The 115,343-nt window shown below is 71.0% G+C and carries 85 protein-coding genes and 1 pseudogene (1 of these 86 running past the window's edge); 42 read left to right on the forward strand and 44 right to left on the reverse strand.

The genetic code is table 11. The annotated features are described in order from the left end of the window. The 4 genes and pseudogenes from K8638_RS28640 to K8638_RS28655 all read left to right on the forward strand — a co-directional run. Positions 1-672, forward strand: a pseudogene (locus K8638_RS28640) (type VI secretion system tip protein VgrG); the annotation flags it as partial. 62 nt (positions 673-734) lie between these two features. Next, positions 735-1,289, forward strand: a complete 555-nt coding sequence (locus tag K8638_RS28645) for a hypothetical protein (RefSeq protein WP_223757833.1) — start codon at positions 735-737, stop codon at positions 1,287-1,289. A gap of 57 nt (positions 1,290-1,346) precedes the next feature. After that, positions 1,347-2,000 carry a hypothetical protein gene (locus K8638_RS28650; protein ID WP_223757834.1) on the forward strand — a complete coding sequence of 218 codons (654 nt, stop codon included), beginning with the start codon at positions 1,347-1,349 and terminating at the stop codon, positions 1,998-2,000. An 88-nt stretch (positions 2,001-2,088) separates the two neighbouring features. Next, positions 2,089-2,262, forward strand: coding sequence for a double-CXXCG motif protein (locus K8638_RS28655; RefSeq protein ID WP_223757835.1), 174 nt, complete (start codon positions 2,089-2,091; stop codon positions 2,260-2,262). Between the two features lie 71 nt (positions 2,263-2,333). On the opposite strand, the gene K8638_RS28660 is transcribed toward K8638_RS28655, so the two are convergent. Then, positions 2,334-3,338: a helix-turn-helix domain-containing protein gene (locus K8638_RS28660; RefSeq protein WP_223757836.1), complete on the reverse strand. Its 1,005-nt coding sequence runs from the start codon at positions 3,336-3,338 to the stop codon at positions 2,334-2,336. Between the two features lie 42 nt (positions 3,339-3,380). On the opposite strand from K8638_RS28660, the gene K8638_RS28665 reads away from it, so the two are divergent. After that, a complete protein-coding gene (locus tag K8638_RS28665; RefSeq protein WP_223757837.1) occupies positions 3,381-4,226 on the forward strand; it encodes a dienelactone hydrolase family protein in 846 nt (281 codons plus the stop codon). A 151-nt stretch (positions 4,227-4,377) separates the two neighbouring features. After that, positions 4,378-5,055 carry a hypothetical protein gene (locus K8638_RS28670; RefSeq protein WP_223757838.1) on the forward strand — a complete coding sequence of 226 codons (678 nt, stop codon included), beginning with the start codon at positions 4,378-4,380 and terminating at the stop codon, positions 5,053-5,055. 2 nt (positions 5,056-5,057) lie between these two features. On the opposite strand, the gene K8638_RS28675 is transcribed toward K8638_RS28670, so the two are convergent. The 3 genes from K8638_RS28675 to K8638_RS28680 are packed head-to-tail and all read right to left on the reverse strand — an operon-like array spanning position 5,058 to position 7,197. Then, positions 5,058-6,191 (reverse strand): methanobactin export MATE transporter MbnM, encoded by a 1,134-nt coding sequence (locus tag K8638_RS28675; RefSeq protein WP_223757839.1) that lies wholly within the window; start codon positions 6,189-6,191, stop codon positions 5,058-5,060. Positions 6,192-6,204: 13 nt separating this feature from the next. Continuing rightward, complete coding sequence (locus K8638_RS44660; RefSeq protein ID WP_255662960.1) at positions 6,205-6,333, reverse strand: hypothetical protein; 129 nt, start codon at positions 6,331-6,333, stop codon at positions 6,205-6,207. A 15-nt stretch (positions 6,334-6,348) separates the two neighbouring features. After that, positions 6,349-7,197, reverse strand: coding sequence for an MbnP family copper-binding protein (locus K8638_RS28680; protein WP_223757840.1), 849 nt, complete (start codon positions 7,195-7,197; stop codon positions 6,349-6,351). 310 nt (positions 7,198-7,507) lie between these two features. Between K8638_RS28680 and K8638_RS28685 the strand changes: the two genes are divergently transcribed. Continuing rightward, positions 7,508-7,969, forward strand: coding sequence for a hypothetical protein (locus tag K8638_RS28685; RefSeq protein WP_223757841.1), 462 nt, complete (start codon positions 7,508-7,510; stop codon positions 7,967-7,969). A 31-nt stretch (positions 7,970-8,000) separates the two neighbouring features. On the opposite strand, the gene K8638_RS28690 is transcribed toward K8638_RS28685, so the two are convergent. The 3 genes from K8638_RS28690 to K8638_RS28700 form a co-directional block, all read right to left on the reverse strand. Beyond that, a complete protein-coding gene (locus tag K8638_RS28690; RefSeq protein WP_370644133.1) occupies positions 8,001-8,999 on the reverse strand; it encodes a hypothetical protein in 999 nt (332 codons plus the stop codon). Positions 9,000-9,191: 192 nt separating this feature from the next. Next, a complete protein-coding gene (locus K8638_RS28695; RefSeq protein ID WP_223757843.1) occupies positions 9,192-11,156 on the reverse strand; it encodes a PAS domain-containing sensor histidine kinase in 1,965 nt (654 codons plus the stop codon). A gap of 197 nt (positions 11,157-11,353) precedes the next feature. After that, positions 11,354-13,534: a DPP IV N-terminal domain-containing protein gene (locus K8638_RS28700; RefSeq protein WP_223757844.1), complete on the reverse strand. Its 2,181-nt coding sequence runs from the start codon at positions 13,532-13,534 to the stop codon at positions 11,354-11,356. 258 nt (positions 13,535-13,792) lie between these two features. Between K8638_RS28700 and K8638_RS28705 the strand changes: the two genes are divergently transcribed. After that, positions 13,793-14,704 carry a PAAR-like domain-containing protein gene (locus K8638_RS28705; RefSeq protein ID WP_223757845.1) on the forward strand — a complete coding sequence of 304 codons (912 nt, stop codon included), beginning with the start codon at positions 13,793-13,795 and terminating at the stop codon, positions 14,702-14,704. 4 nt (positions 14,705-14,708) lie between these two features. Next, positions 14,709-15,287: an imm11 family protein gene (locus tag K8638_RS28710; protein ID WP_223757846.1), complete on the forward strand. Its 579-nt coding sequence runs from the start codon at positions 14,709-14,711 to the stop codon at positions 15,285-15,287. Between the two features lie 19 nt (positions 15,288-15,306). Here the strand turns inward: K8638_RS28710 and K8638_RS28715 are convergent, their stop codons facing one another. Both K8638_RS28715 and K8638_RS28720 read right to left on the reverse strand, forming a co-directional pair. Beyond that, positions 15,307-17,694, reverse strand: a complete 2,388-nt coding sequence (locus tag K8638_RS28715) for a GAF domain-containing protein (RefSeq protein WP_223757847.1) — start codon at positions 17,692-17,694, stop codon at positions 15,307-15,309. A 182-nt stretch (positions 17,695-17,876) separates the two neighbouring features. Then, positions 17,877-20,783 carry a TonB family protein gene (locus K8638_RS28720; RefSeq protein ID WP_223757848.1) on the reverse strand — a complete coding sequence of 969 codons (2,907 nt, stop codon included), beginning with the start codon at positions 20,781-20,783 and terminating at the stop codon, positions 17,877-17,879. 248 nt (positions 20,784-21,031) lie between these two features. On the opposite strand from K8638_RS28720, the gene K8638_RS28725 reads away from it, so the two are divergent. Further along, positions 21,032-22,603 (forward strand): OmpA family protein, encoded by a 1,572-nt coding sequence (locus K8638_RS28725; RefSeq protein WP_223757849.1) that lies wholly within the window; start codon positions 21,032-21,034, stop codon positions 22,601-22,603. After that, positions 22,600-23,421 carry an MYXO-CTERM sorting domain-containing protein gene (locus K8638_RS28730; RefSeq protein ID WP_223757850.1) on the forward strand — a complete coding sequence of 274 codons (822 nt, stop codon included), beginning with the start codon at positions 22,600-22,602 and terminating at the stop codon, positions 23,419-23,421. Before K8638_RS28725 ends, K8638_RS28730 begins: the two co-directional genes overlap by 4 nt. Positions 23,422-23,478: 57 nt before the next feature. On the opposite strand, the gene K8638_RS28735 is transcribed toward K8638_RS28730, so the two are convergent. Continuing rightward, positions 23,479-23,943, reverse strand: coding sequence for a helix-turn-helix domain-containing protein (locus tag K8638_RS28735; RefSeq protein WP_370644134.1), 465 nt, complete (start codon positions 23,941-23,943; stop codon positions 23,479-23,481). Between the two features lie 356 nt (positions 23,944-24,299). Between K8638_RS28735 and K8638_RS28740 the strand changes: the two genes are divergently transcribed. Next, positions 24,300-25,448 (forward strand): serine/threonine-protein kinase, encoded by a 1,149-nt coding sequence (locus tag K8638_RS28740; RefSeq protein ID WP_223757851.1) that lies wholly within the window; start codon positions 24,300-24,302, stop codon positions 25,446-25,448. 26 nt (positions 25,449-25,474) lie between these two features. Here the strand turns inward: K8638_RS28740 and K8638_RS28745 are convergent, their stop codons facing one another. The 7 genes from K8638_RS28745 to K8638_RS28775 all read right to left on the reverse strand — a co-directional run bounded on the left by K8638_RS28745 (position 25,475) and on the right by K8638_RS28775 (position 35,323). Continuing rightward, complete coding sequence (locus K8638_RS28745; RefSeq protein ID WP_223757972.1) at positions 25,475-27,856, reverse strand: PAS domain S-box protein; 2,382 nt, start codon at positions 27,854-27,856, stop codon at positions 25,475-25,477. A gap of 111 nt (positions 27,857-27,967) precedes the next feature. Beyond that, positions 27,968-28,384: a response regulator gene (locus tag K8638_RS28750; protein ID WP_223757852.1), complete on the reverse strand. Its 417-nt coding sequence runs from the start codon at positions 28,382-28,384 to the stop codon at positions 27,968-27,970. An 82-nt stretch (positions 28,385-28,466) separates the two neighbouring features. Then, entirely contained in the window at positions 28,467-28,712 is a 246-nt protein-coding gene (locus K8638_RS28755; protein ID WP_223757853.1) for a hypothetical protein, read from the reverse strand. Positions 28,713-28,889: 177 nt separating this feature from the next. Beyond that, a complete protein-coding gene (locus tag K8638_RS28760; protein WP_223757854.1) occupies positions 28,890-31,745 on the reverse strand; it encodes a bpX6 domain-containing protein in 2,856 nt (951 codons plus the stop codon). Then, entirely contained in the window at positions 31,742-33,580 is a 1,839-nt protein-coding gene (locus K8638_RS28765) for a hypothetical protein (RefSeq protein ID WP_223757855.1), read from the reverse strand. Before K8638_RS28765 ends, K8638_RS28760 begins: the two co-directional genes overlap by 4 nt. Positions 33,581-33,665: 85 nt before the next feature. Then, positions 33,666-34,148, reverse strand: a complete 483-nt coding sequence (locus K8638_RS28770) for a hypothetical protein (protein WP_223757856.1) — start codon at positions 34,146-34,148, stop codon at positions 33,666-33,668. A gap of 2 nt (positions 34,149-34,150) precedes the next feature. Beyond that, a complete protein-coding gene (locus K8638_RS28775) occupies positions 34,151-35,323 on the reverse strand; it encodes an AAA family ATPase (protein WP_223757857.1) in 1,173 nt (390 codons plus the stop codon). 211 nt (positions 35,324-35,534) lie between these two features. On the opposite strand from K8638_RS28775, the gene K8638_RS28780 reads away from it, so the two are divergent. Both K8638_RS28780 and K8638_RS28785 read left to right on the forward strand, forming a co-directional pair. Continuing rightward, positions 35,535-36,131, forward strand: coding sequence for a hypothetical protein (locus K8638_RS28780; protein ID WP_223757858.1), 597 nt, complete (start codon positions 35,535-35,537; stop codon positions 36,129-36,131). A gap of 64 nt (positions 36,132-36,195) precedes the next feature. Continuing rightward, positions 36,196-36,900 carry a YqiA/YcfP family alpha/beta fold hydrolase gene (locus K8638_RS28785; RefSeq protein ID WP_223757859.1) on the forward strand — a complete coding sequence of 235 codons (705 nt, stop codon included), beginning with the start codon at positions 36,196-36,198 and terminating at the stop codon, positions 36,898-36,900. Positions 36,901-36,940: 40 nt separating this feature from the next. On the opposite strand, the gene K8638_RS28790 is transcribed toward K8638_RS28785, so the two are convergent. The 4 genes from K8638_RS28790 to K8638_RS28805 are packed head-to-tail and all read right to left on the reverse strand — an operon-like array spanning position 36,941 to position 39,413. Then, positions 36,941-37,480 carry a hypothetical protein gene (locus K8638_RS28790; RefSeq protein ID WP_223757860.1) on the reverse strand — a complete coding sequence of 180 codons (540 nt, stop codon included), beginning with the start codon at positions 37,478-37,480 and terminating at the stop codon, positions 36,941-36,943. Positions 37,481-37,489: 9 nt separating this feature from the next. Beyond that, positions 37,490-38,116 carry a hypothetical protein gene (locus K8638_RS28795; RefSeq protein WP_223757861.1) on the reverse strand — a complete coding sequence of 209 codons (627 nt, stop codon included), beginning with the start codon at positions 38,114-38,116 and terminating at the stop codon, positions 37,490-37,492. 32 nt (positions 38,117-38,148) lie between these two features. After that, positions 38,149-38,646, reverse strand: coding sequence for a hypothetical protein (locus K8638_RS28800; protein WP_223757862.1), 498 nt, complete (start codon positions 38,644-38,646; stop codon positions 38,149-38,151). Beyond that, positions 38,634-39,413 carry a hypothetical protein gene (locus K8638_RS28805; RefSeq protein WP_223757863.1) on the reverse strand — a complete coding sequence of 260 codons (780 nt, stop codon included), beginning with the start codon at positions 39,411-39,413 and terminating at the stop codon, positions 38,634-38,636. The genes K8638_RS28800 and K8638_RS28805 overlap by 13 nt, the downstream gene beginning before the upstream one ends. A 72-nt stretch (positions 39,414-39,485) precedes the next feature. On the opposite strand from K8638_RS28805, the gene K8638_RS28810 reads away from it, so the two are divergent. After that, positions 39,486-40,199 (forward strand): esterase family protein, encoded by a 714-nt coding sequence (locus K8638_RS28810; protein WP_223757864.1) that lies wholly within the window; start codon positions 39,486-39,488, stop codon positions 40,197-40,199. Between the two features lie 16 nt (positions 40,200-40,215). On the opposite strand, the gene K8638_RS28815 is transcribed toward K8638_RS28810, so the two are convergent. The 4 genes from K8638_RS28815 to K8638_RS28830 all read right to left on the reverse strand — a co-directional run bounded on the left by K8638_RS28815 (position 40,216) and on the right by K8638_RS28830 (position 47,077). After that, complete coding sequence (locus K8638_RS28815) at positions 40,216-41,613, reverse strand: MATE family efflux transporter (RefSeq protein WP_223757865.1); 1,398 nt, start codon at positions 41,611-41,613, stop codon at positions 40,216-40,218. Between the two features lie 160 nt (positions 41,614-41,773). Then, positions 41,774-43,882 (reverse strand): beta-propeller domain-containing protein, encoded by a 2,109-nt coding sequence (locus tag K8638_RS28820; protein WP_223757866.1) that lies wholly within the window; start codon positions 43,880-43,882, stop codon positions 41,774-41,776. A 131-nt stretch (positions 43,883-44,013) separates the two neighbouring features. Then, positions 44,014-45,180 carry a TIGR02266 family protein gene (locus K8638_RS28825; RefSeq protein WP_223757867.1) on the reverse strand — a complete coding sequence of 389 codons (1,167 nt, stop codon included), beginning with the start codon at positions 45,178-45,180 and terminating at the stop codon, positions 44,014-44,016. Between the two features lie 70 nt (positions 45,181-45,250). Continuing rightward, on the reverse strand, positions 45,251-47,077 hold the full coding sequence (locus K8638_RS28830) for an Hsp70 family protein (protein ID WP_223757868.1): 1,827 nt from the start codon (positions 47,075-47,077) through the stop codon (positions 45,251-45,253). A gap of 188 nt (positions 47,078-47,265) precedes the next feature. On the opposite strand from K8638_RS28830, the gene atpH reads away from it, so the two are divergent. The 3 genes from atpH (at position 47,266) to atpA (ending at position 51,156) form a co-directional block, all read left to right on the forward strand. Next, complete coding sequence (atpH, locus tag K8638_RS28835) at positions 47,266-47,814, forward strand: ATP synthase F1 subunit delta (protein ID WP_223757869.1); 549 nt, start codon at positions 47,266-47,268, stop codon at positions 47,812-47,814. Between the two features lie 146 nt (positions 47,815-47,960). Then, on the forward strand, positions 47,961-49,439 hold the full coding sequence (locus K8638_RS28840; protein WP_223757870.1) for a PAS domain-containing protein: 1,479 nt from the start codon (positions 47,961-47,963) through the stop codon (positions 49,437-49,439). Between the two features lie 169 nt (positions 49,440-49,608). After that, complete coding sequence (gene atpA, locus K8638_RS28845; protein WP_223757871.1) at positions 49,609-51,156, forward strand: F0F1 ATP synthase subunit alpha; 1,548 nt, start codon at positions 49,609-49,611, stop codon at positions 51,154-51,156. Between the two features lie 123 nt (positions 51,157-51,279). Here atpA and K8638_RS28850 read toward each other — a convergent pair whose 3' ends face one another. After that, positions 51,280-52,128 carry an HAD family hydrolase gene (locus K8638_RS28850; protein ID WP_223757872.1) on the reverse strand — a complete coding sequence of 283 codons (849 nt, stop codon included), beginning with the start codon at positions 52,126-52,128 and terminating at the stop codon, positions 51,280-51,282. 228 nt (positions 52,129-52,356) lie between these two features. Here K8638_RS28850 and K8638_RS28855 point away from each other — a divergent pair, with 228 nt between their 5' ends. From K8638_RS28855 to K8638_RS28865, 3 genes are all read left to right on the forward strand, one after another. Further along, positions 52,357-52,731, forward strand: coding sequence for a hypothetical protein (locus K8638_RS28855; RefSeq protein WP_223757873.1), 375 nt, complete (start codon positions 52,357-52,359; stop codon positions 52,729-52,731). Positions 52,732-52,918: 187 nt separating this feature from the next. Further along, positions 52,919-54,400, forward strand: coding sequence for a hypothetical protein (locus K8638_RS28860; RefSeq protein ID WP_223757874.1), 1,482 nt, complete (start codon positions 52,919-52,921; stop codon positions 54,398-54,400). Between the two features lie 111 nt (positions 54,401-54,511). Then, positions 54,512-55,372: a hypothetical protein gene (locus K8638_RS28865; RefSeq protein ID WP_223757875.1), complete on the forward strand. Its 861-nt coding sequence runs from the start codon at positions 54,512-54,514 to the stop codon at positions 55,370-55,372. On the opposite strand, the gene K8638_RS28870 is transcribed toward K8638_RS28865, so the two are convergent. Beyond that, the gene (locus tag K8638_RS28870; protein WP_223757876.1) at positions 55,366-55,779 is read right to left on the reverse strand and encodes a response regulator; all 414 of its coding nucleotides are present in this window, start codon (positions 55,777-55,779) and stop codon (positions 55,366-55,368) included. The genes K8638_RS28865 and K8638_RS28870 overlap by 7 nt on opposite strands. A 277-nt stretch (positions 55,780-56,056) precedes the next feature. Between K8638_RS28870 and K8638_RS28875 the strand changes: the two genes are divergently transcribed. Continuing rightward, entirely contained in the window at positions 56,057-56,941 is an 885-nt protein-coding gene (locus K8638_RS28875; protein ID WP_223757877.1) for a hypothetical protein, read from the forward strand. 98 nt (positions 56,942-57,039) lie between these two features. Here K8638_RS28875 and K8638_RS28880 read toward each other — a convergent pair whose 3' ends face one another. Beyond that, a complete protein-coding gene (locus K8638_RS28880) occupies positions 57,040-57,723 on the reverse strand; it encodes an NTP transferase domain-containing protein (protein WP_223757878.1) in 684 nt (227 codons plus the stop codon). A 182-nt stretch (positions 57,724-57,905) separates the two neighbouring features. Here K8638_RS28880 and K8638_RS28885 point away from each other — a divergent pair, with 182 nt between their 5' ends. Continuing rightward, positions 57,906-58,799, forward strand: coding sequence for an alpha/beta fold hydrolase (locus tag K8638_RS28885; RefSeq protein WP_223757879.1), 894 nt, complete (start codon positions 57,906-57,908; stop codon positions 58,797-58,799). Positions 58,800-59,425: 626 nt separating this feature from the next. Here the strand turns inward: K8638_RS28885 and K8638_RS28890 are convergent. Further along, positions 59,426-59,827, reverse strand: coding sequence for a hypothetical protein (locus K8638_RS28890; RefSeq protein ID WP_223757880.1), 402 nt, complete (start codon positions 59,825-59,827; stop codon positions 59,426-59,428). A gap of 148 nt (positions 59,828-59,975) precedes the next feature. After that, positions 59,976-60,857 carry an ADP-ribosylglycohydrolase family protein gene (locus K8638_RS28895; RefSeq protein ID WP_223757881.1) on the reverse strand — a complete coding sequence of 294 codons (882 nt, stop codon included), beginning with the start codon at positions 60,855-60,857 and terminating at the stop codon, positions 59,976-59,978. A gap of 343 nt (positions 60,858-61,200) precedes the next feature. Here K8638_RS28895 and K8638_RS28900 point away from each other — a divergent pair, with 343 nt between their 5' ends. Further along, positions 61,201-62,436: an ISL3 family transposase gene (locus K8638_RS28900; RefSeq protein ID WP_223757882.1), complete on the forward strand. Its 1,236-nt coding sequence runs from the start codon at positions 61,201-61,203 to the stop codon at positions 62,434-62,436. Between the two features lie 255 nt (positions 62,437-62,691). Here the strand turns inward: K8638_RS28900 and K8638_RS28905 are convergent, their stop codons facing one another. From K8638_RS28905 to K8638_RS28915, 3 genes are all read right to left on the reverse strand, one after another. Beyond that, positions 62,692-63,648, reverse strand: coding sequence for a hypothetical protein (locus K8638_RS28905; RefSeq protein WP_223757883.1), 957 nt, complete (start codon positions 63,646-63,648; stop codon positions 62,692-62,694). Positions 63,649-64,032: 384 nt separating this feature from the next. Next, a complete protein-coding gene (locus tag K8638_RS28910) occupies positions 64,033-70,563 on the reverse strand; it encodes a DUF6531 domain-containing protein (protein ID WP_223757884.1) in 6,531 nt (2,176 codons plus the stop codon). A 20-nt stretch (positions 70,564-70,583) separates the two neighbouring features. Continuing rightward, positions 70,584-78,797, reverse strand: a complete 8,214-nt coding sequence (locus K8638_RS28915) for a CARDB domain-containing protein (RefSeq protein ID WP_223757885.1) — start codon at positions 78,795-78,797, stop codon at positions 70,584-70,586. An 868-nt stretch (positions 78,798-79,665) separates the two neighbouring features. On the opposite strand from K8638_RS28915, the gene K8638_RS45335 reads away from it, so the two are divergent. Then, positions 79,666-82,839: a VWD domain-containing protein gene (locus K8638_RS45335; protein ID WP_223757886.1), complete on the forward strand. Its 3,174-nt coding sequence runs from the start codon at positions 79,666-79,668 to the stop codon at positions 82,837-82,839. 340 nt (positions 82,840-83,179) lie between these two features. On the opposite strand, the gene K8638_RS28925 is transcribed toward K8638_RS45335, so the two are convergent. Continuing rightward, on the reverse strand, positions 83,180-83,491 hold the full coding sequence (locus tag K8638_RS28925; protein ID WP_223757887.1) for an HPP family protein: 312 nt from the start codon (positions 83,489-83,491) through the stop codon (positions 83,180-83,182). Between the two features lie 165 nt (positions 83,492-83,656). Here K8638_RS28925 and K8638_RS28930 point away from each other — a divergent pair, with 165 nt between their 5' ends. Together K8638_RS28930 and K8638_RS44975 are read left to right on the forward strand one after the other, a co-directional pair. Continuing rightward, positions 83,657-85,654: a patatin-like phospholipase family protein gene (locus K8638_RS28930; protein ID WP_223757888.1), complete on the forward strand. Its 1,998-nt coding sequence runs from the start codon at positions 83,657-83,659 to the stop codon at positions 85,652-85,654. A 116-nt stretch (positions 85,655-85,770) separates the two neighbouring features. Beyond that, complete coding sequence (locus K8638_RS44975) at positions 85,771-86,637, forward strand: OmpA family protein (protein ID WP_305071199.1); 867 nt, start codon at positions 85,771-85,773, stop codon at positions 86,635-86,637. Positions 86,638-86,653: 16 nt separating this feature from the next. Here the strand turns inward: K8638_RS44975 and K8638_RS28940 are convergent, their stop codons facing one another. Continuing rightward, positions 86,654-87,178, reverse strand: a complete 525-nt coding sequence (locus tag K8638_RS28940; protein ID WP_223757889.1) for a hypothetical protein — start codon at positions 87,176-87,178, stop codon at positions 86,654-86,656. Between the two features lie 192 nt (positions 87,179-87,370). On the opposite strand from K8638_RS28940, the gene K8638_RS28945 reads away from it, so the two are divergent. Together K8638_RS28945 and K8638_RS28950 are read left to right on the forward strand one after the other, a co-directional pair. Next, entirely contained in the window at positions 87,371-90,271 is a 2,901-nt protein-coding gene (locus K8638_RS28945; protein WP_223757890.1) for a hypothetical protein, read from the forward strand. Positions 90,272-90,298: 27 nt separating this feature from the next. Continuing rightward, entirely contained in the window at positions 90,299-91,492 is a 1,194-nt protein-coding gene (locus K8638_RS28950) for an OmpP1/FadL family transporter (protein WP_223757891.1), read from the forward strand. 103 nt (positions 91,493-91,595) lie between these two features. On the opposite strand, the gene K8638_RS28955 is transcribed toward K8638_RS28950, so the two are convergent. Then, positions 91,596-92,822 (reverse strand): cyclic nucleotide-binding domain-containing protein, encoded by a 1,227-nt coding sequence (locus tag K8638_RS28955; protein WP_223757892.1) that lies wholly within the window; start codon positions 92,820-92,822, stop codon positions 91,596-91,598. Between the two features lie 14 nt (positions 92,823-92,836). Further along, positions 92,837-94,027 (reverse strand): cyclic nucleotide-binding domain-containing protein, encoded by a 1,191-nt coding sequence (locus K8638_RS28960; protein ID WP_223757893.1) that lies wholly within the window; start codon positions 94,025-94,027, stop codon positions 92,837-92,839. A 327-nt stretch (positions 94,028-94,354) separates the two neighbouring features. Between K8638_RS28960 and K8638_RS28965 the strand changes: the two genes are divergently transcribed. From K8638_RS28965 to K8638_RS28985, 5 genes are all read left to right on the forward strand, one after another. Next, positions 94,355-95,647 carry a sialidase family protein gene (locus tag K8638_RS28965; protein WP_223757894.1) on the forward strand — a complete coding sequence of 431 codons (1,293 nt, stop codon included), beginning with the start codon at positions 94,355-94,357 and terminating at the stop codon, positions 95,645-95,647. Between the two features lie 17 nt (positions 95,648-95,664). Beyond that, positions 95,665-96,300: a hypothetical protein gene (locus K8638_RS28970; RefSeq protein WP_223757895.1), complete on the forward strand. Its 636-nt coding sequence runs from the start codon at positions 95,665-95,667 to the stop codon at positions 96,298-96,300. Further along, on the forward strand, positions 96,297-97,547 hold the full coding sequence (locus K8638_RS28975) for a YncE family protein (RefSeq protein WP_223757896.1): 1,251 nt from the start codon (positions 96,297-96,299) through the stop codon (positions 97,545-97,547). The genes K8638_RS28970 and K8638_RS28975 overlap by 4 nt, the downstream gene beginning before the upstream one ends. Next, positions 97,544-98,260 (forward strand): c-type cytochrome, encoded by a 717-nt coding sequence (locus tag K8638_RS28980; RefSeq protein WP_223757897.1) that lies wholly within the window; start codon positions 97,544-97,546, stop codon positions 98,258-98,260. Before K8638_RS28975 ends, K8638_RS28980 begins: the two co-directional genes overlap by 4 nt. Positions 98,261-98,395: 135 nt before the next feature. After that, entirely contained in the window at positions 98,396-98,890 is a 495-nt protein-coding gene (locus K8638_RS28985) for an endonuclease V (protein WP_223757898.1), read from the forward strand. A 39-nt stretch (positions 98,891-98,929) separates the two neighbouring features. Here K8638_RS28985 and K8638_RS28990 read toward each other — a convergent pair whose 3' ends face one another. After that, a complete protein-coding gene (locus K8638_RS28990; protein WP_223757899.1) occupies positions 98,930-100,090 on the reverse strand; it encodes an acyl-CoA dehydrogenase family protein in 1,161 nt (386 codons plus the stop codon). Between the two features lie 156 nt (positions 100,091-100,246). Here K8638_RS28990 and K8638_RS28995 point away from each other — a divergent pair, with 156 nt between their 5' ends. The 3 genes from K8638_RS28995 to K8638_RS29005 all read left to right on the forward strand — a co-directional run bounded on the left by K8638_RS28995 (position 100,247) and on the right by K8638_RS29005 (position 103,018). Further along, on the forward strand, positions 100,247-101,407 hold the full coding sequence (locus K8638_RS28995; RefSeq protein WP_223757900.1) for an alkaline phosphatase PhoX: 1,161 nt from the start codon (positions 100,247-100,249) through the stop codon (positions 101,405-101,407). 103 nt (positions 101,408-101,510) lie between these two features. Next, positions 101,511-102,533 (forward strand): hypothetical protein, encoded by a 1,023-nt coding sequence (locus tag K8638_RS29000; RefSeq protein ID WP_223757901.1) that lies wholly within the window; start codon positions 101,511-101,513, stop codon positions 102,531-102,533. Between the two features lie 83 nt (positions 102,534-102,616). Further along, entirely contained in the window at positions 102,617-103,018 is a 402-nt protein-coding gene (locus tag K8638_RS29005) for a DUF2203 domain-containing protein (protein WP_223757902.1), read from the forward strand. Between the two features lie 13 nt (positions 103,019-103,031). Here the strand turns inward: K8638_RS29005 and K8638_RS29010 are convergent, their stop codons facing one another. Next, positions 103,032-103,679, reverse strand: coding sequence for a hypothetical protein (locus K8638_RS29010; RefSeq protein ID WP_223757903.1), 648 nt, complete (start codon positions 103,677-103,679; stop codon positions 103,032-103,034). 174 nt (positions 103,680-103,853) lie between these two features. Between K8638_RS29010 and K8638_RS29015 the strand changes: the two genes are divergently transcribed. The 3 genes from K8638_RS29015 to K8638_RS29025 all read left to right on the forward strand — a co-directional run bounded on the left by K8638_RS29015 (position 103,854) and on the right by K8638_RS29025 (position 106,477). Then, on the forward strand, positions 103,854-104,552 hold the full coding sequence (locus tag K8638_RS29015) for a hypothetical protein (protein WP_223757904.1): 699 nt from the start codon (positions 103,854-103,856) through the stop codon (positions 104,550-104,552). A gap of 165 nt (positions 104,553-104,717) precedes the next feature. After that, positions 104,718-105,638: an NmrA/HSCARG family protein gene (locus K8638_RS29020; RefSeq protein WP_223757905.1), complete on the forward strand. Its 921-nt coding sequence runs from the start codon at positions 104,718-104,720 to the stop codon at positions 105,636-105,638. A gap of 95 nt (positions 105,639-105,733) precedes the next feature. Then, positions 105,734-106,477, forward strand: coding sequence for a hypothetical protein (locus K8638_RS29025; protein ID WP_223757906.1), 744 nt, complete (start codon positions 105,734-105,736; stop codon positions 106,475-106,477). A 4-nt stretch (positions 106,478-106,481) separates the two neighbouring features. Here K8638_RS29025 and K8638_RS29030 read toward each other — a convergent pair whose 3' ends face one another. Both K8638_RS29030 and K8638_RS29035 read right to left on the reverse strand, forming a co-directional pair. After that, positions 106,482-106,769 carry a YgaP-like transmembrane domain gene (locus tag K8638_RS29030; RefSeq protein WP_223757907.1) on the reverse strand — a complete coding sequence of 96 codons (288 nt, stop codon included), beginning with the start codon at positions 106,767-106,769 and terminating at the stop codon, positions 106,482-106,484. Between the two features lie 98 nt (positions 106,770-106,867). Next, a complete protein-coding gene (locus K8638_RS29035; RefSeq protein ID WP_223757908.1) occupies positions 106,868-108,817 on the reverse strand; it encodes a glycoside hydrolase family 15 protein in 1,950 nt (649 codons plus the stop codon). A gap of 462 nt (positions 108,818-109,279) precedes the next feature. Here K8638_RS29035 and K8638_RS29040 point away from each other — a divergent pair, with 462 nt between their 5' ends. After that, a complete protein-coding gene (locus K8638_RS29040; protein WP_223757909.1) occupies positions 109,280-109,522 on the forward strand; it encodes a hypothetical protein in 243 nt (80 codons plus the stop codon). A 3-nt stretch (positions 109,523-109,525) separates the two neighbouring features. On the opposite strand, the gene K8638_RS29045 is transcribed toward K8638_RS29040, so the two are convergent. Then, entirely contained in the window at positions 109,526-110,881 is a 1,356-nt protein-coding gene (locus tag K8638_RS29045) for an MFS transporter (RefSeq protein ID WP_223757910.1), read from the reverse strand. Next, complete coding sequence (locus K8638_RS29050) at positions 110,878-111,840, reverse strand: ornithine cyclodeaminase family protein (RefSeq protein ID WP_223757911.1); 963 nt, start codon at positions 111,838-111,840, stop codon at positions 110,878-110,880. The genes K8638_RS29045 and K8638_RS29050 overlap by 4 nt, the downstream gene beginning before the upstream one ends. A 317-nt stretch (positions 111,841-112,157) precedes the next feature. Here K8638_RS29050 and K8638_RS29055 point away from each other — a divergent pair, with 317 nt between their 5' ends. Further along, complete coding sequence (locus K8638_RS29055; RefSeq protein ID WP_223757912.1) at positions 112,158-114,176, forward strand: ATP-binding protein; 2,019 nt, start codon at positions 112,158-112,160, stop codon at positions 114,174-114,176. Positions 114,177-114,197: 21 nt separating this feature from the next. On the opposite strand, the gene K8638_RS29060 is transcribed toward K8638_RS29055, so the two are convergent. Continuing rightward, positions 114,198-115,343, reverse strand: partial view of a Sapep family Mn(2+)-dependent dipeptidase gene (locus K8638_RS29060; RefSeq protein ID WP_223757913.1) — the 3' portion only. 477 nt of this gene lie beyond the right edge of the window; only the last 1,146 of its 1,623 coding nucleotides appear in the window; its start codon lies beyond the right edge, outside the window — the gene reads right to left on this strand; its stop codon occupies positions 114,198-114,200.

Consider the following 115,343-nt stretch of genomic DNA (forward strand, 5'->3'; position numbering starts at 1 on the left):
GAGAACGACAAGGACCAGCAGGTGCGTGGCTTCGAGGACCTGCTGGTGAAGAAGGACCGCAAGCGCACGGTGGAGGGAAACCATCGGCTTCGCGTGCAGATGGACGACGTCGGAGCGGTGGAGGGCCACCAGACGCTGCAGGTGCAGAAGAACCGCGACACCCGCACGCAGGGCAGCCACAACGAGGCGGTGGAGGGCAATCAGTCCATGACGGTGGGCAAGAACATCACCGTCGGCGTCACCCTGAGCGCCATGGAGAACGTGGGGGCCGCGAAGGCCACCACCATTGGCGGCGGCTACAGCATCAACGTGGCGCTGGCCTACAACGAGGCGACGGGTGGCCTTCGCTCGATGCAGGCAGGGGGCGCGCATTGGGCAGCAGTCGCTGGAACCCGCCAGGAGTCAGTCGCGGAAGACGCGAGCATCAAGGTGGGCGGCAACTCGTGGATTGATGGCGATGGCTCGGCCTCCCTCATTATTGGCAAAGATCTCAAGGTCGAGGTCGGTGCGAAGTCCTTCGAAGTTATTGACGGTGACGCCACCCTGATTGCGCGAGCCTTTGATTTGAAGGCCGACAAGCTCACCATTGCGGTAAATGGCAAGGTGGCAATCCAGATTGAGAAATCAGGCAAGGTCCAGTTCTTTGGGAAGACCATTTCCTTGGTTGAGTAGCCGGGACGGTGTCGGCACGCAAACTGGCATGTCTCGCGGCCCACTCGGTTCAGGAGTCCTCCATGGTCAAGCTGAAGGCGAACAAGGTGTTGAAGATACGGGGTGGCGGGGAACTGCCGTTCGCCAAGCCAATCACTGAGGAAAAGTGCCCTGCAGGAGAACACGCCGAGCGCATCTACTTCCCTGAAATTGCTCCAGAAGAGGCTCATCCATTGAGGCGCGTGGAGAAGATGAAGGAGGCAGGCAATGAACCGTTTGAAGTCGCCGCTGTCGAGCACAACATCAAGGCGGGACACATAACTCATGGTAGACAGATTTCGCGTGGCGTGACGCCTCGAGAGAAGGCTGCCGGGATGAAGGGGGATACCCACCATGTCCGGGCCGTGTGCATCAAATGTGGGGCCTCGCGAGAGCTTGATCATGCATCGAGCAAGACCAGCTCCACTGAATGCAAGAACCAGGACTCATCGTATGGCTCCGATCAGATGGTGAACAACAAGACTCTCCTGGAGAGAGGGTTCAATGTCTCCTACAAGGTGCCCGACGCGAAGCGTGGTGATAGGAGGTTGGACGTGTTGAAAGATGCTGGTTTTGAGATCGTTTTTGTCAAATTCTGACGGACGCCTGAGGGTGGTGGCCAAGTGAGTACGCCGCGTTGGTTTCAAATGTCGCTCATGAATCAGCCTGTTGAGTGGATTCTTGAGAGGAGCCGACTGCTCCGAGAGACCCATCGTTTCAGACCGCGAGAGTTGTTCCGGCTGGTCAGAAATACAGATTCCGGCGAGCTTGAGTCCGAATGGGGGAGAAACCGGCAAGTCCAGAGCGAAGTGGAGGCGCTGGATGCTTCTCGCGATTGGGAGGGGTTCTCCGTTGCATATGACGTCCTGTCCATCCGAGCCGATATCTATCTCTACTTCTGGAGAGAGGACGGAGGGACTTGCCTCGCTGTTGAGACCGATTCGCAGGTTCCGTATCTCGAATCTGGGGGAATGGCGGAAGGAGAGTGGCTTGAACGGTTCATGTGCAGCTACGTTGCGGCGTGCGGTGCCTCCGCATGTGCGCACGGGCGCGGTTGGTCAGCCACCTATAAGCCGCTGGAGCCACGTCAGCTCGTTTCGGAACTGCGCGATGGCACGTTGTTCACACGCCCGTTGCCCGGGTTCTACATGCTGTCCGAGCAGTTCTTGAGCGTGGACACGGTCTCGGCATTGTTGCAGTCGCATGAAGCCAAACGTTCGGCGCAGTACTTCTTGATGCGATATTTCAAGGTGGCTGGCGGGTATCATGTCTTCTCGTCGGTTTGCCAGCGAAGTTGGTGGGAGGATTGAACGTCGACTGTAGTGTCCCCCTCACAGTCAAGACACGCTCGCCGGCGGAAATGGGCGGGTGAGAGCGGCGTGTCGGTGGGGTGCTGCTATGCGTCCTCCCGCAGGGGGTGGTGGCCTGGCGAGCTTCTCCGCCCGCACCTCAGCGGACGTGTTCCGGCTCGCGGACTGGCCCACCATCATCCTCGCCACCGAGCGCTTCGTCGAAACAGCCGGGCGCTTGAAGCTGGACGGAGTGGTGTTCCGCGAGCTGCCCCCACCCTGAAGGAACTCCACGGTGCTGCAACCAACCTCTCCAGGGCAAGAGTCGTAGGGCTCAATCACGGCCGGCTTGCATCACCGCACCGAGCGAAGCGCACGCGGAGAGCCACCGCCGAGCTTCTTCATCAACCGCCGAAGGGTGCCCGCATCCTGGTAGCCAACCTCCGCGGCGACGTCGTCGATGCTCAGGTGAGTCGACTGAAGCAGCGTCTGTGCGCGCCGCACCTTGACGCTGTGCACGAGCGCGATGGTGCTCCGGCCCGTCGCGCGCCGCACGTGGCGCGACAAGGTCCGCTCCGTCATGCCGAGCCGCGAGGCAAGCTCGGCGACACTCGGGGGATTCGGGAACCGCGCTTCAATCTCCGACGTGATGCGCGAAATCAACGCGTCTCCGTTCGCGAGCAACTCCGGCGCGATGAACTTCGCCTGCGCCTGCCTGCCATCGAGCAAGAGCGTGCGCGCCAGGAGGTCCACCAGACGCGCACCGCACCGCTCCCGCAGAAGGTGCAGCATGAGGTCGGTCTGCGCGAAGGCCGCCCCGGCCGTGATGACGGGCCCATCCGCGCAGACCATCGCGTTCGTGTCGACGGTGCATCGCCCCTCCATCTCGGCGAGCAGGCCCCCGAGCCACCAGGTGGTGGTGGCCCGGCGGCTGGCCAGCACGCCCGCCTGCTGAAGAAGGAAGACGGCCGAGCACGAGGCGGCGACACGCCCCCCGCGCGAGACATGACGGGCAATCGCCTTCGTGAGCTTCATCGCGTCCGGCCGCGCGAGACGCGCGCGCACGGCGGCGGCGTGGGTCGTGCCAAGGCCCGGGATGACCCAGGTCGTCCGGTCCTCGCGAGCAACCACGCGCAGGCGCGACGTCTCGATGCCCACGCCCGAGGAGAGCGGGACATATCCGCCGTCGACCGAGCACACCTCGAAGCGCAGCGACTCCGCCCCCAGCGCGCGCGCTGCCCGGAGCATGTCGAGGGTCGCCGTGACGCCCGTCGCGAAAGCGCCATCCATGACGATGAGGGTGAAGGCCATGGTGTCCGAATCTGCCTGAATAATGTCTTTTCCGACACTGGCGTCCACGCGCGGGCCGATGGTCTTTTGGTGGCCCAAAAGGAGCCAACCATGACGACCCAAACCCACACGGCCCCGCGCAATCTCGAAGAGGACGACCCGCTCGAGGATTTTCAGCACCGCGACCTCACCCTGCTGGGTGAGACGCGAAAGGTCTACACGGCCGGCTCAGGCCCCGCGGTCATCGTGATGGCCGAGATGCCGGGCATCAGTCCGCGCGTCGCGCGCTTTGCCCGCTGGGTGCGGGATGCCGGTTTCACCGCGTGGATGCCGAGCCTCTTCGGCCGCGACGGCGCCGTGCCCACCGCGAAAGAAGGGCGGGCCGTCTTCCAGCGCGCGTGCATCAGCAAGGAGTTCCGGGCATTCGCCGCGAATGAGTCGAGCCCCATCACAATCTGGCTGCGGGCGCTCGCCGCGCACGCGCACGCGGAGTGCGGCGGCCCGGGCGTGGGAGCGATTGGCATGTGCTTCACCGGCAACTTCGCGCTGTCGATGATGCTGGAGAAGTCGGTGCTCGCTCCGGTGCTGTCACAACCATCGCTGCCGCTCGACGAGCCCGCGGGCCTGGACATCACCTCCGAGGAACTCGCGCGCGTGCGGCAGCGACTGGAGACCGAGGACCTGACCGTCCTCGCCTATCGCTTCGAAGGTGATGCCTTCTGTCGCGCGGAACGCTTCGCCGCCTACCAGCGAGCGCTCGGCGACCGCTTCCTCCCGCGCGTGCTACCCGACAGCGCCGCTGGCCCGAAGACCGAGCGCCCCGACGACTTCTTCCGCCAGTACGTCCCAACGCCGCACAGCGTCCTGACCGTCCATCTCGTCGACCGGGAGGGCGAGCCCACCGCCGCCGCGAGAGACGAAGTCCTGGCGTTCTTCCGGCGGCGGCTCCTGACGTAGCACCTGCTCCCGTATGATGGAGCCCACTCCCACGGGTTGGAGGCGGCGCGAGGCGGGCCGGTTCCCGCCCGGGGCCGTGGTGCGCACGGAACCGCCGGCACTGAGGCGGGAACCCATGGTAGAGCAGCCGCTCCCTTGAGCGAGGTCCTGAATGCGCTGGAGTGCAAGTCTTCTGTTCTGGTGGATGCTGGCCCTGCCGTTGAGTGCCGGAGCTGTCGAGCTCACGGCTCCGGAGCGGCTCGACGTCACCCCGGGGCTCCCGGAGGAGTGGGTCCTCGCGGAGCTTGTCCGCAGACAGCCGCAGCTGCTGAACTGCGTGCGCGACGACGTCCCGGAGGTCCCCTACCTGGATGACCGCGTCCTCATTGCCTTCACCATCAATGAGAGGGGCGAGGTACGGCGGGCAGCGCGGGAGTCCCCGAGAATCGTGGGGACGTTCATCGACAGGCACTGCGCCGACGAAATCATCGAGGCGTGGCGCTTCGTGCCCCTGGTGGGAGTGGAGGAGGTCCGCGTCTCCGCCGTGTTCCGGGTGCGCACCACCCCCCAGGAGCGGAAGGCCTCACGCGACAGAATCGCGGAGGAGCTCCAGTCGTACTGCCAGTCCTTCCAGCGGGCTGTCCGCGCGAAGAAGCGCGACCCGCTCCAGGCGGCCCTGCGGGAGGTCATGAACGAGCGTCAGGGCCGGCTCTCCCGCACAAGCGAGATGTGGATGAATGCGGCCCTGAACGTGAACCCGGTCGACCAGGGAACCATCATCCTCAACGCCTTCAAGGAGCTGGGTGCGGAGTGCCCGCAGTTCGAAGCCCATGGCCGCCAGTCTCCTTGAGCTCACTCCCACGGATTGGAGAAGCGCGGGTCCTGGATGAACTCCGTATCCGTGAGGCTCTCCAGGAAGGCAATCAGGTCGGCCCGTTCTTCCGAGGTCAGCGTGAATGGCCGAACCAGCGGGTCCTTGTTCGGGTTCGCGCGCCCATCACCGGCGAACGGGCCTTCCGTCACGTTCCGCCCACCCGCCGTGTAGTGGTCGATGACCTCCTCCAGCGTGGCGATGCTGCCGTCGTGCATGTACGGCGCCGTCAGCGCCACGTTGCGCAGCGGCGGCGCGCGGAAGCGTCCCTGGTCGAACGTCTTCCGGGTGAACTCGAACAGGCCCGGGTTGTCCGGCGGGTACGCCCCATTGCCATCCACGTTGTACAGGCCCGTGTTGAAGAACTGCCTCTCCGGCAGCCGCGAGTCCTTCGCGCGGAACGAGTTGGTCAGGTGCGGCCCACTGTGACAGTGGTAGCACTCCGCCCGCTCCCCGAAGAACAGCTCCATGCCCCGCTTCGCCGAGGGTGACATCGCCGTGTTGTCCCCTTGCAGGTACCTGTCATACGGCGAGCTCCCCGACAGCAGCGTGCGCTGGAAGGACGCCAGCGCCTTGACGATGGACTCCCGCCCCACCGGCTCGGCCTCCCCGGGGAACGCCGCGCTGAACAGCTCCGGATAGCGGGAGTCCTCCCGCAGCCGCTGGAGCACCTCCTCCAGCCGTGGCGCCAGCCCCAGCTCCGTGGGCACCTCGTTGAACAGCGGCACCAGCGCCTGCGCCTCCAGCGTCTCCAGCACCGGGTTGGCCCAGGTGTACGTGGACAGGTACGCCACGTTGGCCAGCCCCGGCGCGTTGCGCGCGACATGGTCCCCCGTGGAGCCCACCGGCGTGGCCCGGCCATCCGTGAACGCACGCTCCTGCTCGTGACAGCTCGCGCAGGACTGGGTGCCGTTGCCGGACAGGCGCACGTCGTAGAAGAGGTGGCGGCCCAGCTCCACCTTCGCCTCGGACATGGGGTTGTCCTCGGGGACGAAGGGCTCGGGGAAGCCCGCCGGCAGCTTCCAGTCATACGCGGGCGCGGCCGGCGGGTCCTCTCCGCAGCCCACCGCCAACAGCGCGCACAGCACCGCGCTCACCTTCCATGCACGAGACATCACGGCCGCTCCATCAGTCGAGGTCGACGGGGTTACGCCCCACGTGACAGACGTCGCAGGCGCCCGACATCGTGGGGAACGGCATGAAGCTCTCGGACGCGGTCGCCCGGAAGGCGGGGGCGCGCAGGGAGGACTGGAACATGGACGGGCCTCCGGCTCAGCGGACGCGGAAGAAGGTGCTGGGCGGCGCGATGGAGCTGCCATCCACCGCCAGGCCGAGCTGCTCGAAGAAGCCCGGGCACTCCGGGTCCGCCGCCGAGGACATGCAGCCGGCCGTCGAGTCCGTCGTCCCGTTCGCGACGCGGTCCACGTCCAGCTCCGAGTAGAGGCCCGCCGCGTCCAGCACCACCTGGTTGCGCTCCGGGTCGAAGCCCGTCAGCGCCACGGTGACCTGGTTCTCCGCGGCGCAGGTGAAGCCCTCCGCCACCGAGCCCTTGCACCCGGACGCGCCCAGGTGGAAGAAGAAGCTCTCATTCGTCCGCGAGCGCACGTCCAGGCGCAGGAACTTGTAGCCGCCCTGCCAGCTCCACCACATGCCCGGCGCATTGAGCGGAGCGGGCGCGGTGGCACCGTCCAGGTGGTTCATCTCCGCCGGCACGCCGACCTTGAACTCCAGGCCCGTGTAGTCGTCGTGCTCGGGCGCGGTGCCCACCACCTCCATGCGCACCTGGGGGCTGCCGGTGTCACACGTGCCGGTGCCGTCCTCGAAGTCCAGCAGGGCCACGCCCTCGCGCTGCCACGTGCCGTCCTGCTCCAGCGCCAGCGCGTGCCGCTCTCCATTCGCCCGCACCAGCGTGACGCCGTGCACGTAGAGCTTGAAGTCCAGCAGCTCGATGACGCTGCGCGAGGTGCCGATGTCCGTGTAGCTCGTGCCACACGTCAGGGCCTGCTCGCGCACCTGCGGGCTGAAGCGAACCGTATAGGTCTTCTCACTTTCGCCACATCCCTGCATCAGCAACAGGGAAGGCAGCAGCCACCAGCGCGCGGACTTCAAGACGGCATTCATCAAACGACCTCCAAGAGGGTGGGCGGGGGCCACCCCGACGGCACGGATGGGTAGCAGAGGCGGGCCGGCCGGCCGCTGCGGCAAGTTGTCGCGGCACCGGGAGCGCAGTGCACCGTCAGGCAGGACGCTCCCCTCCCGCCCGCGGCAGGACATTCCCTCGGCGCCGGTCCGGTAACGCGGTGGCGTTCAGGACATATCGCCGCGCGCGCCCGGCCGGCGTGCGGCGGGAAACGCCGTCCCACCCCACGGTGCGCTGGTCCGCATGAGGCCCCGGGCCTACCCATCCCTTTCTCACGCGCGGAGAGTTCTCATGGCCTCACATCCCCTGTCCCGGCTGCTGCCACTCATCACCCTCGCGGGGCTGAGCCTTGGCCATGGAGGTGGCGGGAGTGGAGGCGGCGGTGGCGGCTGCGGCGGAGGGGACTCCGACGACCACGGCCACACGGAGGACCCGGTGCACACCCGCGCTTCCGGCGCGGCGTGTCCTTCCACGGGCGGCCCCACGGCATCGGACTTCGGCCGGGCCTTCCTGGAGACCCACTGCCTGTCGTGTCACAGCGCGAGCGTCACCGGCGCCGCGCGCGAGGGCGCGCCCCAGGGCGTGGACTTCGACACCCCCGAAGCGGTGCGCCACCAGGCGGCCTCCATCGACGCGCACACGGCCGCCGGGCCCGCCGCGGTGAACACCGCGATGCCTCCTGCCTCGCGCTCCGCGCCCTCCATGGACGAGCGCGTGAAGCTGGGCCAGTGGCTCGCCTGTGGCGCGCCCTGAAACAGCACCCGGGCCCCCGAGGGCCACGGCCTCACTGGCAGACGCCGCAGTCCGACTGGCAGCTCGCGGCGGTGGTGCCCGTGCCGCAGCGCTCGGAGAGCTGGCACGTGCCGTCACCGCAGCGGTAGATGTCCTGGGCGCGGATGCGCGTGGTGATGGGGCGGTACGCCTTCCCGTTGTACGTGCACTTCGTGTAGTGCGTCCGCGACGCGTCCTGCGTGCAGTACGTGCGAGCGGAGCCCACGTGGCTGATGACGATGGCGCAGTCCGGGTCCCCGCTCCACGCGGACAGGCCGCACGCGCGCACCGTGCTCTGGTCATAGGAGAGGTAGTCCGCGTCGTTCGCCGCGAAGAGCCCCTCGCCGTTGAAGAGGTTGCCGAAGAACACCGCCTCCGTCTGGCCGTACGTCTGCAGCTCATCGGAGGTGGTGGGGATGACGGCCCCCAGCGCGTCCCGCCCCAGCACGGAGATGTTCAGGTGCACGCCGTACTTGTTCACGTGCGCGGCCAGGCATCCGGACACCACCTGCTGCTCCGCCAGCGTCGCCGACGCGCCGCCCGCCCAGCCCGGCGCCAGCCCCAGCACCCCCGTCCACGTGTACGTCGTGCCCGCGTGCGTGTACGTCAGCGTCTGCCCCTCCGCCATCGCGCAGCGGGCGATGTAGCGCATCACCTCGTCCCCGCGGGACGGATTCTCACTGAACCATGTATTGAAACCATTCGTCGACAGGCCGTTCGTCGAAAGGCCATTCGTCGAAAGGCCATTCGTCGAAAGACCGTTCGTCGAAAGGCCATTCGTCGAAAGGCCGTTGGTGGAGAGCCCATTGGTGGAGAGCCCGTTCTGGGACACCAGCCCGCCCGCATGGGTTCCAAGAGACTCGCCGTGTTCATCCAGACCCGGCTCCGCGGGGCCGCAGCCGATGGCCGCGACACAGAGCAGCACGGGCATCCACCTCACTCCCCTCGGGTAACGGCTCTGGCCGCGGGTGATTTCGGAGCAGGGAGAAGCCTGGGGAGAGAGGTGGCGCATGGGACTGCCTCCGCGTTGGGGGTGACCGCGGCTTTCGCGGTCACATCAACGGGTAGTCCTTCCCGCAACGACTGACAGGTGTCCCGCCGGGCAGCTCGCGCATGTCGGTCCAATGGCAAACACGTATTTCGTGCGCCGCATGACGCTCCACCACGGGTTCGACTCACGTACAACGCTTTGTGTTGGTGTGTTTCAGGGATTGCGCGCCGCGGCCTGTGCCGCGGACACGCGCAGCTGCCGCGCGTCACGCGGCAGTGTCACGGTGAAGGTGGTGCCGTCCCGCTCCGACGAGCTCACGTACACCGCGCCTCCGTGCGCCTGGACAATCTCCCGCACGATGAACAACCCGAGTCCCAATCCACCCCGCCGCCGCCCCTTCTCGCGCGCCACACCCGCCTGACGGAACGGGTCGAACAGCGTCGCGAGCTGCGGGCCGGGTATGGACACACCCGGGTTGTGGACCTCGAGGACCTGCCAGTCGTCGCGCTCCGTGCAGCGCAGCAGCACCGGGGCATCCTGCGCGCCGTGCTCCAGCGCATTGCCCACCAGGTTGCTGAGCACCTGCGCCAGCCGGGCCGCGTCCCAGACGCCGTCCGCGCGGCCGTCCACGTCGAAGGCGATGTGACGCTCCGGCCACGCCACGCTCAACTCCTCCACCACCTGCCCGCAGACGGAGGCCAGGTTGACGGGCGCCAGGTTCAGCGGAATTCCGCCGGACAGCCGCGCGCGCGTGAGGTCGAGGATGTCCGAAATCATGGCCCCCATCCGCGCCGCGCTCGTCTCGATGCGCTGGGCCAGTTGATGGTGCTGGGAGCTGTGCGCGCTGCGCCGCCGCATCGCCCGCGCGGAGAGGGTTATCGCGTTCAGCGGGTTGCGGAGGTCATGGCCGAGGATGCCGATGAAGCGCTCGCGGAACCGGGCCTCCTCCGACAGGCGCTCCAGCGCGCGGTTGCGCTCGGTGATGTCCATCATGGAGCCAATCATCCGCACCGGCCGCCCCGCCGCGTCGCGCGACAGCACGCCCCGGTCCAGCACGTGGGCCCACGTGCCGTCGTTGCGAAGGAAGCGGTACTCCGCCTGCCACGTCGCGCCGGTGGAGGCCACGAAGCCGCGCAGCCCCGCCACCACCGCGCCCCGCTCGTCGGGGTGGACGCGCTCCTCCCACCAGCCCAGGCCGTGGCTCGACCGCGCCGGGCCATAGCCGAACAGGTCCCCGGAGCCCGCGTCCCAGCGCACGCCGCCGGTGTCCAGGTCCCAGTCCCACAGCACGTCATGGGTGGCGCGCGCCGCCAACCGGTAGCGCTCCTCCGCCTCGCGCAGCGAGGCCTCGGCCTGCTCGCGCTCGGTGCAGTCCATCACCACGCCCACCAGACGGTGCGCGCGCTCGCCGTCGCGCAGCCCCTGGCCCACCGCCTCGTACCAGTGCGTGGCGCCGTCCGCGTGGCGGCAGCGGAACTTCAGGGTGTACGGCCCGTCCGCCGCCAGCGCCTGCTCGATTCCCCGCGCCACCCGCGCGCGGTCCTCCACCACCACGCAGGACAGGAACCCCGGCAGCGACGTGCCCAGCGTGCCCGGAGGCTGGCCGAAGAAGGCATCCGCCTCCTGGGACCAGGTGACGGCGCGCCGTGCCTCCGTCCACTCCCACGCCACCATGCGCGCGGTGGACAGCGCCAGCCGCAGCAATTCCTCGCGCGCCCGCACCGTCCGCGACTCCTCCAGCGCGCCCTCCACCCGCCGCCGCGCCTCCTGCTCGCGCTCCAGCGCCTCCCGCAGCCCCTGTGCGTCCGCGTCCGCCGGGGGCAGCAGCCACAGCGCGAAGCCCTCCGCCTCCTTCACCGCCACCGCCTGGAAGCACGCATCCACGCCCTCGCGCCGCACGCGCAGCGGGACGGACAGCGGCACGCCGGTGCCCGCCAGGCGCACGCAGGACTCCAATTCCAGCCCGCGTACGCCCTCTTCCGGCCAGCGCGACACGCGGGAGTCCAACCCCCAGTCGCGGACCACGTCCTCCGCCGCCGCGTTGAGCGACGTCCACTGGAAGTCGAGCACCTCGCCCCCGGGTCCCCGCAACGGCGTGAAGAGGATGCAGGGTGCCGGGCTCCCGGCATGAGGCGTCCATGCCAGGGCGGCGCCTGGCAGCGATGATAGACCCACCATCGGCTCTCTCCCAGCGCACGGCACCACCAGCCCGCCAGGCGCGGAGCCCGCGGTGGTCCAGAGTGCCATGTTCCCGGAGCCGCGAACCCACCCCCCGCGACTGCCCCCACCGCAGTGCTCACCCCTGAGCACTCCGCGGCCAATGGAAATATTAGAAGCCACCGGCCGGCCGCCGCCACCCGCCCCACGGGGTGGGCCTATAAGGACTCGCGGAAGTGCCGAATCACCCGCTCCCACATGCGCTCGCTGACGAGCGGGTCGGAGACCCCGTGCCCGGAGCCCGCGAGCAGCAGCAACTCATGCGGCCGGCCCGCGCGGAAGAGCGCGTCCGACAGCTTCAGCGTGTGGGAGAAGTGCACGTTGTCGTCGGCGGTGCCATGGATGAGCAATAGTTTCGCGAGGGGCTTGTCCTCCTTCGCGTAGGTGAGCAGCGAGTTCCGCTCATACACCTCCGGCTTTTCCTGGAGCAGGCCCAGGTGACGCTCGGGGACGTGGCTGGAGTAGTCCCGCCAGTCCGCCACCGAGGACACGGCCGCCGCGGCCTTGAAGACGTCCGGCCGCACCATGGCGGCCATCGCGCTGAGGTAGCCGCCGTGGCTTGCGCCGGTGATGCCCACGCGCTGGAGGTCCACCTCGGGCAGCTCCGCGGCGAGCGCCCGCAGCGCGGCCACCTGGTCCTCCAGCGTCTGGCCCCAGAAGTCGTGTTTCTGGGTGCGCTGCCACGCCCGGCCGCGCAGGGGCGTGCCGCGCCCGTCGATGGTCACCACCAGGAAGCCCTGGTCCGCAATCCATTGCAGCCTCAGGTGATAGGCCATGCTCTGGAAGACGGTGGTGGTGAAGGAGCCTCCGTACACCTCGACGATGACGGGCAGCTTCACGCCCGGCTTGAAGTCGCGCGGGCGGACGACGGACACCCAGAAGCGCTCCTGGCCCACCTGACGCACCTCGAACCGGGGCTGTAGGGGAGGCTCCACCGCCACGGAGGGCAGCACGCCCATGCGCGTGCCATCCGCCCTCAGCACGTGGGCCCGGGGCATGCTCGTGGGCCCCTCGGAGGACACCACCATCAGGCCCCCCGCCCTGCTCACGTTGGCCAGCTCCATCGCCGGGCCGCCCGCGGTGACGCGCGTGGGAGGACCGCCCTTCACCACGCGCCACAGGTAGCGCTCCGGTGGAACGGGGCCGCCCAGGAAGTAGAGCGTGTCCTGCTCGGGCAGGTAGCGCGCCAGGTCCCAGAAGCCGGCGCCCGGCTTCACCAGCGAGCGCGCGAGCGAGCCGTCCGCGTTGCGCAGCTCCACCTCGGAAGCGCCGTTGCGCTCCGTTTCCCAGAGAAAGCCGCTGCCGTCCGGGAGCCACTCCGGGAAGGACGGGTGCGGGTTGAGCCACGCGTCGTCCTTCTCCGTGAGCAGGACGCGCGTCTTCCCCGTCCTCGCGTCCACCGCGAGCAGCACCTCCTCCTGCTGGCGCTGGTCCTGCACCCGCAGCGTCAGCGGGCTCTTGTCGGACCACGTCACCCTGGACAGGTGCGGGTACTTCGCCGAATCCCAGTCCACCCACGTCGTCCTGCCGCCCGTCACGGGGATGATGCCCAGCCGCAGCTTCGCGTGCGGCGTGCCGGGGCGTGGGTAGGGGAACGCGTCGGCGCCGCGCTCGGGGTGCATGACGTCCGCGACGGACAGCGTCTCCACGCCGGAGGTATCCACCTCGACGTACGCGAGCGACTTCCCGTCCGGGCTCCACCAGTACCCCGTGAAGCGGGCCAGCTCCTCCATGGCGAAGTAGTCGGCCAGGCCATGGGTCCTCTGCCGGGTGCCGCCCCGGGTGAGGCGGTGCTCGGTCTGGGTGGCCAGGTCCAGGCGATAGAGGTCGTGCTCACGGACGTACGCCAGGTGCCTGCCGTCCGGAGACAGGCGCGGGCTGATGGCGCCGGGGCCCGCCTTCAGCTCCGTCACCTTTCCGGTGGCGCGCTCCACCACGTACAGCGAGCCGGCCATGGACACGAAGAGCTTCGTGCCATCCGCCATCAGCTCGTATGAGGAGATGCCCGCGGCCTTCATGCGCTCGCGCCGGGCCTTCTGCTCCGGGGTGGAGGGCTCGCCCGCGCCCTTCAGCAGTTTCTCCGGGGTGAGCACCTCGCGCGTCTCGCCCGTCGCCACGTCGAAGGCGAAGAGCGTCCGGGCGCGGGACGGGGGCTGCGCGCGGAGGAAGTAGACCGTCCGCTCGTCGGGGGTGATGCGCGTCATCATGGGACGCCCGTTGTTGAAGCGGTGCGTCTCCGCGTACTGCTGGAAGAAGGACGGCGGCGCGGGAGGTGGGGACTTCGGCTGCGCCAGGACGGGAGCGCTCAGCAGGGCGAGCGCCAGGAGGAGGCTGCGCATGAAGGACTCCGGAGCGGACGGGGCGGACAGCGCCTCAACGGCGGTGGGTCGACAGCGGCGCCCAACCTACCGGGGCCGGTGAGGATTCAGGAGCCATCAGGCCTCCATCTCTTCGTCATGGTTGTGTCATGACGGTGGGCCCTCGACGCCCTGGCGCGTCGACAAGAGGACGGTCCAGGCCGACACGCGAGACGCCCCTTTCCAAGCCCGCCGTACCATCCCGGCGAGCACCGTGCCACGAGACCTCCCGGGGGGCACATGTCTGGGAAGAGCGAGGTCTTCATCAATGGCCTGACGCCCGTCACCACCGAGAGCGAGGGCAAGGTGGTGGGCTTCCCGGACGTGTGCAAGACGCCGTCGCCGGGCGGGCCGGTGCCCATTCCGTTCCCCAACGTTGCCCAGAGCAGGGACCTGGAGAATGGCTCGAAGTCGGTGCGCATCAACGGCGCCCCGGTGGCCCTGAAGGACTCGTACATCGGCAAGTCCACCGGCAATGAGGCCGGCACCGCGGGTGGAGGCGTGGCTTCTGGCAAGACGTGCGGCCGCGCGCACCCGGTGACCTACTCCTTGGGCAGCTCGGCGGTGCTGGGGCGCAATATGCTGGAGGGTCGGGAGCTTTCCACGCACCCCTGGTACGCCGGGCCTTTCTCCCTCGCGGCGCACCACCTCATCTGCCTGGAGGCGCTGAACAACGAAGAATGGGCCCTCATCTGCGTGCTGTTCGGCTACCACGCGGACCGCAAGCCCAATGGCGTCTTCCTGCCGAGGAAGCTTGCGCTGGCGTGCCAGCTCATGGTGGCCGTGCACCGGGGGCACCATGCCGAGGGCTTCGCCTTCGACCTGCACCTGGCCTACCCGGATGCCGTCAATAGCAAGCTCCGTGAGGTGGCGGCCCAGCTCAAGAGAGGCAGGTTTTGCGGAGCCCCGGAAGCGCTGGTGCGGAGGCTGGACGAACTGAGCGCGGAGATACTGGCGAGAGTGGAGCGCTTCACGTGGACGCTGACGCGCGACGGGCTGGACTACGCGCCGGGCGCCTCCGGCTGCTCGGGCCTGACGAGCATCCAACAGAAACCATCCCACGCCTCATGCCCCAAGGCGCGCAAGCATGGCCATGTCCACGCCGTCACACGACTTCCGTTGGCCCGCCGTGCCCTCAAAACCGGAGAATGAGCCCATGCAGACCGAGTACTTCGTCATCATGCGCGCCGGCCCCAGCAGCTACCCCCTTCTGGCTTGGGACGAGTTCAGCGGTCCTTTCTTCAGGGGCGTCTTCGCCCCTTTCACCCGCCCCATCCGCCTGCGGCTGGGCGCGCCCGTGCCGCGCAACCCCGTCATGGTGGACTACCACAGCCTGCCCACCCCCGTGGTGTCGGAGCGCCTCAAGGACGTGCTGGAGCCCATGGACCTGCACGGCGTTCAACTCGTCCCTGCTGACGTCAAGGTGGCGCCGGACGACGTGCGCCGCTACTGGATGCTGCACGTCTACAACGAGATTGCCTGCATCGACCGGCAGCGCTCCACTCTCTCCCTTTATAGCGACGGAGACGTGCTGGGTATCGACAAGCTGGTGCTGGACGAGAACGTGCTGCGGGAAATCCCCCTGGAGCAACGGCGCGTGTTCGTGCTGGCGGAATCCACCTCCACTCACCTCTTCCACCAGTCCGTCATGGACCCCCTCATGGCCCTCCAGCCCGAAGGTGTGCGCTTCATCCGCGCCGACCAGTGGAACGACGGCGCCGGCTTCCGGCCGTGAACACCGAAGGGCCCACGTCTCACCCCACGCGGCGGGGCAGGCGCACGGTGAAGGTGGTGCCGTGCTCCACGGAGGACACCACGTCCACGCTGCCACCGTGGCCGCGGACGATGTCGCGGACGATGTAGAGCCCCAGGCCGATGCTCCGGCTGGACTGCCCCTCCTTCAGCACGCCACGCGTCATCGGCTCGAACAGGCGCGGCAGCAGCTCCGGAGGAATGGGGGCTCCACCGTTGAAGATGCTCAGGAACGCGTGCTCGCCGTCCCCGCGCGCGCTCACCTTCACCGGCGCGTCCGCGGGGCTGTACGCCAGCGCGTTGCCCAGCAGGTTCGTCAGCACCTGGGCGATGCGGTCCGGGTCCCACTCGCCCTTCACCTCGGCGTCCACGTCCAGCTCCACGTGACGCCCGGGGTGCGCCACCAGCATCTCGTCCAGCACCTGGTGGACCACGTCCCGCATCTCCGTGGGCTGGCGGTGCAACGCGATGCCGCCACCCAGCCGCGCCTTGGTGAAGTCCAGCAGGTCGCGAATCATCCGCGCCGCGCGCTCGGTGGCCTGGCCAATACGCAGCACCATGCGCTTCTGCGAGTCGGACAGCTCGCCCTTCTTCTCCAGGAGCCCCGCCGACATGGAGATGGCCGCCAGCGGGTTGCGCAGGTCATGCGAGACGATGCCCACGAGCTGCTGCTCGAACTCGGCGCGCCGCCGCAGCTCCTCCTGTGAGCGCTGCTGCTCGGCGAACAGCCGCGCGTTTTCAATGGAGAGGGCCGCTTTCGCCGCCAGCTCCTCCAGCAACTCCTGGTCCTCCGCCGTGAAGCCCGGCCCCGGGCGGATGCGGCCCACCCACAGGGTGCCCGCCACCCGGCCCTGCATGCGAAGGGGCACCAGCACCACGCTGTGGAGCCGCAGTCCTTCCACCAGCACGCGGAGCTCCGGCTTCAGGGTGGCCGCCACCAGCTCCGGCGTCAGCACGGGGACGAGCCACGACTGTCCGCTCTGCGCCACGCGGCCGTTGAAGCCCTCGCCCGGGCGGAGGGAGGTCCTCAGCGCCTGGACGACGTCGCTCCCCAGCACCTCGTCCCCGGGGTGGCAGGCCGCCAGCTCCAGCCGCTCGCCGTCCTCGGACAGCAGGTGGATGGCGCACACGTCCGCCATGTACCGGGAGACCTTGGCGGTGACGGTGTCCAGCAGCCCGCCCAAATCCCGGTTGGTGACGTTGAACGCGTCGGAGGCCTCGGCCAGCACCTGCAGCCGCTCGGCGGCGGCCCGTGCCTGCTCGTGCGCGCGGCGCTCGTCGGCCGTCAGGCGCACCCGGTCCAGCGCCTGCGCGCACGCATGCGCCAGCGCGGTGAAGAAGGCCCGGTCCATCTCCGAGAAGACGCGTGCCCGCGTGAAGGACAGGCCCACCGCGCCCAGCGCCCGTCCCTTCACCAGCAGCGGCAGGGCGATGGCCGCCTCGTGCACGCCCCGCGCGTCCACGTCCGGGTAGCGCTGCCGCCACTCCTCCAGCGAGCCCACCCACACGGGTTGCTGCTCCCGCACCGACTCGGTGAGCGGGACGGAGGCGGACAGGGGAATCCGCCGCCACGAGGCCAGCACCGCTTCCGGGTAGCCGATGGAGTCCACCACCTCCAGCGCCTCGCCCGCCTCGTCCAGCAGGTTGACGGCGCCCGCCTTCGCGCCGGCCGCCACCAGCCCCTGCTCGAAGAGCGCGCGGCACACCTGCGCCACCGTGCCCGCCTCGGACAGCCTGGCGGTGAAGTCCCGCAGCCGGTCGATGTAGCCGGCCGCGCGCAGCGCCGCGTCCCGGGCCTCGGCCTCCTTCAGCCGCAGCAGCTCCGACTGGGCGCGCACCTGCTGCTGCGCGCGGAACAGCTCCACGAAGACGGACACCTTCGAGCGCAGCACCTCCGGCGGGAAGGGCTTCTGCAGGAAGTCCACCGCGCCGGTGGAGTAGCCGGTGATGAGCTCCGCGTCGTCCCGGCCGTAGGCCGTCAGGAAGATGATGGGGACGTTGCGCGTGCGCTCGCGCTGCTTGATGAGGGCCGCCGTCTCGAAGCCGCTCAGCCCCGCCATGCGCACGTCCAGCAGGATGACGGCGTACTCCTCGCGCAACAGGAAGCGCAGGGCCTGCTCGCCCGAGGACGCCTTGTCCATCCGCACCCCGAGCGGCTCGAGGATGGCCTCCAGCGACACGAGGTTGGCGGCGTTGTCGTCCACCAGCAGGACGGCCGGTGCTTCCCCTTCCACCTTGAGCGGCGCGTCCGAGCGCTCGTCGCGCGCCCGCGGGGGGTCCGACAGCTTCAGGCTCGGCGCGGTCACCCCATGGAGCGAAGGGCCATGGAGCGTGGATGCTCCCAACCGCCTCAGCCACTCCGCCATCGTCGGAATCCCGTCCTGGAACATGAAGAAGCCACCTGGGTGTACGGCCGGCCGAGATTCCAACCGGGAAGCCATCAGACCCAGGTACCGGGTCCGGGGCTTCAGGAACAGCGGACGGCGTAGGATTACACCGCCCTTGCTGCCCCCAGGCCCAGGCAGGCGGCAGGGGTACCAGCCAAGCGTGAGCTATCCATCACTCGCGGTGCTCAGTAGCGCCCCTTCACCCCGAGGATGGGGAGGACGATGGGCAGTCCGACGGGCGTCTTCGTCAGGGGCCGCCCACCGCCGCCCTCGTACTCGAAGCCCACCGTCTCCCGGCTGATGGTGACGTTGAGCATGTCCAGGTAGGCCTCCAGGTTGAAGTTGTCGTAAACCCAGGCCTTGGACAGCCGCACATCGAAGCGGAGGAAGCCCGGCAGCCGGTCCACCCGGTCCCGGTCCGCCTTTATCCACGCGGGCCGGCCGGCGGCGTCCACGCCCTGCCGGTGCGTGGGCGTGCCCAGCGCGCTGTACTCCGGGCGGCCGGTGTTGAAGTGCACCACCCCGCCCACGGTGACGCTGTTGGAGAACTTGTAGCTGAGCACCAGGTTGACGATGTGCGTCTGGTCGAAGACGAAGGGCAGCTCCGCCTCGTCCTCGCCAATGGCGTTGCCCTCCGCGTCGTAGCGCTGGAAGCGCGTCTGGCGCGTGCTGCGCTGCAACGAGTACGACAGCCAGCCGAACCAGTTGTCCCCCAGCGGGTGGCGGATGAGCAGCTCCAGGCCATACGCCATGCCGCTGCTGGTGAAGTCCGGGAAGTCGATGTCCGAGCGGTCCGGAATCCAGCCCCCGTCATCGTCGTCCTCCTGCTGGAGCGCGCGGCGGCGGGAGCGCGTGCCGCCCACGCCGGGGGCCGCCTCCCCGTCCTCGGGCGGCATGTCCGGGTCCACCTCGTCCACGAGCATCTCGTCGGAGAAGGGCGTCAGCTCGATGGTGCGCAGCATGGGGTTGACGTAGAGGTCCAGCCCCACCTCCAGGTCCTTCCACGCCTTCCACTCGGCGCCCACGGAGACCTGGACGCCCTCCTGGAGCCCCAGCAGCAGGCTGCCCACGTCCACCACCGGCAGGCTGATGAGCGAGGTGGGCGGCTGGTGGAAGAGGCCCGCGCCTCCCTTGAGGGTGAGCCGGTCGGACATCTTGCGGCGCACGGTGAGGCGCGGCTCCAGCGCTTCGCGGTCGATGCCGGGGGACAGGTGGTAGTTGTCCACGCGCAGGCCGGGCACCACGGACCATTTGTCGTCGGGCTGCCACACCAGCTCCACCCACGCGCCCATGAAGGTGCCCAGGGCCACCGGGGCCGTCTCCACCGGCAGGCCGCCGTCATTCCCCTCGCTGACGAGGTCGACGATGGCGCGCTTGTGGTCCACGTCCGCGCCCGCGCGCACGGCCACGCGCGGAGACAGCGTCGCGGTGTAGCCCAGGCGCGCGGACCAGGTGCCCTGGTCGATGTAGACGGCGTTGGCGTTGTCGGCCACGTCCTCGTTGATGACGGCGAAGCGGTCCAGCCCCCACGTCGCGCCCACCTCCAGCTCACCGGGGCCCAGCGGGTGCCGGTGCCGCAGGTCCACGCGGTGGAAGATGATGGACTGGAGCGAGGTGCTGCTGAGCTCATCCTGCGCCTCGGTGCCGAAGGTGTCCGAGGAGCCGAAGGCGAACAGCCGCAGCTTGCCGCGGCCGACGTCCTGCTCCACGCGCGCCTGGTAGTCCCAGAAGTCCAGCACCACCTTGGGGTTCTCCCGGCCCGGCGCCGGCGGGGACTGGAGGCTGTTGGCGGCCAGCGCGATGAGCCACGGCGTGTACGAGTAGCGGCCGGCGAGGCTGACGTTGGTGCCGCTGTCCTCGAAGGGCGTCTCGAGGAAGAAGCCCGCGTTGATGAGGTCCGCGTAGGCGCTGCCGTGGACGCCGTCGTCGCGCGGCCGGCTGAGGCGCCCGTCGATGGCGCCGCCCATCAGCCGCCCGTACTTCGGCGGCGGCGTGCCCGCGTAGAAGTCGATGGAGTCGATGAAGTCCGGGTGGATGACGGCCGGCCCGAGGAAGAGGTGGAAGAGGATGGGGACGCGGATGCCGTCCAGGAAGTAGCCGGTGGACGCGGGCTGGCTGCCGCGCACCACCGGGTAGGCCACGCCGGACAGCATGCTGCCCACGCCCGGCATCAGCATGACGACGCGGAACGGGTCGCCCATGGTGCCGGGCACCTCTCGCAGCTCCGCGTCATGCAGGGTGACGCGGCTCACCTCGGTGCGCTCGCGGTCCGCGCGCACCACCGTCTCGTACGGGTTGATGACGAGCGGCTCCAGCCCGTACACCACCTCCAGGGCCTCCTTCGCGCTCAGCGTCTCGCGGAAGACGAAGGGCTTGTGGCCGGGCGCCACCACGCGCACCTTGTGCGAGCCCTGGGGCCAGCGCGCCTCGAAGCGGCCCTGTGCGTCCGCCTGCACCGGCGCGTCCGGCAGCACGTCCGACAGCAGCACCGCGCCGGGGATGGGACGGCGGTTTCCCTTGGTGCGCACCAGGCCGCGCAGGGTGACGGGCCCCTCGGGCGCCACCCCGCCGTCGGCGGCCACCACCGGCAGGGGCGCCTCGAAGCGGTACTCGAAGAAGAGGCGCACCTGGACGGGCTGCCCTTCCAGCGTGGCCGGCGTGAAGCGCAGCGAGGGCGCGGCGTGCAGCGCGGCCCTGTCCAGCAGCGGGTGCAGGGGCTCCACCAGCGTGGCGGACTCCACCTCGCCGGCCTCGTCGAGGAGCAGCTCCAGCTTCACGACGCCCGCCACGCCCTCCGCCGCGAGCCCGGGCGGATAGGGCGCGGGTGAGTCCGCCACCAGTGACGGCGGCACGAAGGCCGGCCGGGCCACGCCCGCGTCCCCGGTGTCCGCCTGGGCGCCCGGGTCCACCGCCCAGCCCGCGTCCGTGCGCCGGAGCTCCACCTCCGTGAGGACCTCGGTGGCCACGGCCCCGTCGGACGCGCCCCCGTCGGGCACGTCCTGGGCGCTCGCCGCGAGCACGGGCACGAGCAGCACCAGCGCCACCGCCAGCGCACACACGCCGGGCCTCCGCCCCCTCTGTCCACGAGTCATGTGCTTCACATTGCCTTCAGGTCGGCCCCTGAGTGCCCCATGACGCCAGGGACGCGGCGGGGTGACAAGCATCCCCGGGTGGAGCGGCCCGCCTGGTCGCTCCCGAGCGTTCGAAGTTCCCCGCTTCCGTCGGCGGGTGGACGCCGCGACGCGCCGCGTCCGGGCACGGACACGCGGCCTGCCCCCGAGGGAGGGAGGACGCCCGGGCGAGCGCTCCACACGTTTCCATCACCCCGGAGCCCCCGCATATGAGACTCGCACCCCCTTCGTTCTCGGGCCGGCTGGCCTGTGCCGTCCTGTCGCTCATCCTTCCGGGCACCGCCGCGCTGGCCGACGAGCCACCGCCGCTGCCCGCCTTCGACCTCGAGCGCCTCACGGTGTCCCCCACCTCGCGCGGGGCGCTGCTGGGCTCCTCCGGCCTGCTGCTGGAGCCCGGCGCGCTGCGGCTGGCGGTGGTGACGCACTACCAGCACCAGCCGCTCGTCATGGTGCGCGGCGGGCGCCGCGTGGGCGAGGTGGTGCGTGAGCGTGCGCTGCTGCACCTGGCGGCGGCCGTGTCGCCCCACCCGCGGCTGGAAGTGGGTGCGTCGGTGCCGGTGCTGGTGGCCCAGGGGGGCATGTCGCTGGCGGGGCTCGGGCTGGGGGAGCTGCGGCGCTCGGGAATGGGCACGCCGCTGCTGCGCGCGCGCGTGGGCCTGCTGCGCGAGGAGGACGGCGCGCTGGTGGACCTGGCCGCGGAGGTGGACACGGGCCTGCCGCTGGGGCGGCGGGAAGCACTGCTGGGCGATGGACGCTGGAGCGTGTCGCCCCGCCTCGCGGTGGGCCGCACGTTCGACCGGATGCGCGTGTCGCTGGAAGCGGGGGCGCGGCTGCGTGAGCGGGTGCGGGTGGGCTCGCATTCGGTGGGCTCGGAGGTGCCGTTCGCGCTGGGGGTGACGAACGTGGATGGCTCGCTGCGCGGCGAGCTGAGCCTGCGCGCCGCCGCGCCCCTCACCGGCGGCGGCCTCTGGTCCGGCGAGGTGCTGGCCGGAGCGCGCTACCTCTTCAGCGAGCACTTCGAGGTGTTCGCCCTCGGAGGTCCCGGCATCGGCGTGGCGCCCGGCGTGCCGGCGTTCCGGGTGCTGGCGGGCGTGGGCTTCGACCCGCTGCCGCTGCTTCCCTCGAAGGCGCCGCCGGTGCCCGTGCCCGTCCTCGCGCGCGAGCCGGAGAGCGGAGACACCCGGGAGGGACTGCCCGGTGACGGGGCGCTGGCCCTGGCGGAGCCTCCCGCCGTGGAGGACGGCGCGGCGCCCCCGGAGCCGGACGTCGAGTCGGTGCCGGACCAGGACGAGGACACGGTGGCGGACGGAGTGGACAACTGCCCGCGCGAGCCGGGCCCCCCGTCCAACCAGGGCTGCCCGGAGTCGGTGCGGCAGGTGGTGTTCCTCACGGAGAAGAAGCTGGAGATTACCGAGCGCGTCTTCTTCGCCTTCGACCGGGCGGAGGTGCTGCCGCGCTCGTACCCGCTGATGGACCAGGTGGCGAAGGTGCTGCTGGAGCACCCGGAATTGGAGCAGGTGGTGGTGGAGGGGCACACCGACAACATCGGCGGCGCGGAGTACAACCGGCGCCTGTCCCAGGCGCGCGCGGAGTCGGTGTGCCGCGAGCTGGAGCGCCGCGGGGTGGAGGCGAAGCGGCTGCGCGCGGTGGGCCGGGGCCTGGACGTGCCCGCGGACACCAACGACACCGCCGCGGGGCGCGAGCGCAACCGCCGGGTGGAGTTCCACATCGTTCCCCCCACCACCGCGATGCCGGGCAGCGCCCGGGAGGCCACGCCATGATTGCCCCGCTGACTTTCGCCGTCGTTCGCGCCCGGCTGCTGCAGGTGCTTGGTGGACTCGCGCTGTGGGTGGTGGCCGCGGTGGCCGTGCCTCCGGCCTTCGCGGGAGACCGGAACGCGCCGGAAACGACCATCGTCACGGGCCCGGACCTCGAGACTCCGTCCACCACGGCCGACTTCACGTTCGAGTCCACCGCGGACCGGGCCGCGTTCTTCTGCATGCTGGATGACTCTCCGGAGTTCGTCTCCTGCGAGACCCCATGGCATGTGGAGGGGCTCGCGCCCGGGGCGCATGTGCTCTGGGTCTACTCGCTCGACCTGAAATCGGAGCTGGCGGACCAGACCCCCGCCATGTGGGAGTGGACGGTGGTGGAGGGCCCGCCGGCCGACGCGGGCAGCCCGGATGCGGGCTCCCCGGGCGGCGACGGTGGCCCGGGTGGGGAGACAGATGGCGGCGTACCTGGAGGTGACGCGGGCACGGGCGACGAGGACGCGGGCTCGTCCGACGCGGGCAGCCCGGATGCGGGCTCCTCGGGCGGCGACGGTGGCCCCTCGGGGAATGAGGACGCGGGCACGTCGGGCAACGAGGACGCAGGCAGTCCGGCTGGGGACGCGGGGACGGAGGACGCGGGCTCACCGGGTGGCGGCGCCGATGGGGGAGACGAACAGCCGGGTCCTCCGCCTTCCGACGATGGGGTGCCGCCAGAGGCGCTGGACTACCTGGGTGGCGGGGTGGGCTGCACGGGCGCCCCGGCGCCTGGAGCACTGGCCGGGTTGTTGTTGCTGGCCTGGGTATTCCGCCGCCGCCACCGGCGCTGATGCTCCGCTGGAGTCAGGCGGGCCCGGCGCGGCTCCATGCCTCCGCGCACCGGGGCCTCACCGCTGGGGGAGGATGGCGGAGGCGACCTGGTTCATCAGCTTGAGCTGGCCACGCGACATGCGGCGCAGCGTCCGCAGCAGCCGGCGCATCTCCGGCATGTGGTCCTTGTCCTGGGAGTCCTCCTCCCACAGCGAGGCGCCGGCCGCCGCCGCCGTGACGAGCCCCATCCCCACGTCCGCGGAGAGCCGCAGCGCGAGGCACAGGCGGAACAGCGTGGGCACGCTGGGCATCATCCGCCCCCGCTCCATGCGCCCGTAGACCTCCGCCGCGATGCCGACGCGCTCGGCCACATCCGCCTGCGTCAGCCCCGCGCTCATCCGCGCGGCCCGGGCCGCCTCGCCGACACTCGCCGCCAGGCGCTTCTCCAGTTGCTGGCGCGACCTCCGGGCACGGTCGCCGGGGCCAAGGCGGGGCCGGGGCCGCTCGCGGGGGGAAGCAGAACCTTTTGGGTGGGTTTTCATGCGCGAGTTCCACCCGACTTATAACCCAGCAAGTCAGCACGCGATATACCGATATGGCGGGTAGTCTCCCGGACGGGAAGCCCACTCGGACACGGAGTGCACGGAACCCGCGCCCGGGGCCTCCACCCCGCCCGCATGCGGAGCATCACACCCACCGCGGAGCACATCCCTCCGAGGCGGCGAAGGGCCCGGAAGGCCGCCACGCCTCGAACACGACCTGACAGGCAACCCTCTCAGCGAGTGAGAGCGTTCCGGGGCAGGCACTACCCACCGGGTGACTTCTGGACGTGGGACGACCATACTCCGAAGGTGAGCCGCCGGACCCAAGAGGTCCGTCGGGCCCGAGGAGAGCCGCCATGTCGTCCCTGCCGTCTGACGTCCCCCCTCCGCCGCAGGTGCTGCTGCGCTCCGGCCGCACCTCCTATGAGTTCATCCGCTCCCTGGGCCCCGCGCACCATGGGGAGCTGGTGCTCGCCCGCCGCCTCTACGAGGGGGGCTTCGGCGGCTACGCCGTCCTCAAGCGCCCGCCGCGCGCCGCCGCCGCGGAGGCGTCCCGCCGGCTGCTGGAGGAGGGCCGCCTGGCCGCTCAGCTCCACCACCCCAACATCGTCGCCGTCCACCACCTCAAGGGCCCCGACGACGCGCCGGTGCTCGTCTTCGAGCACACCCCCGGCCACCGGCTGGACACGCTGCTGGAGGCCTCCACCCGCGCCCGGCTTCCCCTCTCCGAGGGCTTCGCCCTCTACGTCGCCGCCGAGGTCGCCGACGCGCTCCACCACGCCCACAACCTCACCGACGAGCACGGCCGCGCGCTCCAGGTCGTCCACCGCGACGTGGGCCCGTACAACATCCTCGTCACCGAGCACGGCACGGTGAAGCTGCTCGACTTCGGCGCCGCCTGGTCCCGGCTGCCCGGACGGGTAACGACGACGGACTCGGAGCTGCCCGGCAGCCTCGCCTACGCGGCCCCCGAGCACGTGGCCCAGCTTGGCCTGGACGGGCGCGCGGACATGTTCAGCCTGGGCATCGTCCTCCTCCAGCTGCTCACCGGCCGCCACCTCTTCGAGGGTGCGGACCGCTTCGAGTCCGAGCGCCGCCGCCGCCGCGAGCGCACGCCGGCCCAGGACTCCACCACCCGCGAGCACGCGCTGGCCGCCGCCATGCACGAGGCCATCAGCCACGCCGCGGAGATAGAGCTCAAGCGCCGCATCCTCGCCTACGGCCAGGAGGACCTGGACGAGGCCACGCGCGCGGTGCCCGCCGCCCTGGTGCCGCTGGTGCGCAGGGCGCTCGCCCCGGACCGGGTGGAGCGCTTCGCCACCTGCGCGGACCTGGCCCGCGCCCTGCGCGAGCACCTGCGCCGCACGGGCCAGCCCTTCGGCCGCCCCGAGGCCCTCACGGAGCTGGCCGGCCTGCGCTACGCCGCCCTGCGCGTCCAGGCCGGTGAGTCCCCCGACGCGGCCCTGGAGGACCGGCTCCTTCCTGAAGACGACCTCGCCTCCTGACCCCCACCGCGCGGGGTGCACCTCCCTCAGGCGCGGGGGAGTTTCACCTGGAAGGTGGTGCCCGCCTCGGCGGTGGACGACACCTCGATGCGGCCCCCGTGGCCCTTCACCACCTGCTCGACGATGTAGAGCCCCAGCCCCAGGCCGCCACCGCCAGGGCCGGCCGTGGTGCCCCGGCGGAACGGGTCGAACAGGCGCGGCAGCATGTCCTCGGCAATGGGCTCGCCCGCGTTGTGCACCTCCAGCACCACCGCCTCCCCCACGTCCGACAGGTGGAAGGTGACGGGGGCGTCCGGCGGGCTGTACTGGAGCGCGTTGCCGCCCAGGTTGCTCACCACCTGCAGCAGCCGGTCCGCGTCCCACTCGCCCTCGTAGCGGCCCGGCGCCACCTGGAGCGTCAGGCTCCGCTCCGGCCACGCCGCCTCCAGCTCCTCCACGCCCTGCCGCACCACCGCGCGCAAATCTCCGGGCACGCGCTGAATCGGGATGCCGCCGCCCAGCCGCCCGCGGGTGAAGTCCAGCAGCTCCGAAATCATGCGCTTCATCCGGTCGCTGGCGCGGGCCAGGCGGGTGACGAGCCGCCGCTCGCGCTCCGGCAGTGCCTCGCTGTGCAGCAACTGCGTGGCGGAGAGCTGGATGGCGTTGAGGGGGTTGCGCAAATCGTGGCTGACAATCGCGATGAGCCGCTCACCGAAGCGGGCCGCCTGCAGCGCCGCCTCCTGCGCGCGGCGCCGCTCGGTGATGTCCACCATGGTGGCCACCGCCGCGACGATGGTGCCCTCCCTGTCGCGGATGGGCGCGCTGGAGACGAGCACCGTCACGCGCTGGCCGTCCTCGCGCTCGATGAGCAGCTCCTCGCTCCGCACCTCCTCGCCCTGCCGGAGGCTGCGGAACAGCGGCAGCTCCCCGGGCTCGTACCGCCGCCCGTCCGGGTGCAGCACCGTGTAGGGCGCCCGCGCGAAGTCCTCCACCAGGGTGGACGGGGCGAAGGGCCGGCCGGTGATGGCCTCCACGTTCCGGCTGGCCATCAGCAGCCGGCCACTGGGAGCCTCCGCGATGAAGACGCCCGCGGGCATCTGGTCCAGCACCGACGCCAGCCGCGCCCGCTCCGCCTCGATGGCCGCCAGCAGCCGCTGCCGGTCCGTCTCCACCGCGCGGCGCTGGGTGATGTCCAGCACGGTGGCCACCCGCTGCACCACCCGCCCGGACGCGTCGCGGAAGGACGTCACGTGCGAGAAGGCGGGGAAGCGGCTGCCGTCCTTGCGGATGTGGAGCGACTCGTATTCGTGGGAGGACTTGGAGTGCGCCGCCGACACGTGCCGGTGCAGCACGCCGCGCGCCTCGGGCGCGAAGGTGTCCTCCAGCGGCCGGCCCCTCAGCTCCTCCGGCGTGTACCCGTGCATGCGCGCGAAGGCGGGGTTGACGTCGCGCAGGGTGTTGTCCTCCGCGCTCACCACCACCACGCCCACGCCCAGCCGTGTGAAGACCTCCTCCCAGCGCCGCAGGCCGGCCTCGCTCTCGCGCAGGCGGGCCAGGGAGGCCTCCGCCTCGGCGCGCGCCGCCCGCTCGCGGGCATGCGCCTGCGCCTGCGCGAGCAGCGCGGTGGCGCGCGCCGCCATGGCGCGGAACAGCAGCAGGTCCGCCTCGGACAGTTCGCTGCTGGCGCGGCTGCCCATCAGCGCCACCCCCAGCACCTCGCTGTCCAGCACCAGCGGCACGCCGTACAGCGCGCGCAGGCCCGCCTCGCGGAGGACTGGCTCACCCACCCGCGCGTCGCTGCCCGCCTCATGCACGAGCAGCGGCTGGCGCGTGGCGGCGATGGTGCCGACGAAGCCCTCCCCCTCGGGCACACGGGCCCCGGCCTTCAGCCCCTCCCCCACCACGCTCGCCACGCGCAGGGAGTCCCCGTCCTTCAGCAGCACCCCGGCCATGTCCACCGCGGCCACCGTCTCGCGCAGCACCTGGAGGAGGCGCGGGAGGAAGCCGGCCACGTCGTCGCTGCCCAGGGCCGCGGTGCTGATGCGGTCCAGCGCCTGCAGGGTGCGCTCGCGCGCGAGTGTGTAGCGGCTGACGGACGCCGCCACGGCCTCGTCCATGGCCTCGTGGAAGACGCGCTCCTCCTCCGGATACGGCGTGGCCCCGCCCCGGGCGGCCCACAGCCGCAGCACGCAGCCACGCAGCAGCCGGTACTCCGTCACCACCTGGTGGAGGTTGAAGCCCTCCCCCAGCCGCTCGAGGGCGTGCAGGTCCGGAATGGCGCCTGGCCCGGAGGCCACACCCGCCTGGGGCCGCTGGCGAATCCGCGACGCCACCCCTTCCAGCAGCCGGGGCAGGCCGTCATGCAGCGCGGGCCGGGACAGGGCCTGGGCGGCGGGGATGGCACGCACCTCCGCCTCCCACGCCTCCATGATGGCGTCGCGGTGCTGGAGGAGGAAGTCTGCCAGGGGGAGGGGCACGGCGAGCCATGTAAGGCCCCGGCCCCGGAGGGACAACCGCGAAACACGCGGAGTGCCGTGCAGCTAAAGCAACTCCGGCCTCCGGCCCTGGGCGCAGTACCCGGCCACGGTGTCCAGCAGGGCCGGAATCTCGAAGGGCTTGCGCAACATCGCGCGGGCGCCCTCCGGAGGCTCCTTCACCGAGGCGGAGAGCACCACCACGGGGACATGGCTCAGCCCCGGGTCCGCGCGGAACCGTTCCATGAAGGTGAAGCCATCCATGACGGGCATCATCAGGTCCAGCAGCACGACGCAGGGCCACCGGCCCAGGTGCCCCAGCGCGTCGAGCTCGGCCAGGGCCTCCAGGCCGTTCTCCGCCACGTGCACCTCGAAACCTTCGTCCTCCAGGATGTCGGCGACGGCGGCCCGCAGGTCCGCGTCATCCTCCACCAGGAGGACGGGACCGGGACCAACAGAGGGGGCAGGGGGCTCGATGCTCACGGGCTGACGTTAATACCCGTGACTGACGTGGGCCCCGCGCCAGCGGCGGCGGCCGGAGGGGAACCTGCCCGGCGGGCCCTCCTCAGCGGGCCTGGGGCGCCTCGACATGCGTCAGGCGCAGCAGCCCATGGTCCGGCTCCAGGCGGTAGCGGACGCGGAAGCCCGAATCCAGCACCACCAGGCCGGCCCGCTCCGGGACGAGCGGCCCTTCGAGCGGGAGACCGGCGGCGAGCGCCCCCAGCTCATATTGAACCTGCACCCGCACCGCCGAAGAGCACCCGCAGAGGGTCCGGAGTGCCCGGGGCGCGAGCTGGAGTCGGAGGGCCATGGTCTCTCCAGACTGTCCAGCTCGGCTTTTTCGGGCAAGACGTACCGTGGGTCCAGGGCAGCCGTCATCTTCCGGTGTCATGCGGGGGTCTCTCCACCCCACTCGGGTGTGGCTTACGAGACACCCACGCGCTGGTGGCGCGGCAGTGGCCGAGGCGGCTGCCGGCGGGTCCTGAAGTCACGGCACGGCCACGTGCCGCACCGTGCCCCGTTCCAAATCCAGCGCCAGCAACCGGCCGCGCGAGTCGAAGGCCAGCAGCGCGGTGGCGAAGAGGCGCACGCGCGGGACGTCCGTGCCCTCGAAGACGAGCAGGGCCCGCTCGGTGCCACGAGCGTCCACCAGGTGGAGTTGCCAGTGGCCCGAGCAGCGCATCACGTCCACGCGCCAGTGCTCGGCGAGGACGAAGACCTCGCATCCCGGACGGACGGACTCAGGAAACTGCGGCGAGCGGGTGCCCGCGGGCTGCAGCCAGAGGAGCTGGACCTCGTGCTCCGCCGTGGGAGCGGGCTCGGCGAGGAACCGAGACGAGGCAACGTCCAGGGGGAGGACGGCCACGGGGACGGCCACGAGGGCTGTCACCTCGCCGTCGCTGGTCAGCGAGACGGTCAGGAGCGTTGCCGGCTGGGTGTTCACCGGAAGCGGCAGCTCGCCGCGGGCGCGCAGCGTGGGGCCCTGGGCCAGGTCGTAGGTCCACCGCTCCAGGCTCGACGGGCCCGAGACGAGGAAGCTCAGCCGCGCGGCATCCACGGCCAGGGACAACACGCGGCCCGGCAGGTCCGGCACCCGCCAGAGGGCACGCAGGCCGGCGGAGAAGGCGTCCACCATCATCACCGTGTGCCCGGAAGAGACGAACCAGGTGTTGCCGTCGTAGGTGGGGGCCCAGGCCTCCAGCCGCGCGTCGCACCATGGGACGGCCCTGCGCGCCACGAGGTCCAGGCGCGACAGGCGCCGCACCTCGCCGCGCGGCGCGAGCGCCAGCGCCCGGTCCCCGTGCACGGAGGGCACCAGCGAGAAGGCCGGCACGTCGAAGTGCGCGACCGTCCGGCCGTCCGCGCGCACCAGCCGCGCGCCCGCCTCGCCCAGCGCGAGCAACAGCCGGCCATCCGGCAGCGCCACCGCATCGTGGACGGGAAAGGCCCCCGCGTCCGAGGCGCGAACCGTGACGTTGATGCGCGGCCGGGACACGTCGCTGCTCCAGGTGACGGTGGAGCGCTCGGACAGCGGAGGCAGGTCCGCGCGGAGCGTGCCGTCGGGGGCGTCGCGCAGCAGGCGCGTGACGAAGTCGGACGCGAAGCGGGCGTGGCCGGCCGCCCTGTCCCTGAGCAGCGCGCGCACCGTGGGCACCACGAGCGCGGTGCGGCCCGGCGAGGGGGACTCGCCCGACAGGGTGAGCGCGAAGGCGAAGCGCTCGGGAGCGCGCTCCGCGGTGTCGTCTTCGAGCAACTCCCGCACGCGCTCCGCCGCGGTCTCCAGTCCATCGGGGAACGCGGTGGCCCACAGCGCGAGCAGCCGTGCGCCGGAGGCGCCACCGCACTCCACGCCCCGCTCCACCCATTCGCGGGCCAGGGCCCGGGCGTCGGTGATGGGCCAGAGGGTCTGGACCGCGTGGGCCCAGTCACCGGCCTCGGCGAGCGTCTCCGCCCAGAGCAGCCTCAGGACGCGGGCCTCCTCGGGGTGCGTGCGAGACAGGCGCAGCACCGCATCCGCGAAAGCGCCGCTGCGCCGGGCGATGGCCGTGGCGCGCGCCACGTCCTTCGCGAGGAACCACTGGCGCACCACCAGCCCGGGGGGCAGGTTGCGTCCCTCGGCCAGCTCCGCCGCGAGCCGGAAGCGCCCGTGCCTCTCGAGGAAGGAGACGGCCTCCTCGTGCGCACCCAGCAGCTCGGCGAGGATGAAGGCCGCCTCATCGATGCGGCCCTCGCGCTCGAAGCGGCGGAAGGCCTCGCGGTAGCGCTCCTTGAGGGCGGCGAACAGCTCCTGGCCGCCGGCGAACACGGAGGCGGCGCCGTGCTGCCCCGTCTGGATGGTGAGCTTCTCGCGCGGACCGGGCAGGCCCAGCGCCACGCGCGTGTTCTCGTCCAGGCCGCTGCCCAGGGGGATGGCGTAGCGCAGCGCCTCCTGGAGGTTGCCCTCCTCGAACATCTCGAAGAGGCGGCGCACGTACTCCGCCTTGCGCCGGCCCAGCATCTGGCCGAGCGGCGTGTTCAGGAGCATCCACTCGGAGAGGCGCGACAGCAGGCTCGGGCCGGAGGGCTCCGCGCGAGTCCCGGGAGGTGCCTCGCCGGAGCCACCGCGGGCACTGGCCGTGGCGCCTTCGTGCGGCGTGCCGGAGCGCGCGAAGAAGGACGCCAGCCACCGGCGCAGCCGCGAAGGCGGACGGGAGGCGCTCGGCTTGCCCGGGCCGCGCGCACCGAACAGGGCCTCGCGCAGTCGCGCGAGCAGCCCCGGACGACGGGCAGCCATTGCCTTTTCCGGCGGTGCTCGTCCCTGCATTCGCGCCAGCACCCCCTGCGCCTCGGGCGCGAGCGTGGGCACGGAGGGACCGAAGAAGGCGCGCGTGGGTGGAGGCAGAGGCTCCAGCGTGGGCACGGGCGGCGGTGGCGCGCCCAGGCCGCGCGCGGGCAGCGGCACCCACTCGGACACGTCGAGCCACTCCGACAGGTCCACCGCGGGCGCACCGGCCAGCGGGTACGCGCGCGCGACACCCGCGCGCACCAGCACCACCGAGCCCTCGCGGAGTGCCAGCTGCTCGCGCTCGCCAGCGGACAACGGCGCGGAGGACAGGACGCCCTGCTCCAGCGTGAGCGGCAGGCCCGGAGCGGAATCGCTGGCGACGGCTCGTGACTGGGGCAGGCGCAGCAGGTAGCCGCCAGCCACGAGGTGAACGGAGGCCGCGGGCGTCCACGCGGCGAGCACACGCCGGCGCGCCTCGCCCTCGCCGAGCAGCATGGGGTCGAACCAGAGGGCCGCCGCGCGCACCGTGCCTCGGTGCAGGTGACGGCGGGGCCGAAGGAGGGAGGCCGTGCCGCTCATCCGCCAGCTCCCGGCAGCGCCTGGTACAGGATTCCGCCCTCGCGCAGGTTGCTCAACACCAGCCCGCCTCCCTTCAGCATCCACCCGAGCACCGGAACGGCATGGCTGGCCTCCGCGTACAGCACGTCCTCCCAGGCCACCATCACCTTGTAACGGCCCTGGGGGCTGAACAGCCAGAAGGTGCGCCGGTCCTCGTCGATGGCCAGCAGCCCGGGGTCGGCCGGTGCCTCGCGGCAGATGCCCGGGCCGACCACACGCATTCCCGCGGGAAGGTGCACCAACTCCGAGCGCTCCCCGAGGAACAGGCGCCACACGCCCGGCTCGTGACGTACCGCGAGCAAGCCTGCTTCCTTGTGTCCCCTGCCGCCTCCGTCGCCGAAGAACGCGCGGTCTCCGTCCACGCCGAGCGGCAGGCTGCGCACGCAGCCCGGCTCCACGATGCCCAGCCACGCGCCCGAGGACTGAGAACCCACCTCCACGGACGTGGAGCGAGTCACGAAGGTCACCTTGCGGTTCACCTCCGCCGCGGCAAGGACTCCCCTCGCCACGCGCGAGACCTGGACGTGCCGCGTGCGCGGCTCCTCCTCGACGAGGAAGAGGCTCTCCCCCTGGTCGTCCAGCAGCAGGCGCTCATTGCCGGATGCGTCCAGGTAGCTCAACAGCCGGCCCGGCGGGTCGTGCATGGACACTGATGGTTGTGCACTGTCGCCATCGCGAGCCGCGAAGGCCTGCTCGTCAGACCTGCCAGAAGCATTCCCCCGGAGCTTGCCGTGGAGCACGAACCCGCCGTCCTTCTGCCGCTGCGTGAGGACGATGAGGCCTCCGTTGTGGCGCCAGCCCGCGCCTATCAGCGTCTGCCCCGCGGGAGGCGTCACGCGCCGGGTCTTGGGCACGGTGGCGCGCACCGAGTGCGGCAGGGCCATGGCCCCCACGCTGCCGTCCTCCCGGTGGAACATCAGCCGGCGGCCATCCGCGGAGAAGGTGAACGAGCGCAGGAGGGGCTGCGGCGGCTGGGAGAGCCGCACGGCCGGCGCGGCGCGGGTCTGCTGGAACGGGTCTCTCAGCAGGCGCACGCAGGCCTCCGGCGGCGGCAGGTCCAGCGTCACGGAGCGCGCGGCACGGGAGGCGGGCCGCACCTGCACCGTGAGCTGCCGGGCGCTGGTGGCGAGCACCTCGGCCACCTCGGCACGGGACAGGCCCGTGGCGCCGGGCAGCCGGGACAGGCGCGCATCGCCCACGAGCCATGCGTCCTCCGGGGCCGCGTCCAGGGACAGCGCGCTTCGCCACGCGGCGAGCTGTGCATCCGTGGCGGGCCGCAGGTCGCGAGCGGCGAGCCACGTACCGACGGTGCCGGGCGTCACCTCGGAGAAGGCGCCCTTGCCGGGGTCGGCCTGGAGCACGCCCCACGAGAAGGCGGCGCCCGCGGCCTCGGCACGGCGGGACAGGACGACGAGGAGCGCGAGGTGGGCGATGCGAGGCGCCCCGAGCTGGTCCGGCCCCGCGTCCAACAGCGCCACGGTGCGGCGAGAGCCCCGCGGCTGGCGGAAGGCGGGCTTGAGGAAGGACAGCTCGCCGAAGGCGGCGCGGCGCACCAGCTCGTCGGGAGACTCCAGCGCCCACAGCCACTCGCTGACGAGCAGCCGGTCGAAGGTGCCCCTGCGGGTGAGGCCGTCATAGCCCTGGGGCTCGCCACCATCGGCCTCGCCTCGAGGACGCAACGAGCCGAGCGCCGCGGACAGCCGCGCCACGTACGGGCCCAGGTGCAGGGCCAGGTCCTCGGGGAAGAGCGAGAGCTGCGGCGCCCAGGGCCGCAGCGCGGGAGGCAGCGCGCTCACGGAGTCACCTCCGGGAGTGGCACGGGAGACAGCCCTTCGCCGAGCGCAATGCCAGACTCGCGCTGCGTTCGCGGTCTCATCGCGCTCACGGAGTCACCTCCGGGAGTGACACAGCCGGAGGCGGCTCCAGCCAGGCGGTGAGCGTGGCGCGGTCCACCGGCCGAGCCGCCCCCACGGAGACGAGGTGGCCGGATGCGGGCAGCACGGCCACCGGCGTGCCCTCCATCCCCACGCGGGCGAGCAGCGCGCGCTCCAGCATCGACGACGCCACGTTGGGTGCCAGCGCGCAGGGCATCAGCAGCGACGGCGCGGCGGAGTCCCTGCCCAGGTACACGGCCCCATCCACCCACGGCAGCGACTCGGCGGGCCCCAGCAGCACGAGGACACCCGGGCCCGCCACGCCGCTCCACGAGGCGAGACGCGCGTCATCCTCGGAGAGCACCCGGCGCGCGAGCGCGAGCGCAACGGGCCCCTCGCCCGCCACGGCGAGCGGCTCCAGCGGCTCGGACCGAGGCCCCCAGCGCACCGGGATTCGCGCGGCTGCAATGTCGTGGTGCTCGCTGCTCATCTTCAAGCCGCCACGTTCGCGTTGGCCGCGGGCGTGGCGGGCGACAGCGCCTCGGACAGCCGGACGCGCAGCGCCTTCAGGTCCTCGGGCAGGGACTCGGGCGCGAAGCCCGCGTCCATCTCCCGGGCCACGCCCTCCAGCTTCAGGCGCCATGCGGAGAGCGCCTCGGAATCCCCATCCGCGGGCCGCTCCGAGAGCAGCACCTCTCCCGCCGTGGCGATGCGCTGCGCCCGGGCGCGAGGCCCCGCGCTGGCCTCCAGCGCCGCCGAGGCCAGGGCCGGGTTCTCCGATGCCGCGAGCAATTCGCGCAGCACGTCGCGAGCGAGCGCCTGGGCCTCCTTGGTGGGCACGGCATAGACGAGCGGCCACAGGTCCGCGGTGCCCGGCACGCGCCGGCCGGCCAGCGCCGCGGCGGAGGCGATGAGCTTCTGCACCTTCACCGCGCGGCGGTCCGACAGGCCGATGCCGGCGGCGCGCAGCGAGCGCAGCGCATGGGCCAGGTGCGGGCGGACGGCGGAGAGGTCCGCCTCGCGAGCGGCCTGGGCGAGCACGTCCAGGGACTCCAGCGAGGTGGCGCGGGCCTCGGCCTCGCTCCACAGCGAGGCGCCGCCGGCGAGCAGTTCCTCCAGCCGGGGGTCGGGCACGGGCTCGACGAAGATGCGGGTGAGGAAGCGGTCGGCGAACGCGGCGAGCGAGTCATCCTCGGGCAGCGCGTTGGAGGCGCCCACGCAGACGCGCAGCGGGCAGCGCATGCGCGTGTGGCCGCGCCGGAAGGTGCGCTCGTTGAGGATGCCGAGCAGCGTGTTGAGGATGGCGGTGGAGCCGAGGAAGACCTCGTCAAGGAAGGCGACCTCGGCCTCGGGCAGCATGCCGGTGGTCTCCGTCTCCACGAGTCCCTCGCGCAGCTTGCGCAGGTCCACGGGGCCGAACAGCTCGGAGGGCTCGGTGAAGCGGCCCAGGAGATACTCGAAGTAGGAGCCGCCGAGGGCGCGAGCGGTGCGGCGCACGGCCTCGCTCTTCGCGGTACCGGGAGGGCCGATGACGAGCAGGTGCTCGCCGGCCACGGCGGACAGGGCAACCAGCTCCACCATGGCCTCGCGCTCGACGAGCCCCCGCCCGGCGTCGGTGAGTGCATCGCGGACGGCGGAAGCCGCGGCTTCGAAAGTGACGGACATGGGAGCGAGCCTATCCGCCGGACTCGGCCGGCGCGAAGAGCACCCGCGGTGACAGGTGCTCCTCCATGGAGTGGAATCCGTGCCACCGGGTATCCGGCGGAACGCGCATGTGCCTCTCCGTGACGGGGGCCGCGGGGTTTCATGACATGGACGTGGGAGGACGGGCGACGGCCTTCCCGGGGAGCACAGTCCCGGGCGTAGACTGGAGCGCATGAGAACGCTGTGGAAGTCGGTGGCGCTGGCGGGCGTGTTGGGCCTGGGGACGGAGGCGGCGGCGGAGGGCTGGCACGGGTACGCCTCGCTGGGAGCGGGCATCACGCTGGACCACCTGAGCGACTTCCACGCGAAGGGGCCGGCGCTGCACGGGTACCTGGGCGTGGAATCACCGCCGGGCTTGTCGTTGGGACTGCTGGCGGAGGTCTCCGAGACGTGGGGACAGCAGCAGTTCCCGGTGGCGGCGGACCCGAACCGGCTGGAGCGGGCGCAGCTCGACTACAAGGCGGTGGGCATCGAGGCGCGGCTGCGTTTCTTCCGGGACAAGCCCATCAACCCGTGGGTGGGAGCGCGCCTGTCGAAGAGCTGGTCGAGCTCCTTCACGCCGGACGACGCGGGGAGACTCCTGCGCGAGAAGATCGACACCACGAGCATGGCCTTCCGGTTGGGCATCGATGGTTGGTTCAACTCGCGCTGGGGCCTGTCGGTGGCCACGGCCTTCCAGTTCTGCGACGTGAAATTCACCGAGGAAGCCATCAAGGAGTGCGCCGAGCCGCTGCACTCCGTCATCGCGGGCCCGGTGCTGCGGTTCTGACGGACGTCTCCACGAGCTGAATGTCCCACGCCAGCGGCGCGCGTGGCGGTTACAGTGCGCCGCCATGAGCACCTCGACTTCCCTCCCCGCCCCCATGAGTTCCCGGTGGCTGTACCTGCACGGCTTCGCCTCGGGGCCCGACTCGACGAAGGGCGTGGCCGTGGCGAGGCACTACGAAGCCCAGGGCATCCACGTGGAGCGCCTCAACCTCCGCGTGCCGTCCATGGAGCAGCTCCGCCTGAGCGCGATGCTGGACACGGTGAAGGCGGCGCTCGGTGGGCCCCAGGAGCGCGCGGTCCTCTTCGGATCCAGCCTGGGCGGGCTCGTGGCGGCACGGATGGCCGAGCAGGACGCCCGCGTGTGCGCGCTGGTGCTGCTGGCTCCGGCGTTCCGGGTGGTGGAGCAGCTCCACCGGCGCATGGGGGACGCGGGGTGGAAGCACTGGCAGACGACGGGGTGGATTGAGACGGACGACTTCGCGGAGAAGCGCAAGGTGCGCATCCACTCCGGATTCATCGCGGACGCGGAGGCGGTGGATGCACGGACGGGAGGCTGGCCCGACGTGCGGGTGCCCACGCTCATCATCCACGGGCGCGAGGATGACACCTGTGACATCCGCTACTCACGCCAGTGGGCCGAGGGCCGGCGCCACGTCCGCGTCGTGGAGGTGGACGACGGCCACGAGCTGACGGCGTCCCTGCCCCGAATCAATGCCGAGGCCGACGACTTCCTCCGTGCGTGGGGAGTGAACCGACCCTCGCCGCGGTGACGGTGCTCAAGTCCACCAGGGGATGTCCATCCCCAGCCCGCTACTGCGCCAGGACATCGAGCACCCCGGAGAGGGTGGTGGCGTTCAGAGCCTTGTCGAACCAGCGGTCCAGCGTGGCCGTGTCCGTGCAGGAGAGGATGCGCTGCCGGGCCTCCTCGCCCACGGGCACGCCCCGCGCGGCGAGTATTCGCAGGATGTCCTCGGCACGCCCTCGAGTCACCCCCTCTTCCCGGCCCCGAGCCAGGCCCTCCTCCAGCCCCCGCTGGCGGCCCCGCTCAATGAGTTCCTCGCCATAACTCCGCATCAGTTCCTCCGCGCGATGCTCGCCCAGCACCGAGTTTAGCACCCGCCCGGCCGCTTCTTGTGTCCCCTCGTCCCCCACCAGCAGCAGGTAACGGATGAGCATCTTCAGCTGCTCCGCGCCCTCGGGGCCCGCCTGCACCTGGGCGAAGAGCGCCACCCACTCCGGCAACTTCCGGACCAGCTCCCCGCTCCGTCCATACCGCAGCAGCAGCCACGCCAGCCGGGCCAGCGGTGGACCCGGCCGCGCCGGACTCTCCATGACGAGAGAGAATGGCAACGCATCGACTCACGGCAACCATTCACTCCCGGCAAGCACCTGCACGGCGCCCCGCTCGTCATAGACAGTCCCCACCGGGCGGAACCCATCACCCTGACTGACCGTGACGACCCGGCTGAAGCCGACGAATCCATGGACGGTGCACTTCCCTGAGCCCTCCAGGGAAAACACCAGCACGTCACGCTCCCAGGTCGCTCCGGTCCGCTGATTCAGGAACCGCGTCGGCCGCCATGAAGCCCGCCCCGGCGCCCCCTCCATCCGCCCCTGAAGCGAGAGCACCTCGACACCATTCGGCTCGACAAGGTCGATGGGAATCGCGCAGGCCCGCTCTCCACCGCGCCTGTCACCCGTCAAGTCAGCGACGTGACCGATGAACCACCTGTCCCTGCCTTCGTCGTCGGGAGCACTGAAGAAGACCGCGCAGTACCCCAACGCCCCCGTGGACCGCGATGAGGCCGCATGCTTCAACATGCGCTCGCATCCAGCCTCGGAGAGCTCGTCTACGTCGTCATAGGGGCCCGCCAGGGGTCCCTCGTAACGAACGGGCCCGTTCGGGTCCTCGCGTACCCGGATATCGAGGTCCGCACGGGACGTCGCACAGGCGCCTGCACCGCCCATCAGCAGCAGGGTTCCCACCACAGTCCATCGCATGAATCCCCCCGATTCGCTCAACGCACGCGAAGAACGCGGCCACGACCATCCACGACGTACTCGGCCCCTCCATCGAGGATGGCCGTCGTCAACCCGCACCGCTCAATCACAGGAGTGAACGCCACAGAGAAGAGGCCGTCCCCATACGGCAGCACGAGCGCGTCGTAGGTCTCCCTGCGCGACAGACATTCCTCCAGAGGCGTGTACCCATCCTTCCAGCGCACCTTCGTCCCGGGAGGAAGGAAGTCCCTCATCGCGACCTCGAGCGCGGCCACAGCGGGGCCCTGCAACTCCACTGCGCCCTCGTAGGACTGGGGCAGAGGCACCTTGTCACTCTCTTCCTGGGGAAGCGTCTCCGCCTTCTCGAGCTTGTAGTAGCCAAAGTATGAGCAGCCACTCAGCACTCCGCCCAGGGCCACGGCGGCGAAGAACCGTCCGACGACTCCGGCCGGGTGCACAGCGCACAGACGACGCATCGAATCCGGCATTCTCCACCTGATGGTCAGCGCTGCCATCCGCGCCCCTCCACCGGCCTGAAGGTCCCCCAGCGTCCCTCGGCTCTCCCAATCAAGAGCCAGCGCCCCTCACGCAGCGCATACACGCCTCGCGTGGCATAACTGTATTTGAACGAGCTACACGCCCCATCCGGCTCCCTGTGGAAGACGAACAACTCGCGCTCCCACACCCGGTTCGTCCATGTGTCATGGAATCGGGAGACTCCAAATGGCGACCAGCCCTCGCTCCTCCCCCGCCGCATGTCCCGCGGAGAGAACTCCCGGTCATGGGGAGGGTTGTGCCCTGGCCCCAGGATGAGGGTCCTCTTCCCGCCCTGGCCGTTGAACATGTGATTGAGCGCGAGAGGAACCTCGCAGGCCTTCACACCGCTGGAGTCCTCGCGGCTGAAGTCAGAGAAGTAGCTCAAGAAGTACGCCTTCTCTTCAATCGAGTAGTACGACAGCGCGCAGTACTCCTCCCCGAGCCGTCTGTTCGTGGCTCCCGGCTGTCGCGTCATCAGCTCACACGCGTGTGTGGCCAACTCCTCCGTCCCTTCGAACGGTCCCGCGGCGGGTCCATCGACCCGGAGCATCCCGTTCGGCATGCGCACGACCCGGATGAGCGGGTTGGGCGTGCCGCATCCCCACCCGAAGCCTCCCGTCAGCAAGACCAGGAGCGTGGCACGAGCACAAGCCTGGACATGCATCCTTCCCCCCAGCGTGCCCGCGACCCGGGCACGGGATATGAGCCTATCGAGCACCCCCCTTCCCCGCGCCCGGGTGTTCACTCCCACCCCACCCGGGCCCACCCGCCCGATGCCATTGCTCGCCGTCAACGCAACGAGATTAAGCTCCGGCCCATGAACCGCGAATACCACCGCTGGCGTAGTGAGCGCCTGAACCGGGACATGGAGGTGCTCCTCTTCGGCCACTCGGGCGAGCCGGTGATGTTGCTGCCCACGAGCAAGGGCCGCTTCTACCAGGCCGAGGACTTCGGCCTCATCGGCGCCATCGCCGACCGCATCCAGTCCGGCCGGTACATCGTGGTGTGTCCGGACTCGGTGGACGAGGAGTCCTGGTTCAACAAGTCCATCCACCCGCGCGAGCGCGTCATCCGCCACCAGCAGTGGGAGGACTACCTCCTCCACGAGGTCGTCCCGCTCCTCACCCGCCGCAGCACCGGCGGCCGCCTCACCCTCGCCGGGTGCAGCTTCGGCGGCTTCCACGCCTACAACGTCGGCCTGCGCCACCCGCACGTCTTCCGCCGCCTCATCTCCATGGGCGGCAAGTTCGAGACCGACGAGTTCCTCGACGGCCACAACGACTCGGACGTCTACTTCCACTCGTGCACGCAGTGGCTGCCCGGCGTGAATGACCCGGCCCAGCTCTCCGCCCTGCAGCGCGTGGAGATGGTCCTCGCCGTGGGCGAGCACGACTTCTGCCGCCCCTCCAACGAGCACCTCTCCAGCCTCCTGTGGAAGAAGGGCATCGGCAACCACCTCGCCGTCTGGCAGGGCGGCACCCACGACTGGCCCGTATGGCGGCAGATGATTCAGCAGTACCTGCCCTGGTAGCCGCCGCGCCGGACGCCTACGCCTCCAACGGGCGCAGCGTGCCGGCGCTCAGCCGGTGGAAGCGCCACAGCAGCGCCACCGCCACGGCGATGAGCCCCGCGCACAGGCCCCACCAGATGCCCACCACGCCCAGGCCCAGCCCGAAGCCCAAGAGCAGCGTCAGCGGCAGGCCGATGGCGTAGTGGCCCACCATGTTGGCCACGAAGGTGAAGTGTGTGTCACCCGCGCCGCGCAGCACGCCCGCGCCCACGCCCTGCACCCCGTCGAACACCTGGAAGACGGCGCTCACCATCAGCAGCGGCACCACCAGCGGCAGCACGTCCTCCGGCGCCCCGGCCAGCTCCGCCAGCGCCCGCGGGAAGACGGCGAACACCAGCGCCCCCAGCGCCATGAAGCCCGCGCCCCCCGCGAAGGCCATGAACCCGCTCAGCCGCGCCTGCGGCGTGTTGTGCGCCCCCACCGCCCAGCCCACCCGCACGCTGCCCGCGTTGCCAATGCCCATGGCCACCGTGAAGGTGACGCTCGAGAAGGAGATGGCAATCTGGTGCGCCCCCACGCTCGCCGGGCCCAGGCCTCCCGCCAGCACGCCCGCCAGCGCGAACACACCAATCTCCGCGGAGATGTGGAGGCCAATCGGAATCCCCACCCGCGCGGCCTGCGCCAGGTCCGCCCACACCGGCGTGCGCACGGGCCGCCCCGCCCCCTCCAGCGGCCGGCCCCGCACCGCCATCAGGACGATGCCCAGCTGCAGCATCGTGCACAGCGTCGTGGCCAGCGCCGAGCCCGCCACCCCCATGGCCGGCACCGCGCGCAGCGGCCCGAAGTACGCCGGCAGCTCCGCCCCGCCGAACACCAGCAGGATGTCCGCGCCCAGGTTGAGGAGGTTGGCCACCACCGTGGCCACCACCAGCGGCCGCGTGAAGGCGGTGGACTGGAGGTACGAGCGCATCGTCAGGAAGGCCAGCATCAGCGGCATGCTCGGCGCGCGCCACAGCAGGTAGTCGCCCGCGCCAGCCACCTCCGCCGCGCCAATCCCCGCCAGCGGCAGCAGCGCCGGCGTCGCCAGCAGCAGCGAGCCCAGCAGCACGCCCGCGAACAGCGCCATCCATCCGCCCTGCCACAGCAGCGCCCGCGCCCGGCTGAACTGGCGCGCGCCCATGGCCTGCGACAGCAGCGGGTCGAAGCCCATCATCAGCCCTATGCCGAAGCCGCTGACGGCGAAGAACAGGCCGTTGCCGAGCCCCACCGCCGCCAGCGCGGACGTCCCCGCCCGCCCCACCACCAGCGTGTCCACCAGGCCCATGAGCGCCTGGCCGCCCTGGGCAATGGCGATGGGCAGTGCCAGCCGGGTCAGCTCACGGAGCTCCGTACGGAGGGGCTTCACGGACAGGGACGGAGTCACGGCGGTGGACATGGCAGGCGCGCCTATAGCGTCTTCCGGGAGGGAATGCGCTCCCCACCTGTGACGCCCCGCCGCTCCCCGGCCTGACCGGGGAGGGCGGTTTCCTCCTCGTGACATCCGCCCTACAGGGGAGCAGGCCTGCTCACCCCCACGCCGGCCCCGCCGGGCCACATCACGGAAGCATGGGCGGCTGGAAGAGCGAGGTGGCCACCGGCGTCTGGAGGGCATCCACCTTCGACACGCGCAGGCCCGCGTCGGAGATGGCGTAGACGTAGTCATCCGCCATGACGCTGCGGCGCACCGTGGGCTGCCAGTACCACGTCCAGTTCCGGAAGTTGAACACCTGGTACGCATCCTTCATGGACATGGCCCCCACCGGGGTGATGCCGGCGGCGGTGTCCACGCGGAACACGCGCAGCTCGCTGCGGAAGCCGCTCCAGTAGTCGTAGGCGTTGGAGTCCCAGTCCGTGAAGGGCACCGCCAGCAGCCCCTTGGCCGGGAAGAAGTTGAACGCCTTGTGCTCCCAGAGCGCCTCGCTGTAGCCGCTCGTCGAGCCGACGAGCTGCGTGAAGGACTCCTTCGGGTTCGCCAGGTCGCTCACGTCGAACAGCGTCAGCTTGAGCGAGCGGCTCTGCCAGCTCCCCGTCTCGTCCCGGTGCTCACCCAGCGCGAGCAGGTGCGTGTCGCCCACCGGGTGGATGTACGTGGAGAAGCCCAGCACCTTGAGCTCACCCACCTTGCGCGGGTGCGCCGGGTCGCTCAGGTCGAAGGTGAAGAGCGGGTCCGTCTGCCGGAAGGTGACGACGTAGCCCTTCTTCCCCACGAAGCGCGCGCTGAAGATGCGCTCCCCCTCCGCCAGGTCCTCGCTGCGCCCCGCCTCCACCAGCCGCCCGTCCTCCTCGCGGAACGTCACCACGCGGCTGACCGTCTTGAGGGTGCCCCACCTCGGGTTCGTGAGGTCCGGCACCCGGGTGCTCACGGTGGCGGCCACGCGCAGCACGCCCTCGTGCTCGTCCAGGGAGAACTGGTTGGAGATGTGGCCCTCCATGGTGCCGCTGCCCACGTAGGTGGCGCGGCCCGGGTCGCGGATGTCGAACTTGTGCAGGTACGCGGAGTCCGTCTGCCCCGGCTCCGGCCACCACCACCAGTGGTTCGTCGCCAGGTAGAGCGAGTCCTTCGACGCGTACACCTCGCCCGGCGCCGTCACCAGGCTGGTGCGGCTGGGCGCGGACTCGCTCGCGTCCAGGTTCATGGACAGCACCGTCACGAAGCCCAGCCCCGTGGGCGCGTTGGCGCGCAGGAAGTCCGAGCACTCATACACCAGCGGCGTCACCTTCCCGGCCGCGTCCACGCGCCGGCCCGGCGGCAGCCACTGCTCCAGCGTCTGGGCGCGGATGAGCTGCTCGTTCTTCTCGATGAGCGCATCCACCACCTTCGCCAGCCGCTCCTTGTCCTCGTACAGCCCCTGCTCGTATTCCGGGGAGAAGCGCACGTCGCCCGGCCAGCGGAACGCATCGGAGAGCACCATCCGCACCGCGCCGTCCACGCGCCGCGAGTTCAGGTAGCCGCCCGGCAGGTACACCTGCTCCACCACCTTCGGCGCCGCCGCGTCCGCGACGTCCACCACCGTCACCTTCAGGGTGTCGCCGTACATGTAGCCGCACCCGAAGCCGGCGCAGTCCACGGCCGGCTCCGCGCCCACGCCACCGCCCGTCAGCGAGGGCCGGCCCGGCCTCTTCTCGTACACCTGCGAGGCGATGACCAGCCGGTCGCGCTCCTTGTCCAGCAGCATCTCCCGAGGCCAGCCCTCCACCTCCAGCGCGGCCGTGCGCACGAGCTGCTCCGCCGGCCACGAGCGGTGCACGTACAGGCGCGGGCCGGACAGCACGAAGATGCGCGTGCCGTCGTTCTGCACGAAGTCCGCCTCGTGCACGCCCTCCACCTGGTTGTTGGTGCCCGTGTAGTCGTCCGGCGCGCTGCCGCCGGAGTCGGCGTCCTCCGGGGGCGCACCGGCCGTCGGCACGCCATCCATCCGTTCATCGAAGGGAATGCCCCACCAGCCGCCGCTCCCCTGGTTCTTGATGGACTCCAGCGACGCGCGCATCTGCCGCGTCGCGCTGTCCTCGATGTGCTTCTCCAGGGCCTGACAGTCGGGGAAGGCCTCCAGCCTCGCCGCCGACTGCACCGGCTCGTTCGTCAGCTCCGGCGACCTGCCCGAGCCACCGCAGCCCGCCGCCACCACCGCCAGCCCCATCCACCCATAGCGATTCCACTGCCGCATAGACCCTCCGCTTCATGTCGGCCCCACCGGCGCCACACCGGCGGCCGGCGGCCCCTCTGCCACCCCCATGCCAGGGGCCGGAGGCGACCCAGGTGCCGGAACTTCCAGGGGTTTGAGGGAGCGGGGGCCTCTCAGAAACCTGAGACGCGAGGGGAACCCGAGAGCGGAAAACCGAGGGTCCGCGGCACGAAGCGGACGAACTGCTGGGTCAGCGACGCGTCCATGCGCTCCAGCCGCAGCCCCATGCCGGCGGGTGCACGGAAGGGGCCGGGGGGACGCGGCGGGTTGGACCAGGCCACCGTCGCCTCGGCGGTGTTGGGCGTGCGCTGGCCGGCCAGCAGCACCTTCAAGGACAGCCGCGCGCCCTCCCTCGCCGGGGTGAGGGTGCGCACGAAGAGGGCCTCCGGGCTCGCGTCGTGGCTGAAGCCGGACATCGTCGCGCCGCCCGGCGGGGTGAACTCCACCACGGTGAAGAAGGGCACGCGCTCCGCGGCGCGCAGGGGGGTGAGCCCCGGCACCAGCCGCCCCAGCACGCGCCCCAGCAGCTCGTCCGCGCTCAGGTGACGCTTCTCCAGCAGCGGCGCGCCCGCCAGCGCGTGCGCGCGGGAGAGCACCTCCGGGGACTCCTCCGCGCGTGTCAGCAGCACCAGCGGCTTGCGCGTGTGCACCTCGCGCAGCCGCGCCGCCAGCCCCAGCGCCTCGCGCGGGGTGCGGGACACGTCCACCACGAAGCCGTCGAGCTGCGCGCCATACTCGGCGGCCAGCCGCGCCGCGTCCTCGGCGTCGCGCGCGTAGAGGACGTGCAGGCCTTCCTGCTCCAGCGCGCCGCCCAGGAAGGTGTGCAGGAAGCGCCCGCCCTCCACCAGCAGCACCCGGCGCCCGCGCGGAGCGCCCTCGCGCGCCCGCTCCCGCGCCGCGCGCACCGCGGCCAGCTTCGACTCCAGCGCCTCCAGCGCCACCGGCTTGGGCAGGAAGTCATCCGCGCCCGCGCGCCAGCAGTGCATCACCTCGTGCGGCTCGCCGGCGGAGGTGAACATGATGACGGGCACGTTGCGGCCCGCCGGGTGCGCCTTCACCAGGCGGCAGACCTCGTCCCCCTGCATGCGCTCCATCCGCAGGTCCATGAGGATGAGCGAGGGCACGCGGCGGGACAGCTCGGCCAGGCAGGCCTCGCCCCCTTCCAGCGCCACGGCCTCGCAGCCCAGCCGCGCCAGGTGCAGGCGGACCACCTCGCGGGCGGTGCGGGAGTCGTCCACCACGAACACTGTGTCGCGCGCGGCGGGGATGGGGGTGCTCATGGATGCACGGATAGGAAGGAGGGGGAAGGGCAACCACGGGCCCCGCGGGCCAGCGTTGGGGGCTGGACGCTCAGGCGCGCGACTCCTGGCGACCGGACAGCAGTTGCGTGAGCTGGCGAGCAATCGCGGCGCACCGCGCCGGGTCCCCCTTCTCCAGCGCGCTGCGGCCACCCTCGAGCAGTTGCTGCACGGTGACGACGGCGGCCTCGGCCTCGGGGCTGGGGTTCTCCTGGGCGCTCTTCTGGAGCAGGCGCGCCAGCTTGTCCCCGCGCTCCAGCAGCTTGCGGAACAACTCCTCCGCGCGCTTCGCGTCCACCACGCCCTGGGCCTGCGCGTAGTGGGCCTGCTCCGCGCCCAGCTTCTCCGCCTCGGCCTGGGGCATGCCCGGCCGCGCCTCCAGGCGCACCGTCTCCATGTTGCCGGTGGTGAGGTCCGTGGCCTTCACCGCGAGGATGGCCTCGCTGGACAGCTCGAACACCACCTCCAGCGGCACCTCTCCGCGCGCGGCCACGTGCAGGTTCTTCAGCACCACCTCGCCCAGCTTGTGGTTCTCGTCCTGGAACTCGCTCTCCCCCTGGTACACGGGGATGCGCGCCTCCTGCTGGCCGGCGGTGCCCGGGAAGAAGATGTCGCGCGCCACCACCGGCACGCCCGTGTTCTTGGCGATGAGCCGCTTCACGCGCCCGCCCATCACCCCCACGCCCAGGCTCTGGGCGGCCACGTCCAGCAGCAACGCGTTGCCGGACTGGCGCAAGAGCTCATCCGCCTGCACCGCCGCGCCCAGCGCCACGGCCTCGTCCGGGTGCACGTCCGTGGACGGCGCGCGCCCGAAGAAGTCCGCCACCAGCCGGCGCACCAGCGGCACGCGCGTCATGCCCCCCACCAGCAGCACCACGTCCACCGAGCGCGGGTCCATCTTCGCCTCGCGCATCACCCCCTGGCACACCTCCAGGCAGCGGCGCGACAGCGGCTCGGACAGCGTCTCGAAGAAGGAGCGCGTCAGCACCGTCTCCAGCTCCGTCGTGCGGCGGCTGCCGCCGGCGTGGTCGCCCAGCCCGGTGACGGAGATGGACGCCTCGTCCTGCTCCGTCAGCGCGCGCTTGGCGGCCTCCGCGGCCACCTTCAGCCGGCGCAGGCTCGGCGCGTCCTGCGACACCACGTGCCGGAGGTCGTCGTCCACCTGCGCCAGCAGCCACTGGACGATGCGCTGGTCGAAGTCCTCGCCGCCCAGCCGCGGGTCTCCGCCCGTGGCGCGCACCTCGAAGACGCCGGCCTTCACCTCCAGGATGGACACGTCGAAGGTGCCGCCGCCCAGGTCGAACACCAGCGCGTTGCCCTCGAAGCCGCGGGACAGGCCGTAGGCCAGCGCCGCCGCGGTGGGCTCGTTCACCAGCCGCACCACGTCCAGCCCGGCGATGGTCGCCGCCTCGCGCGTGGCCTGGCGCTGGTTGTCGTCGAAGTTGGCGGGCACCGTAATCACGCACTTGGTGACGGTGCGGCCGAAGTGCGCCTTCGCGTCCAGGGCCAGCTCGCCCAGAATCATCGCGGACACCTGGGTGACGGGCACCACGCGCCCGGCCAGCCTCACGCGCACGTCACCGGACGAGCCCGCCACCAGGGGGTACGGCACCAGCGCCTTCGCCTCCTGCACCAGCTCCGGCGTGTAGCGGCGCCCCAGGAAGCGCTTGGTGGCCCACACCACGGAGTCCGGGTGCTCCTGCGCGAGCGCCTGGGCCGCCTGTCCCACGAGGCGCTCACCCGCCCGGGTCATGCCCACGACGGACGGCGTCAGCCGCCCACCCGCGCGCGAGGGGATGAGGCGCGCGCGTCCGTCTTCAACGGTCGCCACGGCGCTGTTGGTGGTACCCAGGTCGATGCCGATGACGGGGTCGTGCATGGGGGTTGTCAGGACACCACGCTACGGGTGTTCCGGCCACCTCGCCAAGTCCCCTATTTCCCAACCCCCCATGTACCGGCCGCTCCCCCGCCCTCCAGGCCCTCTCATGGGTGCGATGCCGGACCGCGAGAGGCGGGGTGCCACGGCCGTTGCCCGGGGGGTTGGCCCGTGCTAAGGGCGCGGCCGTCATGGCCAACGTGTCCATCGCCCGCCGCTACGCCCGTGCGCTCCTCGACGTCGCCTCGGAGGCCGGCCGTATCGATGCCGTCGCCGAGCAGCTCACCGCCTTCGCCAGTGCCTTCGCGAAGAACGCCGAGCTGTCGGACGTGCTCCTCAACCCCGCCTACACCCGCCCCCAGCGCAGCCAGGTGGTGGAGGGCGTGATGAAGGCCTTCCCGGGCGGCGTGGACCCCGTCCTGGCCAGCACCCTGCGCCTGCTGGTGGACCGCAACCGCCTCGCGTACCTGGCCGACATCGCCCGCCTCTTCGGCGACATGGCGGATGCCCGTGCCGGCCGCGTCCGGGGCCGCGTCACCAGCGCCGCTCCCCTGGCGCCCGACGCCCTCGCCAGCCTCCAGCAGACGCTGCAGCAGCTCACCCAGCGCAACGTCATCCTGGAGACGCGCGTGGACCCCTCCCTCCTGGGTGGGGTGTCCGCCCAGGTGGGCAGCATCCTGTATGATGGCAGCCTCCGCACCCAGCTGGAGGAGATGCGCCGCGAGCTGAAGCAGCGCTGACGTCTGGCCGCCCGTCGGGCAGCCAACTTTCCAGGTCGGCTTCTCACCCCGCAGTCCAGGGCAAACCGGTATTTCCAGCGGGCCTGGGTAAGGGGTATACTCTCCGCTGACGCGGGACAAGCCCGCGTTTTCCGGACGACCTGAACATGCCGCAGTCCCTGCTCCACTGGCTTCCCGAAGGCACGCCCACACCGGCGTCGCCAGAGGAGTCGAGGCCCTTCCTGGGCGCGTTGCTCAACGCCCCGGGTTGTGGCGTGGCCCTGGTGGACCGGGAGCTGCGGCCGGTGTGGGTGAACGCGGCGCTGGCGGCGCTCTCCGGAATGGAGGCGCGCGCGCACCTCGGCCGGCCCCTGGCGGAGCTGTGGCCCCAGGTGGCCCCGGCGCTGTCGCCCCTGCTGGCGCGCGCGCTGTCGGGCGAGGACGTGGTGGAGGAGCCGCTCTCGGGGGTGCTGTCGTGCGCTACCGGGCTGCTCCACCTGCGGGTGGGTGCCTCGCCCGCGCTCAACGGCGGCGTGCTGTCCGGCGTGGTGCTCTGGGTGCGCGACGAGACGGAGCGCGTCCGCGCGGAGCAGCGGCTGGCCGAGCGCGAGGCGCACATGCGCGGCCTCGCGGACGTGGCGTGTGACGGGTACTTCGTGCACGAGGGCGGCACCGTCATCGACGCCAACCGCGCGCTGGCGCACCTGCTGGGACATGCGTCGCCGGAGGAGATGCTCGGCCGGCACGTCTCCGAGTGGGTGTCACCGGAGTTCCGCCAGTCCGTGGCGGCGGCGATGAGCCGGGGCGTGGAAACCCCTTACGAATTGATGGTCCTGCGGCGCGACGGCCAGCGGCTTCCCATTGAAGTGCTGGCGAAGCACGTGACGTGGGAGGGCCGGCCGGCGCGGCTGGCGGCCGTCTGGGACATCAGCAGCCGCAAGTCCGCGGAGGAGCGCGCGGCGCGCACGGAGCACTTCCGGGACCAGCTCCTGGGCGTCATGGGCACGGACCTGCGCACGCCCTTGCAGGCCATCCAGCAGGGCACCGGGGCGCTCCAGCGCCTGGGTGGACTGGAGGAGCCCCAGCGGCGGCTGGTGGGCCACATGGCCCAGGCGGCGCGGCGCATGGAGCGGATGATCCACGAGCTGCTGGACTTCACCCGGGAGCGGCTCGCCGGAGGGCTGGTGATGCGCCCCGAGCCGGGCGTGCTGGACGAAGTCGTCCAGCGGGTGGTGGAGGAGCGCAGGCAGGCCCACCCGGGGCGGACGCTGCTGTTGGAGAAGGAGGGAGACCTCCGGGGCCGGTGGGACGCGGCCCGGCTGGCGCAGCTCACGGACAACCTGCTGGGCAGTGTCCTCCAGCACGGCCCGGAGGACGCGCCGGTGTCGCTGCGGCTCACCGGCGCGGTGGGAGGCGTCACCCTCTCCGTGCACAGCGACGGCCTGGTGGTGCCCGCCGAGGAGCACGCCACCCTCTTCGAGCCCTTCCGCCGGGGCCGCCCCGCCAGTCCGGACGGGCTGGGGCTGGGGCTCTACATCGCCCGGCAGATTGCCCTGGCCCACGGCGGCCGGCTCACCGTGGAGTCCCGCAACCACGGCGGCATCCGCTTCATCGTCTGGCTGCCGCGAGAGGCCGCCGCCCTCTGAGGAGGGCCCGCCCGCCAGCTCCCCTACTTACCGGGGCCATCACCGCTGGAAAGCGACACGCACGGTGCGCATTGCAGCGGGGGGGTGTGCATGGTAAGGGGCCCCGACTTCTAGCTTTCGGCGGCCTTCCCCACATCGGGCCGCCCCTGTGCAAGGACGCGAAACGCCCATGGAAATCCGCGCCGACGAGATCAGCAGAATCATCCGGGAGCAGATCAAGGATTACGGCAAGAAGGTCACCGTCGCGGAGACTGGCACCGTGCTGTCCGTCGGTGACGGTATCGCCCGCATCTACGGCCTCGAGGGCGCCCTCGCCGGTGAGCTGGTGGAGTTCGCCAACGGCGTCCAGGGCCTCGTGCTGAACCTCGAGGAGGACAACGTCGGCGTCGCCATCATGGGTGACTTCCAGGGCATCCGCGAGGGCGACACCGTCAAGCGCACCGGGCAGATTGCCTCCGTGCCGGTGGGCAAGGGCCTGCTGGGCCGCGTGGTGGACCCGCTCGGCAAGCCGCTGGACGGCAAGGGCCCCATCGTCGGCACCGAGGTGCGCCGCCTGGAGGTGAAGGCGCCCGGCATCGTGAAGCGCAAGAGCGTGCACGAGCCGCTGCAGACGGGCATCAAGGCGCTGGACGCGCTGGTGCCGGTGGGCCGTGGTCAGCGCGAGCTCATCATCGGTGACCGCCAGACGGGCAAGACGGCCGTCGCCATCGACACCATCATCAACCAGAAGGGCCTGGGCGTTTACTGCATCTACGTCGCCATCGGCCAGAAGCAGTCCACGGTGGCCCAGGTGGTGGAGAAGCTGACCCGCTTCGGCGCCATGGAGTTCACCACGGTGGTGGCCGCCAACGCCTCGGACCCGGCGCCGATGCAGTTCTTCGCGCCGTACGCCGGCGTGGCCATGGGCGAGTACTTCCGCGACAACAAGATGCACGCCCTCATCGTGTACGACGACCTGTCCAAGCAGGCCGTGGCGTACCGCCAGCTGTCGCTGCTCCTGCGCCGCCCGCCGGGCCGCGAGGCGTACCCGGGCGACGTGTTCTACGTCCACAGCCGCCTGCTGGAGCGCGCCGCCAAGCTGTCCGACGAGGAGGGCGCCGGCTCGCTGACCGCGCTCCCCATCATCGAGACGCAGGCCGGTGACGTGTCCGCGTACATCCCGACCAACGTCATCTCGATTACGGACGGGCAGATCTTCCTCGAGACGGACCTGTTCTTCTCCGGCGTCCGCCCGGCCATCAACGTGGGCCTCTCGGTGTCCCGCGTGGGCTCCGCCGCTCAAATCAAGGCCATGAAGCAGGTGGCCGGCACCATGAAGCTGGAGCTGGCGCAGTACCGCGAGCTGGCCGCCTTCGCCCAGTTCGGCTCCGACCTCGACAAGGCCACGCAGGAGACGCTGGCCCGCGGCGCCCGCATGGTGGAGCTGCTCAAGCAGGGCCAGTACGAGCCGCTGCCCGTCGAGCAGCAGGTCATGCAGATCTACGCCGCCACCAACCGCGACGACCCCAAGAAGCGCGGCTGGATTCGCGACATCCCGGTGTCCGACGTGGTGCGCTGGATGCGTGAGTTCCTGGAGTTCACCACGGGCAAGCACCCGGAGATCGCCAAGGACATCTCGACCCGGCGCGAGCTGACCAACGACACCAAGGCCGCGCTGAACAAGGCCATCGCCGAGTTCAACGAAATCTTCCAGCCCACGCCGGGCGCGAAGGTCTAATCAGCCTCCTCGGCCGACACGCGAGCCCCGCTCCCTTCCCAGGGACGCGGGGCTTCGTGTTTTCCGGAGGGGAACGGCCGGGCCCGCCGCCTCCGCGTGGACCCGGCCGCCCGCGCGCCGCCCTCAGCGCAGGCGCGGCAGCAGGGCGCGCAGGCTGCGGTCCACACCGCCCCGGATGCCGAGGCCCTCAATGGCCTTCAGCTCGTAGGGCAGCACGTTGTCCCGGGCCACGAGCTGCACGTGCGCGCCCAGGGCCGCCGGCAGCGCCAGGTCCAGCTCGTAGATGTCTCCGGCCACCAGCGTCTCCTCCGGCCGCGAGCCGGTGGCGTCCCAGACGCGCTTGAGCGCCTCGAAGTAGCGGCCCCGGCGCAGGTAGATGGGCCGGCGCAGCACCCCGTCCAGCACCTGCGTCTCCGGCACCGCGGCGAAGCGCGCGTCCGGCGCATCCGGCGCGTCCAGCAGGAACTTGCGCGCGTCCCCGGACACCTTCAGCCGCTCACGCCCCTTCGGCGCGAGCTGGTCCAGCTTCTTCTCCACCAGGTCCGTGTGCGCGTTCGTTACCACCGTCACCGGCAGGCCCATGGCCAGCAGCGCCTCCAGCACCTCCTTCGCCTCCGGCTTGAAGGCGGTGGCCGAGTACGCATACGCCTCGCGGTAGAGCGTCTGCACCGCGTCCGAGCGCCGCGCCTCGTCCGCGCCCATCCCGAAGCGCTGGAGCAGCCGGTGCGCCGCGCACGTGGCCGTCAGGTACGGGTCCGCCGTCGCCGGCGCCACCACCCGGCCGCCCAAATCCCACCCCAGCGCGTCCGCCCCCGCGCGCAGCACGGCGACCTCCTCCTCCCACGCCGCCTCCAACTCCTGGCCCAGCACCCGTGCCAGCCCCTGGCGGAAGTGGACGAGGAACGGCGCGCTCTCCGCCGCCACGTCCGTGAAGGTCCCGTCGAAGTCCAGCACCACGCACGAAATCGCCATCAAGCCCACCGAATCACGAAGAAGGGAAAGGGTCCGGATGACGCCCCGCCCCCGCCCCTGAAATCAAGCCCGGTGGCGAGCGGCCCCACCGAAATTTTCCGGACAGCCTCGTAAAGCGAGCGGCCGCTGCCGTGGGGACGGCCCGGGCGCGGAGAAGCAGCCAGCGCGCGAGTCGCAGACTCGCCGCCTTGAGGCCTACCCCGGTGGGCTCGCTAGCCTCGGGGGCATATGGAAGCGGAAGCGACTCAGCGAGGTGAGCCGGCACGGCGACGCCGGGCGTGGCTGCCCTGGGGCCTGCTGGTGGGCGTGGTCGCGCTCGCCACGTCGGGGGCCTGGGCGGGCTCGCGCTCCATCTCCGCGCTGGTGGAGCGCAACGGGCAGCTCGAGCGCGAGGCCGCCGAGTCCGAGGCGCGCGTGGCGGAATTGCAGGCCCTGCGCGAGGCGCAGTCACGCCGGCTGCGGACGCTGGAGCAACAGCACCAGGCCGCGCTCGCCGCCGCGACGGCCGCCACCGCGTGCGCCGCGCCGCCCGAGGCCCCCGCCTCCCAGGGCCGGCCCGAGCCCCGGCGCACCGGCAAGGGCAAGAAGGTGGCCCGGCGCTGAGGCCACCGAAGGTTCCGCCTCGGGGACGTTGTCCATGCGTCCACAGCCGTCCGCGCGCTGTGGCCCCGGAGGCCACAACGGGCGCGCGCTTCAGGTGCAACCCCTCGAAAGGACGGGGACCGGGCCGCGGCCCGCCGTGTGCTACCCGGTGCCCACGCGTTCACTTCCCTTCCGAGGTCCGTTCCCAATGTCGCCCTGTGTTCCCCGTGCCTCCTCGCGGCGCCCGCTGGCCGCGCTCGCGTGCCTGGCCGCGCTGCTGCTCCCGGCGTCCCGGGCCGCGGCCGAGCCCGGCATCCGCATCCTGAACTCGCTCGCCACGCAGGACCTGGAGCTCAACGCCCTCACCACCAACCGCGAGTCGCTGAAGGCCCTCAGCACGGGCCCGCTGAACTCCGACGCCTTCGCCAACGACTGGAGGCTGAAGCACCAGCTCGAGCACCCGCCCGCGCAGCGTGTCATGCAGTACCTCGTGGAGTGCGCCCTGCCGCCGACGTCCGCGGTGAAGTGGAAGAGCCAGGCGGGCGTGGGGTACGTCTTCCAGGGCGCCGCGGGCCTGTGCCCGGAGTGGGAGAAGGACGCGCCGAGCCTCGAGTGCCAGGGCTACGTGACGGCGTGCCTGCTGGCGCGCAACAACGCGTACCACCTCGCGGTGGACATCTCCATGCGCGGCGAGGACCCACGCGACGCGAAGCGCTTCAACCCGTCCGGCGCCTCCGTGGAGTGGAGCCCCATGTTCCTGCCCTGCGACACGGGCGGCTGGGGCCTGACGCCCGAGTGCGGCTGGCTGGGCGAGAGCGTGGGCCAGTGCACCCCGGGCACCACGGTGACGGTGGCCGCGGGCGCGCCGTACCCGGGCTCATGCACGGGGAAGGTGGGCGACATCAGCGGGGACCGCGTGCTGCGCGTGTGCAAGGACCCGGCGGGCTGCACCTGGGCGGACCGCCTGGCGGACGCGGACCGCAACACGTGCGGCGGCATCGCCCCCAGCGCCACCTTCGTCTGCCCCGCGGACGGCCAGTACAGCGTCATGTCCGCGCCCTATGACCGCTCCGCCACGCCCGGCTCGTGGGCGCGGCCGCGGGCCACGGCCGGCACGTACCCGGCGGCCCCCTTCGGCGCCTTCACCTTCCGAGAGGGCGCCTTCTTCGGCAACCTCTTCGACCCCGACGCGCTCTCCATCGAGGTGGTGCTGAACAAGGAGAAGAACTTCTACCCCACCCTCGTGAAGAAGGGCTTCCAGGGCTACCCCTACCTGAACGTCTTCGCCTGCCACAGCCGGGACTGGGTGTCCGGGGACGACCACCTGCGCTCCCGCATCTGCGCCAACGCCACCGTCGGCGGCGACAGCGTCTACGGCTGCCTGGCCCAGCCGGTGGGCCCGTGCGAGAAGGGCAGCGTCAGCCCCCTGCCGCCGAAGTGCGACGTGAGTGACGGGGCCAAGGTCCTCGGCGACGGCGACTTCGAGGTCTGCCAGGACGCCGCCGGCTACGCGCACCCCGAGCCCATCACCGTCTACCTGCGCAACCCCTGTGACTTGCTGCCTCCCGAGGCGCAGCAGGTGTGCACCACGACGTGCACCTACAGCTCCTACCCACCCGCCTGCACCACGAAGTGCCGGCCCAAGTCCCCGGGTGAGTGCCTCCAGAAGTACGAGCTACCCGGGCAGTAGGCCCCGGTGGGGTTGGCCGCGCCTCGGTGTTCAGGGTTGGATGAATAAAGCAGCCGGGCGGCCGTCCAGGATTCCGGCCGCCCATTGTCGGACCCACCGAGGAGCAGAACCGTGTCCCCACTTCGCGCCATGCTGTGTGCCGCGCTCTCACTCGGGCTGCTGCTGGGCCCGGGCCCGGCCGAGGCCCGCTTCGGCAAGCGCTCGCGGCCCAGCCAGAGCGACTCGAAGAAGGACGACAACACGCACGAGGCCACCCCGGTGGGCGAGGAGGACTCGGACGACGACGACGAGGACGACCGCCGCTCGCGGCCGCGCCGCCGGTACGTGCGCGAGCACCACGACGACTTCTCGGGCCTCAGCCTCTTCGCCGCCATCTTCACCAGCGGCAACCACCGGCTGGAGGTGCAGCCTCGGGGCCGGAGGGACAATGAGCTGCGTGGGGAGCGTCACGCGGCGCCGCTGTCCTTCCGCCTGGGCATGCAGGGCGGGCCCGTCACGGACGGCGGGGCGGTGGACCTCTTCATCGGCCTGGAGGGGCGGCGCTTCGGCGTGGACGCGCGCCTCACCGGCATGGGGCTGAGCACGGACGACGGGACGGAGGGCACGGACTCCATCCTGCTGACGGAGGCGCACCTCACCTGGGCGCTCATCTCCCTGGAGCGGATACGGCTGCGCGCGGAGGCCGGCGTGAGCACCGCGAGCGCGCCGGACATCTCCTTCGTGGGCCCCAGCCTGGGCATGTCCCTGGAGACCTGCATCGCGGGCCCGCTGGACTTGGAGGCGCGCCTGCAGATGACGCCCTTCCCCTACCGGCAGGTGGACGCGAGCGCCGCGCTGGCGCTGCACCTGGGCGCGGTGGTGCTGCGCGGCGGCTACCGGGGCCTGGTGCTGGATGATGCCGGACACGTGGACGGCGTCTCCCACGTGGACACGTTCCACGGCCCCTACTTCGGCCTGGGGCTCACCTACTGAGCGGAGGACCGCGGCGGCTTCCCGGCCTCCAGCCCGGGGCAGTGCCGGGCCACCGACGCCAGCAGCGCGCCCAGCTTGATGGGCTTGCGCAGCAATTCCACCGCGCCGGGCAGCATGGGCCCGGGCTCGCCCGTCATGCCCACCACCCGCGTCTCCCCGAAGCGCGCGTCCTCCCTCAGCCGCTCCACGAAGGCGCGGCCGTCCAGCCGGGGAATCTCCAAATCGAGCAGGACGAGGCAGGGCCCGGCCAGGGTGGACAGCACGCGCAGGCCCTCCGGGCCATTGATGGCCATGGCCACCTCATAGCCTTCGTCGTGCAGGGCCTCCGCCATGGTGCCCCGGATGTCCGGGTCGTCTTCCACGAGGAGGACCGTGGGCCGCGCCACTGCCTGGGTCACGGCTGCCACCCTAGCCTCTCCCGATTCGAGAGACACGCGTGTCGAACCTCCGGGGCCTCCCGAGGGTCCACCAGTGTTGGCCCCTGAGCATCCGCAGGGCCACGGGTCCGGGGGTGACGTTCCAGTCATGAGCGCGCCGCCGGGCGCCGGAAGGGGGCGCTGTCCACCGGCACACAGGAGACACTGGCCAACGGCACGCCCCTCCCGGGGGTCCATGGTCCGCCGCCCCGGGGAGGCGGTTGAATGACGCTCGAGACTCTCGAATCCCAGAGAAGAGGAGTGGACCGTGCCGTCTTCCAAGGCCGTGCTGTGCGCCGCGCTCGCCGCCAGCGCCCTGCTGGGCGCCCCCGACGCAGAGGCCCGCTTCGGCAAGCGCTCCTCCTCGTCTTCCGGTTCGAACAATTCGAGCCGCCCGAGCCGGAACAACGACTCGCGGCCCCGGAGCGACAGTGACAGGCCGCGTACGCACCGGGCGTCGCCGGTGCGCGAGGCGCCCGCGGCGCAGGATGACGACACGCCCCGGCGCCGGCGCTCGCGGGTGGCCCGCTCGATTCCCGAGGTCATCGTGGCGGGCGCCATCCTCGCCGCGCCCCCGCGTCGCTCCCGCGTGGCCGCCTTCACGCGGGTGACGCGGGAGCGGCACGAGCCCGTGCCCCTGCTGGTGCGCCTGGGCGTGCAGGGCGAGCGGCTCGGTGAGGGCGGGGCCCTGGGCATGTTCATGGCCATGGAGGGCCGGCGCCTGGGCCTGGACACCCGCGTCACGGGCATCTCCCTGCCGGCGGATGACGGCTCGGACGAGGTGGACCGCATCACCCTGCTGAGCGCGCACGTCACGGCGGCGCTGTGGGCGGGCCCTCGCGGCCGCATGCGCGTGGAGGCCGGAGCGGCCACCGCTCACGCGCCGGACATCATCTTCGTGGGCCCCAGCCTGGGCGCCTCGGTGGAGGCGTGCATCGGCCGCTCACCGGTGGACCTGGAGGCGCGCGTGCACGCCGTCCCCTTCCCGCACCGGCAGGTGGACGCGCAGTTCGGCATGGCCGTGCACCTGGGCGCCCTCAACCTGCGCGGCGGCTGGCGGGCCCTGTACCTCAACGACGCCGGCCATGTGGACGGCGAGATGCATGAAGACGCGCTCGGCGGTCCCTACCTCGGCCTGGGACTCACGTTCTGACGCGCGTGCCCCCGCCTGGCGGCGGACGGGCCCTTCCCTTCCCGGAAGCACTTCCGGGCCGGAGCCGCCCGAGAGGGGAAGCTCCGGCCCTCGGGGACTCACTCCTCGGACGCGGCGGCCATGGGCGCCGAGCCGCCACTCAGCTCCGCCACGGTGGTGGCCGTGGGAGCCGCCCGCTTGCCGCGGCGCTTCGGCGGAGGCGCCAGCCGTGGCGCCATTCCGAAGAGCCGCTCATACGTCTCCGGCGTGTTGATGTTGACGACCACGCCCGGGTCCTTCACCGGGACACGCCGCGTCTTCAGGCTCGAGAGCGCGGGCTCCACCTGCGCGCCCTCCGCGGTGCGCAGCCGCTCCACCGCGCCCCGGGAGAGCACCAGCGGCCAGCCGGGCGCTCCCTCGAACTCCGGACGGAGGACGTCGTCCGCCTCCCCAATCATCTTGAGGAGGGACTTGAGCGTGGAGGCCCGCAGCGCGGGCATGTCCACCGGGTGGAGGAGCACCACCTCCGCCCCGGCCTCCAGCGCGGCCTCGAGCCCCGCCTTCACCGAGGCCAGGGGCCCCTCCTGCCACCGCTCCGCCTCCACCAGGTCCAGGCCGGGGTGCTGCTCGCGGACGGCCTCGGAGTCCTTTCCCACCACCCCCAGCACCGAGCAGCCCGCCTTACCAAAGGTGGATGCCAATGACTGGAGGAAGCTCTTGCCTCCCTCGTGCTCGATGAGCGCCTTGGGATGGGCCATCCGCCGGGCCTCTCCCGCAGCGAGGATGATCGCCACTGCCTTCATGCCACGCCTCCTCCGCCCCCCAAATGAACGCCCAGCAGGCCCGGGGGCCTTCGGATAGAGGCTGTGGCCTCCTTGCAGGATTGCAGCCCGCCCCCAGGTGCGAGCCGTCAGCCAGCCGCCAGTCACTGGGAAAGGGTGTTGGCTTCAGGAGGAAGCGAGGGATTAAACGTCTACCGGCCACCATGGACGCCCTTCCCCCCTTCATCGCGAGCCTGCTCCCCTTCCGCTCCCACTTCGCGCCGGTGCGCTTCGGACCGAGGCAGTACCGGATGCACTACCTGGACCATGGAGACGGCCGGCCGGTGCTGCTCCTGCACGGCAACCCCACGTGGAGCTTCCTCTGGCGGAAGGTGATGGCGGCGCTGGAGGGGAGCGGCCTGCGCCTGGTGGCGCCGGACCTCATCGGGCTGGGGTTGAGCGACAAGCCGCACGCGCTGGCGGCGCACTCGCTGCGCAACCATGGGCAGGCGCTGCTGGATTTGGTGGAGCGGTTGGATTTGCGGGACGTGGTGCTGGGGGTGCAGGACTGGGGTGGGCCCATGGGCGCGTGGATGGCGGCGCGCTCGGGAGGGCGGGTGACGGGGCTGGTGGTGATGAACACGTCGGTGCTGACACCGCGCGCGTTCAAGGCGACGGCGTTCCACCGCTTCTCGCACCTGCCGGTGGTGAGTGACGTGGCGTTCCGCGTGTTCAACTTCCCGGTGCCGGTGCTGGGAAGGACGCAGGGGGACGCACGGAGCATCTCCGGCGACGTGGCGCGGGCGTATGCATGGCCGCTGCGGCACGTGGTGGACCGGGCCGCGCCGCTGGCGCTGGCGCGCATGGTGCCGAACCGGGAAGGACACCCCACGGTGGCGGAGCTGGCGGAGGGAGACGCGTGGGTCCGCGGCTTCCAGGGGCCCGCGGAGCTGGTGTGGGGACTGAGGGACCCGATTCTCGGGCGCGCGCTGAAGCGGCACCGCGAGGCGCTGCCTCATGCCCGTGTCACCGAGACGCAGGCGGGGCACTTCCTCCAGGAGGAGGTGCCGGAGGAAATCGCCGCGGCGGTGCGGCGGGTGGCTTCGGCGGGGGCGTGAGGCTTCCGGCGAGAAGCCGAGGCGTCACACACGCCGCGGCAGGGGCTCCCGAGCAATGAGAGTCCCTTGCTCCAGCGGAGGCCAGGGTCGCGCCGCCTGTCGCATTCAAGGCCAGTCACCTCGACGGAGACGTACACCTTCTCGAATGAGGCCATCAGCATCGACGTCGGCGGCTCCCTGCCCGCGGAGGACACCTGGGACTGAGCCTCGGCCGTTTCACTCACCTCTCCGCGCGGGCCTGCTCACGCCGCTCGCGCGGAGGGGAGTCGACGCGCAGCCGCCCTGGGCCCGGCCGCTCACCGTCGCCCTGCGGCACTCCCTTGAGCGCCCCAGCGAAGTGCTCCCCCGGCACGTCCAGTGAAGTGGACCCCGTTTCTCGGCTCTCCCGCACTTCGTATGGTTCAGCGGCGGCGAGCGGTGCGCACCGTTGAAGCCGGGAGTCCTCGGCCCAAGGCGCCGCCCACCTGAGAAGCTCCCTCCTCGGCCTTGCCGATGGTCGAGTACGCTGTCCACCTGCCTCGCTGCCCTGGTTCGCCGCTGCCTCAACCGCGACACGCTCCGGAACGGGCCGCGCGGCACCATGCGCTGGCCAGGCAACCACGTAACAACAAGGCGCGCGGCAACAACTACTCCATGGAGTCAAGTCGCCCCCGCGCGGCCTCTGCGACATCTTCATCAGGGTCGTTCGCCAGCTGCCGGAGTATCTCCATGGGAACCTTGGCGTTCATCGCGACTGCCTGACGAACACCAGCACTCGAATCATGCGACAACTTCAACAAGACGGCAGGCCCAGCTCGCCTTTTCATCGCAATCATGTCCCGAACAGCAGGGTCAGGGTCAGACGCAAGCACCGCAATGATGCTGGGCGGAATCGTCTTGTTATGAGCCACCCACTTCCTCATCTCTGGGAAGCGGCGGATCACATCGAGCCAGACTGATTCCTCCGCTGTCTCGTGAGCCGCACGCGAATACTCCTCTTGCTTGTCGCTCATGCGCAGGCGCACGAACTCCTCCGCTGTATCAATCACGGTTTCCCCTGGCGACTGCTCGGAGTCGCTCCGGCAGCAACTCGTACTCGTACACCGAGACGCAGGCGGGACACTTCCTCCAGGAGGAGGTGCCGGAGGACATCGCGGCGGCGATTCGACTGCTGGCGAGGTGGGCTCGGCGGTGGCGTCAGACTCGCAGAAGGAGGGGCTCCCGAGAAGCAAGCCACGTCGCGGGAATGGACGCAGGGCCCGCGCTCAACACGACGGTTCCGCCCACGATGGCGCAGGTGGTGTCTCTATCTCCAAAGCCAGACACCGTGTTCCAGAGGGCCTCCTCGAAAGAGTCGAGGTGCCTCGCCGCACACCACACGGCGAAGGGCACGGTGTCCTCGGAAATGACCTTCTGCCCACTGCCGAGCTCGCGCGCCGCCGAGGATGGACTGGCATCGAGCGGCCAGGCCCTGGCCCTCTCCAGCCCCTGCCGCGTTGCTCCGGCGGGCGTGTGGTCCAGCACCACCTCGAAGAGCTGCCTCGCGGAGCCGTGGGTTTCCGTCCACTGGCAGGCCCACGCGGCGGCGACCGCGATGGCAATCGCTCCCGCCTGTCCCTCCGGGTGCATGTGCGTCACCTCCGCCGAGGCCCGGGCCTCGGACACCACCCGGGTCATGTCTCCCGCGAAGTACGCCCCCAACGGCGCCACGCGCATGGCCCCGCCGTTTCCCATGGAGCCCTGACCATCGAACACCTCTGCGGACACCTCACGCCAAGGAAGACCGAGCCCGAGCTTCTGCAGGATGTCGTGCGCGGTGCCTCCATAGCCGCGATTCTTGTCGTTGCGGTAGCGAGTCGCAAAGAGGCGCGCCAGCGCGTCCTGGTCGATATGGCCGTGGTCTTCCAGCACCTGGACGATGGCAAGCGCCATCTCCGTATCGTCGGTGTACCGCCAGGGTGCGCGAGGCATGGCGCGCTGCTCCACCAGCGACTGCGCCAGCTCGCGCGAGACGAAGAAGCGCTCGCCGAACGCATCCCCGACGGACAATCCGTCCAGAGAGACGAGGGCGCGAGCCATCCGCGCGGCATGGTCAGAACGTTTTCGTGGGGAATCGCTCACGCTTCTACCTTCCAATCGCGGAACATGGCCGCCATCATAACCGGGGCATCAATCCAACATCACTCCTGGCGACCCACTCCCTTACAGCCTCCCCTCCTTGCGACACTGCCACCAAGAACGTTGGGCTCTTCTGTAGGTCTCGTGGGTTTCCCTCGGGGGACGGTAGTCCGCGAGGGGAGACGCCCGGCGTGAGGCTCCGAGACTCTCTCCACATCGTGCCCTCGCTGGCAACCGCCCTGCACACCACGCTCCCCCAGCATGGGCCTGGGTGGCACGGACAGCTCGGCGGGGGAGTCGGACGGTGGCGCGGGTCGGGGTGGAGAAGCTGCTGGAGCGATTGCTGGGGGTGAAGGGGCTGCGAGTGCGAGGCGCCCGCTTCGAGCCGCGCGGCGTGGTGGTGGAAGTGCAGCCGCCCAGGCGCAAGTCCCGATGTGGTGTCAGTGGCCGCTCCTGCCCGCGCTATGACTCCTGCCCGCCGCGGCTGTGGCGGCATCTGGCCCTGGGGCGCACGGCCTTCTGGTTGAGCTACGCCCCGCGCCGCGCGGAGTGCCGCCGGTGCGGCGTGCGCGTGGAACAGGTGCCGTGGGCCGAGCATGACTCGCACTTCACCCGCGAGTTCGAGGAGATGGTGGCCTGGCTGGCCCAGCGCATGGACAAGAGCGCCACCTGCCGGCTGATGGCCATCAATTGGCGCACCGTGGGCACCATCGTCGAGCGCGTCGTCGCGCAGCGGTTGGACGCGCACCGGCTGGACGAGCTCTACCTCATCGGTGTGGACGAGGTGAGTCACCGGCGCTACCACCAGTACCTCAGCGTGGTGGTGGACCACCTTCAGTCGCGCGTGGTGTGGATGGGCGAGGGAAAGGGCGAAGAGACGCTGAACGGCTTCTTCGATGAGTTGGGGGCCGAAAGGACGCGGCAACTGACGCACGTGACGCAGGACTTGAGCGCGGACTTCTCCAAGGTGGTGAAGCAGCGGGCGCCGCAGGCGGTGCAGGTGTTCGACCGCTTCCACGCGCAGAAGCTGGCCAACGAGGCGGTGGACGAGGTGCGCCGGGAAGAGGTGCGTCGGGTGGCGGGCACCGAAGCGGCCCCGGGGGTGAAGAAGAGCCGCTGGGCGCTGCTGAAGAACCCGTGGAACCTCACGCTGCGCCAGGAGCAGAAGCTGGACGAAGTGCAGCGGCTCAACCGGCGGCTGTACCGCGCGTACCTGCTCAAGGAGAGCCTGGCCCGAGGCATGGACTACCGCCAGGCGGCGAGAGCCTCCGAGCACCTGGACAGCTGGTGCCAGTGGGCGCGCCGCTCCAAGCTCAAGCCCTTCGTCCGCCTGTCGAAGACAGTGCGGCGCCACAAACAGGGCATCGTCGCCTACACCCAGACGGGGCTGAGCAACGGCGTGGAGGCAGGGCTCAACAACAAGATTCGGCTGGTGATGCGACGAGCGTATGGCTTCCGCAACACCGCGGCCCTCAAGGCGATGGTGTTCCTATGCTGCGGAGGGCTGCTGCTCAACCCGCCGCTGCCGGGCCTCGCATAAGCAGACGTGCCAACGGAGCTTGCCTGCCAACGAGTTCTTGCCGGGCCGCGGGCCGGTGACGCAGTCCATGGCCAAACCGAAGGGCCGAGGACTGCCACGACCCTTGTCTTGAATCTCCCCGCCGCGGATGGCCCTTCAGGGGCACGCAACCCGCGAGGCAGCCCCGTCCTCGCGAACTCTTGCGCGCCTCTGCTCTGATGGGCTGTTCTTCACCCCACAGAAAGCGCAGAAGATCCCGGACTTAGTCTCCTTGGCTTAGCGCTCGCTGATGGCCTCGATACGCTTCAGCCATACCTTCCACTTGGATGTCGGAGAGTGCTCAAGGAGGTAAGCTGCCCGTTCCTCGTCCTCAAGCGAGCGCCAAAACCCCAGCCACATGCCCATATATGCCTCGCCGGGACCCATCCGCCAGCGAAGAGAACCCGGCTCCTCACTGAACTGCTCCCATGGAGCCAGAGGAGTTCTCCCATCCAAGAGGCGCTTCGCGATCACCACAGGCGGGAAGCGCCCCGCCATGCGTTCGACAGAAAGAACACCAGGAAGCTTAGCCAGAACACCCTCAGCATGGAGCGCCCCCTCCACAGGATTTGGACCACTCAGAAGGCTGACACTCGCAAGACGGTCGACGGACTCACTCCTCAACTGAGCAGGATCGACCCCCAACACCTCTGCGACTGTGACATACGCGTCCTCTTCATCAAGCGCTTCGGCGACTTCACCTGCCGTCAGGGCCACCCTCCAGAAGCGAGCAAGAACAAACAAAGCATCAATGTCAACAACTCCATGCGCGCCCAGCTCCTGAAACAACCTCACCCACTGCCTCGAAACCTCAGGCTCTGGAAGTGGAACGCCGAGATACATTGCATAATTACGTGCCATTTCGGCGTGAAACTCAGGCTCGGCTGGTCCGAACTCCCTGACACTCCCAACAGCGGGAATACTTTCGAGCGCCTGACGTAAGTTCAGCACCCGCCTCACAGCCCGAGCTGCCCCGGCGCGCTTTGCGGTCCGTGCAATCACTTCGCGCTCGACATCGCCTGTGTCCCTCCCCAATGCCTTGGCTACTGCGGCCATTGCGCGAGGATACCCCCCTCCCTGCCGCCCCTCCTCGCCCACTCCATACCAGCATAATGCCAGCACCAACACCTCAGGGGCCGACTCCCCACGAGCCATCAACTCCTTGGCCACTTCCACCCAAGAAATATCAGACACGAAACCTCCTCAAAACAAATCACCGCATAAACCACGCCCGTTCGACACCTCGAATTGCCCCAGCACCCGGGAGGACACTTGCCCCTGCCTGAGCGAATCTGCGAGCAACCGACATCCTACCACGACCGTGGAATGCCCGTCCGCCCTGCCTCGGAACGCTGGCCCATGACAGACCACCAAGAAGGATAGGGCCCGCCACGACCTCTGCGAGCGCCTCGGACATGACCACAGGACGAGGCCTCAAGTGTCCTCAGGCTCCGAAGCCGCTTGAAGCACATCAAAGAGGCAATGCGCCAACTCACCTCGCACACACAGCCCGAAAACCCTCAAACGTCAGCCCCCGTACAACGAGAGCGCAAACAGCCAGAAACACACGAAAATCCACTACCACACGAGCAAGAGTTCATCCAGCCCAGCAAGCCCCAGCTTATAAAAAAGGAGTTCTTCCTGATCCTCTGCTGCAGACTTTCCTCCCGCTTCAGTGGGCACGCTGGCCCGCATCGTCGTGATTTTCATGACTCGTCCCGACGGCTCACTATCAAAACCACCCGTAGTGGCGTACCGCAACCCAGTAACAGGAGATCTCGTCACACTTATCCACGGGGAACCCGCAAGCGTCTCCTCCATGTGGAAATAGGCAGTATGTGCCGTTGCTCTACTCATCGCGTCCGACAGAGTGCGCCCGGCACGAGCATACTCACTCAAAACATACCCATGAAAAGAATACTCCTGAAGATCTTTTTTCGAAAGACCACGATAGAGCACCCGCCTGGACTCCATCTCTTTCAAAGCTACACAAGCCCCAACCATGACAGATATTTCACGACCCACGCCAACATATCTTTTCGCAAAACTAGCAACTGCCCCCATGCCACCAGCCACAATTCCGACTTCAACTGCAATCTGGAGCCAGGCGGGGAAGTTGGCCAGCAGCAACGCATCCATCGAGTTTGTAGCGATCATTCCGGATGGGTCTCGATGCAGGACAGCCTTACCACCTACATATTCATAGAAGTTCGCACCAGCGAGCATTCCAAGTCTGTCCACTTGGTTCCACCGACCCACCATCGCGTCAGCATACCTGTCTCGGTGATACCTCAGGCCACTTGCATCATGCTCCCTGCCCGTGAAGCCGAATGCCAGTTGTGGCCCTGAGCCCGTGGTCTTCCGATCACCATATGCGTCATAGCTATAACCACCAACCACTGCCCCAGAGGAATCCGCCACGGCATAGATGCTTCCAAGCGCATCCGTAAGCGGGGAGAAGGCAACTCCGTCTTTTTCGAAAGACAGAATCTCATCAACTGCTTGTGGATTCGTCAGGTAGCTCGTCTTCGTCGCGCCCGCACTGTCGAACTCAGCCAGGACACTTTCGCCATCCAATAGATAACGAGTTATACCCGAAGGCGTGGCCTGCATGGTGCGCAAACCGTTGGCATCGTATTCATACACATTCACAACTCCGTCCGGCATCGTGATGCCGCGCAGCCGGTTGTCCATGTCCCAGGCGTAGGCCTTCACCTGGCTCCCCGTCGTCTCGGCCTTCAGGTTGCCGTTCCCGTCATAGGCGTAGACCGTGTCCGTGGTAGTACAACCCACGGTGCATACCTGCCTCCTCGCCTGCGTCAACTGGTTGAAGGCATTGAAGGTAGCAGCCGTGTACGTCGACTGCTGAGTGTTGTCGGACAACCTCACCTTGTCGTCCACGATGGTTGCGTTGCCCTCGGAACTGAGCGTGTACTTCACCACCCGCCGTGGTCCGTATGCCACCTGAGTGAGCCGGTTGCCCGTATCGTACGCGTAGACCTCCGAGGTGCCGTCAGCAAATGTCTTCGACAGGCGGTTGCCTTTTCCATCATAGGTATAGGCAAAGCCCGCCAGCACAGTGCCACTCCGCGCGTGGACGATGCTCAACACCTGGCCCGCGACATCATAGGCGTAGGTGGTAGCAACCCCATTGGGGCGCGCCACCTGCGTGCGTCTCCCCGCCGCGTCGTATTCGAAGAGGGTCCGCCTGCCGCCGGAGTCCATCGCCTGAATGAGGCGATTGCGCCTGTCGTACGCGTACGTGTGGACAAGCGTCCCATCCGACACCGATGTGCGGTTGCCATTGGCATCATGGGTATACGCCAGTGTCTTCCCCAGCGAGAGGTCCATCACCTGCTGGAGGCGTCCCAGGGAGTCGTACGCGAGCCGCCTTTCATGGGTGGGGCTCTTCTCCAGAGTCCGGTTGCCCAAGGCGTCGTAGCCGTACTCGTACCGGCTGCCGTCCGCGAAGAGCACCTCCCTCAATCGTCCGTTGGCATCGTAGGTGTAGGAAGTGGTCCTCCCGTTGCCGTCCGTCCGGGAAGCCCGGTTGCCGGCGGCGTCATAGGTAAAGCTCGTCACCACACCGAGCGGATTCTTCTCGGAAAGGAGCCGGTTGGCCTTGTCGTAGACGTAGGAGGTGACCTGATTGCCCGTCGTCACCTTCGTGCGGTTGCCCCGAGCATCGTACTCATACATGACGGTGAGGGGACCCCGTGTCACCGCCTGAAGCAGTCCGCGGTAGCCGTCGTATTGGTACGTGGCAGGCGCCTCGCCAACGCCCGTCTCAGTCAGGATGCGGCCCGCGCTGTCATAGGCCCTCCGCGTCTCCCGCCCCAGCGCGTCCACCACCCGGGTGACGCGTCCCATCACGTCGAACTCGGTGGTGGTGAGGTTTCCGAGGGCGTCCACTTCCGCGCAAGGCTGGGTGGGCACGTCCGCGCACCACCCCACCGTCGTGGTAGCCCCGTCCGGCCCCGTCGTCTCCACCGCCCGGCCCGCGGCATCATACCGGGTGGTGGTGCGTGCCCCGCGCGCATCCACCCGGGCCACCACCCGGCCCTCCGCGTCGTATTCCGTGGTGGTGGTGTGACCGAGGGCATCCATCACTTGCGTGAGGCGGCCTGCCGCGTCGTACGTGAAGCGCGTCTCGTGGCCGCGTGCGTCCTTCTGCGTGAGGCGGTTTCCAGCCGCGTCGTAGGTGGACTCGGTGCGCGCCCCCATTGCATCCACCATGGCGAGCATCTGGCCCGCGGCATCCACCTCCAGCGTCTGGGTGTGGCCGTTCGCATCCCGGGTGCTGACGAGGTGGCCCGCGGAGTCGAAGCCGAAGTGGGTGACGCCTCCCGTCGCGTCCTTCACCGACTCGATGAGGCCGCTCGCATCGTAGGTCAGCTGAGTGGTGGCCTCCCCGGGCGCGGTCACGGTGACGAGCTGCCCTCGCGCGTCGTAGCCGTAGGTGGTGGTGTTTCCGGCCTCCAGCCGTGACACCAGCCGGCCCGCCACGTCGTAGGTGTTGGTGACGGTGGGGAGCCCGACCCGCTGAACGGACTTCGGCAGGTTGAAGGTGCTGTCATACGTGTACCGCGCCCCCCCCTGGTCGACGTCCGTCTGCAGGATGAGGTTGCCCTGGCTGTCGTACTCGTACCGTGTGACGTACCCCCGACCGTCCTTCTCGCTGCGCTTGTTGAGGGCCGCGTCCCACTCCATCTCCTTGCGGTTGCCCAGGGGGTCCACCAGGGCCACGGGGTTGCCCCTCGCGTTGTACTCACGCGTCCACGCCGCCCCCGTCCTGTCCACGTACACGGTGCGGCGGTTGACGACGTCGTAATGGACGCTGCTGCGGTGGCCCAGCGGGTTCTCCCCACCCACCCACCTGTCGGAAAGCGAGTCATGGAAGCTGAGCCACACCTTGCCCCGCTTGTCCATCCGCTTCACCAGGTTGTGGGCGGAGTCGTAGGCGTAGGCTTCCGCGTGGCCCAGCACGTCCGTCACCTTCGTCAGGTCGTCGCCCTGATACTCATAGGAAACCGTGCGCCCCACCCGGTCCGTCACCGTGGCTATCTTGTTGCCTGCGTAGGTGAAGCCCAGGGCCACCTGGTTGTTGGCGTCCCGCACTTCGGTGAGGAGGCCCGCCTGGTACGTCAGCGTCACGCGGTTGCCACTCGTGTCGGTGACGCTCCGCAACTTCCCCTCCAGGTTGAATTCCTGAACGAGGCCGTGCTTCGTCCGGAGACGGTGGCCATCCGCGAGCTTCGTCAGCGTCAGGTGCCACCCTGGCGCCACGGTGTACCCGGTGGCCGTCCGGGTGAAGCGTACCTCGCGCCAGTCCTCGGTGAGGTAGGTGAGGCCGCCGTCCACCTCCGGCCGCAGGTACATGCCATAGCTGTGCATCCACCCATAGCCGAGGCCCGTGAGCCCCCAGGCCCGGGAGGCATAGGTGCGTGCCCACACCACGGGCAGCCCTGGCGCGGGCAGCGTCAGGTCCGTCCACGTCTCGCGGAAATTGCCGTTGCTCAGGTCCACGGTGCTACCGACGGGCGCCTCATCCCGGCTGCACCCCGAGCAGTCGTCCGCGGGGCCTTCGCTCCCTCCCCGTTCACTTGAGATGCCGCCATTGAGCAGCTGGCCAATGCGGTATCCCCCCTCGCCAGTCACCGGATTGAGCAGGATGTAACCAATCTGGTTCTGGTACTGGTGGTGGTTGACGGGGCGCTCGGGAATGGTCACCGTCCACCCGGCCGCGAGGGCCTCGTCGACATGCTGAAGCGTCTCGGGCGGGTACAGCTCCAACTTGGCCCTGTCGTCCGGGTTGGCCTTCGTCAGCCGGTACACGGGCACCTGTTGGCTTGCCGCCACCTGGAGTGCTCTCACCGCGGACATGGACTCGGTGGACAGCACCTCCTCCCACACCTTGGCCTCCAAGGCGCTGCTGTGGTGTCCCAGCAGCGTCAAGAGGTGCGGAACCTCCGAGGCATTCATGTCTCTCGGCAGCACTCCCTGGAAGGCGTTGACGTCGAAGATGTAGGGGCCCGGGGCAAGTGCCACCGGCGTGCCGTGGAGTTCGGTAAAGCGGAGGGCCTTGCCCGCCAGTCCCTCCATGACGTGCCGCAGGGGCAGGTGGCCCTGCAGGTCCGCCACCCGGGCGGTGGCCGTCACCATGCGGTGCGCATAGAGCGCCATGGCGTAGTGCACCTCGGCCTCCACCTGCGCGTCCCCCGTGGCCTCACTGACACGGGACTTCAGCCGCGCGAGGCGGTGGGTTGACGGAGGACCTGCCGCGGTGAGGAGGGAATACACGCTCCCCGCGACGGGCTGGTGCACCGCCAGGGCAGGAGAGGTTGCGGGGAAGGTGGTGCGAACGGTGAGCGTCTGCACCGTGCCCGGGTGCACAGGGGCGAAGCGCTTCACCTCCACGCCCTCCAACACCAGGGTCGGGACCACCTTCACCTGGTAGGGCACCACGTGGACGATGCCACCGGCTCTCGCGATGGCCTCCTCGTCCGCGGCCGTTGCCCCAGGGTAGCGCAGGGCCAGCGTGCGGGATTGCAGCTCCGCCAGCTCGAAGCTGTGCACCTCCCCGTCCAGGTTGACCTCCACCTGATGGCGCATGGTGGCGGGTGGCCTTGCCACGTTGAAGAGGCTCGCCTCCACCCGTGCCGGGTGCTCCGAGGGCAGGAGGCGGAAGTCCGCTTCGTCAATGCCCGCCACCCACGCCGCATCCTCCAGCGTGTTGCAGAGGTTTCTCTGCTGGGCGGCGGCAAGCAGTTGCCCCTCGAACACCTCCAGCGGCGTCTTCGGCGTGGGCGCCGCGAGGTAGGCGCCGGCATCGAAGCGGACGAGGCCCCGCAGGTTGACGGGCTGGCGGTGCTTCATCACCTTCATGCCCGGATCCAACCGCACCCACAGCTTCTCCCCTCCAGGGCCGGCGCCCCGGTAGTTGCCGTAGGGCACGTAGGCGCGCACCCAGGCCCGCTCCGCCAATACGCCCGTGCCATCGCTGGTGGCGGCCGCGGGGATACCTGTCCTGGAAAGCAGCCAGGCGGCCATGGTGACGTCACTCTCGCCCGTGAGGGCCTCCGCCTGGGCCCTGGAGAGGCGCACCGTTCCGTACTCGTAGCGCGCTGGCACCCCCGAGGCGCGCAGCAGCGCCACCAGCAGCGCGGCCGAGTCCCAGTCATTGCCCGCCCCCTCCTCCAGCGTCGCCACCGCTCCCTTTTTGCTGCCGTGGTACAGCTCCGGCTTCACGCGGGTGTGCACATAGTTGTAGAGGGCCAGGGGTTTGCCCCCGAGGGAAGCCGCCAGGGCCTCCAACTCGGGCGTGCGCCGCGTCTCCGGCGTCTGGGCCAGGTCCTCCTCCGTGGGCGGAGGCAGCGCGCCCATGAGGGGCAGCATTCCCAAGGCGTCACTCGCCAGCGAGGCGAGGCGCACCTCGGGAGGCCGCACCCCATGGCGCAGCACGTCCTCCACCGCGACCTCGCTGCCGTCCCACCGCGCCACCCTCGCCCCTTCGCCCAGCACCCCGGCATAGAGGGCCTTCACCTCCGGTGTCAGGTGTCCCCGGAATGGCAGCACCCGCGGCGTCTTCGGCTGCACCGACAGGTGCTTCAGCCGGGCCGGAGAGAAGGGCTGCTCGGAGGGCCCCGTCCGCTTCCGGGCGGCGCCCTCGCGCGAGGCCTTCGCCCACACGGGTGACGCCTTCGCCAGCCGCTTCTCCAGCGTGTCTCGCGAAAGGCCCCTGGCGCTCGCCTCCGCCAGCTCGAGAACGAGGGGCCCCCTGGCGTCCGCGGCAATGATTCGCCGCGCTTCCCTGGCCGCCTGGGCCGCGCGTATCTCGGACTCGTACTGCCCTGCGAACAGCTTCATCTTCTCCAGGGAGGCCCTGCGCCGCTCCGCGGCCGCGAGCTTCTCCCGGCCCCACCACGCGTCCGGGTCTTCCAGGCGCTCTCGAGACACGCGCAGGTGCTTCGCCGCCTCCTCGATGCGCTGCCGCATGGCACTCTCCGCGGCGTGCGCCTTCGCGAAGCCCTCGCTGCAATAGAAGAACACCGTGAGGCCCGCGAGCAGGGCCGACAGCACCCGAAAGCCAGTCGTCTTGCGCTTCAACATGGGATGTATTCCTCGTGGCCCTACTGGCAGGTGAGGGGCGGCGGGGTCTGTTGCGGCCCGGGTGTCAGCATCAGCGTGTGGTGGTTCTCCACCGCCACGTTGCGCCCCACTACCGCGCCATACAGCCGCGAGTTGTTGGAGAGGGAAATGTCCGCGGCCGGTGCGTACAGCGACAGCGCCGCGTCCGAGTTATTGGCCACCACCACGCCCTGCCCCCGGGCGGCGTCCGCGCCCGAAACCACCAGCAGGGCGCTTGCGCTGGAGGGCTGCCCACCGAGAAAGGCACCGGTCCCCACGGTGACGCCTTCCTCCACGAACAGCTCCACCCTCGCCCCTGGCGCCGCCTTCAGCACGGCCTTCCGCGAGAGGGTGATGCGCTTCGCATGATAGCGGCCCGCGGGCAGCGCCACCGTCACGCCGTCCAGGAGGAAGACTCCATCCTTCCACCAGAGATGGCTATCGGGCAGCGTCGCCAGCGTCGCGTTGTCGTTGTCCGCCTTCACCTCGGCGAGGTACCGGGCCACGTCATAGCCGCACTCGCACGGCGCTGGTGCTGGGATGACGCGCTGGGCGCCGCCTTCCACCACGGACTGGCCTGTCCGGGAGAATGCTCCACCATGGTAGGCCCTCCCCTCCACACGGGCCGCTCCTTCGAGTGAGAGGCTCCCTCCCGCCACGACATCACCCGAGACCCGGGCCAGCCCCTGGAGGACCATGGCACCATGCGCCGCCACGGACGCGGGGCCGCTGCCTCCGGAGCCCTGCACCTGCGCATGGTTGCGCAGGGTGAGGCTTCCAAAGGCACACAGGGCATAGTTGAACACAGGCGTCAACGGCACCACCTCGAAGTGGACGGTGCGTGTCGCGCTGTTGCCCGCCTTGTCCGTCGCCGTCACGACGAGGGCATGCGTGCCGCGGGCATCCACTCGCGTTCCAGGGGCGAAGGGCCTCTCGTCCAGCGTCGCCCCCACGGTGTCGAGGTGTGTGTCCGTCGCGGTGAAGCCGATGACGAAGGCGTCGCCTGTGGCCCCCTCGCTGACCCCGGACACCTCGATGTCCGGTAGAGTGAAGTCCAGGGTGAAGGAGACGGTGGTGCTGGACTCGTTGCCCGCGGTGTCCCTGGCTCGCACCACGAGGGTGTGCGGCCCCTCCGCATCGACGATGCTACCCGTGGTGAAGTCCGTCCCGTCCAGGGTGGCCTGGAGGGAAGCCAGGTTCGCGTCCTGCGCCGAGTAGTGGATGGTGACGCTCCGCGCATGGAAGGCCCCAGACACCACGCCCGACACCTGGAGGACGGGCCCCGAGAAGTCGAGGGTGAAAGGAATGGCAAGCCGGGCCTCGTTTCCAGCCAGGTCCACCGCCCTCACCACGAAGGTGTGTGGCCCCTCCGCGCCCACGGTGTCACCCGAGGAGAAGGGGGCTCCGTCCATCGTGGCCGACACCATGGCGAGGTGATCGTCCAACGCCGTGTACTCAATGACGACGGACTGGGAATAGGAGGTGCCCGCCGTCACCCCCGCCACCTGAATCGTGGGCGTGGTGAAGTCCAGTGTGAAGGACACCTGTGCCGTCGCCTGGTTTCCGGCGCCATCCAGGGCCACCACGTGCAGGAGGTGCACCCCGGCCGTCGTCACCATGTCTCCCGACGTGAAGGGCTCCCCGTCCAACGTGAGGAAGGTGGTCACCGGATGAAGGTCCGTCACCTCCACCACGGGACTCACGGCCCCCTTGTAGTGGGCTCCCTCCGCCACGCCAGCAATGGCAATGGAGGGCGGGGTGAAGTCCAGACAGAAGCTCCGTGTCTCCTGCGCGGCATTGCCCGCCGCGTCCGTGGCTTCCACCGTCCACACGTACTCTCCCTCGACATCGACGACATATCCCGAGGGGATGGATGCGGCATTCAACTGTCCGGTTGCCGGAGGCCCCGGGTGCGCGTCCTCCGCCTCCCAGGACAGCGCCACCGGCGTGCGCAGCACGGCCTGGTGGTCGGCTCCGTTGAGGACAAGCTGTGGCGGCGTCTTGTCCAGGGTGAAGCGGTGGCTCTGCTCGCCGCGGTTGCCGTACACGTCCACCGCCGTTACCGAGAGGATGTGAGCTCCCTCCGCGGACACGGGGGTGCCACTCGTGAAGGGCTGGTTGTCCAGCAACACCACTACCGAGACGGGGCTCGCATCCCGCACCTCAATCACCGGGGTGACGTCCTCGCGAGTCAGCAGGCCCTCCGCCACGCCCTGGACCGTGATGACGGGAGGCTCCCTGTCCGTGTTGGTTTCCGCGGTAGCGAGGATGCGGGTGAGTGTCCGTCCATTCAGCCGGGCTACCAGCAGCTTCACTCCCTCCGGGAGGCCGCTCGTCGGCACGGGCACCGTTACCGTCTCGCCGTGGCCCGCCGCGAGGCTGACCTGCATCGAGGCCACGGACTGCTGCTGCAACGAAGCCGCATCCAGGAGGAGTACGTCCAGCACCTCGTTCTCGACGTCCATGCCGCCCGTGTTGGCGAGGGAGACACGAGCCATGAGAGCCGGGCCAATGGGGAACGGGCTCTGCGCCGACAGCGTGCCCTTCACCGCCTCCGGCGCCTCATACGCAAGCGTCCATGCCGCACGAGCCTCGGCCAGGGGAACACCACTCGTGCTCAAGACCCTCGCCACCGCCACGTAGGCCCCCGGCGCAAGGTGCGGCGAGATGTGGAACAGGTCGGTCGTGTCCACGAAGCCTCCCGCGGGAAGCCTGGGCAGGGGCCGCGTCGAGGCATACAACTCGGCACCGTCCGTCTCGAGGACGGAGATGCGTACCACGGCCCCCTCCAGCGCCGCGTTGCGGCTCAGGTTGGTGGCACGCTGACTGAGGAGGACCTCCTGTCCGGGAGCGTACGTGCCCCTGTCCGTTACCAGCTGAGTACCCGCGGCGGACTCGTGCCATACCGTCACGGAGGTCTCGCCTCGCGCAAGCAGACGCCCCCCCACCGACGCCGACACCCGCACCCGGTACACCCCCGGGGCGCTTCTTCCGGTCGTCCAGTCGAGACTTCGGACGGTACGCTCGTTCGCGCCCAGCACCTCCCGCGCGGACTCCAGGAGTGTTACGGCCAAGCGTCCGTCCGGCCCTACCACCCTGGCATCCAGGCGAACGTCCCTGGCCACGGGTGCCTGGTTCTCCAAGGTGAGCGACAGGCCCACCAGCGTCTCGGGACCGGCGGAGGCGGGCGAGGCCTCCATGGACAGGAGGAACTGGCTGGCTGCGACCTCCAGGGACGTCGAGGCAGTGTTGTTCGTCTCGAGGAACTCCGCCACCTCCGCGTCCGGGTCCACCTCTAAGAGAAGCTGCGCGGAAGCCTCGGGCGCGGTGAGGGGTACCACGACCGTGGTCGCCTCCCCGCTACGGAGCGGCGGCAGAGCCCCCTCCCCCATCGTGAAGGTCCCCATCCGGACCCGGTAGCGGCTCGCCGGTGTTGCGGCTCCCTGGTTTCGCACCGTGGCTTCCAGCGCCACGGCCTCACCCGCGAACGCCGAGGCTGGCGAGGCCGAGAGGGAAGCCACCAGCAGGTCCGGCAGCGCGGACGCTGGGACGACAAGCTGGAAGGAGGCTTCGTTGTTGCCTCTATCCACGTCCAGCGTCACGCCGGTCGCATCCGCCACCCACCGGTACACACGGGTGCCTGGCAACGCGGTGAGGAAAAGGGAGACTGTCTCCTCCTGTCCAGCCTCCAGCGCGCGCAACGCGGCGAAGCTCGCCGGAGATGTGCCAGCACCGTCGTGGACGGTGACGAGGGACGCCGCACAGTCCATGCCACCCACGTTTCGCACCGTGGCCGTGAGCGTCACGGACTCGCCCGCGCCCGGCGCCGCGGGCGTGGCCGAGATACGGGCGGCGTCCATGGCCAGGTCGCACAGTGGCCCTCCCGGCTGCACGAACACCCGGAAGGAAGCGCTGTTGTTCTCGCGGCCGCTCTCCTCGATGGCCTCATCCGGATTCACCACCACATGGATGAGGTGCTCGCCTTCCGGGTAGGCCACCCAGGGAAGGCTGGCGGTGGCAGTCCCCTTTCGCACCGCGAGAGGGCCCGTAGCCACGGCGTCCCCAAGGTGCCTCCCCCCCGCCTTCGGGTCTCCGTCGAAGAAAGACACCTTCACATTGGAAGCCGGGAGTCCTCCCAGGTTGTGCACCACGGCGGACAGTTGGAGCGAGGCGCCCGCGGTCCCCATCACCGGGACGGAGGACAGGTCCCTGGAGGTGACGGCCAGGTCCGGAAGCAGTCGCGCGGGCTCCTGGTCGAACTGCTGGTTGAAGGTATTGCCGTGGGATTTCGTCCACCACCGGTAGTCAGTGCTGACTTTCAAGTCCTCCCCCACCTGCCCCTTCCGCAGAAACCGGGTGGGCCACGCGGTGGGCTGTTTCGCCCAGTGGGAACTGGCGTAGATGAAGACCTGATTGCAGCCGTAGTCAGGAGCCTGCGTCTGCGGCCAGATGTCCGTGCGGCAGGACCAGCTCGCCCCCGCGACGAGGACTTCGGCCCGGCCATCCCCGTCGATGTCCGCTACCACGGGCGGCCTGTCGTGGCGGTAGGCGAGGTTCGAATTGGCCCCCACCCCGGAGGGCAGCGGCGAGGTCAGGTCCGTGAGCATCCGGCCATCCCTGCCGTCCAGCATCATGAGAGCGCGCCAAGTGGAGTTGAAGAGAAGCTGCGGCCGTCCCCATCCCCGCAGGTCCGCGAGCGTGCCGATGTGCACGTCGACCACTTCCTCCGATGAGGTCTGGGTCTCCCAGAGGTAGTCCAACTCCTGCGTGAAGGCGGCCAGGTGCGACGTTCCCGAGTTGCTCGTCGAGGCAACGTAGGGCAGCCCGTCCTGGCGAAGCGCTCCGACGCTCAGTCCCCAGAAGGCTCCATCGAAGAAGACTCCGACCTGGAGACGCTCTCCCGTCCGCGCATTCCAGGCCTGGGCAGGCCCCCTGTGCTGCGGGAGGATGACCTCCGGGCTACCGTCGAGGTCCACGTCCGCAATGCTGAAAGCATTTCCGTAGCCAGGCACCGGCCCCACCTGCCACCGCAGCGCACCCGTATGGCTGACAAGGGACATCCGCCCCGGGTGGACCACGAGAATCTCATTGGCCCCATCCCCATCCACATCCAGCACCTCCGCACGGGGTGAGCCATAGCAGGAAGAGTCCTCACCCAGGAGCGGGGTCGTGAAAAGCTCATGGCCGTCGGCCCCCGAGAGAACCAGCAGTTCCGTATCCAGATAGGCGATGTCGGCAATGCCATCTGCGTTCACGTCACCCAGCGCAAGCTGCTGCCCCACCCCCTGCACCGAAAAGCCGCAACCGCGATTGCGCGGGAGAGCCTTCTCCCATTTCGTCGTACCATCCGGACGTAGAACGGTGATGCGCTGGTCATGGGGAGGCGTGGAGCTGAAACCCGTCGACGAGACAATGATTTCCCCCTGCCCATCCCCCTCCAGGTCAGCCAGGACAAGGTCCTGAAGCCCCGCTTGAACGGGGTGTCTCCACAGCAAGGAATGGCTGCCCGCGGGATTGAGCTCGTAGAGGGCGACCCCCGCCGTCCATCCGGGCGCCTGGCTGGACGAGGCGAGATACCCCACGACGAGCTCTGGCGCGGCGCGGCCCGTCAATCGCCCCGTGCGCACCTCTTGCACCACCTGGGAGGAGGACTCCGCTCCATCCAGCCCCAGGTTGAGGAGGGACTCGAGGAAGAGATGCCTTCCCGCGACGTTGTTGACCGTGTCGCCGCGGGCCTCGGGAGGCATGACCGCCACGACGCGCGCGAAGACCTCCACCGGGCCCTCCTCGCGCACCCAGTCCAGGTGGGCCTTCGCCAGCCCCGGTGATGCTCCCACCGCGGCCGGGACTTGGATGGGGGTCTCCCCAATCTTGATTCCCTCAAGAAAAGCGGGGCGTCCCTGCCACCATTCCACGACCGCCTGAGCAGTCCTGGCCGTGCTGTTGCGAACCACGGCGCTGATCCGCACCTTCTCGCCCACGTGCGCCCCCACGGGAGAGACGGTGACGTCACGCGAATGGACGGAGAGTCGGACGGACGCCCTGCCAAGTCCTTGCTCCTGGCAGTTGTCCTTCTCATTGCGCTCCCGAATGGTGTCATCCGGGTCCAGGCAAACCCTGAGCGCGGAGGTCCTCGGCGGCGCGAAGTGGGGCCCCAGCGCGACAATGCGACTTTCGCTGGGGTTCAAGGAGATGAGCTGCTCCTCCCACACCTTCCCATCCACCAGGTCCAGGAGGCGCAGCAGTGTCGTCACGGGTTTCTGTCCCCGGTTCAAGACGGCCGCGCTGATGGTCACGGGAGTCCCGTCCTGAGCATCCTCCCGAGAGGCGCTCAACCAACTCACTTCCAGCTCATGGTCGGACGTGTAGGACTTCGGCACGTCGTGATTCGTCTCGTTGTTTAGCCGGTTCGTGTCGGCCAGTTGCTCCTGAGGGTCCACGACCACCCTCATGACGGTGCCCACCTGAAGGAAGGCGCGCAGTTCCGCCACCGCGCTCCCTCGCGCGGGGACCATGGGAAGCTCGACGAGGCCATAGGGCTGCACGTCCCGGCTTCCGTAGGCATAAAGGCCCACGACGACCCGGTTCGCATCATTGGCGCTGAGGTTGTGCACCACCACGCGGACGGTGAGGGGCTGATTGGGCACTACGTAGCCGGGCTCGTGCGTCACATCCGAGGACGAAATGGAGAGGTCCACGGGGAGCGCCGTCCCGGGGTGATAGAAGCGAAAGGCGCGATTGTTCTGCTCGTCGGCCTCACTGAGCTGGTCCGCCGGGTCCACCACGACATGCACGGCCGTGGGCCCATTGACGCCCTGGGTGCTCCAGGTGAGCGAGAAACGCGAGCTGGCGTTGGGCGCCGTCCCCGCGGGCACCGTGCCGGAGCCGAGCTTCACCCCACCTGTTCCCGGCGTCCCCTTGTACACGTCCACCTGCACGTCCCGTGGAAGTGGTGCCCCCAGGTTGCGGACGGACACCTCTATCCGCACCTGCTCCGCCCCCGTCGACGTGAAGTGGATGCCCTGGGACGTCACCGCCACATCGCTCTCCTGGCGTACGCGCAAGGGCGCGGAGACGGCGTTGTTCCGCTCGTCCAGCTCAGGCACCGCGCCATCCGGGTCCACCACCGCCCGGAGCGTGTACCGTCCCGAAAGGAGCGTGGTGGAGAGCGACGTGGCGACGTGGGTCATCTGCCTCGGCTCAAGGGGCGGGAGTGTCACTTCCCGCAGCACCACGTCCGCGCCCGTCTCCATGGAATGGGCCACGAAGCGAACGGGGGTCGCGGGTGCGGGCGAACCCGAGCGGTTCTCCACGTCCAGTCGAGCCGTCACCGTCGCCCCCAACAGTGGCTCCGCGTCACTCAGGACGAGCGCACCACGCCCCCACTCGTCCGTCAGCACGCGCCAGTCCGGTTGGTGCGTCCCCAGAGCGCGCACGGCCAGTGCCGTGGCTCGCACACTGCCCTCCCAGGAGCCATCCACCTGCTGGATAGAGACAAGGTAGCTACGGCCGGAGGAGATGGCGGCTTCATGAGTCCCCGGAGCACCCAGCAGGGCCAGCACCGCCAGCGCGGTGTCCCCCACCGAGCCGAAAGAACCACCGGGCCCCTGGACCGCCTTCAGGCATTCCAGGGACGTGCCCAGCTTCGCGCCCACCAACGGGATATAGGAGTAATGGCGCAGCGCGAGCACCACCTCGGCCGTCAGCGAGACGGAGACCTCATTGTCGGCATATGAAAAACACCCGTCTTGCCCGGCTGCGAGAGCAAGCTCCTGCGCGAGCTGCGAGACAGGCAGGACTGGCGCCTGCCCCGTCCGCTGCCAGGCCCGCAGCGTGAGCGCGCGATGGAGGACGTCGGGCGCCTCGAAGCCCGCGGCGTGGCCCATGAGAGGACTGAAGTAGAAGGGAAACCCGGCCTGCGCGAGCGCAAGCTGACGCCGAAGAACAAGCTCTGAGTCGCGCTCGCCACGAGCGCTTGCGAAGAAGAGTTCGGCACGCAAGGCCTCGGCGGATGCCCCAAGCCCTACCGCACGGAGCGCCTCCAGAACCTCTGGGGTCGCGACTCCCGGCTCCTCTCCACGCGTGCCCCCGAATCCACCGTCGGCGTCCTGGCTGCCGAGGAGAAAGGCCACGCCCGTCCCCACGGGCTCCGCTTGAACCGCTGTCGCCAGCAGCGCCAGCAGCCACACCACCACCCACGAAGCATTCTGTTTCATGTCCCCCCCTCAAGACACCGACCGAAGGCGCGCGTTGATACTGGCATTCGGCAGCGGAAGACAAGGTCTGGGTTCACCAGCCTCGGTTCTCGCTCCGGCACCCAGGACGAGCACTACACGACCCGTCTGACATGGCTTCAACCGGGAAGGTGCCCGGGCTGCCCTCCCTGTCCTATCCGCATCCGCGGAGCTACATCGAAAGACCGCAAGCCAAACAGGCAAGACCAGATAAAATAAGGATTCGGAGCACGCACTTGAGAAAACCAACCACACGCGCGCTCTACCGAGTGGCCTGCGTGCGCCGCACCGTTTTCCAATGACACGCCGCACTGAACCCGGCCGTGCTCCGCGTCCCGGCGACACGCCCTGGAGTGACACCGCGAGGCGCTGCCTCAGGCCCGTGTCACCGAGACGCAGGCGGGGCACTTCCTCCAAGAGGAGGTGCCGGAGGAAATCGCCGCGACGGTGCGGCGGGTGGCGGGGGTGGGTGCGGCGGGGGTGTGAGGCTCATGGCGGAAGGCCGCGGCTCTCTCCAGTCCCTGCCGTAACGCTCCGGCGGGCGTGTCCTCCAGCACGGCGCCGAGAGCCGCCTCGCGGAGCCGTGGGTTTCCGCCCACTGACAGGCCACGCCACGACACCAGGACAGCACGGCACCCGTATCCCGGGCCAGTGCTCCTCACGGTGCTCCCTGGCATGTCGTGCCCCGCGCCATGAAACTCACCCGATGGCGAACTCGCGGTGGACCCTGACAGGGGGAACGATGGCAGCCGGGTCTCGACACCGGGGAGCAGGTCCCGCGGTGACTCACTCGCGGCTCAGGAGGGCTGGCCCGGCGACGGCTCGCCCCCGCCTGGGGGGCGCCGTCGTCGTGGCGGTCGGGCTGGCGCTCATGGCCGCCACCGCCGAATCCGCATCCACCACGGCACCGCTCACGCTGGCCCTCTCCACCCCGGCGGACCGCTACGCCGTCGGCGCGCCGGTTCCGCTCACCGCCAGGGTGACCAACACGACCGATGCCACCTGCGCGCTGGCGTCGCACCCGGATGCTGCCCTGCGCGTCGTCAGCGTGACCGCCGGTGGCAAACCCGTCACGCCCCTGTTCAGCCGCGGCCTCTATGGCGGGGGCCTTCCCTCGGCGGTCCGCGACTCGCTCCGCGCCACCCACCCCGGCGGCAGCATCGAGGTGACCCGCACGGTCCGCACCATGGAGGCCGGCACCGACCGCCTCCTCCTCCTCGACGTCGAGCCCCTGTCCGCCGGCGACGCGCTCGTGTCCATGTGGCCGCTCGACGGCCCGGGCCACTACGAGGTTGCGATGCGGTACGAGGTACCGGCGGTCGACGCCACCCCCGCCGTCTGCGCCGGGTCCAGCAACGTCGCGTCGGTCTCCTTCACGGTCGGGGCCGCCCCGGCCACCGCTGGAGCGCCAAACGGTGGCGGAGTGCCATGGCTGGCCCTCGTGGCCGTGGCGGTCCTCCTCATCGGCGCGGCGCTCGCGGGGTGGCTCCTGTCCCGGCGCCGCCGCGCCGGCCGGGTGCATCGGGAACGCTCGGCGGGCCCCCTCGCCGTCATCGTGCTCCTCGCGGTGGGCCTCACTCCCGGAGTGCCCGCGAGAGCGGACCTGCGCATCCCGCTCGAGCCGCCAGGCTTCGCCGACGAGGTGTGGGCCTGCCTGAAAGTCATCCGCGATGCCAACCACACCCCCGAGACCCGCCGAATCATCGACCTGGCCGATTCCGACGACACCCCGCCCATCACCCTGGTGTTCACCGACGGCGGGTCGAATACCTTCTCCACCCCGGAGAGCCCTGCCGGCCCGGGCTCGTCCTCGGTCACCTGGAACCCGCACTCGCGAGACCCGTACGAGGCCGGCGTCCCAAGAGACCCGTGCGCGTCGCTGTTCCATGAGCTGGTCCATGCGGCGCGCTTCGGTGACCACTCGGCCGCCCCGCCCACCGCCATGTGCGGCGCCACGGGCATTCCCCGCGAGGAGGTCCTCGCGACCTTCCTCGAGAACGCCTACCGGGTGGCCAATGGCCTCCCTCCGCGCACCGAGTACGACGGCCGCCCGCTTCCGGCCGACCTCTCCGAGTGCGACGAGCCGACGCCCGAGCCGCCACCCGGCCCCGAGCGCATCAGCGGACGAGGGCCCCGGCACGAGATGTTCTGCGAGAACGGCTGCGCCGAGTCCACCGGTGACCCGCACCTGACCACGTTCGACGGCGTCCGGTACAGCCCGCAGGCGGTCGGCGAGCTGGTCCTCGTGGAGTCGGTGGATGGCGCCGCGGGCGGCCGGCCCGACCTCATGGTCCAGGTCCGGCAACGCCCGCTCGGCCCCTCCCGCAAGGTCGCGGTGAACGCCGCCGTCGCCGTCCGGGTGGGGGCGGACCGGGTGACCCTCACGCTCGAACACGGCGGCGTCATCGTGCGCCATGACGGCGCGGAGGTAGCGACGGAGCGCGGAGCGCTCGCGCTGCCGGGCGGCGGTACCATCGAGCGTGGGCCGTCGTCGCGGCGATGGGCACCGGACGGCGCGTGGGTGACGTGGCCGGACGGGTCGGCGGTGCGGGCCGACCCCATCGGCGCCGCGGGCCTGCAGGTGCGGGTCCGGCTCAGCGCGGGACGGCGGGGCGCCGTGCGCGGTCTGCTCGGCGACTTCGACGGCACCCCCGACGATGACCTCACCACCCGGGAAGGGGCGCGCATCACCGCCCCGAAGGACCGCGCGCAGCTGTACTCGCAACTGGTCGAGAGCTGGCGGGTGTCGGACGCGGAGTCCCTGTTCGACTACGCCCCAGGGGAGAGCACCGCGACGTTCACCGACCGCACCTTCCCCGACGCGGTGCTCACCGCCGCGGACCTCGACCCGGGTGCCCGGGAGCGCGCCGCCGCGGTCTGCGGCCTCGCCGGGGTGGTGGACTCCGGACTCCTGGAGAACTGTCTGCTCGACGTCGCGGCCAGCGGGCTCGCGGCCTTCGCCATCGCCGCCGGGGAGTCCCAGCGAGACCTCGGCGCGCGGCGCTCACCGGGCGGCGGCGGGAACACCGGCCCCCTGCTGACCTTCGCCGACGGCACCACGACGGTGCCGCTCGACGGTGACCGGGCCACGGTCGACCTCACGGCCCCGGGCGCGGTCGGCCAGGTGACCTTCGAAGCCGCCGCCGGGCAGGTCGTCTACGTCGTCCTGGGCGACGGCACCCTGCCGGATGGCTGCGGCACCGTGCGGCTGATTGGCCCGAGCGGCGCTTCGCTGCGGACCGGCTGTCTGTCCCACGGCACCGGCGCGCTCGAGCGCACCGTCCTCGAAAAGGCCGGCCGGTACACGGTGGTGGCCGACCCGCGCGGGGATGCCACCGGGAGGTTGGCGCTGCGCGTGGTCACCGCGGTGGACGACGAGCAGGCCGGCACGCTCGACGGCCCGCCGGTGACCGTCGCGGTACGCGAGCCCGGGGCTGAGGGACGCGTGGTGTTCGACGCGGCCGCCGGCCAGAAGGTGTTCGTCCAGGTGGACCCGGTCGCCGGTGCCGCGCCAATCCCCAACCAGTGCGGAGCGCTCGTGCTGCGGGGGCCTGGCGGCGCGACGCTCCGGTCCGGCTGCCTGGACGATGGCGCGGGCGACCTCGACGCGCTCCAGCTCGCCGAGTCGGGCCGGTACACGGTCCGGGTCAACCCGGCGGCGGACGGGATTGGGACGGCGCGGGTGCACCTCTTCGCGGTGGAGGACCAGAACGAGCGCCTGAGCATCGACGGCCCGGCCGTGACGGCTCGCATCGAGCAGCCCGGCGCCGTGGCGCGGCTGGCGTTCACCGGGAGCGCCGGCCAGCGCGTCGTCGTGCTGCTCTCGAAGGGCACCCTGCCGGCCGGGTGCGGCGGAGTCCGCGTGCTCGACCCGAGGGGCCGGGAGGTCGCCAGCGGATGCCTACGCGACGGCGAGGGCAAGGTCGCCATCACCCTGCGCGCGGCCGGGCAGTACGTGGTGCGGGTCGACCCGCGGGCGCGCGCGACCGGGGTGCTGGACGTGCGGGTGCAAGGCCTTCGATGACCCTGGACCCGTGCTCGCACATCGCTTCGCGGGCCTTCGCGTCCGGGAGCTTCTCCAGGTGCACGTGGAGGGCGGCGCCTCGCGTCTGCGGCACCAGCGTGAGCTGCAACGTCGCGGGCTTCTTCCAACCGTCCGGCTGCCAGGTCATGCGGCCCCGCTGGCCGGGCTTCCCCCCCGGACCTCGCCGCGCACCCCGGGGACTCCACGGCACCCGGGCGGCGGGGCACACCAGCCCCGTGCGACTCACTGGCAGGGCGCAAGGAGGTGAGGCCCCGCACCATGCTGGCGGAACCCGCCCGCCATCGCGGCCCGGCCCAGCCATGACGCACCGCACCCTGGCTCAGTGCAGCCAGGGCCGCGGGGGCGCGGGCGCGAGCGCGTCGTACCGGACGCCTTTCCTTTCTTCCGTGGCCGTCACCGCCTTGACGGTCAGAATTTCAGCCAGCCGGGCCAGGGGTGCACACCCCGACAGGCGCTGCAGCTCGCCCTCCGTCACCTCACCCAGCAACTCCCCGTCGTAGCCATCCACCACCGGGAGCACGTGCACGCCATGCCGGTGCATCACCTGGAGTGCGGCGAGGACGGTGTCCTCGGGGAACAGTGTCACCGCGCGGGAGACGAGGGTTCGAAGCTGGACACCGCGGCACGTCATCACGAATGGCCTCCAGGAGCCGGGCGCCAGGCGCCTCCGTGACCCACCCTCAGCAAGCCCCTTGCCACCGCCCCGGCCCCACCCGCACACAACCTGCGGCGAGGTGCGCGCGATAATCCCGATACAATCCGCACCTCCCCCGGCGGATCCGCGGAGTCTCCTCGCATGAGCATCAAGACCCAGCCCCACGCCCCCAGTGCCCCCACGCCCCGGCGGACCCCGGAAGCTCCCGCGCCCCAGGCCCCGCGCAAGGCCGAGCAGGACAACGTCCTCGCCCGCCTGGGCAAGGGACTCCAGAACGTGGCGCGCAAGGCGGACCGGCTCCTGGACGGCTTCGAGGCGAAGCTGCCCGACCTGCGCCAGTTGGGACTGCCCAAGCCGCCCGGCGGCGGGGACAAGCCGTGGGCGGGCATCACCCTCACCGGCAAGCCGCTCCAGATTCCCTTCGACAAGCTGAAGGAAGTCGACCTGGGCGACCTCCGGAAGCTCCTGGAGCGCGTCCTCCCGCAGAAGATTGACGACACCCAGGGCAAGCAGCTCATCGCCCAGACGCAGGGCTTCCGCGACACGCTGGGCAAGGTGCGCTCGCTGGCGCTGGAGCTGGACATGCTGCCCCCCTCGCACCCGCGCCACGCGCAGGTGAAGGCCGAGCTGGCGAAGGCCGAGGCCGAGCTGACGAAGACGACGGGCTACACCCGCTCCACCGCGCCCCGCCCCGGCTCGCTGTGGGTGGACCCGCAGTTCATGGCGAAGGAAGTCCCCAACGGCCAGATTCACGCCAGCCAGTTCCCCGCCGGCACGCCGGTGACGAAGCCGCCCCAGCCGCTCGACTTCCTCTTCGGCGGCGACGCGGCGAAGGCCGCCGAATATACCGCCTCCGTGGCGAAGGCCCGCGAGGCGGCCGGCATGCCCGTGCAGGGCGGAGAGCCCATCGGCGTGCACCTCAGCCTCCAGGGCGGCGGCGGCAAGGGCAAGCGCTACGCGGCCATGGTCGCGGAGATGCGGGAGCTGGGCGTGGTGCCGGTGAGCCTGACGGGCACCTCGGCGGGCTCCATCGCCGCGGCCTTCGCCGCCACGGGCGCCACGCCCCAGCAGCTGGAGGACGTGGCCAAGGACCCGCGCCTGGGCAAGCTCTACGACTTCGACCTGGACATGAAGGACGGCGGCCTCCTCGACGGACAGGCCGCGTATGACCTCTTCGACCAGAAGCTGCGCGAGCTGACCGGCATCCATGACAGGCCCGTCACCTTCGCGGACCTCAAGGTGCCGCTGCAGCTCGTGGCCGCCAAGGCGTACGACTCGTCGGTGGGGCCGGAGGGCTTCAAGAGCAACAAGGACCGCATCTTCGTCTTCAGCCAGGAGACGACGCCGGACACGCCGGTGGCGCTCGCCATGCGCGCCTCCATGGCCATTCCCGGCGTCTTCGAGCCCGTGCAGGTGGTGGACCCCGTCACCGGCCGCAACATGCACCTGGTGGACGGCGGCGCGCTGGACAACCTGCCCATGGGCTACAACAAGAACGACCTGCCGCAGATTGGCGTGTCGCTCTACTCGCGCGGCGACGCGCACCCCGTCAACGGCCAGGCCACCGCGAAGTCGCTGCCCTCGGGCCAGCTCGACACCGACGACGTGCTGTGGAACGCCTTCAACGGCTACACGATGCTGAAGGACAACGCCACCGGCGCGCAGGACTACAGGGACCGCACCCAGCCGGGCGCCAACCAGTTCATGCTCAGCGTGCCCACGTGGGATTTGACGAATCCCAAGAAGAGCAACAGCACCCTCGGCTTCGGCTACGACGCGAAGGTGGACCCCACGCTCGACGGCCAGACGCGCGACGTGACGCAGGACTTCCTGCGCGAGTTCATGGACGACCTCAAGGTCCCCGGCTCGCGCGGCACCAACCTCACCACCCGCGTGCCCGCGGACCTGAAGTTCGACACGACGGTGCAGGTCTGGGGCGAGCCCTTCCGCGTCACCTACAACGGCGGAGACACCCTGGTCGCCACCGCCGCCAACGGCAAGCGCCACGAGGTCAAGCTCGGCAAGCAGAAGATTGAGAGCATGTGGCTGGACGGCCAGGCCTTCGGAGACCTCAACGCGCAGCTCTCCCATGCGCTGAGCGACCCACGCAGCGTGCGGCCCTCGTGGCTCCCGTTCTGACACCGCTGCAAGGTTGAACCTCCAGACACCTGCGCGCACCCGGGACGCCTTGAAGCGTACCCGGGCGCTGTCGTTACCGTGCCGCGACTTCATCCCCCCTTCATGGAGGTCGCGACATGACGGAGTCCCCCCGCGAGCCTGGGCGCCAGCAGCAGGGCCGGGCCTGGGTGCCCTGGCTGGTGACGGCGCTGGTGGTGTTGCTGTCGGGCGGCGTGCTGTTCCTCGCGCACCGGAGTTCGCAGCAGGCGCAGGCCCTGGCCGAGCAGTCCCGTCAGGCGGCCATGGAGGCCTCCAACCGCGCCCGTGACGCGGAGGCCGCGCGGCTGCAGCTGGCGGAGAAGCTGGCGGCGGCGGAGGCCGAGCGCTCGAAGCTGTCCACCGAGAAGGAGCAGCTCAGCCAGACGGTGCAGGAGCAGGAGGCGGAGCTGGCGAAGCTGAAGGCCACCTACGACGACCTCCAGGACAAGATGAAGGCGGAAATCGCCAACGGCGCCATCCGCCTGTCGCAGGCGGAGGGGCGCATCCAGGTGGACCTGGTGGACAAGGTGCTCTTCGACTCCGGCGACGCGAGCATCAGCGCGCGTGGCCAGGAGGTCCTCACCCGCCTGGGCGGCGTGCTGGCCAGGGTGGAGGACAAGTTCATCCAGGTGTCCGGCCACACGGACGACTCGCCGCCGTCCCAGAAGCTGCAGAGCACCTTCCCCACCAACTGGGAGCTGTCCGTGGCGCGCGCGGTGAACGTGGTGCGCTTCCTCCAGGACAAGGGCGGCGTGCCCGCCCGCAGGATGGTGGCCGCGGGCTACGGCGAGATGCGCCCCATCTCCAGCAACGCCACGCCGCAGGGCCGCGCGCGCAACCGGCGCATCGAGGTGCTGCTCATGCCGGACCTCCCCGCGCAGCGCAACGCCGCCGCGGTGAAGAAGGCGCTCGCGGGCTCCACCGCTTCGAAGAACGCCGTGAAGCCCGCGAAGGGGACGAAGTAGCCGCCCCCGGACGGCGTCACTTCGTCTTCACCGACTCCAGCAGCTTGCGGAAGGGCTTCTCCGCCGCCGCCGCCGTCTTCTCCGGCGCCGTCAGCTTGAAGAAGACGGCGCCCTCGGGGCCCTCCACAATCGCGCCCAGCAGCCGGTAGCCCGGCTTCGGCGTGGAGGGGCCCATCATCGGCCCGCCGCCCACGTACGTGCCCTTCACGTCCACCGTGGTGAGGGGCAGGCCGTTCACCTTCTCCGTCTTCGTCTTCGCCGCCTTCTCCGCCGGCTTGCCGTCCGCCGTCTGGAACTGGCCCACCCAGCGCTTCACGTTGGCGTCCACCCCGCCGCCCTGGCCCTGGCCGAAGTAGAAGACGGCCAGCTCCCCGGCCTCCGTGTCCCCCTTCGCCGGAGGAACCTTGTACGTCGCCGCCCGCATGGGCCGCGCGCCCTGCGCCGTCCACTCCGCCGGGGCGGTCCACGTCAGCCCCCCGGCCTCCTCCGCGTGCGCCACCACCGCCGCGGTCACCACCAGCACACTCAGCAGTCGATTCATGCCCGCAACGTAGCCGCCCGCCGCCCGCCGCGCAGCGGACCAGAGACACCCCGTCTCACCCGCACAGACGGCCAAGCAACACTGACACGACGCGTCAAGTCGCCTGTCTTCCGGCCAACCGTTGGACGTGGTACGCCACGGAACCGAATCGATTCCAGCAGTCCAACTTTGGACGCGGAGGGGGTTGTACCCATGAAAAAGGTGCTGTTCCTCGGGGCGCTTGCCCTGGGTGCGTCGGCGTGCCAGCCGGACATTGCCCAGGACCCGCCTCCCGCAGCCGTAGACCTGGTGGTGGCGGAGTTCGACCCTGCGGCGAAGCCGGCGGCCATCGTGCCGACGCCCAACGACCTGGCGATAAAGGACGGGCTGGTCAACGCGCCCATCAACCCGAACGCCCCAGCGGCGGAGCAGTACTTCACGCGCGACTACCTCAACACGCTGGACGGCTTCCCCACGTCCGTCACCGCGAGCACGCTCGTCAAGGACGCGGACCCGAACACGGTCAACACGGACACGGTGAAGATCCTCGACCTGTACGAGGGCACGCCGCTGTCGAAGCCGGTGCCGACGAACATCGTCGTCGCGTACAACGAGGACACCGACCGCATCAACATCCTGGCGCCCTCGGGCTGGCCCAAGGGCGGCCGCTACGCCGTGGCGCTCGTTGGCGGTAAGGACGGCATCAAGTCCGTCAGCGGCGAGCCCATCATCGGCTCGGCGACGTGGGCCTTCGCCAGCTCCCAGGAGCCGCTGGTCACCTGCGAGGACCTGACGGCGCCCGACTGCCGCGCGGTCACCGAAATCATCCCCGCCACCGAGACGGACCCCGCCCGGCGCATCGCGCAGCAGACGACCATCGCGCTCCAGCTCGAGCAGCTCCGCCGCGGCTACGCGCCCGTCATCGACGCGACGGCCTCCAAGTTCAACGTCAAGCGCGAGGACATCGTCCTCCTCTGGACGTTCACCATCATGAACCGGCCGGAGGTCACCTTCGACCTGACCACCAGAACCGTCCCCTTCCCCAACGACCTGCTGCGCGACCCGGTCACGGGCAAGCTGACCCTGCCGGCGCCCCCCGCCGGTGCCCCCGCGCTGGTGGTGCAGCTCACCGAGGGCCTCAACAGCCTGGACGGCTGGTCCACCACGGCGCCCATCATCTCGGAGAACAGCGCGAGCCGCGGCTTCATCGACGCGCAGTTCAACCCCGCCTCGGTGGTGCTGGGCCGGGACGTCCTGTTCTTCAAGGTGAGCAACCCGACGGAGCCGCAGCGGGTGAAGCTCTGCTTCAACTGCGCGTCCAGCCTGCGGGCGGACGGCAGCTCGCAGACGGTTCCGCAGCTGCAAATCATCCCCGAGGTGCCGCTGGACGAGCGCACCACGTACGCCGTCGTCATCAAGAAGGGCCTGCGCGATTTGCGCGACCGCATCGTGGAGCCCACCGCCTCGCAGGTGCTGCTGCGCAGCCCGCACCCGCTGTTCGCGGACGGCAAGAGCCAGGTGTCGGTGCTGCCGGACACGCTCGCGGAGGAGCTCGAGAAGGCCCGCGCGGGCATGAAGCCCCTGTATGACGGCCTGGAGCAGATGAACATCAAGCGCACGGACGTCAACCTCGCGTGGGTCTTCACCACGCAGAGCACCCGCACCGTGCTGGAGCAGCTCAACGCGGCGCCCGCGGCGGTGCCCGCCGACCCGGTCTACCTGACGGACCAGACCACGCGGCTCAGGGACGCCATGGCGGCGAACGGGCTGGACAACAACGCGGTGGGCCGCGCCTTCGTGGGCGCCTTCACCTCGCCCTTCCTGCTCAACAGCCCCCAGGGCGTGCTCAACCCCGCCCAGCCGCGCCTCGAGCGCCTGCCGTTCCTGCTGTTCCTGCCGGCCTCGGTGGCCCCCGAGGGTGGCTACCCGGTGGTGGTCTTCGGCCACGGCCTGACGGGCAACCGCTCCAACATCCTGGCCGTCGCCAACACGCTGAACGCCAACGGCTTCGCGGTGGCCGCCATGGACACCGTCTACCACGGTGAGCGCACGAGCTGCGCCGGCATCTCCCCGGCGAACGCCATCCGCTTCGGTGACCCGGCGAACCCCACCGTCATCGACTCGCCGAACGAGGCGTGCGCCAACGGCTCCACCTGCGACGTCGAGGTGGGCTCGCCCACCTACGGCCGCTGTGTCGCCCCGACCACGGCCGCCTCGTGTGACAAGAGCCCGACGGACCCGGCCGACCCGGCCGCCGTCCACGGCGACCTGTTCTGCGCCTCCCAGGGCCAGGGTCGCTGCCTGGACACCGGCAAGTGCGAGGGTGGAGACTTCCTGCGTCCCAGCGCCAACGCCGCGCCCTACATCTCCGGCTGGAACTTCCTCAACCTCACCAACCTGTTCGCCACGCGCGACAACTTCCGCCACCACGTGGTGGACTTCGCGCAGTTCGCCCGCGCGCTGGGCACCGCCAGCATCAACGCGCGGCTGACCGCGGCCGGCGCCGGCACCCTGAACGGCGCCCAGGTGGACTACGTGGGCCAGAGCCTCGGCGGCCTCCAGGGCCCCCTGTCCGCCTCCGTGTCCAACCGCATGCGCCGCGTGGCCCTCAACGCCTCGGGCGGCGGCCTCGTGGACGTGCTGCTGACGGCCACCAACCCCGTCTTCGTCCAGTACCGCACGGGCTTCAACACCCTGCTGGGGAGCGTGGGCCGCCCCGTGGGCACCCCCGCCTATGACGAGTTCATCACCCTGGCGCGCACCATCCTGGACCCGGCCGACGCACTCAACTACGGCCGCTTCCTGGAGACCGCGTCCTCCGCGCCCTCGGGGCGCGAGGCGTTCATCCAGTACATCCAGGGCGACAACGTCATCCCCAACCCGGTGACGAACCAGCTCATCACCACCGCCAACCGCCCCGGCGCGCGCACGGTGCATACGTACATGGCCGACATCAGCCTGCTGCCGGCGAACGTCAAGCATGGCTTCTTCGCCGCCTTCGACCCGACGGCGGACGCGCAGACCCAGGCGTTCCTCAAGAGCGTCCGCGACCAGGCCCAGGGCCAGGTCGCCGCGTTCCTGACCAGCAATGATGGCACCGCCCCGTCGCCGTAACAGCCCACAGAGAGAGGAGACACGACCATGAAGAAGACACTCTCCCTGGTAGCGATGCTCGCCGCCGGCACGTCGCAGGCCGCGGGCTTCCAGATCAACACCCAGAGCGCCCGCTCCACGGGCATGGGCAACGCGTCGGTGGCGTGGCAGAACGACTCGTCGGCCGTCTACTCGAACGCCGCGAACATCCTCGGTGAGAAGAAGCTGGACGTGACGGTGGGCGACACCGGCATCCTGCCCAGCCTGAAGTTCACCCCGGAGGGCGGGACGCAGCAGGGCCAGAAGACGACCCTGTCCCCGCCGCCGCATCTGTTCGCCACCTACCGCGTCATGGACAAGCTGGCGGTGGGCCTGGGCATCTACACGCCCTTCGGCGCGCGCAGCCGCTGGCAGGATGACTTCACGGGCCGCTTCCGCGCCCGCGAGTCGGCCATGGCCGTCTACAACATCAACCCCACGGTGGCGTACCAGGTGCACGAGCGCATCAAGGTGGGCGCCGGCCTGAACATCGGCCGGGGCACGCTGGAGCTCAAGCGCAGCCTGGACTTCGTGGAGAGCGAGGGCCTCGTCCACCTGGGTGGCGCCTCCTGGGGCGTCGGCTTCAACGCCGGCGTGCAGGGCGTGGTGGTGCCCAAGCTGCTCACGGTGGGCGTGCACTACCGCAGCACCATGGACCTCACCTTCAAGGGCGACGCGGACTTCCAGAACGTCCCCGCGGAGTTCCAGGGACGGCTGGCGGACACCCGCGTGCAGGGCGACGTCACCCTGCCGCAGTCGCTGGCGCTGGGCTTCGGCCTGACGCCCATCGAGCGGCTGACGGTGGCCTTCGACGCCAACCTGGTGGACTGGTCCGACTTCAAGGAGCTGTACATCCAGTTCCCGGACAACCCGGCGCTCGACAACCCGCTGCCCAAGACGTGGAAGGCGACGTGGAACTTCCGCGTGGGCGCCGAGTACGCCGTGACGCCGGCGCTGCAGGTGCGCGCGGGCTTCATCGTGGACCCGTCGCCGAGCCCGGACGAGACGCTGACGCCGGACCTGCCGGACTCCAACCGCGTCGCCGTGACGGCGGGCGCCGGCTACTCCTTCGGCGCGCTGCGCGCGGACGCGGCCTACCAGTTCGTGTCGCTGAACGACAAGAACAGCACCGCGCCGGGCATGCCCGGCACGTACAACGGCACGGCCCACGTGTTCGGCCTGACGCTCGGCTACTCCATGTAGCCACCGGCGCGTAGCCGGCGAAGTCCCGGCGCCCGGGTCTCCCGCATGGGGGGCCCGGGCGTCTTCGTTTCCGCCCGGGGTGCCGCGCCGGGCCGCGCGGACGTCAGACGCGCAAATCTCCCTCGTGCAGCACGCGGCCGGAGGCCAGCACCTGGGCCGAGCGCTGCAGCCGCTCCGTGCCCATGCGCATCAACATGCCCTTGAGGCCCGGCTGGCTGAGGAGGTGCTTCTCGAAGGCGGCGCGCTCCAGCCGCAGCACCACGCCCTCCACGTCCGCGCTCACCGTGGCGGACACGGGCTTGTCCAGCAGCAGGGAGATTTCGCCGAAGACGTCGCCCTCGCGCAGCTCCGTCAGCGCCACGCGGCGCCCGTCGGGCTTCTCCAGCCAGGGCGTGCACCGCCCGCGCAGCAGCACGTAGAAGGCGTCCCCCGTCTGCCCCTGCTTCAGCAGCGCCTCGCCCTTCGCCACCGGGCGGAGCTCGAAGTCGCGGGACACGGCCGCCTTCTGCTCCGGCGTCAGCTTGTTGAGCAGCGGGTTGCTGCGCAGCAGGTTCTCCACCATGCGCCGCCGGTAGAAGCCGTCCACCGCGACGGCCACCTGGGGGTGCTTCGCGGCCACCGCCGCCATGCGCTCGCGCGTCAGCTCCAGCAGCACGCCGCGCTCGGTGACCACCACCGTGGCCAGGCGCAGTCCCTCGGACACGAGCGCCAGCTCACCGAAGAAGTCCCCCGGCACCACCGCGCCCACGCTCTTGCGCTCGCCGCCCTCCAGCGTGCGCAGCACGTCCGCCCGGCCCTCCACCATCGCGAACATGGAGGCGCCCGGCGTCCCCTCCACCACCACCTCCTGCCCCGGGAAGAAGGCGCGCACCTCCAGCGCCTCCAGCAGGGCGACGAAGGCCTCGCGGTCCAGGTGCGAGAAGATGGGCATCGCGCCCGGCGCGTCTCCCGGCGGCACCGGCCCCGCTCCGCCCGGCGTGGCGCCGGAGGCCACGACGCCCGGAGGCAGGGCGAAGCGCTCGGCCAGGACGCGCGCGGTGCGGGCACGCGTCGCCGGGAGCGCGTCCAGCCGGGACAGGGCGACACACGCGGCCACCGCGCGCAGCGGCTGGCCCGCCTTCGTCCACGCGAGCGCGGCCGTCTCGTACGCGGTGGCGGCGTCGGCCCGGTGCCCCAGCCACTCGTGCAGCTCCGCCACCTTCTGGCGCACCTCGGCGTCGTCCGGGGTGGCCTTCGCCACGCCCTGGTACTCCGCCAGTGCCTCCTCCAGCTTTCCCTCGCTGGCGAGCTGGACGGCCCGCTCCCTGCTCGCGCCACGCGTGCGACCCATGGCCCCTACCTACTCTAGGCGCTCAGCGCGCGCACGCGCTCCGCGAGGTTCTCCGTGAAGAGGCGGAAGATGCGCAGGGCGGCCCCCTCGTGCGTCTCCAGGTAGTGCTGGAAATCCGCGCGCGTCACCCGCAGCGCGCGCACCGGCGAGCGCGCCCGCACGTGCGCGGACGTGGGTCCGTCCAGAATCAGGGAGATTTCCCCCAGCCAGGCGCCCGGCCCCAGGGTGTTGAGCAGCCGCGCGTCCGGCCCCGGGCCGCTGTACACGTCCACCGTGCCGTCCAGCAGCACCAGCAGCCCCGTGCCGCGCGCGCCCTTCTCCAGCACGGTGGTGCCCTCGGGGATGAGCACCTGCTGCGCCATCCGGTACAGGTCCTTCATGTCCTCTATCGGCAGCTCGCCGAAGATGGGAATGGCCTTGAGGTACTCGTAGCCGTCCGCCGGGGGCGGCGCGCGCTCCGGCTCCACCACGTCCGCGTCCAGCCCCAGGTGCCGCAGCAGCCGCGCGTGCTCCGCCTGGAGCGCTCCGTCCTCGCGCGCCGCGGGGGACTCCTGCATGGCGTCCGCCAGCAGCACCAGCGCCCGCCACGAGTCGCCCAGCGCGTCCAGCAGCGCGCTCATCCGCAGCACCGCCTCGCGCCTCCGGGGGTGCCCGGGTGGCACCGCGCGCAGCGCCTCCAGCTCCGCGTGCGCGTTGCCCAGCTCGCGGTACACCGCCGCGGCCTCGAGGGGCCGCTGCAGGCGCGTGAGGCACTGGGCCATGGACTCGCGGGCGTCCAGCGCCTGGTACAGCTCCAGCGCCCGCTCCAGGGCGCCCGCGCGCTCGAAGGCCGCCGCCGCCCGCCCCCGCTCCCCGGCGCGCAGCCACGCCTCCGCCGCCTGGAGCAGCGCCCCGGACTGCTCATGGAGGGGCGCGGCGACGGCGTGTGCCCCGTCCGCCTCCAGGAGGCGCGCCGCGCCCGCGAAGTCCCGAGCCCGCCGCAGCACCTCCACCAGCGTGGAGCGCGTCTGCGCGGGCAGGCCGGAGGACTCCTCCAGCACGCGCTCGCGCAGCGGGGCCGACAGGTGCTCATAGGCCCGGACGGCCACCTCCACCGAGCCCTGCATCACCGCTTCCCAGACGGAACGGGTGCCACCCGCGGCGGGCACGTCTCCCCGCGCCGCGCCGTCATCGATGAGCTTGGGCTCCACGGTGGACCCCGCCATGTCGTGCACTCCCCCAGGGACACCCACGGGCCCACCCCAGGGCGGCCCCGTGCCGAGTCACACCGCGTCCGTAGCAGACCGGGCGTTGCGAGGCGAGCCCCGCGCGAGGCGCACACCGGCCCCTATTCGACGGGAAGCCCCTCCTCCCGCCGCCTTCTGACGGCTGGACAACCTTCGCGAGCCCCGCGCATTCCCCTCCCGCTCCTCCGGTGAACGAGCGGGGGAGCGCGCCCATATCGCCCACCCCGCGCCTTCCGGGCCGCTATGTCCGCGGGCGTGGGGCGTTATCGTGCGTGCCGGGCCGGCCCCTTCCCCGGAGTCCTCCGAATGCAGCCTCGTAGCGCCGTCTCCTGGAGAGTCGTCACCCTGCTGGCCCTGGGCTCCGGGACGGCCGCGCACGCCCACGCCGGCCTGCCGGAGACGTCCAACGTCACCTTGCGCCGCGGCCACCCCGAGGACCTCTTCGTCGGGGCCACCTTCGGCGCGGTGATTTCGCGGGACAGCGGGCAGACATGGCGGTGGATATGCCCGGAGGCCCTGGGCACCGGAGGTTGGAATCCGACCTCGTACCTGTGGCGCGAGCCGGGCGACATCATGGCCGCCACCGGCAACGCGATTGTGCGCTCGTCCGACGGTGGCTGCTCGTGGAGCACCCACCCGTACTTCACGAAGAACATGTGGGTGTCGGCGCTCGCGGCGCACCCCACGGACGACCGCATCCTCTACGCCGTCACCAGCAAGGACTCCGTCCTCAACGGCGTGTACCGCTCCCGGGACGGCGGCGAGACGTGGGAGCCCACGTCGCTCCTGCGCACGGGCCTCAAGCTCTACGCGGTGCGCGTGTCTCCGGCGGACCCGCGGCGCATCTATGCCTCCGGCGAGGGGAACGGCCAGCTCCTCCTCTTCCGCAGCGACGACGAGGGCGCCACGTGGCAGGAGTTCTCCCACGCGCTGCCCGAGCTGCTGCGGCCGTATGACCTGGCGGTGACGGCGGCGGACCCCGTCCTGGCGGACACGGTGTGGGCGCGCGTGTCCGCGCAGGGCTACACGCACCTGATGCGCAGCGACGACGGCGGCCGCACGCTGACGCAGGTGCACGTGCTGGAGGACACCTTCGTCAACATGGACCTGTCCGCCGACGGCTCCACCGTGTGGGTGGGCACCATCACCTCCTTCTTCCGCGGCCCCCGCACCGGCCCGCTGTCGAAGCTCGGGCTGCCCACCGGCAACGCGTGCGTGCTGCGCCAGGGAGAGACGCTCTACGGCTGCGGCTCCACGTGGCTGCACGACTGGGCGCTGGCGCGCAGCAACGACCAGGGCACCACCTGGGAGCCCCTGTTCACCCTGTATGGCATCCAGGGACCGCAGCAGTGCCCCCGGGGCACGCCCGTGCGGGACGTCTGCCCGGCGCGCTGGCCGCAGGTGGCGGAGCAGCTCGGCGCGGACCCGTCCCTCGGCCCCGTCGACGAGGAGCCGCCTCCCGAGCCCCCGCCGGAACCGCCTCCCCCTCCCGCCAAGGCCGGCGGCTGCGGCGCGGCGCCCGGGAATGCGGCGTCCGCCCTGGTGCTTCTCTCCACCCTCCTCTCGCGGCGCCATGGCCGGCGGCGCCTGAACCGGTAGACCGGAAGGCCCCACTCATGAAGACGCTCTCACGAAAGCTCCTGTGGACCTCCTGCGCGGCCGCGCTGCTGGCACTGGCCCCCGCCTGCGACGGGGACGGCGCGGACAACGAGTGCGGCGAGCCCCTCTACGGTGGCGACGCCACCGACGAGGCGTGGCGCACGCTGGTGGACGCGAAGCACCTGGCGGTGGCCGGAGGCTCGCAGGCGGTGACGCTGGAGTCGCCCACCGCCGGACAGACGTACGCCTCCACCGACGCGCCGCCCACGTGGCGGTGGACGTCCCCGCTGGCCTCGCTGCTGCCGGGGCCCGTGCCGCCGTCGCTCCAGGCCCGTCCGCGCGAGCAGCGCCGCTCCATGCTGGCGTGGCTGGGCAACCTCGTGCTGCCCTCGGCCGAGGCGCACCTGCCGCCCTTCACCGGTGACATCTACTGGGTGCAGGTGACGGTGCCGGGCCGGCAGTGCCCGGTGGAGATGCTCACGTCCAACCTGGAGTGGCAGCTCGACGCGGCCACCTGGGACACGCTGCGCGGGGCGGTGGACCAGGACCTGACCGTCCAGGTGACGAGCGCGTACCTGGTGCAGAACAAGCTCCGCGAGGGCCCGTACAACCTGGAGGCGCCGCGCACCATCCGCGTGGTGGGCGCGCGATGAGGCGACGCCGCGCATGGGTGCCGGCGCTGGTGCTGGCGCTGGCCGCCTGTAGCGACGGCTCGAAGGTGGATGGGGTGGAGCCGCCGGAGGACCTCGAGTACGCGCACCCGGAGCCCTGGGTGGAAGGAACGTTCATTCCACCGCCCGGCCCCGGCGGGCGCATCCTCATCACCAACAGCCTGGACGACACGCTCAGCCTCATCGAGCTGGACACCGTGGGCACGCCCGGCTTCAAGGAGCTGGCCCGCGTACCGGTGGGGCTCAACCCCGTGGAGCTGGAGGGGCCGCACCACACGGCGGTGTCGCCCGCGGGTGACTTCTTTTACGTCGGCATCTCCAACTACGTGCCGGGCGGAGGCTCGGGGCCGCATGGCACGCACGGCACGGGCTCGGAGGATGGGTACTGCCTGAAGCTGGATGCGCGGACCCATCGGTTGGTGGGCTCCGTGCGCGTGGACCCGAACCCGGGCGACGTCATCGCCAGCCGGGACGGGCTCACGCTGTACCAGACGCACTTCGACACCTTGAAGATTGCGGAGCTGGCGCGGCAGGGCATCACCGACGAGCGGCGGATGGACGCGCGGCTGGCCATCATCGACGCGGCGACGATGAGCCGGAAGGCCATGGTGGACGTGTGCCCCGCGCCGCACGCGGTTCGCCTGTCCCGGGACGAGCGCACCGCGTACGTCGCGTGCTGGTCGGACGAGGTGGCGATTGTCGACCTCACCGCGAACCCGCCCGGCGTGCAGCGGGTGAAGGTCTCCGCCAACGTGGGCACGGCGGTGAATCCCCGGCACGCGCCGTACGCGCTCACGCTGTCGCCCACCACGGGCGAGGCGTGGGTCAGCTCCACGGCCAGCCGGCAGGTGCAGGTGCTCAACCCCATCACGCGCGCCATGGACCCGGCGCGCACCGTGCAGGGACTGCGCGGCCCGCCGATGTTCGGGGCCTTCACCTCGGACGGGCGCACGCTCTACATGCCCTACCAGCTCGTGGACGCGCTGGCGGTCATCGACCCGGCGACGGGCCTCGTGCTGCGCGAGGTGGACCTGGCCTCCGCCGGCTGCGTCAACGCGCATCAGGTGGAGCTGACGCCGGACGAGCGCTACGGGCTCGTCGTCTGCGAGGGAGACCACCAGGGCCCGGGCACGCTGCACGCGGTGGACCTGGCGGAGGGCGCGGTGGTGGGCACGGTGCGGGTGGGCCTCTTCCCGGACTCGGTGAGCATCCTGGGAGGCCGGCCATGAGACTCGCGGGGTGGACGGCGGTGGCGCTCGCTGCTTTCGCGGCGGGCTGCGGTGGCGACGACGGTCCGGTGTCCGCGGCCGAGTACGGCGAGGTGCTGTTCAACGACGCGCGCCTGTCGGAGAGCACGTTCAACCGCTTCTCGTGCGCCACGTGCCATGCGACGACGCCCACGCCTCCGGCGGGGCGGCTGGACTCGGGCTACACGCTGTATGACTCGGCCTTCCGGGGGAGCTGGTGGGGCGGGTACGAGACGCGCCTGCTGGACGCGGTGAACTTCTGCTACGTCAACTTCATGCGGGGCGTGGCGCCGCTGACGGAGGACTCTCCCCAGAGCCGCGCGCTGTACGAGTACCTGGTGAGCATCAGCCCCAGTCGCGACGCGAAGCCGCTGCCCTTCACGGTGGTGAAGGACGCCACCGAGGTGGCGCGAGGCAGCAGGGCGCGAGGGCAGGAGGTGTACCGCGCGGCCTGCCAGGGCTGCCACGGCGAGCCGCACACGGGCGCGGGCCGGCTGACGGAGCTGGCCTCGGTGCTGCCGGAGGTGACGGCGGACTACGGTGAGCTGTTCCCCGGCGTGCCACCGTCGGTGGTGGTCATCGAGAAGGTGCGTCACGGCCAGTTCTTCGGCGTCGGCGGCAACATGCCGCTCTACAGCGCCGAGGCCCTGTCCGACGCCGACCTGGGAGCGCTGCTCACCTTCCTGGAGCTGTGATGCCGGGGCGCGCCTGGCCACGAGCCCACGCCGGGCCGGGCGCCGCGCCGTCCCGGCCCTCGCGGTCAGCCGGCATGAGGCCGGCACGTCAGGGCCGGGGTGATGGGGCCGCGCCCCACCGAGGAGAGGAAGACGATGCTGGCCTGCATGGATGTGGACTACCGCCCCGATGTCACCGTGGCCGCGTGTGTCCTCTTCCGCGACTGGGCGGATGCCGTGGAGGCCTCGCATCTCATCGACCGCGGCCCGCCCGCCGCGCCCTATGAGCCCGGCCAGTTCTACCGCCGCGAGCTGCCCCACCTGCTGCGCGTGCTCTCCGCCGTGCAGGAGCCGCTGGAGGCCATCGTCGTGGACGGCTACGTGTGGCTCGGCGAGGACAAGCCCGGCCTGGGCGCCCACCTGCACGAGGCGCTCCACCGCACCGTGCCCGTCATCGGCGTGGCGAAGACGGCCTACGTCACCACCGGCCCCGCCATTCCCGTGCTGCGCGGGCAGAGCCTGCGCCCCCTGTTCGTCACCGCCGTCGGCCTCGGCACCGACACCGCCGCGGACTACGTCCGGAGGATGCACGGGGCCTCGCGCCTGCCCACCCTGCTGAGCCGGGTGGACCGCCTGTGCCGCGAGTCCTGACCGGGGCTCGTTGGCCCTGACCTCCGCGCGCGTACGGGCTCAGGCCCCCCCATCCGGCTTGCCCAGCAGCACGCCACCGGACTCCACGTACCAGGAGTCCGCCGCCGCTCCGTGCTGGGCGAAGGTGTGGATGTCGCGGAAGCGGCGCTGCATCGGAGCGCTGTCCCGCGCCGCGTTGCCACCCATGGCCATGTAGCAGGTGTCCACCACCTGCGCGGCCGTCTCCGCCACCCAGGTGAGGGTGCTCATGATGCGGGGCATCAGCGCGGGCGCCGCCTCCGGCGCCTTCGTGGCGGTGGTCCACAGCAGCTCCGCCTCGGTGCGCACCATGGCGCGGACCGCGCGCAGCGTGGCCTCGGCGCGGCCCAGCTTGTGCCGGAAGAGCTGCGACTCGGCCATCGTCGACGAGGCATACAGCCGCTTCTTCCCCGCCCGCGCGTAGGCGACGAGGTCGTCGATGGCGCCCTGGGCAATGCCCACCGCGACGGCGCCCATGTGCAGCGCGAACTGCGGCACCGGCGTCACGTACAGCGGCCCCGGCCACTTCGGCGCGCCCGTGAAGATGTCGAGCGTGTACTCCTGTGGGACGAACAGGTCCTCCGCCGTGAAGTCATGGCTGCCGGTGCCGCGCAGGCCGAGCACGTGCCAGTTGTCGAGCACCCGCCCCTGCTGCGCGGGGAACAACATGGCGCGCGAGGCTGGCAGGCCGGGGATGGGCCCCGGCATCGGCTTGCCATCCTGGAGCAGCACGCAGTTGGCCATCATCCAGTGGCAGTGCTGGCTGCCGGTGGCGAAGCTCCAGCGCCCGGTGATGCGGTAGCCGCCGGGGACGATGCGCGCCTCGCCCTGCGCGGAGAAGGCACCCGCCAGGACGACGTCCGGCCCCTTGCCGTAGATGTCCCGGAAGACGGAGGTCTCCAGCAGCGCGAACAGGTGCGGAGCCTCGGAGGCCAGCATCGCCGTCCACCCGATGGAGCCGTCCGCGCGGGAAATCGTCTCCAGCACCTCCATGGCCGTCAGCAGGTCCACCTCCTCGCCGCCGAGCTCTCGCGGAACGGACATGCGGAACACCCCCGCCGTCCGGAGCTGGGCGAGCACATCCGCGGGCAGGGTGCGCGCCGCCTCCGTCTCCGGCCCCTTGGCCTGGATGAAAGGCACCAGCGCACGCACCGCTTCCAGTACCGACTTCCGTGTCGTCATGGGTCATCCCCCCTGCGTCTGTCCCTTTATACGGCGCGGGCCCGCAGCCCTGGCTGCCCCGCGGGCGGGAGGATTCGAGGTGTGTCCGGCAACCAACCCGGCCCGCGTCTTTCTAAGGGCTTCCCCGCGGGCCCGACCTGAGCGACAACCCGGTCCATGCAACGCCGTCACTTCCTGCGCTTCACCGCCCTCGGGGGCAGCGCGCTCGCCCTGGGCAGCCTCGGCTTCTGGCGTGGCGTGTACGCCGGTCCACCCCAGCCGGGCCCCGGCCCCTACGGCCCGCTGGCGAGCGCACCGGACGCCCATGGACTGCTCCTGGCCCGCGGCTTCACCTCGCGCGTCATCGCCCGCAGCGGCGACAGGGTGCCGGGCACGGACTACACGTGGCACATGGCTCCGGACGGCGGCGCCTGTTTCTCCCTGCCGGACGGCGGCTGGGTGTACACGAGCAACAGCGAGGTGTCCCCCGGCGGCGGCGTGTCCGCGGTGCGCTTCGGCCACACCGGCGAGGTGAAGGGCGCGTACCGCATCCTCTCCGGCACGCACGTCAACTGCGCCGGCGGTCCCACGCCGTGGGGCACGTGGCTGTCCTGCGAGGAGTTCCCTCGCGGCCGTGTCTGGGAGTGCGACCCGACGCGGCCCGGCCAGGGCGTGGCGCGGCCCGCGCTGGGCGCCTTCACACACGAGGCCGTGGCGGTGGACCCGGTGGGCCGGCGCCTGTACCTCACCGAGGACACACCGGACGGGCGCTTCTACCGCTTCACCCCGGCGAAGTGGCCGTCACTGGAGGCGGGCACGCTGGAGGCCGCGCGTGTCTCGGGCGACGTGATGAAGGGCGCGCGGGTGGAGTGGGTGCCGGTGTCGCCGGACGCGCCCGCCTCCGCGCAGCCGGACGCGCGGGAGACGACGGTGTTCCGCGGCGGCGAGGGGTGCTGGTACGACGGTGGCGTCGTCTACTTCACCACCAAGCGGGACAACCGCGTCTGGGCGCTCACGCTGCTCACCGGGCGGCTGGAGGTGCTCTACGAGGCGGCGCGCTACCCGGGCGCTCCGCTGGTGGGCGTGGACAACGTCACCGTGTCTCGCGCGCGGGAGCTTTTCGTGTGCGAGGACGGGGATGACATGCAGATCTGCCTCCTCACGCCGGACCGGAAGGTGTCGCCGTTCCTCCAGGTGATGGGGCACCGGGGCTCGGAGCTGGCGGGCGCGGCCTTCAGCCCGGACGGACAGCGGCTCTACTTCAGCTCCCAGCGCGGCACCGACGGACGGGGCATCACCTACGAGGTGACGGGCCCCTTCCGCGCCGAGGCGGCCTGAGCCGGGGCGCCCGACGTTTTCGTACAGTGCCTCCCGCACCTCGGCCAGGGAGGCAACCATCCTCCTGGAAACCTCCCGTCGGGAGGCTTACCTTTCGCGGCGGATGCCCCCGCACCCACCCTCACAGCTCGGGCTGTTCGACGCTCCGGCCTCCGAGCGCCCGGAGGGTGCCGCGCGCGAGGAAGCAGCACCGCATCCCCCGCCGCCCACGCGTGAGGAGGCACTGCCCCAGGCCCCCGGCCCGTCTCACCGGCTGCCCGCGCGCGAGGACGCACAGCCCCCAACCACGGACCTGTCTCACCGGCTGCCCACGCACGAGGACGCACAGCCCCCAACCACGGACCTGTCTCACCGGCTGCCCGCGCACGAGGACGCACAGCCCCCAACCACGGACCTGCCCCACCGGGTACCCGCGCGGGAGGACGCGCTGCACCTGGCCTCGGACCTGGCGCGCCGGCTGTCGGCGGTGCTCGGCGTGCCGGTCCACCTGCGCCTCAACGACAACCGCGCCACGCTGGTGAGCTTCCGCAGGGGGCCGGAGGGACTGAAGCTGCGCGTGCACCACCTCTTCCTCGGCGCCCCGGACGAAGTCGTTCGCGCCATGGCACGCTACGCGGGCCGGAACGACGCCGCCGCGCGCGAGGTCCTGGAGGCCTACGCCCACTCGCGCCGGACCCTCGTGCGCCGCGAGCGCCGCCCGGGCAAGCCCCTGCGCTCGCGGGGCCGCTGCTTCGACCTGCACGCCCTCTTCGCCCGCCTCAACGCCACGTACTTCGACGGCCGCGTGCGGGTGGACATCGGCTGGGCTCGCAAGCCGGGCCGGGCGCGGCGCCGCAGCATCCACCTGGGCGGCTACGACGCGCGGCTCCGCGAGATTCGCATCCACCCCGCGCTGGACCGGCCGCACGTGCCGGCCTTCGCCGTGGACTACCTCGTCTTCCACGCCATGCTGCACGCGGACCTCGCCGGGCCGGACGACCCGGGCCTTCCCGGAGACGGAGACGGCGAGGGCCGCTGCGCCCCCGAGCACACCCCCGCCTTCCTCGAGCGCGAGGCCGCCTTCCCCCTGCGCGACTCGGCGCAACGCTGGCTGGCGGACAACCTCACCTCCCTGATGCGCGGTTGACCCGCGGGAGCTGTCCACGAGCGCCGGACGGTGCCCCGAGACAGTAGCGGCGACAGGCCCGCTCGCTGCATGCTCCACGGGGAATGCGCTACTTCAGCGTGGAAGAGGCCAACCGGCTGGTGCCGCTGCTGACCCGCACGTTCGAGCGCGTCCGTCCCTGGGTGGACCGGGCGGAGCAGCTCGCGGACGCGCTGGGCTCGAAGGAGAGCGCCGCCGACGCGCACCTGAACACCCTGCGTGAGGAGCGGGACGCGCTGCTGGAGCGCATCCGCGGCGAGCTGCTCCAGCTCCAGGAGATGGGACTGGAAATCAAGGGCGCGGACGGGCTCGTGGACTTCCGGGCGCACCGGGGCGACGACCCGGTGTACCTCTGCTGGCGCTTCGGCGAGCCATCCGTCACGCACTGGCACGAGCTGCAGGACGGCTTCGCGGGACGCCGCCCCATCGACAGTCCGGACGAGTTCGCGCCCACCTACCTCAGCTGACGGCGCGCGCGCCTCACCCGCCGAGGCTCTTCTGGAGCAGCGACATCTTGTTGCGCGCGGAGAGAATCTGCTGGCGCAGCGAGTCCGCCTGCCGGGCGATGTCGCCGAACTCCTTCTCCTCGGCGGCCCGCGCCAGCGACTGGGCCTCGTCGGCCACCTGTCCCATGCGCTCGTTCAGGGCCTGGAAGGTGGTGGCCAGCGCGGCCGTCTCCTCGGGCGTCTTCGCCAGCTGGCGCTGCTGGGCGAACTGCTGCATCTGCACGTTCAGCTCCCCCGCGCTCTGGCCCATGTTGCCGTAGCGCACGAGCAGGTCCTTGAAGACCTCGGTGCGCGCCTGGAGCTCCTGGGCGCGCTGGTGCACGGCCTCGGCCTGGGCCTGCTGCCTGTCGCGCACCTTGGAGATGGCGGCCACCAGCGCGGTGACACGCGCGCGGAGCTGGTCGTCCATGTCGGCCAGGCTCTTGAGGGTGGCGGAGGCACGCTCCAGGTGCTTCTCGGACTGGAGGGGCGCCTTCTGGAGCTGCTCGGACAGGGCCTCGAAGCGCTCCAGTCCTTCGTCGAGGGCCTGTGCGGCGGCCACCAGCTCCGATTCCTGCGGCGTGTCGCGCTTGCTCATGGTGGCCGGAACCATGGCACGCGCGGTGGCCGGTGTGGTGCTCACGCTTTTAATTCCGGACAGAGCCCGTGCGCGGACAGCCGCCGCGCGGCGCCGACTGTCCGTCCGTCCGCAGCCCGGGCCTGCCACGAGCGGAGGACACCTGCCCACGGCACGGAGGGATTCCTACCTTGTACGGAAGGGACGGCGCGCGAGCGCTCGGTACAGGAGGAGAGCGGGATGCCCAGGTCATACAGTTTCGACCACTTTCAGGCCAAGAAGCCCATGCAGGCCGCCATCGGTACACCGGAGCGGCTCGGGACCGACGAGGACAAGCAGAAGCTGCTGCGGGGCGAGCTGCGGGAGACGAACCCGGAGGAGATTCCCGGCGCGCCGGGCGGACTCCACTACGGCATGGCGCACGCGGAGACGGTGAAGCGGCTCCAGGCCCGCCGCGCGACGCGGGCCAAGAAGGAGGCCCGTGGCGCGGCGGCGACGAAGCGGCCCGCGGGCAAGCGCGCCACCGCGAAGGCGGCCGCGGGGAAGACGCCCACCGCGAGAGCGGCCACCGCGAAGACGCCCACCGAGGAGCGCACGGGCCGGACGGCGCGGGCGGGCACCGAGGGCCGCGCGAGCAGGACGGCGAAGCCGGCGACGGCGGCGCGCAAGACGCCGAAGGCCCGCGCGGAGACGGCGGAGACCGGACGCGCCGGCGCCCAGGCGAAGACGCCCACCCGGCCGGAGGCGAAGCAGGGCCTGCTGGGACGCGCGCTCGGCACGGTGGCGAAGACGGCCATGGGCACGGTGGACCGGGGCTCCAAGGGACTGGCGCGCGCGGCGGCCCTCGCCCGGGAGGTGCGCGCCACCCGGGGCAAGAAGAAGGAGGAGAAGCCGGACACCTCCGGCGGCACGCGCGGGCGCTCGGGCAAGAAGCGCTAGCCATTCCGGGAAAGGGGCGGCAGCCGCGGCTCGAGGCACAGTGGCCTGCCCGCCCCCCAGCCCCGCGACCCCTGGCGGGAGCCCGTGCAGGCTGCCCGCCCGTGCTCGCCAGCGGACACCCGCATCCACAACTTCCCCACATCCCATCGCCCCGAGGTGCAGACCATGCCCATGGCTTTCTTCCGCTCCGTGCTCGTCACCGGCGCCACCGGCCAGCAGGGCGGCGCAGTGGCCCGCCAGCTCCTGGCGCGCGGCCACCGAGTCACCGCCTTCGTGCGGCGCGCGGACTCGCCCGCCGCCGAGGAGCTCCGCGCCCTGGGGGCCGAGCTGGCGGTGGGGAACTTCGATGACGTGGACTCCCTCGTCCAGGCCGCGCAGGGCGTGGACTCCATGTACGCCATGGCCACGCCCTTCGAGGGCGGCATGGAGGCGGAGATACGCCAGGGCATGAACCAGGCGGACGCGGCGCGCCTGGCGGGCGTGCGGCACTACGTCTACTCATCGGTGGCGGGCGCGGACCGGCTGACCGGCATCCCCCACTTCGACAGCAAGCACCGGGTGGAGCTGCACGTGCGGCGCAGCGGCCTGCCCTTCACCATCCTCGGGCCCACCTTCTTCATGGAGAACCTCACCAGTTCCATGTTCGAGAAGGGGCTGAAGGCCGGCGTGCTCGCCATGGGGCTGCCGCCCACGCGAGGCCTGCAGATGGTGGCGCTGGACGACCTGGCCGCCTTCGCCATGCGCGTGCTGGAGGAGCCGGACCGCTTCCTGGGGCAGCGCATCGACGTGGCCTCGGACGAGGTGACGGGCCAGCAGGCGGCCGGACTCCTCTCCATGGTGAGCGGCCACCGCATCCACTACGAGCAGCTCCCGCTGGACTTCCTGCGCGAGCGCAGCGAGGACATGGCGGCCATGTTCGAGTGGCTGGACAGGGTGGGCTACCACGCGGACATCCTCACCCTGCGGCACCGGTACCCGGAGGTGCGCTGGCACACCTTCGAGGACTGGGCGCGCGGGCAGGACTGGAGCGCGCTCACCTCGCCCGCCTGGCCCCACGCGGCCGCGGAGCCCTCGCCGCCTCACTGAGGCCCCCTCCGCCCGCCTGAAACCCGAGGCGACGCCGGCCCCCCGCCTCCGCCCGCCACGCGCCTGCCTACCTTCGAGAAGAAGGAGGAGACGTCATGCGCGCACTCGGGCTCGCCGCCGCGGCCCTGCTCTTCGTGGCGGGCTGCATTCCGGAGACGCGGCTGCAGCCCTCGCCGGAGGCCCAGCTCCTCCAGGGCGACCGCGACGCCGCCCGGGCGGAAGGCTCCGGCGTGGTGTTGCTGGCGGACGGCGCCGCGTGGAAGGGTCATCCAGGGGACCTGGAGCACAGCCTCACGCCCGTCCTCGTGAGACTGGAGAACCACAGCGGACGCACCCTGCGCATCCAGTACGACGACTTCGCGCTCGTCGGCGCAGAGTCGCGCTTCCGCTACGCCGCGGTGCCGCCGCTCTCCCTGCGGGAAGGCGTGGCCTCGGCGGAGTCGGGCACGGGGGGCTCGGGCCACCACCACACGCACACGTCGGTGTACCTGGGCCTCTCCTACTCCGGGCCGGGCTGGTACGGCGGCTTCTACAGGCCCTACCTCGGCTACTACGGACCCTTCGTGGGCCCATACCACTACGGCCCGTTCTACGACCCCTTCTATCCCTACCCCTACTACGGCTACTCGTGCCACGAGCCGCTGCCCAGCGCGGACATGCTCCAGCGTGCGCTGCCCGAGGGCACGCTCGCGGACGGAGGCCGTGTGGAGGGCTTCCTCTACTTCCAGGGCGTGGCGGAGCGCGAGAGCGGCGTCGTGCTCCAGGCCCGGCTCGTGGACGCGAACACCGGCGAGCCGCTCGGCACGCTCGACATCCCCTTCCAGGTGCGGAAGGGCTGACGTCTCAGTGGATGGTGGTGGAGCGCGTGGCCGGGTACTGGAGCCCCTCCAGCAGCGGCGCCTCCTCCTCCACGCCCAACTGCCGCCGGAGCGCCTCGCCGCGTATCGGCAGTCCGAAGAGCGGAGCCATCAGACACAGGTCCAGCGTGCCGGCGATGAGCGGCGCCAGCCCGACGAGCGCCACGGCCGCGCCGCGGGATGTCCCCGACGTGAGCCCTCCCAGCACCATCCCCGCGCCCGTCACGATGCGGAGCCAGCGCCCCGTCCGCGACGTCATGAAGCCGACGACCATAAGCACCTCCCCAGGGCGAAGATGGGGCACGCCCCCGGGCGCGGCCAGCGGGCATGCGCGCCCCGCCCCCCTGCATGGCGGGCGGCCGGACGGACGCATCACTCCAGGGGCGCCGTCGAGTCGTGGAGGAACACCAGGGAACTGGGGCCGGTGGGCGGCGCGGGCGCGCGGTCCACCCGCCCGTGCCGGCGGGCCAGGAGGTACTCCAGGGCGAAGCCCGCGAAGTCGCACGCCCGCCGGGGGGACGGCCGCCAGGTCGCCGAGTAGACGGCGGAGAGCTGCGCGCACGTCGACACCAGCGCCATGTGCGTGAAGGCCTGGGGGAAGTTGCCCAGCGCCTCGCCCGTGGAGGGCACCGCCTCCTCCGCGTACAGCCCCACGTCGTTGGCCAGCCCCAGCAGCCGCGCGAGCACCGCCTCCCCCTCGTCCCACTGCCCGGCATGGGCCAGCACGTCCACCAGCCAGAACGAGCACAGGAGGAACGTCCCCTCCCCGCCCGCGAGCCCGTCCGGTGTGTGGTAGCGGTACAGGAGCCCGCCGGACTCCAACCGCTCGCGCACCACCCGCACCGTGCGCCGCACCAGCGGGTGCGCCACCGGCAGGAAGCCCAGCGCCGGTATCAGCAGCGTGGACGCGTCCGCCGCGTCCGAGCCCCGGGCCTGGGGGAACCACCCGCCTTCCGCGCACTCCAGCAGGTAGCGGCGCAGCGCCGCGCGCTCACGGGCCCAGCGCGACAGCGGCACCGGCAGCCTGCGCGCCGCGGCCAGCCGCAGGGCCCTGTCCAGCGCCACCCAGCACAGCAGCTTGGAGTGGACGAAGTGCCGGGGCGCGTCGCGCATCTCCCACAGCCCCTGGTCCGGCAGGCGCCACCGGGCGCACACCTCCTCCACCAGCCCGGACAGGAACGCCCAGTTGGTGTGCGACAGCGGCCCGCCCGCGCGCACGTACAGCCATGCCGCCTCCAGCAGCTCGCCGGGCACGTCGAGCTGGAGCTGCTTCACCGCGCCGTTGCCCACGCGCACCGGCCGCGCGCCCCCGTGGCCTTCCAGGTGGGACAGCTCCACCTCCGGCAGCAGGCGGTGGCCCTGGATGCCGTACATGATTTGCACGTCCTCCGCGCGCCCCGCGCTGGTGCGCCGCAGCCAGTGGCGGAACGCGTCCGCCTCGTCGCGGTAGCCCAGCACCAAGAGGGAGATGAGCGTCAGCGACGCGTCCCGCAGCCACGTGAAGCGGTAGTCCCAGTTGCGCACGCCCCCCGGCTCCTCCGGCAGGGACGTGGTGGGGGCGGCCACCAGCGCGCCTGTGGGGGCGTACGTGAGCGCCTTCAGCGTGAGCGCCGAGCGCCGCACCTCGCGCGCGTGTGCGCCCTCGTACGCGCAGCGGGCAATCCACGTGCGCCAGAAGGTGAGCGTGTCCGCCAGCCGCCGGCGGAAGGCATCCTGGTCCGGCGCGTCCTCGGGGGTGCGCTCGACGAAGGAGGGCGTCCACGCCGCCTCCACCCAGGCCTCCTCGCCCGCGCGCAGCGTCCACCCCGCGCGCAGCGCGTCCTCGCGGGCCACCAGCCGGTGCGTCGCCGTCACCCACAGCGCGTCCGCGCCGCCCACCACCTCCGCGGTGCGCCACGAGGTGAGGCGCAGGCGCGGCACGAAGGCGCCGTACTCGAAGCGCGGCGTCACCACCACGCGCACCCGCACCTCGCCGGACAGGCACCGCACCCGCCGCAGCAGCGCGTGCCGGGTGCCCACGTGCGTGCCCCGCTCGCCGCCGCCGGGGAACACGGGCATGCAGTCCACCACCTCCAGCACACCGCGCGGCGTGGTGAAGGTCGTCGCCAGGACGTTGGTGTCCTCCACGTAGCGGCGCGCGGAATGGAAGCTCCCTTCCGGCGCCACGCCGAAGCTGCCACCGTGCCGTGCGTCCAGGAGGCGGCAGAACACCGCGGGCGAGTCGAAGCGCGGGAAGCAGGCCCAGTCGATGGAGCCGTCCCTCGCCACCAGCGCGGCGGAGTGGCAGTCCCCCAGGAGCGCGTAGTCTGCGATGCGGCGCATCCGCACTCCCTTCCGGCGAAGTGAAAACCGCGGGGAAGGCGCCGGCCCACGCCGTTCCCCGCGGGTGGAGGCCGGCGCGCCACGGCTCCTCGCCCGGTCCTCCGCTCCTCACCGATGGGTCCGGCGCGCGCCCGGTGCAACCCGGAAGCCCCGCCACCCGCGCCACCCATGGGACGCCTGCCTGCCCTCCCGGTGCTGGAAGGAGCACGCCCCGGGACGCAGGGCATGTCCGCGCCCAGGTGGATACCTTCGGAAGCCGGACCCGCCCCGTGGGGAGGAGCGGCCAGGAGGCGCTCCGGTGCGCCGCAGGTCCGGAGCCCGGGGAGCGGACGGGGCCATCACCCGCCGTGCCCCAGCGAGGGAACACGCTGGAGCGCCACGCCGTCCGCCCGCTGCCGCGCGCGGTGGCCCTCGGCAGCTTCTCCGGGGGCCCTACCTCACTGGCCCCGGGGGAGCGGAGCGATGTTCGACCGGTCGGAAATCCACAAGGGGATGAAGGTGCGCGGCAACGACGGCCACACCCTTGGCCGCATCATCGCCATGACGGACAAGGAGCTCATCGTGGAGAAGGGCTTCATCCGCCGCCACGACTTCGCCGTCTCCCTGGACGACGTGCGCGAGGTGCTGCACGGCGAGGTGGTGCTCAACCACGGGCGCGACAGCCTCTTCTCCGCGCCACGGGAAATCCCCCACATCCGGCACTGACGCCTACGCGCGGCCTCGCGTGTCCAGCGGCGCCTCGCTCCAGCCCGCGTGTGCCTCCGCCTCGCGCGCCGCGCGCCGGCCGGCCTCCACGTCCACGCGCCACAGCACCGCCGCGCCCGCGCCGAAGAAGAGCAGCAGCGACAGCACCGCCTGCCGGCTGGAGCCCGTCAGCTCCACCGTCGCGGCGAACACCAGCGGGCCCGCCACCGCCGTCACCTTCTCGAAGACGCTGAAGAGGCCGAAGAACTCCGCCGCCCTGTCGCGCGGCACCATCTGCGCGAACAGCGAGCGGCTCAACGCCTGGCTCCCGCCCTGCACCATGCCCACCAGCAGCGCCAGCGCGAAGAAGTGCACCGCCGAGCGCATGAAGTAGCCCAGGAACGTCACCCCCACGTACACCAACAGCGACAGCATCAGCGCCGGCTTCGCGCCCACCTTCGCCGCGCCCTGGCCGAACAGCACCGCGCACGGCACCCCCACCGTCTGCGTCAGCAGCAGCGCCCCAATCAGCGCGCCCCGGCCAATGCCCAGCTCCGTCCCGTACAGCGTGGACAGGCGGATGATGGTGCCGATGCCGTCGCTATAAAGCAGGTACGCCACCAGCAGCAGCAGCGCCTGCCGGTGCTCGCGCAGCCCGCGCAGCGTCTCCCCGAGCTGCGCGAAGGTGCCGCGCAGGGACACCCGCCGGTCCCGGCCATTCGTCACCGGCCGGGGCTCCGGAATCCGGAGGAACAGGGGCAGCGAGAAGCCCGCCCACCACACCGCCACGGACAGGAAGGCCACGCGCGACGCCGCCGCCGCGTCCTCCAGGCCGAACCAGCGCGGCTGGAGCAGCAGCACCAGCTGCGCCGCCAGCAGCAGCCCTCCGCCCAGGTAGCCCAGCGCGTAGCCGGCGGTGGACACCCGGTCCAGCTCGTCGTCCCGGGCGATGTGCCGCAAGAGCGCGTCGTAGAAGACGAGGCTGCCCGTCACCCCCACGTTGCCCAGGCCGAAGAGCACCAGCCCCAGCGCCCAGTCCCCCCGGCCCACCCCGGCCAGCCCCACCGTGGACAGCACGCCCAGCCCCAGGAAGATGCCCAGCAGCGGCTTGATGCGGCCCGCCCTGTCGCTCAGCGCGCCCAGCACCGGCGACAGCACCGCCACCACGGCCAGCGCCACGGAGGTGGCGGTGGCGAAGCGGCTGGTGGCCACCTCACGCGGCAGCCCCTCCGACACCACCGACGCGTAGTAGAGGGGGAAGACCACCGCGATGACGGTGGTGACGTAGGCGGAGTTGGCCCAGTCGTACAGCGCCCACGCGCGCAGCTCCGGACGGGTGAGGCCCATGCGCGCAAGCAGCGCGTCCCAGGCGGCCCTCATGCGTTGAAGTCCAGGCCCTGCACCGCGTCGTCGCCCTGGGCCGCCTGGTACACGTGCCACGCGGCCGCCAGGTCCTGGAAGGGCAGCCCCACCGGGCCGAACACCGTCACCTGCTCCGGCGACGTGCGCCCCGGCTTCAGCCCGGCGAGGACTTCGCCGAGCTCGGCATGGATGGCGTCCTCGCCCAGCCCCACGCCGCCCGCCGCGCCGCCGGAGACGGCCAGCCCCCGGTGGTCCACCACGAAGAGCGACTGCTTCAACAGCTCCGCGGACACCTCCGCCTTGCCCGGCTCGTCCGCGCCCAGCGTGGTGATGTGCGTGCCCGGCCGCACCATGCCGGGGTGGAGGAAGGGCTGGCGGCTCCACGTGGCGGTGATGACGAGGTCCGCGTCCTCCACCGCCTCCGCCACCGAGTCCGCCACCCTCACCGGCAGGTTCACCTCGTGGTACATGCGCGTGGCGAAGGCAAGCGCGCGCGCCGGCTCCGTGTCGAAGACGCGCACGTGCTCCAGCGAGCGCACCAGCCGCAGGGACTTGAGCTGCAGCGCCGCCTGCCGGCCCGTGCCGATGAGCGCCACCCGGTTGGCGTCCGGCCGCGCCAGCACGTCCGCGGCGAGCGCGCCCACCACGCCCGTGCGCACCGCCGTCAGGTGCCCGGAGTCCATGACGGCCAGCAGCGAGCCCGTGGCCAGGTCATGGAGCTGCACCACGCCCTGAATCGCCGGCGTCTGCCCGGGGAACTTCGCGTGCACCTTCACCGTGTAGGCGAGAATCCCGGGCAGGCTGCCGGGGAAGAGCACCATCGCGGTGCCCTCCGCGTGCAGGGCGGCACGGGCGCGCTGCGGGGCCACGGTGCGCGCCAGGGCATCGGAGCGGAAGGCCTCGCGCATGTCCTCCAGCAGGGTGGGCGCCTGGAGGTTTCGGGACACATCGGAGCGGGTCAGCAGGAGGGTGCGCATCTTCCATCCAACCTAACGCCACCCCGTGCGGGCCCACAGCTTTCCCGTGCACGTCCCCCGCGGCAAGCGCCCGCCGGTGGACGATGCCGGCCCGTACGCGGGGGCGTCGCCCGGTGGGCGGAGGCAGCCGGCCACGGCGGGCGTTGCGCCGCGGGCCCGCATGGGGACGGCACGGGGTGGCGCCCTCTCGGGGTGTACCCATGTCCAGTGACGGAAGCACGGCACGCGGGGGCCATCGTGCCCACCATAGAGGCGGGTGCGGTCAGGGCGGGCAGGGCCTCGGGAGGTCGGTGATGCTGGAGCCGGATTCACGGTCCGTGAATAAGGAAGGCCCGGACGGAGACAGAACGCTCCGCGCCGCGGACTTCCTGCGTGCCCACCGCGAGGAGATTCTGGCGGACTGGGAGCAGGCGATGCACGCGCTCCACGCGGACCGCCTGGAACGGCACTCGTGGCTGATGGACCACATGCCGGAGCTGCTCATCGCGCTGGCGGAGGTCATCGAGCACGGCCCGGAGGCACTCGGCACCGCGCTCTGGGACGAGCATGCGATGGAGCGGCTGGACCAGGGCTTCGACCTGGGCGAGGTGGCGGCCGAGTACGCGCTCCTGCGCAAGTGCGTCCTGCGCCGGCTGGAGGCGGAGTCCCGCGCACTGGCGCCCGGCGAGCTGGAGCGGCTGGAGGAGGCGCTCGACCGGATTCTCACCCGGACGATGACGTGCTTCTCCCAGGCCCGCCAGCGCATCCTCCAGGCGCTGGACCGCATGACGCAGGCCACGCTGGACAACCCGTCCATGGACACGCTCCTGGCACGGCTGCTCTCCGTGCTGATGGAGTCCGCGCTCGCGGTGGACGCGGCGGCGATGCTGATGGTGGAGGACGAGCGGCTGGTGGTGCGCGCCGCGGTGGGGCTCGGGGCCGACAAGGCCCGGGGCAGCTCCCTGCGGCTGGACGAGGGCTTCATTGGCCAGGTGGCCACGCAGCGCAAGCCGCTGGCGATGCGCTCGGCCTCCACGGACGCGCGCGTGGTGCTGGAAGCCCTCAAGGCCCCGGGACTGCGCGCCGTGTACGGGGTGCCGCTGCTGGAGGACGACCGGCTGCTGGGCGTGGCCTACATGGCCTCGCGCACCGCCTTCCTCTTCGCCGAGCCGGACACGCTGCTGTTCCGCACCATCGCCCAGCGGGTCACCGCCTATCTCGTCCAATCGCGGCTCCAGGCCCGCGAGCGCGCCGCGCGCGTGGAGGCCCAGCGCTCGCTGGCGCAGCTCGACGCGCTGCTGGCCGCCACGCCCATGGGCATCGCCTTCATAGACCCGGAGCTGCGCTACCTGCGCGTCAACCAGGCCATGGCGGACATCAACGGCGCATCCCCGGAAGAGCACCAGGGCCGCCTCTTCCGGGAGGTGCACCTGCGGGAAATCGCGGACGCGGTGGAGCCCGTGCTCCGCCGCGCGCTGGAGACGGGCGAGCCGGTGCGCTCGATGGAGCTCAGCCTGCCCTCTTCCGCGCCCCGGGGCGGCGGGCGGACGTGGCAGGCCAGCTTCTACCCGGTGCGAACCCTCTTCGGCGAGGTGCTCGGCCTGGGCTGCACCGTGGTGGACATCACCGAGCACAAGCAGGCCGAGGCCACGCTCCAGCAGGCGGTGGACTTCCGCGAGCAGCTCCTCGCGGTGCTGGGGCATGATTTGCGCAACCCGCTCAACGCCATTGGCGCCTCGGCCTTCCAGCTCTCGCGCGCGCAGGAGTGGGGGCCGCCGGAGCGGCGCGCGGTGGACCGCATCCGCAAGGCCACCGCGCGCATGGGGCGGATGATCAACGACATCCTGGACTTCGCGCGCAGCCGGCTGGGCGGGGGAATCCCCGTGTCGCGCCAGCGCATGAACATGGCGGAGGTGTGCCAGGCGGCGCTGGAGGAGCTCCAGGTGAGCCACCCGGAGCGCCAGCTCGTCTTCGAGTCCCATGGCGACACCTGGGGGGAGTGGGATTCGGACCGCGTGACGCAGGTGCTGGGCAACCTGGTGGCCAACGCCATCCAGCACGGGCAGGAAGGCGTGCCGGTGCGCACCACCGTCCGGGGCGAGCCCGAGGAGGTGGTGCTGGAGGTCCACAACCAGGGCGAGCCGATTCCCGCCGAGCTGATGCCGCGCATCTTCGACCCGTTCAAGGTCCACGCCGCCGCGAAGGACCCGGCGAAGAAGACGCGCAGCCTGGGGCTGGGCCTCTACATCGTCAGCCAGATTGCCGGCGTGCACGGCGGCCGCGTGGAGGTGCGCTCCACGGCGCGGGAGGGCACCACCTTCACCGTGCACTGGCCCCGCGCGCGCCCGGGCACGTGAGCCGCGGGGCCCGTGGGCGGGCTACTCCGCGGCGGGCGGCGTCAGCGCCAGCGCGTGCACGGCCTCGGCCAGCATGCGCGTGCCGGCGTCCAGGCTCTCCAGGGAGATGGACTCGTCCGGGGCGTGGCCGGTGTACAGCTCGCCGGGGAAGCCGGGCCCGAAGTCCACGCCCCGGGGGAACAGGCGCGCGTAGGTGCCGCCGCGCACGGACGAGGGCTTCACGTCCGGGGCGGCGCGGTGGCGCTTGTAGATGTCCAGCAGCGTGGTGACGAGCGTCCCGGACGTATCCGCCACGTGCGCGTCACCCACGTAGCGGCCGGTGCCCTCCTTCACGCGGCCCCCGCTGTCCTCGCCCACCTGGGCGGCGGCCTTGTCCAGCGCGGCGTTGAAGGCGGCGGCCTCCTGCCCCCGAGGCCGGCGCATGTTGACGCCCAGGGTGACCTTGCCGTCCGCCACGCGCAGCACGGTGGGCGCGACGATGAGCGGCCCCATCAACTCCTCGTCCTTGTACGCCAGCCCCAGCTTCTGTCCGAAGTGGTCGCCGTCGAAGCGGCGGGCCACCACGCGCAGCATGGCGGAGACGCCGTTGTCCTCCAGCGGCAGGCGCGCGGCCACGGCGGCCAGGTCCCACATCGCGTTGTGTCCCTCGTCGGCGATGGACGCGTGCACGGCCTTGCCGTGCGTGGTGAGCACCACCGCGTCGCCCTCTCGCTTCACGTCCGCCTGGAGGGTGGCGCGCGCGCCCTTCTCCGCGGCCACGGCGGCCTGGACGTCCGCCAGGGCCTGCTCGGCGGTGCGGCCCTGGGAGGGCGCCAGCTTCAGCATGGCGGTGCCGGGCACCTGGGTGAGGAACTCGCCGCCCTTGACGTCCACCGCGCGCAGGGTGGCGTTGAGGCCCTTCACGGGCTCGCCCACGGGCGCCTCCAGCGACCACGCGACGAAGCCGGACTGCGCGGCCACCACGGGGTAGTTGGAGTCCACGGAGATGACGTGCGTGGGCTTCGGCTGGGTGGCGGCGTACCGCTGCATCCCCGTCCAGTCGCTCTCCTCCCCATTGCCGACGATGACGAGCACGCGGCCCTGGGGCTTCAGGCCCAGGTGCCGGGCGAAGTCGAGCGCGACGAGCGCCTGCGCCAGGGGGCCCTTGTCGTCCTCCACGCCGCGGCC

The sequence above is a fragment of the Myxococcus sp. RHSTA-1-4 genome (genome assembly GCF_020037125.1).
GTDB lineage: Bacteria > Myxococcota > Myxococcia > Myxococcales > Myxococcaceae > Myxococcus.

Bases quoted from the DNA above. Each gene is read 5' to 3' on its own strand.
- K8638_RS28645 (WP_223757833.1), top strand. From the start codon at position 735: ATGGTCAAGCTGAAGGCGAACAAGGTGTTGAAGATACGGGGTGGCGGG.
- K8638_RS28650 (WP_223757834.1), top strand. From the start codon at position 1,347: ATGAATCAGCCTGTTGAGTGGATTCTTGAGAGGAGCCGACTGCTCCGA.
- K8638_RS28655 (WP_223757835.1), top strand. From the start codon at position 2,089: ATGCGTCCTCCCGCAGGGGGTGGTGGCCTGGCGAGCTTCTCCGCCCGC.
- K8638_RS28665 (WP_223757837.1), top strand. From the start codon at position 3,381: ATGACGACCCAAACCCACACGGCCCCGCGCAATCTCGAAGAGGACGAC.
- K8638_RS28670 (WP_223757838.1), top strand. From the start codon at position 4,378: ATGCGCTGGAGTGCAAGTCTTCTGTTCTGGTGGATGCTGGCCCTGCCG.
- K8638_RS28675 (WP_223757839.1), bottom strand. From the start codon at position 6,191: ATGTCTCGTGCATGGAAGGTGAGCGCGGTGCTGTGCGCGCTGTTGGCG.
- K8638_RS44660 (WP_255662960.1), bottom strand. From the start codon at position 6,333: ATGTTCCAGTCCTCCCTGCGCGCCCCCGCCTTCCGGGCGACCGCGTCC.
- K8638_RS28680 (WP_223757840.1), bottom strand. From the start codon at position 7,197: ATGAATGCCGTCTTGAAGTCCGCGCGCTGGTGGCTGCTGCCTTCCCTG.
- K8638_RS28685 (WP_223757841.1), top strand. From the start codon at position 7,508: ATGGCCTCACATCCCCTGTCCCGGCTGCTGCCACTCATCACCCTCGCG.
- K8638_RS28690 (WP_370644133.1), bottom strand. From the start codon at position 8,999: ATGCGCCACCTCTCTCCCCAGGCTTCTCCCTGCTCCGAAATCACCCGC.
- K8638_RS28695 (WP_223757843.1), bottom strand. From the start codon at position 11,156: ATGGTGGGTCTATCATCGCTGCCAGGCGCCGCCCTGGCATGGACGCCT.
- K8638_RS28700 (WP_223757844.1), bottom strand. From the start codon at position 13,534: ATGCGCAGCCTCCTCCTGGCGCTCGCCCTGCTGAGCGCTCCCGTCCTG.
- K8638_RS28705 (WP_223757845.1), top strand. From the start codon at position 13,793: ATGTCTGGGAAGAGCGAGGTCTTCATCAATGGCCTGACGCCCGTCACC.
- K8638_RS28710 (WP_223757846.1), top strand. From the start codon at position 14,709: ATGCAGACCGAGTACTTCGTCATCATGCGCGCCGGCCCCAGCAGCTAC.
- K8638_RS28715 (WP_223757847.1), bottom strand. From the start codon at position 17,694: ATGTTCCAGGACGGGATTCCGACGATGGCGGAGTGGCTGAGGCGGTTG.
- K8638_RS28720 (WP_223757848.1), bottom strand. From the start codon at position 20,783: ATGACTCGTGGACAGAGGGGGCGGAGGCCCGGCGTGTGTGCGCTGGCG.
- K8638_RS28725 (WP_223757849.1), top strand. From the start codon at position 21,032: ATGAGACTCGCACCCCCTTCGTTCTCGGGCCGGCTGGCCTGTGCCGTC.
- K8638_RS28730 (WP_223757850.1), top strand. From the start codon at position 22,600: ATGATTGCCCCGCTGACTTTCGCCGTCGTTCGCGCCCGGCTGCTGCAG.
- K8638_RS28735 (WP_370644134.1), bottom strand. From the start codon at position 23,943: ATGAAAACCCACCCAAAAGGTTCTGCTTCCCCCCGCGAGCGGCCCCGG.
- K8638_RS28740 (WP_223757851.1), top strand. From the start codon at position 24,300: ATGTCGTCCCTGCCGTCTGACGTCCCCCCTCCGCCGCAGGTGCTGCTG.
- K8638_RS28745 (WP_223757972.1), bottom strand. From the start codon at position 27,856: ATGGAGGCGTGGGAGGCGGAGGTGCGTGCCATCCCCGCCGCCCAGGCC.
- K8638_RS28755 (WP_223757853.1), bottom strand. From the start codon at position 28,712: ATGGCCCTCCGACTCCAGCTCGCGCCCCGGGCACTCCGGACCCTCTGC.
- K8638_RS28760 (WP_223757854.1), bottom strand. From the start codon at position 31,745: ATGAGCGGCACGGCCTCCCTCCTTCGGCCCCGCCGTCACCTGCACCGA.
- K8638_RS28770 (WP_223757856.1), bottom strand. From the start codon at position 34,148: ATGAGCAGCGAGCACCACGACATTGCAGCCGCGCGAATCCCGGTGCGC.
- K8638_RS28775 (WP_223757857.1), bottom strand. From the start codon at position 35,323: ATGTCCGTCACTTTCGAAGCCGCGGCTTCCGCCGTCCGCGATGCACTC.
- K8638_RS28780 (WP_223757858.1), top strand. From the start codon at position 35,535: ATGAGAACGCTGTGGAAGTCGGTGGCGCTGGCGGGCGTGTTGGGCCTG.
- K8638_RS28785 (WP_223757859.1), top strand. From the start codon at position 36,196: ATGAGCACCTCGACTTCCCTCCCCGCCCCCATGAGTTCCCGGTGGCTG.
- K8638_RS28800 (WP_223757862.1), bottom strand. From the start codon at position 38,646: ATGGCAGCGCTGACCATCAGGTGGAGAATGCCGGATTCGATGCGTCGT.
- K8638_RS28810 (WP_223757864.1), top strand. From the start codon at position 39,486: ATGAACCGCGAATACCACCGCTGGCGTAGTGAGCGCCTGAACCGGGAC.
- K8638_RS28815 (WP_223757865.1), bottom strand. From the start codon at position 41,613: ATGTCCACCGCCGTGACTCCGTCCCTGTCCGTGAAGCCCCTCCGTACG.
- K8638_RS28820 (WP_223757866.1), bottom strand. From the start codon at position 43,882: ATGCGGCAGTGGAATCGCTATGGGTGGATGGGGCTGGCGGTGGTGGCG.
- K8638_RS28825 (WP_223757867.1), bottom strand. From the start codon at position 45,180: ATGAGCACCCCCATCCCCGCCGCGCGCGACACAGTGTTCGTGGTGGAC.
- K8638_RS28830 (WP_223757868.1), bottom strand. From the start codon at position 47,077: ATGCACGACCCCGTCATCGGCATCGACCTGGGTACCACCAACAGCGCC.
- atpH (WP_223757869.1), top strand. From the start codon at position 47,266: ATGGCCAACGTGTCCATCGCCCGCCGCTACGCCCGTGCGCTCCTCGAC.
- K8638_RS28840 (WP_223757870.1), top strand. From the start codon at position 47,961: ATGCCGCAGTCCCTGCTCCACTGGCTTCCCGAAGGCACGCCCACACCG.
- atpA (WP_223757871.1), top strand. From the start codon at position 49,609: ATGGAAATCCGCGCCGACGAGATCAGCAGAATCATCCGGGAGCAGATC.
- K8638_RS28850 (WP_223757872.1), bottom strand. From the start codon at position 52,128: ATGGCGATTTCGTGCGTGGTGCTGGACTTCGACGGGACCTTCACGGAC.
- K8638_RS28855 (WP_223757873.1), top strand. From the start codon at position 52,357: ATGGAAGCGGAAGCGACTCAGCGAGGTGAGCCGGCACGGCGACGCCGG.
- K8638_RS28860 (WP_223757874.1), top strand. From the start codon at position 52,919: ATGTCGCCCTGTGTTCCCCGTGCCTCCTCGCGGCGCCCGCTGGCCGCG.
- K8638_RS28880 (WP_223757878.1), bottom strand. From the start codon at position 57,723: ATGAAGGCAGTGGCGATCATCCTCGCTGCGGGAGAGGCCCGGCGGATG.
- K8638_RS28885 (WP_223757879.1), top strand. From the start codon at position 57,906: ATGGACGCCCTTCCCCCCTTCATCGCGAGCCTGCTCCCCTTCCGCTCC.
- K8638_RS28895 (WP_223757881.1), bottom strand. From the start codon at position 60,857: ATGGCTCGCGCCCTCGTCTCTCTGGACGGATTGTCCGTCGGGGATGCG.
- K8638_RS28910 (WP_223757884.1), bottom strand. From the start codon at position 70,563: ATGTTGAAGCGCAAGACGACTGGCTTTCGGGTGCTGTCGGCCCTGCTC.
- K8638_RS28915 (WP_223757885.1), bottom strand. From the start codon at position 78,797: ATGAAACAGAATGCTTCGTGGGTGGTGGTGTGGCTGCTGGCGCTGCTG.
- K8638_RS28925 (WP_223757887.1), bottom strand. From the start codon at position 83,491: ATGACGTGCCGCGGTGTCCAGCTTCGAACCCTCGTCTCCCGCGCGGTG.
- K8638_RS28930 (WP_223757888.1), top strand. From the start codon at position 83,657: ATGAGCATCAAGACCCAGCCCCACGCCCCCAGTGCCCCCACGCCCCGG.
- K8638_RS44975 (WP_305071199.1), top strand. From the start codon at position 85,771: ATGACGGAGTCCCCCCGCGAGCCTGGGCGCCAGCAGCAGGGCCGGGCC.
- K8638_RS28940 (WP_223757889.1), bottom strand. From the start codon at position 87,178: ATGAATCGACTGCTGAGTGTGCTGGTGGTGACCGCGGCGGTGGTGGCG.
- K8638_RS28945 (WP_223757890.1), top strand. From the start codon at position 87,371: ATGAAAAAGGTGCTGTTCCTCGGGGCGCTTGCCCTGGGTGCGTCGGCG.
- K8638_RS28950 (WP_223757891.1), top strand. From the start codon at position 90,299: ATGAAGAAGACACTCTCCCTGGTAGCGATGCTCGCCGCCGGCACGTCG.
- K8638_RS28955 (WP_223757892.1), bottom strand. From the start codon at position 92,822: ATGGGTCGCACGCGTGGCGCGAGCAGGGAGCGGGCCGTCCAGCTCGCC.
- K8638_RS28960 (WP_223757893.1), bottom strand. From the start codon at position 94,027: ATGGCGGGGTCCACCGTGGAGCCCAAGCTCATCGATGACGGCGCGGCG.
- K8638_RS28965 (WP_223757894.1), top strand. From the start codon at position 94,355: ATGCAGCCTCGTAGCGCCGTCTCCTGGAGAGTCGTCACCCTGCTGGCC.
- K8638_RS28970 (WP_223757895.1), top strand. From the start codon at position 95,665: ATGAAGACGCTCTCACGAAAGCTCCTGTGGACCTCCTGCGCGGCCGCG.
- K8638_RS28975 (WP_223757896.1), top strand. From the start codon at position 96,297: ATGAGGCGACGCCGCGCATGGGTGCCGGCGCTGGTGCTGGCGCTGGCC.
- K8638_RS28980 (WP_223757897.1), top strand. From the start codon at position 97,544: ATGAGACTCGCGGGGTGGACGGCGGTGGCGCTCGCTGCTTTCGCGGCG.
- K8638_RS28985 (WP_223757898.1), top strand. From the start codon at position 98,396: ATGCTGGCCTGCATGGATGTGGACTACCGCCCCGATGTCACCGTGGCC.
- K8638_RS28990 (WP_223757899.1), bottom strand. From the start codon at position 100,090: ATGACGACACGGAAGTCGGTACTGGAAGCGGTGCGTGCGCTGGTGCCT.
- K8638_RS28995 (WP_223757900.1), top strand. From the start codon at position 100,247: ATGCAACGCCGTCACTTCCTGCGCTTCACCGCCCTCGGGGGCAGCGCG.
- K8638_RS29000 (WP_223757901.1), top strand. From the start codon at position 101,511: ATGCCCCCGCACCCACCCTCACAGCTCGGGCTGTTCGACGCTCCGGCC.
- K8638_RS29005 (WP_223757902.1), top strand. From the start codon at position 102,617: ATGCGCTACTTCAGCGTGGAAGAGGCCAACCGGCTGGTGCCGCTGCTG.
- K8638_RS29015 (WP_223757904.1), top strand. From the start codon at position 103,854: ATGCCCAGGTCATACAGTTTCGACCACTTTCAGGCCAAGAAGCCCATG.
- K8638_RS29020 (WP_223757905.1), top strand. From the start codon at position 104,718: ATGCCCATGGCTTTCTTCCGCTCCGTGCTCGTCACCGGCGCCACCGGC.
- K8638_RS29025 (WP_223757906.1), top strand. From the start codon at position 105,734: ATGCGCGCACTCGGGCTCGCCGCCGCGGCCCTGCTCTTCGTGGCGGGC.
- K8638_RS29030 (WP_223757907.1), bottom strand. From the start codon at position 106,769: ATGGTCGTCGGCTTCATGACGTCGCGGACGGGGCGCTGGCTCCGCATC.
- K8638_RS29035 (WP_223757908.1), bottom strand. From the start codon at position 108,817: ATGCGCCGCATCGCAGACTACGCGCTCCTGGGGGACTGCCACTCCGCC.
- K8638_RS29040 (WP_223757909.1), top strand. From the start codon at position 109,280: ATGTTCGACCGGTCGGAAATCCACAAGGGGATGAAGGTGCGCGGCAAC.
- K8638_RS29045 (WP_223757910.1), bottom strand. From the start codon at position 110,881: ATGAGGGCCGCCTGGGACGCGCTGCTTGCGCGCATGGGCCTCACCCGT.
- K8638_RS29050 (WP_223757911.1), bottom strand. From the start codon at position 111,840: ATGCGCACCCTCCTGCTGACCCGCTCCGATGTGTCCCGAAACCTCCAG.